This is a genomic window from Photobacterium sp. GJ3 (assembly GCF_018199995.1).
GTDB lineage: Bacteria > Pseudomonadota > Gammaproteobacteria > Enterobacterales > Vibrionaceae > Photobacterium.
Map to the genome: position 1 here is coordinate 3224714 of NZ_CP073578.1, position 115343 is coordinate 3340056.

At 51.1% G+C, this 115343-nt stretch carries 117 protein-coding genes and 8 pseudogenes (2 of these 125 running past the window's edge); 36 read left to right on the top strand and 89 right to left on the bottom strand.

Features of this window, described 5'->3' with window-relative positions:
* A protein-coding gene (locus tag KDD30_RS24890) for an ABC-2 family transporter protein (RefSeq protein ID WP_371826099.1) crosses the window boundary here: on the top strand, nt 1-700 show its 3' portion. The gene continues 23 nt to the left of window position 1, outside the view; the window shows 700 of its 723 coding nt (coding positions 24-723); the start codon falls outside the window, past its left edge; its stop codon occupies nt 698-700.
* Between the two features lie 45 nt (nt 701-745).
* On the opposite strand, the gene KDD30_RS14985 is transcribed toward KDD30_RS24890, so the two are convergent.
* Nucleotides 746-1210: an ATP-dependent Lon protease gene (locus tag KDD30_RS14985; RefSeq protein ID WP_211646542.1), complete on the bottom strand. Its 465-nt coding sequence runs from the start codon at nt 1208-1210 to the stop codon at nt 746-748.
* A 143-nt stretch (nt 1211-1353) separates the two neighbouring features.
* On the bottom strand, nt 1354-2166 hold the full coding sequence (bioH, locus tag KDD30_RS14990) for a pimeloyl-ACP methyl ester esterase BioH (RefSeq protein WP_211646543.1): 813 nt from the start codon (nt 2164-2166) through the stop codon (nt 1354-1356).
* A 49-nt stretch (nt 2167-2215) separates the two neighbouring features.
* Here bioH and KDD30_RS14995 point away from each other — a divergent pair, with 49 nt between their 5' ends.
* Together KDD30_RS14995 and nfuA are read left to right on the top strand one after the other, a co-directional pair.
* Nucleotides 2216-2911, top strand: coding sequence for a ComF family protein (locus tag KDD30_RS14995; protein ID WP_249199157.1), 696 nt, complete (start codon nt 2216-2218; stop codon nt 2909-2911).
* Nucleotides 2912-3010: 99 nt separating this feature from the next.
* Nucleotides 3011-3589, top strand: coding sequence for a Fe-S biogenesis protein NfuA (gene nfuA, locus KDD30_RS15000; RefSeq protein ID WP_211650073.1), 579 nt, complete (start codon nt 3011-3013; stop codon nt 3587-3589).
* A 173-nt stretch (nt 3590-3762) separates the two neighbouring features.
* Here nfuA and KDD30_RS15005 read toward each other — a convergent pair whose 3' ends face one another.
* From KDD30_RS15005 to KDD30_RS15030, 6 genes and pseudogenes are all read right to left on the bottom strand, one after another.
* Nucleotides 3763-4119: a 3D domain-containing protein gene (locus KDD30_RS15005; RefSeq protein WP_371826100.1), complete on the bottom strand. Its 357-nt coding sequence runs from the start codon at nt 4117-4119 to the stop codon at nt 3763-3765.
* Nucleotides 4120-4262: 143 nt separating this feature from the next.
* A complete protein-coding gene (dinF, locus tag KDD30_RS15010) occupies nt 4263-5612 on the bottom strand; it encodes an MATE family efflux transporter DinF (protein ID WP_211646545.1) in 1350 nt (449 codons plus the stop codon).
* An 80-nt stretch (nt 5613-5692) separates the two neighbouring features.
* Entirely contained in the window at nt 5693-6619 is a 927-nt protein-coding gene (gene cyoE / locus KDD30_RS15015; protein ID WP_211646546.1) for a heme o synthase, read from the bottom strand.
* Nucleotides 6620-6654: 35 nt separating this feature from the next.
* Nucleotides 6655-7781: pseudogene (locus tag KDD30_RS15020) on the bottom strand (heme A synthase).
* A gap of 28 nt (nt 7782-7809) precedes the next feature.
* Nucleotides 7810-8355, bottom strand: a complete 546-nt coding sequence (locus KDD30_RS15025; protein WP_211646547.1) for a cytochrome oxidase — start codon at nt 8353-8355, stop codon at nt 7810-7812.
* The gene (locus tag KDD30_RS15030) at nt 8352-9053 is read right to left on the bottom strand and encodes an SURF1 family protein (RefSeq protein ID WP_211646548.1); all 702 of its coding nucleotides are present in this window, start codon (nt 9051-9053) and stop codon (nt 8352-8354) included. The genes KDD30_RS15025 and KDD30_RS15030 overlap by 4 nt, the downstream gene beginning before the upstream one ends.
* 52 nt (nt 9054-9105) lie before the next feature.
* Between KDD30_RS15030 and KDD30_RS15035 the strand changes: the two genes are divergently transcribed.
* Complete coding sequence (locus KDD30_RS15035; RefSeq protein WP_211646549.1) at nt 9106-9312, top strand: DUF2909 domain-containing protein; 207 nt, start codon at nt 9106-9108, stop codon at nt 9310-9312.
* A 9-nt stretch (nt 9313-9321) separates the two neighbouring features.
* Here the strand turns inward: KDD30_RS15035 and KDD30_RS15040 are convergent.
* The 6 genes and pseudogenes from KDD30_RS15040 to lexA all read right to left on the bottom strand — a co-directional run bounded on the left by KDD30_RS15040 (nt 9322) and on the right by lexA (nt 15280).
* Nucleotides 9322-10223, bottom strand: a pseudogene (locus KDD30_RS15040) (cytochrome c oxidase subunit 3).
* Between the two features lie 8 nt (nt 10224-10231).
* Entirely contained in the window at nt 10232-10783 is a 552-nt protein-coding gene (locus tag KDD30_RS15045) for a cytochrome c oxidase assembly protein (protein WP_211646550.1), read from the bottom strand.
* Between the two features lie 9 nt (nt 10784-10792).
* On the bottom strand, nt 10793-12394 hold the full coding sequence (ctaD, locus tag KDD30_RS15050; protein ID WP_211646551.1) for a cytochrome c oxidase subunit I: 1602 nt from the start codon (nt 12392-12394) through the stop codon (nt 10793-10795).
* Nucleotides 12395-12407: 13 nt separating this feature from the next.
* Nucleotides 12408-13553, bottom strand: a complete 1146-nt coding sequence (coxB, locus tag KDD30_RS15055) for a cytochrome c oxidase subunit II (RefSeq protein ID WP_211646552.1) — start codon at nt 13551-13553, stop codon at nt 12408-12410.
* 221 nt (nt 13554-13774) lie between these two features.
* The gene (locus tag KDD30_RS15060) at nt 13775-14572 is read right to left on the bottom strand and encodes a class I SAM-dependent methyltransferase (protein WP_211646553.1); all 798 of its coding nucleotides are present in this window, start codon (nt 14570-14572) and stop codon (nt 13775-13777) included.
* An 87-nt stretch (nt 14573-14659) separates the two neighbouring features.
* Nucleotides 14660-15280, bottom strand: coding sequence for a transcriptional repressor LexA (gene lexA, locus KDD30_RS15065; protein WP_211646554.1), 621 nt, complete (start codon nt 15278-15280; stop codon nt 14660-14662).
* Nucleotides 15281-15506: 226 nt separating this feature from the next.
* Between lexA and plsB the strand changes: the two genes are divergently transcribed.
* Nucleotides 15507-17963 carry a glycerol-3-phosphate 1-O-acyltransferase PlsB gene (gene plsB / locus KDD30_RS15070; protein ID WP_211646555.1) on the top strand — a complete coding sequence of 819 codons (2457 nt, stop codon included), beginning with the start codon at nt 15507-15509 and terminating at the stop codon, nt 17961-17963.
* Between the two features lie 64 nt (nt 17964-18027).
* Here the strand turns inward: plsB and ubiA are convergent, their stop codons facing one another.
* Nucleotides 18028-18885 carry a 4-hydroxybenzoate octaprenyltransferase gene (gene ubiA, locus KDD30_RS15075; RefSeq protein ID WP_211646556.1) on the bottom strand — a complete coding sequence of 286 codons (858 nt, stop codon included), beginning with the start codon at nt 18883-18885 and terminating at the stop codon, nt 18028-18030.
* A gap of 35 nt (nt 18886-18920) precedes the next feature.
* On the bottom strand, nt 18921-19517 hold the full coding sequence (locus tag KDD30_RS15080; RefSeq protein WP_211646557.1) for a chorismate lyase: 597 nt from the start codon (nt 19515-19517) through the stop codon (nt 18921-18923).
* Nucleotides 19518-20023: 506 nt separating this feature from the next.
* On the opposite strand from KDD30_RS15080, the gene KDD30_RS15085 reads away from it, so the two are divergent.
* Nucleotides 20024-20428: a flagellar basal body-associated protein FliL gene (locus tag KDD30_RS15085; RefSeq protein ID WP_211646558.1), complete on the top strand. Its 405-nt coding sequence runs from the start codon at nt 20024-20026 to the stop codon at nt 20426-20428.
* A 100-nt stretch (nt 20429-20528) separates the two neighbouring features.
* Here the strand turns inward: KDD30_RS15085 and glpD are convergent, their stop codons facing one another.
* The 8 genes and pseudogenes from glpD to ftsY all read right to left on the bottom strand — a co-directional run bounded on the left by glpD (nt 20529) and on the right by ftsY (nt 28927).
* A complete protein-coding gene (glpD, locus tag KDD30_RS15090; RefSeq protein ID WP_211646559.1) occupies nt 20529-22040 on the bottom strand; it encodes a glycerol-3-phosphate dehydrogenase in 1512 nt (503 codons plus the stop codon).
* Between the two features lie 275 nt (nt 22041-22315).
* Nucleotides 22316-23080, bottom strand: a complete 765-nt coding sequence (locus KDD30_RS15095) for a DeoR/GlpR family transcriptional regulator (RefSeq protein ID WP_249199158.1) — start codon at nt 23078-23080, stop codon at nt 22316-22318.
* Nucleotides 23081-23205: 125 nt separating this feature from the next.
* A complete protein-coding gene (gene glpG, locus KDD30_RS15100) occupies nt 23206-24051 on the bottom strand; it encodes a rhomboid family intramembrane serine protease GlpG (protein WP_211646561.1) in 846 nt (281 codons plus the stop codon).
* Between the two features lie 24 nt (nt 24052-24075).
* Nucleotides 24076-24408, bottom strand: a complete 333-nt coding sequence (gene glpE, locus KDD30_RS15105; protein ID WP_211646562.1) for a thiosulfate sulfurtransferase GlpE — start codon at nt 24406-24408, stop codon at nt 24076-24078.
* Between the two features lie 576 nt (nt 24409-24984).
* The gene (rpoH, locus tag KDD30_RS15110; RefSeq protein WP_211646563.1) at nt 24985-25845 is read right to left on the bottom strand and encodes an RNA polymerase sigma factor RpoH; all 861 of its coding nucleotides are present in this window, start codon (nt 25843-25845) and stop codon (nt 24985-24987) included.
* 149 nt (nt 25846-25994) lie between these two features.
* A complete protein-coding gene (ftsX, locus tag KDD30_RS15115) occupies nt 25995-26921 on the bottom strand; it encodes a permease-like cell division protein FtsX (RefSeq protein ID WP_211646564.1) in 927 nt (308 codons plus the stop codon).
* A pseudogene (gene ftsE, locus KDD30_RS15120) lies at nt 26911-27578 on the bottom strand (cell division ATP-binding protein FtsE). Before ftsE ends, ftsX begins: the two are co-directional and overlap by 11 nt.
* Before the next feature lie 2 nt (nt 27579-27580).
* On the bottom strand, nt 27581-28927 hold the full coding sequence (gene ftsY / locus KDD30_RS15125) for a signal recognition particle-docking protein FtsY (protein WP_211646565.1): 1347 nt from the start codon (nt 28925-28927) through the stop codon (nt 27581-27583).
* Nucleotides 28928-29075: 148 nt separating this feature from the next.
* On the opposite strand from ftsY, the gene rsmD reads away from it, so the two are divergent.
* Both rsmD and KDD30_RS15135 read left to right on the top strand, forming a co-directional pair.
* Nucleotides 29076-29681 carry a 16S rRNA (guanine(966)-N(2))-methyltransferase RsmD gene (rsmD, locus tag KDD30_RS15130; protein ID WP_211646566.1) on the top strand — a complete coding sequence of 202 codons (606 nt, stop codon included), beginning with the start codon at nt 29076-29078 and terminating at the stop codon, nt 29679-29681.
* Nucleotides 29678-29944, top strand: a complete 267-nt coding sequence (locus KDD30_RS15135) for a DUF1145 domain-containing protein (RefSeq protein ID WP_211646567.1) — start codon at nt 29678-29680, stop codon at nt 29942-29944. Before rsmD ends, KDD30_RS15135 begins: the two co-directional genes overlap by 4 nt.
* 75 nt (nt 29945-30019) lie before the next feature.
* Here KDD30_RS15135 and KDD30_RS15140 read toward each other — a convergent pair whose 3' ends face one another.
* The 3 genes from KDD30_RS15140 to KDD30_RS15150 form a co-directional block, all read right to left on the bottom strand.
* The gene (locus KDD30_RS15140) at nt 30020-30340 is read right to left on the bottom strand and encodes a DUF2007 domain-containing protein (protein ID WP_211646568.1); all 321 of its coding nucleotides are present in this window, start codon (nt 30338-30340) and stop codon (nt 30020-30022) included.
* Between the two features lie 24 nt (nt 30341-30364).
* A complete protein-coding gene (locus tag KDD30_RS15145) occupies nt 30365-30991 on the bottom strand; it encodes a lysoplasmalogenase (protein WP_211646569.1) in 627 nt (208 codons plus the stop codon).
* 967 nt (nt 30992-31958) lie between these two features.
* On the bottom strand, nt 31959-32321 hold the full coding sequence (locus tag KDD30_RS15150) for a DUF4145 domain-containing protein (RefSeq protein ID WP_211646570.1): 363 nt from the start codon (nt 32319-32321) through the stop codon (nt 31959-31961).
* A gap of 168 nt (nt 32322-32489) precedes the next feature.
* On the opposite strand from KDD30_RS15150, the gene KDD30_RS15155 reads away from it, so the two are divergent.
* The gene (locus tag KDD30_RS15155) at nt 32490-32819 is read left to right on the top strand and encodes a DUF2500 domain-containing protein (protein ID WP_211646571.1); all 330 of its coding nucleotides are present in this window, start codon (nt 32490-32492) and stop codon (nt 32817-32819) included.
* A gap of 7 nt (nt 32820-32826) precedes the next feature.
* On the opposite strand, the gene KDD30_RS15160 is transcribed toward KDD30_RS15155, so the two are convergent.
* On the bottom strand, nt 32827-33831 hold the full coding sequence (locus KDD30_RS15160; RefSeq protein WP_211646572.1) for an acyltransferase: 1005 nt from the start codon (nt 33829-33831) through the stop codon (nt 32827-32829).
* Nucleotides 33832-34267: 436 nt separating this feature from the next.
* Here KDD30_RS15160 and KDD30_RS15165 point away from each other — a divergent pair, with 436 nt between their 5' ends.
* Entirely contained in the window at nt 34268-35863 is a 1596-nt protein-coding gene (locus KDD30_RS15165; RefSeq protein ID WP_211646573.1) for an AbgT family transporter, read from the top strand.
* Between the two features lie 78 nt (nt 35864-35941).
* Here KDD30_RS15165 and KDD30_RS15170 read toward each other — a convergent pair whose 3' ends face one another.
* A complete protein-coding gene (locus tag KDD30_RS15170; RefSeq protein ID WP_211650075.1) occupies nt 35942-37162 on the bottom strand; it encodes an EAL and HDOD domain-containing protein in 1221 nt (406 codons plus the stop codon).
* A gap of 166 nt (nt 37163-37328) precedes the next feature.
* Here KDD30_RS15170 and KDD30_RS15175 point away from each other — a divergent pair, with 166 nt between their 5' ends.
* Entirely contained in the window at nt 37329-38369 is a 1041-nt protein-coding gene (locus KDD30_RS15175) for an alpha/beta fold hydrolase (RefSeq protein WP_371826050.1), read from the top strand.
* Between the two features lie 151 nt (nt 38370-38520).
* On the top strand, nt 38521-39318 hold the full coding sequence (locus KDD30_RS15180) for a Cof-type HAD-IIB family hydrolase (protein ID WP_211646574.1): 798 nt from the start codon (nt 38521-38523) through the stop codon (nt 39316-39318).
* Between the two features lie 207 nt (nt 39319-39525).
* Here the strand turns inward: KDD30_RS15180 and KDD30_RS15185 are convergent, their stop codons facing one another.
* The gene (locus tag KDD30_RS15185) at nt 39526-39984 is read right to left on the bottom strand and encodes an EVE domain-containing protein (protein WP_211646575.1); all 459 of its coding nucleotides are present in this window, start codon (nt 39982-39984) and stop codon (nt 39526-39528) included.
* A gap of 76 nt (nt 39985-40060) precedes the next feature.
* Here KDD30_RS15185 and KDD30_RS15190 point away from each other — a divergent pair, with 76 nt between their 5' ends.
* The 8 genes from KDD30_RS15190 to KDD30_RS15225 all read left to right on the top strand — a co-directional run bounded on the left by KDD30_RS15190 (nt 40061) and on the right by KDD30_RS15225 (nt 45018).
* On the top strand, nt 40061-40648 hold the full coding sequence (locus KDD30_RS15190; RefSeq protein ID WP_211646576.1) for a tRNA-uridine aminocarboxypropyltransferase: 588 nt from the start codon (nt 40061-40063) through the stop codon (nt 40646-40648).
* 140 nt (nt 40649-40788) lie between these two features.
* On the top strand, nt 40789-42231 hold the full coding sequence (locus tag KDD30_RS15195; RefSeq protein WP_211646577.1) for a coniferyl aldehyde dehydrogenase: 1443 nt from the start codon (nt 40789-40791) through the stop codon (nt 42229-42231).
* Between the two features lie 140 nt (nt 42232-42371).
* Nucleotides 42372-42956 carry a TetR/AcrR family transcriptional regulator gene (locus KDD30_RS15200; RefSeq protein ID WP_211646578.1) on the top strand — a complete coding sequence of 195 codons (585 nt, stop codon included), beginning with the start codon at nt 42372-42374 and terminating at the stop codon, nt 42954-42956.
* 167 nt (nt 42957-43123) lie between these two features.
* The gene (locus tag KDD30_RS15205; RefSeq protein ID WP_211646579.1) at nt 43124-43477 is read left to right on the top strand and encodes a NirD/YgiW/YdeI family stress tolerance protein; all 354 of its coding nucleotides are present in this window, start codon (nt 43124-43126) and stop codon (nt 43475-43477) included.
* A gap of 201 nt (nt 43478-43678) precedes the next feature.
* A complete protein-coding gene (locus KDD30_RS15210) occupies nt 43679-44032 on the top strand; it encodes a hypothetical protein (RefSeq protein ID WP_211646580.1) in 354 nt (117 codons plus the stop codon).
* Between the two features lie 21 nt (nt 44033-44053).
* Nucleotides 44054-44356, top strand: a complete 303-nt coding sequence (locus tag KDD30_RS15215; RefSeq protein WP_211646581.1) for a hypothetical protein — start codon at nt 44054-44056, stop codon at nt 44354-44356.
* Nucleotides 44357-44365: 9 nt separating this feature from the next.
* Nucleotides 44366-44692, top strand: a complete 327-nt coding sequence (locus KDD30_RS15220; RefSeq protein ID WP_211646582.1) for a hypothetical protein — start codon at nt 44366-44368, stop codon at nt 44690-44692.
* Nucleotides 44692-45018 (top strand): hypothetical protein, encoded by a 327-nt coding sequence (locus KDD30_RS15225; protein WP_211646583.1) that lies wholly within the window; start codon nt 44692-44694, stop codon nt 45016-45018. The genes KDD30_RS15220 and KDD30_RS15225 overlap by 1 nt, the downstream gene beginning before the upstream one ends.
* Nucleotides 45019-45092: 74 nt before the next feature.
* Here KDD30_RS15225 and KDD30_RS15230 read toward each other — a convergent pair whose 3' ends face one another.
* The 7 genes and pseudogenes from KDD30_RS15230 to KDD30_RS15260 all read right to left on the bottom strand — a co-directional run.
* The gene (locus KDD30_RS15230) at nt 45093-45416 is read right to left on the bottom strand and encodes a hypothetical protein (RefSeq protein WP_211646584.1); all 324 of its coding nucleotides are present in this window, start codon (nt 45414-45416) and stop codon (nt 45093-45095) included.
* An 18-nt stretch (nt 45417-45434) separates the two neighbouring features.
* The gene (locus KDD30_RS15235) at nt 45435-45764 is read right to left on the bottom strand and encodes a hypothetical protein (RefSeq protein ID WP_249199160.1); all 330 of its coding nucleotides are present in this window, start codon (nt 45762-45764) and stop codon (nt 45435-45437) included.
* Between the two features lie 13 nt (nt 45765-45777).
* Nucleotides 45778-46110: a hypothetical protein gene (locus tag KDD30_RS15240; protein WP_211646585.1), complete on the bottom strand. Its 333-nt coding sequence runs from the start codon at nt 46108-46110 to the stop codon at nt 45778-45780.
* A 20-nt stretch (nt 46111-46130) separates the two neighbouring features.
* A complete protein-coding gene (locus KDD30_RS15245) occupies nt 46131-46463 on the bottom strand; it encodes a hypothetical protein (RefSeq protein ID WP_211646586.1) in 333 nt (110 codons plus the stop codon).
* Nucleotides 46464-46795: 332 nt separating this feature from the next.
* Nucleotides 46796-47662, bottom strand: a complete 867-nt coding sequence (locus tag KDD30_RS15250) for a hypothetical protein (protein WP_211646587.1) — start codon at nt 47660-47662, stop codon at nt 46796-46798.
* Nucleotides 47655-47951, bottom strand: coding sequence for a GIY-YIG nuclease family protein (locus tag KDD30_RS15255; RefSeq protein ID WP_211646588.1), 297 nt, complete (start codon nt 47949-47951; stop codon nt 47655-47657). Before KDD30_RS15255 ends, KDD30_RS15250 begins: the two co-directional genes overlap by 8 nt.
* 12 nt (nt 47952-47963) lie before the next feature.
* Nucleotides 47964-48990: pseudogene (locus KDD30_RS15260) on the bottom strand (ISAs1 family transposase); the annotation flags it as partial.
* 582 nt (nt 48991-49572) lie between these two features.
* Between KDD30_RS15260 and KDD30_RS15265 the strand changes: the two are divergent.
* Nucleotides 49573-50208, top strand: a complete 636-nt coding sequence (locus KDD30_RS15265) for a HEAT repeat domain-containing protein (RefSeq protein WP_211646589.1) — start codon at nt 49573-49575, stop codon at nt 50206-50208.
* On the opposite strand, the gene KDD30_RS15270 is transcribed toward KDD30_RS15265, so the two are convergent.
* The 11 genes from KDD30_RS15270 to KDD30_RS15325 form a co-directional block, all read right to left on the bottom strand.
* Nucleotides 50203-50634 (bottom strand): DUF4265 domain-containing protein, encoded by a 432-nt coding sequence (locus tag KDD30_RS15270; protein ID WP_192016058.1) that lies wholly within the window; start codon nt 50632-50634, stop codon nt 50203-50205. The genes KDD30_RS15265 and KDD30_RS15270 overlap by 6 nt on opposite strands.
* Before the next feature lie 5 nt (nt 50635-50639).
* Nucleotides 50640-50765 carry an HNH endonuclease gene (locus tag KDD30_RS24895; RefSeq protein WP_211646590.1) on the bottom strand — a complete coding sequence of 42 codons (126 nt, stop codon included), beginning with the start codon at nt 50763-50765 and terminating at the stop codon, nt 50640-50642.
* The gene (locus KDD30_RS15280) at nt 50713-51093 is read right to left on the bottom strand and encodes a hypothetical protein (RefSeq protein ID WP_211650164.1); all 381 of its coding nucleotides are present in this window, start codon (nt 51091-51093) and stop codon (nt 50713-50715) included. Before KDD30_RS15280 ends, KDD30_RS24895 begins: the two co-directional genes overlap by 53 nt.
* An 18-nt stretch (nt 51094-51111) precedes the next feature.
* Complete coding sequence (locus tag KDD30_RS15285; RefSeq protein ID WP_211646591.1) at nt 51112-51579, bottom strand: RHS repeat-associated core domain-containing protein; 468 nt, start codon at nt 51577-51579, stop codon at nt 51112-51114.
* 164 nt (nt 51580-51743) lie between these two features.
* Complete coding sequence (locus tag KDD30_RS15290) at nt 51744-52181, bottom strand: hypothetical protein (RefSeq protein WP_211646592.1); 438 nt, start codon at nt 52179-52181, stop codon at nt 51744-51746.
* A gap of 98 nt (nt 52182-52279) precedes the next feature.
* Entirely contained in the window at nt 52280-52756 is a 477-nt protein-coding gene (locus KDD30_RS15295) for a hypothetical protein (RefSeq protein WP_211646593.1), read from the bottom strand.
* A gap of 290 nt (nt 52757-53046) precedes the next feature.
* Nucleotides 53047-53592 (bottom strand): hypothetical protein, encoded by a 546-nt coding sequence (locus KDD30_RS15305; protein WP_211646595.1) that lies wholly within the window; start codon nt 53590-53592, stop codon nt 53047-53049.
* 275 nt (nt 53593-53867) lie between these two features.
* Complete coding sequence (locus KDD30_RS15310; protein WP_211646596.1) at nt 53868-54269, bottom strand: hypothetical protein; 402 nt, start codon at nt 54267-54269, stop codon at nt 53868-53870.
* A gap of 259 nt (nt 54270-54528) precedes the next feature.
* Entirely contained in the window at nt 54529-54987 is a 459-nt protein-coding gene (locus KDD30_RS15315) for a DUF4279 domain-containing protein (protein ID WP_211646597.1), read from the bottom strand.
* Between the two features lie 570 nt (nt 54988-55557).
* Nucleotides 55558-55749: a hypothetical protein gene (locus KDD30_RS15320; protein ID WP_211646598.1), complete on the bottom strand. Its 192-nt coding sequence runs from the start codon at nt 55747-55749 to the stop codon at nt 55558-55560.
* Between the two features lie 455 nt (nt 55750-56204).
* Nucleotides 56205-56618 (bottom strand): hypothetical protein, encoded by a 414-nt coding sequence (locus tag KDD30_RS15325; RefSeq protein WP_211646599.1) that lies wholly within the window; start codon nt 56616-56618, stop codon nt 56205-56207.
* A 150-nt stretch (nt 56619-56768) separates the two neighbouring features.
* Between KDD30_RS15325 and KDD30_RS15330 the strand changes: the two are divergent.
* Nucleotides 56769-57709: pseudogene (locus KDD30_RS15330) on the top strand (IS630 family transposase).
* A 171-nt stretch (nt 57710-57880) separates the two neighbouring features.
* On the opposite strand, the gene KDD30_RS15335 reads toward KDD30_RS15330, so the two are convergent.
* The 20 genes and pseudogenes from KDD30_RS15335 to recQ form a co-directional block, all read right to left on the bottom strand.
* Complete coding sequence (locus KDD30_RS15335; RefSeq protein WP_211646600.1) at nt 57881-58423, bottom strand: suppressor of fused domain protein; 543 nt, start codon at nt 58421-58423, stop codon at nt 57881-57883.
* Nucleotides 58424-58434: 11 nt separating this feature from the next.
* Nucleotides 58435-58635 (bottom strand): annotated as a pseudogene (locus KDD30_RS24900) (GH-E family nuclease); the annotation flags it as partial.
* A gap of 34 nt (nt 58636-58669) precedes the next feature.
* On the bottom strand, nt 58670-58996 hold the full coding sequence (locus tag KDD30_RS15345) for a hypothetical protein (RefSeq protein ID WP_211646602.1): 327 nt from the start codon (nt 58994-58996) through the stop codon (nt 58670-58672).
* Nucleotides 58997-59030: 34 nt separating this feature from the next.
* Nucleotides 59031-59243, bottom strand: coding sequence for an RHS repeat-associated core domain-containing protein (locus KDD30_RS15350; RefSeq protein ID WP_211646603.1), 213 nt, complete (start codon nt 59241-59243; stop codon nt 59031-59033).
* A gap of 254 nt (nt 59244-59497) precedes the next feature.
* The gene (locus tag KDD30_RS15355) at nt 59498-59848 is read right to left on the bottom strand and encodes a hypothetical protein (RefSeq protein ID WP_211646604.1); all 351 of its coding nucleotides are present in this window, start codon (nt 59846-59848) and stop codon (nt 59498-59500) included.
* Between the two features lie 40 nt (nt 59849-59888).
* The gene (locus tag KDD30_RS15360; protein ID WP_211646605.1) at nt 59889-60245 is read right to left on the bottom strand and encodes a hypothetical protein; all 357 of its coding nucleotides are present in this window, start codon (nt 60243-60245) and stop codon (nt 59889-59891) included.
* 74 nt (nt 60246-60319) lie between these two features.
* On the bottom strand, nt 60320-61444 hold the full coding sequence (locus tag KDD30_RS15365) for an ISAs1 family transposase (RefSeq protein WP_211646606.1): 1125 nt from the start codon (nt 61442-61444) through the stop codon (nt 60320-60322).
* A 123-nt stretch (nt 61445-61567) separates the two neighbouring features.
* Complete coding sequence (locus KDD30_RS15370) at nt 61568-62113, bottom strand: hypothetical protein (RefSeq protein WP_211646607.1); 546 nt, start codon at nt 62111-62113, stop codon at nt 61568-61570.
* 11 nt (nt 62114-62124) lie between these two features.
* Complete coding sequence (locus tag KDD30_RS15375) at nt 62125-62691, bottom strand: hypothetical protein (RefSeq protein WP_211646608.1); 567 nt, start codon at nt 62689-62691, stop codon at nt 62125-62127.
* 418 nt (nt 62692-63109) lie between these two features.
* Nucleotides 63110-63370, bottom strand: coding sequence for a hypothetical protein (locus tag KDD30_RS15380; protein WP_211646609.1), 261 nt, complete (start codon nt 63368-63370; stop codon nt 63110-63112).
* A complete protein-coding gene (locus KDD30_RS15385; RefSeq protein ID WP_211646610.1) occupies nt 63370-63615 on the bottom strand; it encodes a hypothetical protein in 246 nt (81 codons plus the stop codon). Before KDD30_RS15385 ends, KDD30_RS15380 begins: the two co-directional genes overlap by 1 nt.
* Before the next feature lie 113 nt (nt 63616-63728).
* Nucleotides 63729-63968, bottom strand: a complete 240-nt coding sequence (locus KDD30_RS15390) for a hypothetical protein (RefSeq protein ID WP_211646611.1) — start codon at nt 63966-63968, stop codon at nt 63729-63731.
* A gap of 585 nt (nt 63969-64553) precedes the next feature.
* A complete protein-coding gene (locus tag KDD30_RS15395; RefSeq protein ID WP_211646612.1) occupies nt 64554-64904 on the bottom strand; it encodes a hypothetical protein in 351 nt (116 codons plus the stop codon).
* The gene (locus KDD30_RS15400) at nt 64904-65959 is read right to left on the bottom strand and encodes an RHS repeat domain-containing protein (protein ID WP_211646613.1); all 1056 of its coding nucleotides are present in this window, start codon (nt 65957-65959) and stop codon (nt 64904-64906) included. Before KDD30_RS15400 ends, KDD30_RS15395 begins: the two co-directional genes overlap by 1 nt.
* Before the next feature lie 369 nt (nt 65960-66328).
* On the bottom strand, nt 66329-66781 hold the full coding sequence (locus KDD30_RS15405) for a hypothetical protein (protein WP_211646614.1): 453 nt from the start codon (nt 66779-66781) through the stop codon (nt 66329-66331).
* 5 nt (nt 66782-66786) lie between these two features.
* Entirely contained in the window at nt 66787-74043 is a 7257-nt protein-coding gene (locus tag KDD30_RS15410; RefSeq protein ID WP_371826051.1) for an RHS repeat-associated core domain-containing protein, read from the bottom strand.
* 18 nt (nt 74044-74061) lie between these two features.
* A complete protein-coding gene (locus KDD30_RS15415) occupies nt 74062-74466 on the bottom strand; it encodes a hypothetical protein (protein ID WP_211646616.1) in 405 nt (134 codons plus the stop codon).
* A gap of 469 nt (nt 74467-74935) precedes the next feature.
* Nucleotides 74936-75613, bottom strand: a complete 678-nt coding sequence (locus KDD30_RS15420; RefSeq protein ID WP_211646617.1) for a 7-cyano-7-deazaguanine/7-aminomethyl-7-deazaguanine transporter — start codon at nt 75611-75613, stop codon at nt 74936-74938.
* A 155-nt stretch (nt 75614-75768) separates the two neighbouring features.
* Nucleotides 75769-76083, bottom strand: coding sequence for a DUF3630 family protein (locus KDD30_RS15425; RefSeq protein WP_211646618.1), 315 nt, complete (start codon nt 76081-76083; stop codon nt 75769-75771).
* A gap of 297 nt (nt 76084-76380) precedes the next feature.
* Nucleotides 76381-78225, bottom strand: coding sequence for an ATP-dependent DNA helicase RecQ (recQ, locus tag KDD30_RS15430; protein WP_211646619.1), 1845 nt, complete (start codon nt 78223-78225; stop codon nt 76381-76383).
* Nucleotides 78226-78411: 186 nt separating this feature from the next.
* Here recQ and rarD point away from each other — a divergent pair, with 186 nt between their 5' ends.
* Both rarD and ggt read left to right on the top strand, forming a co-directional pair.
* Nucleotides 78412-79323, top strand: coding sequence for an EamA family transporter RarD (gene rarD / locus KDD30_RS15435; protein ID WP_211646620.1), 912 nt, complete (start codon nt 78412-78414; stop codon nt 79321-79323).
* Nucleotides 79324-79452: 129 nt separating this feature from the next.
* The gene (ggt, locus tag KDD30_RS15440) at nt 79453-81198 is read left to right on the top strand and encodes a gamma-glutamyltransferase (RefSeq protein WP_211646621.1); all 1746 of its coding nucleotides are present in this window, start codon (nt 79453-79455) and stop codon (nt 81196-81198) included.
* 83 nt (nt 81199-81281) lie between these two features.
* On the opposite strand, the gene uvrD is transcribed toward ggt, so the two are convergent.
* A complete protein-coding gene (gene uvrD / locus KDD30_RS15445) occupies nt 81282-83453 on the bottom strand; it encodes a DNA helicase II (RefSeq protein ID WP_211646622.1) in 2172 nt (723 codons plus the stop codon).
* A gap of 248 nt (nt 83454-83701) precedes the next feature.
* On the opposite strand from uvrD, the gene KDD30_RS15450 reads away from it, so the two are divergent.
* Genes KDD30_RS15450 through KDD30_RS15465 form a run of 4 tightly spaced genes read left to right on the top strand, consistent with a single transcriptional unit; the run spans nt 83702 to nt 86067 of the window.
* A complete protein-coding gene (locus tag KDD30_RS15450) occupies nt 83702-83959 on the top strand; it encodes a DUF2282 domain-containing protein (RefSeq protein ID WP_211646623.1) in 258 nt (85 codons plus the stop codon).
* Nucleotides 83960-83964: 5 nt separating this feature from the next.
* Complete coding sequence (locus KDD30_RS15455) at nt 83965-84834, top strand: DUF692 domain-containing protein (protein ID WP_211646624.1); 870 nt, start codon at nt 83965-83967, stop codon at nt 84832-84834.
* On the top strand, nt 84815-85594 hold the full coding sequence (locus KDD30_RS15460) for a DNA-binding domain-containing protein (protein ID WP_211646625.1): 780 nt from the start codon (nt 84815-84817) through the stop codon (nt 85592-85594). The genes KDD30_RS15455 and KDD30_RS15460 overlap by 20 nt, the downstream gene beginning before the upstream one ends.
* Before the next feature lie 14 nt (nt 85595-85608).
* A complete protein-coding gene (locus KDD30_RS15465; protein WP_211646626.1) occupies nt 85609-86067 on the top strand; it encodes a DoxX family protein in 459 nt (152 codons plus the stop codon).
* 6 nt (nt 86068-86073) lie between these two features.
* Here KDD30_RS15465 and yigB read toward each other — a convergent pair whose 3' ends face one another.
* From yigB to KDD30_RS15495, 6 genes are all read right to left on the bottom strand, one after another.
* The gene (yigB, locus tag KDD30_RS15470; protein WP_211646627.1) at nt 86074-86790 is read right to left on the bottom strand and encodes a 5-amino-6-(5-phospho-D-ribitylamino)uracil phosphatase YigB; all 717 of its coding nucleotides are present in this window, start codon (nt 86788-86790) and stop codon (nt 86074-86076) included.
* Between the two features lie 23 nt (nt 86791-86813).
* On the bottom strand, nt 86814-87722 hold the full coding sequence (gene xerC, locus KDD30_RS15475; RefSeq protein WP_303566266.1) for a tyrosine recombinase XerC: 909 nt from the start codon (nt 87720-87722) through the stop codon (nt 86814-86816).
* Complete coding sequence (locus KDD30_RS15480) at nt 87719-88429, bottom strand: DUF484 family protein (protein WP_211646628.1); 711 nt, start codon at nt 88427-88429, stop codon at nt 87719-87721. Before KDD30_RS15480 ends, xerC begins: the two co-directional genes overlap by 4 nt.
* A gap of 85 nt (nt 88430-88514) precedes the next feature.
* A complete protein-coding gene (dapF, locus tag KDD30_RS15485) occupies nt 88515-89345 on the bottom strand; it encodes a diaminopimelate epimerase (protein WP_211646629.1) in 831 nt (276 codons plus the stop codon).
* A 20-nt stretch (nt 89346-89365) separates the two neighbouring features.
* A complete protein-coding gene (lysA, locus tag KDD30_RS15490) occupies nt 89366-90616 on the bottom strand; it encodes a diaminopimelate decarboxylase (RefSeq protein WP_211646630.1) in 1251 nt (416 codons plus the stop codon).
* A gap of 28 nt (nt 90617-90644) precedes the next feature.
* On the bottom strand, nt 90645-90761 hold the full coding sequence (locus tag KDD30_RS15495; RefSeq protein WP_211646631.1) for a lipoprotein: 117 nt from the start codon (nt 90759-90761) through the stop codon (nt 90645-90647).
* Nucleotides 90762-90837: 76 nt separating this feature from the next.
* On the opposite strand from KDD30_RS15495, the gene cyaY reads away from it, so the two are divergent.
* Nucleotides 90838-91149, top strand: coding sequence for an iron donor protein CyaY (gene cyaY, locus KDD30_RS15500; RefSeq protein WP_211646632.1), 312 nt, complete (start codon nt 90838-90840; stop codon nt 91147-91149).
* A gap of 54 nt (nt 91150-91203) precedes the next feature.
* Here cyaY and KDD30_RS15505 read toward each other — a convergent pair whose 3' ends face one another.
* Nucleotides 91204-93795 (bottom strand): class I adenylate cyclase, encoded by a 2592-nt coding sequence (locus KDD30_RS15505; protein WP_211646633.1) that lies wholly within the window; start codon nt 93793-93795, stop codon nt 91204-91206.
* Between the two features lie 401 nt (nt 93796-94196).
* On the opposite strand from KDD30_RS15505, the gene hemC reads away from it, so the two are divergent.
* The 4 genes from hemC to KDD30_RS15525 are packed head-to-tail and all read left to right on the top strand — an operon-like array spanning nt 94197 to nt 98242.
* Nucleotides 94197-95132 (top strand): hydroxymethylbilane synthase, encoded by a 936-nt coding sequence (gene hemC / locus KDD30_RS15510; protein WP_211646634.1) that lies wholly within the window; start codon nt 94197-94199, stop codon nt 95130-95132.
* Nucleotides 95129-95881: a uroporphyrinogen-III synthase gene (locus KDD30_RS15515; protein WP_211646635.1), complete on the top strand. Its 753-nt coding sequence runs from the start codon at nt 95129-95131 to the stop codon at nt 95879-95881. The genes hemC and KDD30_RS15515 overlap by 4 nt, the downstream gene beginning before the upstream one ends.
* A gap of 4 nt (nt 95882-95885) precedes the next feature.
* Nucleotides 95886-97058 carry a uroporphyrinogen-III C-methyltransferase gene (locus tag KDD30_RS15520; protein ID WP_211646636.1) on the top strand — a complete coding sequence of 391 codons (1173 nt, stop codon included), beginning with the start codon at nt 95886-95888 and terminating at the stop codon, nt 97056-97058.
* A complete protein-coding gene (locus tag KDD30_RS15525) occupies nt 97055-98242 on the top strand; it encodes a heme biosynthesis HemY N-terminal domain-containing protein (RefSeq protein WP_211646637.1) in 1188 nt (395 codons plus the stop codon). Before KDD30_RS15520 ends, KDD30_RS15525 begins: the two co-directional genes overlap by 4 nt.
* Before the next feature lie 360 nt (nt 98243-98602).
* Here KDD30_RS15525 and KDD30_RS15530 read toward each other — a convergent pair whose 3' ends face one another.
* From KDD30_RS15530 to KDD30_RS15540, 3 genes are all read right to left on the bottom strand, one after another.
* On the bottom strand, nt 98603-99049 hold the full coding sequence (locus KDD30_RS15530) for a hypothetical protein (protein ID WP_211646638.1): 447 nt from the start codon (nt 99047-99049) through the stop codon (nt 98603-98605).
* A gap of 43 nt (nt 99050-99092) precedes the next feature.
* On the bottom strand, nt 99093-99863 hold the full coding sequence (locus tag KDD30_RS15535; protein WP_211646639.1) for a class I SAM-dependent methyltransferase: 771 nt from the start codon (nt 99861-99863) through the stop codon (nt 99093-99095).
* Nucleotides 99864-99998: 135 nt separating this feature from the next.
* A complete protein-coding gene (locus KDD30_RS15540; RefSeq protein ID WP_211646640.1) occupies nt 99999-103136 on the bottom strand; it encodes an ABC transporter substrate binding protein in 3138 nt (1045 codons plus the stop codon).
* Between the two features lie 116 nt (nt 103137-103252).
* Between KDD30_RS15540 and asnC the strand changes: the two genes are divergently transcribed.
* Nucleotides 103253-103714, top strand: coding sequence for a transcriptional regulator AsnC (gene asnC, locus KDD30_RS15545; protein WP_027251479.1), 462 nt, complete (start codon nt 103253-103255; stop codon nt 103712-103714).
* A 58-nt stretch (nt 103715-103772) separates the two neighbouring features.
* Here asnC and hemB read toward each other — a convergent pair whose 3' ends face one another.
* From hemB to rmuC, 9 genes and pseudogenes are all read right to left on the bottom strand, one after another.
* The gene (gene hemB / locus KDD30_RS15550) at nt 103773-104819 is read right to left on the bottom strand and encodes a porphobilinogen synthase (protein ID WP_211646641.1); all 1047 of its coding nucleotides are present in this window, start codon (nt 104817-104819) and stop codon (nt 103773-103775) included.
* A gap of 87 nt (nt 104820-104906) precedes the next feature.
* The gene (tatD, locus tag KDD30_RS15555) at nt 104907-105695 is read right to left on the bottom strand and encodes a 3'-5' ssDNA/RNA exonuclease TatD (RefSeq protein WP_211646642.1); all 789 of its coding nucleotides are present in this window, start codon (nt 105693-105695) and stop codon (nt 104907-104909) included.
* 123 nt (nt 105696-105818) lie between these two features.
* Complete coding sequence (tatC, locus tag KDD30_RS15560) at nt 105819-106565, bottom strand: Sec-independent protein translocase subunit TatC (protein ID WP_211646643.1); 747 nt, start codon at nt 106563-106565, stop codon at nt 105819-105821.
* Between the two features lie 6 nt (nt 106566-106571).
* Nucleotides 106572-106988, bottom strand: a complete 417-nt coding sequence (gene tatB / locus KDD30_RS15565) for a Sec-independent protein translocase protein TatB (RefSeq protein WP_211646644.1) — start codon at nt 106986-106988, stop codon at nt 106572-106574.
* Nucleotides 106989-106991: 3 nt separating this feature from the next.
* Nucleotides 106992-107237: a Sec-independent protein translocase subunit TatA gene (gene tatA / locus KDD30_RS15570; protein WP_211646645.1), complete on the bottom strand. Its 246-nt coding sequence runs from the start codon at nt 107235-107237 to the stop codon at nt 106992-106994.
* Between the two features lie 55 nt (nt 107238-107292).
* Nucleotides 107293-108929 (bottom strand): annotated as a pseudogene (ubiB, locus tag KDD30_RS15575) (ubiquinone biosynthesis regulatory protein kinase UbiB).
* A gap of 5 nt (nt 108930-108934) precedes the next feature.
* Complete coding sequence (locus tag KDD30_RS15580) at nt 108935-109558, bottom strand: SCP2 domain-containing protein (protein ID WP_211646646.1); 624 nt, start codon at nt 109556-109558, stop codon at nt 108935-108937.
* Between the two features lie 7 nt (nt 109559-109565).
* Nucleotides 109566-110318 carry a bifunctional demethylmenaquinone methyltransferase/2-methoxy-6-polyprenyl-1,4-benzoquinol methylase UbiE gene (ubiE, locus tag KDD30_RS15585; protein ID WP_211646647.1) on the bottom strand — a complete coding sequence of 251 codons (753 nt, stop codon included), beginning with the start codon at nt 110316-110318 and terminating at the stop codon, nt 109566-109568.
* 47 nt (nt 110319-110365) lie between these two features.
* Nucleotides 110366-111889: a DNA recombination protein RmuC gene (gene rmuC, locus KDD30_RS15590; RefSeq protein WP_371826101.1), complete on the bottom strand. Its 1524-nt coding sequence runs from the start codon at nt 111887-111889 to the stop codon at nt 110366-110368.
* A 213-nt stretch (nt 111890-112102) separates the two neighbouring features.
* On the opposite strand from rmuC, the gene KDD30_RS15595 reads away from it, so the two are divergent.
* Entirely contained in the window at nt 112103-113008 is a 906-nt protein-coding gene (locus KDD30_RS15595) for a DMT family transporter (protein ID WP_211646649.1), read from the top strand.
* A gap of 126 nt (nt 113009-113134) precedes the next feature.
* Here the strand turns inward: KDD30_RS15595 and KDD30_RS15600 are convergent, their stop codons facing one another.
* Nucleotides 113135-114337, bottom strand: a complete 1203-nt coding sequence (locus tag KDD30_RS15600) for a multidrug effflux MFS transporter (protein WP_211646650.1) — start codon at nt 114335-114337, stop codon at nt 113135-113137.
* A 120-nt stretch (nt 114338-114457) separates the two neighbouring features.
* On the opposite strand from KDD30_RS15600, the pseudogene KDD30_RS15605 reads away from it, so the two are divergent.
* Nucleotides 114458-115343: pseudogene (locus tag KDD30_RS15605) on the top strand (LysR substrate-binding domain-containing protein) (it continues 73 nt past the right edge of the window).

Sequence of the window (115343 nt, forward strand, 5' to 3'; positions counted from 1 at the left end):
TGATTTTTGTTTTTCTTTACTATACGCAGTCATTGAAACTTGTGGGATTTTATTCTTAATCAGTTTTATCATGAATACCCAGACATTGACGACCCAAGTAAGCCATATTGACATTTTACTTTTCGTTGGGATATACCGGTTAACTCACGGGTTAGTCTTTTCATTATTTATGGATAGAGTTTTATCACTGGCGAACACCGTAAGATCAGGCGAGCTTGATTCTTTTTTAACCGTCCCCAGAAATGCAGAGTCTTATTACTTTTTAGGTGACCCAAATTCTCGTGGGCTACCGAGCCTCTTTATCGGACTGATACTGATCGCGTTATCACAATATGAAATGAACTTACTCACTTTTTCTCATATCATATTCTGTCAAATGATAGCGGTTTGGTTCATTTACAACATATTTGTCTCCATAGCTGCACTTCTAGCAAATGTCATCAATTCAGGTCCACTGAACGCTATTTTCACCAATTACTTTAGCATGGTGCAGATAAGCTACATGGGGATAACAGGAAACAGTATTACAGCATTGCTCTTCCTCCCGTTCACCTTAGTGTGCTGGTTTCCCTATCAACTCATCACAACAGGTAACCTATCTGTTTATAGTTACCTGTTGATGATGCTTGTCACATCTATCTTTTTACGGAAGTGGACATGGCATCATCTACTGAAGCATTACAATAGTGCAAATGCATAAGGTCATCGCATGAATTTTAAAATTCACTTTGAAAAACGCAGGCAATCAAACAATCTTCAGCATTTCGGTGGGCGGGTTCGGGACGGTGGACTGGGCATATTTATAGCGGATCACACTGCGAATTCGTTCCATATTGCTGATTTGTGCCAGCTCTTCCAGTAATGCTCGGGGTAAACGGATGTGCATGCTATAGCCAAGTTCACTGACATCCTTCATGTAACTGTCGGCAGACAACGCCAGCACCAGCTGTTCAAAATCCTGCTGATAGCCGTAACCACGCGACACCGGCTGATCAAGAGACTCGTAGCCCGGATGTTCACTGGGATCCCAGCCCGGACGTTTCATCTGCTTTTCATCACCTTTCAGGGATGGTTCGCTGCCCGATTCCAGGCTGGCACTGGCCGGACGAACTTTGCTGCGCACTTTATTATCACGGGCAGCCTGCTCGGTCATCGGATTCACCGAGGGTGCCAGTGTTGGCATACTGACATTCAAGGGCGACACGATCATGTTGAGACGACTCCTTCAGGCAACCAGCGCGACCCTGACACATCCGTGGTATTGTCGAGCGACGTATTGATAATTCTAAAGATGGCAGAATTCAGCTGCCTGTACTCAGAGCTTATCGGCCAGAGGACTTTTAACTTTAATCTTTATACCAGAGTGGTCGCTGGCGCTGGAATCCTTCCCTCCGCCATAAAGGCTTTCAGCGTATGCAGAAAGTCCTCCGGATGAGAAATAAAGGGCGCATGAGACGCCTTGGTGAAGACCATTTTATGAGAATCCGGCGCCAGCTGATCCATGTCTGCAGCCACTTTGGCGGGCACCAGCCCATCCAGTCGGCCATACATCCGCAGCCAGGGCTGGCGAATCCTGCTCAGTGCCTCACGCAGATCAACGTCCGCCAGCATCTCCAACCCTGCAGTTAGTGCAGACGGTGTCGGCTGGGGTCGTGACAGAACGGCCTGTTTGAGCAGCTTGATATCCTGCCTTGCCGTTGGGCTGCCCATGGCCTGGAGCGCCATGAAACGCTCCACCGTTAAAGCAAAGTCGTCACGCAGCTGTTGCTGGAAATCACGCAGCACTTGTGGCTGAATGCCACGCCAGCGGCCATTGGCAGCAAAACAGGGAGAGCTCGCCACCGTGATGAGTTTACTGATGCGATCCGGGGCCAGCAGTGACGCTTGTTTGGCAACCAGCCCGCCCAGAGACCAGCCAAGCCAGACGGCCTGCGCCGGTGCGTCAGCCAGAATGGCCTGTGCCATGGCAGATACTGAGTCCGCTGCCACATCAGCACTGTGGCCATAACCCGGCATATCGACCACATGAACCCGGTACAGCGCACTGAGCTGTGGGATCAGGTGCTGCCAGACCGCGCCATTCATGCCCCAGCCATGAATGAGAACCAGATCGGAACCCTGCCCCGACTCCGGGCCAAATGTTTGCCAGTAAACCGACGCCGCCATGTACACTTCCTTCACCTGAGAAAACCGGATGGCAAGGATGTTATCCCCTGTGACGCGAAGATCAATCTTTCGTTGGCCAAATCCGCAATGCGGACTCTGCCGCTTACCACTGCGTGACGATGATCACCTGTGGTGTCAGACTTGCCTGACCAGCCTGCCGCAGCCACCTTACTGCCAGCATTGCGGCGCTACCACGTTAGATGCCAGTCCCCACTGTGGTTTTTGCCTGCGCACACCGCCACACTGGGATCGGCTGGTGCGGTTGGGTGAGTATGGCTTCCCGCTGAATCGTCTGATCCAGCAGTTTAAGTTCCAACGTCAATTCTGGCTGGGGCCACCGCTTGCCAGGTTGCTGGCTGCTCAGATCACAGCGCCCGCACCTTTGTTGCTGCCTGTGCCCCTACACCCTTGGCGGCGACTGCTACGCGGTTTTAACCAGAGTACCGTGCTGGCCACAGCCCTGGCTGCCAGCCTGAATACGACGGTTGATACGCAAAGCCTACGCCGTATCCAGCGCGCTTTGCCGCAGCATCAGTTATCCCGGCAGGCCCGTCTGCAGAATCTGCAACAGGCATTTATACTCAAAGAAAGAAAGTGGCCCGAACATGTCGCCATTGTTGATGATGTGGTCACCACTGGCAGCACGGTGTCTGTCCTGTCCCGGCTGCTGCGCGAGCAAGGCGTCCGACAGATCGATATCTACTGCCTGGGCTTCACCCCACCCCCCAAAGTCTCGGTGCGGTGAACTGTTCAAAAAAACCACACAAGATTCAGGGGTGCGAGTTTGATCGCCAAAGAGTAGAATAGGTTTTACGCTTACTAAGTCAGGTATAACGTCGTGTCTATGATTACTATTACAGAAACTGCACAACAGCATTTCGTCAAGCTGCTGGCCCAGCAGCCGGAAGGAACCAGCATCCGTGTCTTCGTGGTGAACCCGGGTACACCGAACGCTGAGTGCGGCGTGTCTTACTGTCCGCCGGAAGCGGTTGAGGCCAGCGACACTGAACTCAAATTCGACATGTTCTCTGCCTATGTCGATGAACTGAGCCTGCCCTTTCTTGCTGATGCCGAGATCGATTTTGTCACCGACAAAATGGGCTCTCAGCTGACCCTGAAAGCACCAAACGCCAAAGTCCGTAAAGTTTCAGACGATGCGCCCCTGATGGAGCGTGTGGACTATGTGATTCAGACTCAGATCAACCCGCAGCTGTCGGGTCACGGTGGTCATGTGTCGCTGTCTGAAATTACCGAAGACGGTGTAGCGATTCTGCAGTTCGGTGGCGGCTGTAACGGCTGTTCCATGGTTGATGTCACCCTGAAAGAAGGGATTGAGAAGCAACTGCTGGCTGAATTCAGCGGTGAACTCAAAGGAGTGCGTGACGTCACGGAGCACGCCCGCGGCGACCACTCTTACTACTGATTCGTGTTTTGGGGCGTGCGCAACCCTACCCGCGCGCCGAGACAGCGAACACTCCGTGAACACTCCGTGAACACAAAAAAAGCCGCGATTGCGGCTTTTTTTATACTTTGGGCTTAATGCCTATCAGGATAATCAGGCTATCGTGCGATTATTCGGCTAGGTATTTTGCTTGATCAGGTTTCAATAACGGTGATAGTGACTGATCGTCGGCCCCAGTTCTTGGCTGCCCGGACATCACGTCCCATATAGATATCAATTTTCTTTGACCAGCGGCGGTGCATTTTATCCAGCACCACATACTCACCCGGCAGACCGGAAATCTTCACTTTCGAACCGTGCTTCAAGCCCATTTTCAAAAGGTCGCGAGAGACTGCAATGGCCTTCATGCCCGGTTTAAGTCGGTCTCCCCAGGCAGCAATCGATGGGTTACTGTCTGTTTGTGCAGGTACCGAATTATAGGCGGTTGCCGTCACTTTCAGCTTGGCTCCCGAGGGCATTGCACTCGCATGAAAGCACCAGCCTAAACTCATAATTACCAATAAAAAAACACCGAACTTTTGTTTCATTTTCAACCTATCCCAACCAAAAACAGGTTACATTTTAAACACTTTCAATGATAAAGGATAGATTTTTAAACCCAAGACGGCTTATTGAACAGCATAAAATATGCTAACTATTTGTTGGTACAGGCCTCTTCAAGGAAAATATTTTTTTGCCACTGATAGGCAAAAATAGCCGCAAGCGACAGCCCCCGCATGCCCAGAAAACCGAGCATGGCCGCCCATAAGGCGTGATTGCCAAACGCCTGGAACCATTGCCAGATCAGAAAGAATGTACAGGTGGCAACAAACATACTGTTGCGCATTTCCCGCCCGCGGGTAGCACCGATAAAAATACCGTCCAGCAGAAAACACCACATGGAGACCAGCGGCACGGCGGCCAGCCACGGCAGATACCGCACAGCTTCTGCCTGAACCGAAGGAATGTCAGAAATCAGACGGATAATCTGCGGACCGAAACAGACAAATGCCAGGGTCATGACAAGCGAAATCACCAGACTCCAGAACGTCGTCCCGATCAGCGAACGTCCCAGCGCATCCCGGTTTCTGGCCCCGATAGCTTGACCCACCATGGCCTCCATTGCATACGCAAAGCCATCCATGCCGTAAGACACCAGCATCAGAAAACTCATCAGCACTGCATTGGCTGCCACAACATGATCACCCAGGCTGGCCCCCTGAAAGGTCATAAAACTGAATGCCAGTTGCAGGCATAAGCTGCGCAGGAAGATATCCCGGTTCAGTCGCAGCAATCGCCCCATGCCTTGCCGGATTTTATCCAGCTGGGTGTTCCAGCGGGGCAAATTCAGGACGACCCACTGCCGTGATACAAAATAGAACCCAAGCAGCATCCCGCTGTATTCTGCAATCACAGAGGCAGCGGCAGCCCCTTTCACTTGCCAGCCCAGCCCCAGTACGAAGAGCACATCCAGCAGAATATTGACGCTGTTGGTGATGATCAGCAGCCACATCGGTAATCGGGCATTCTGACTGCCAAGCAGCCAGCCCATGATCACGAAATTTGCCAGCGCGGCAGGCGCGCCCCAGATCCGGATGGAAAAATACTGCTCCGCATAGGTTTTCACGGCATCGCTGGCATCACTGAAATGAAAGACCGCGCCGAGGATCAGACTGTGGCCTGCAATCAGCAGCAGCGCCAGCCCCCACGCCAGCGCGATGCCCTGCAGAAACACAGCCGCATGGGCAGGTTTGTTGCTGGCGCCATAGGCCTGAGCACAGAGCCCCGTTGTCGCCATTCGCAGAAAGCCCAGCAGCCAGAAGGTCACACTGATCATCATGCCACCGACGGCCACGCCCCCTAAATACCACGCGTGCTCCAGATGACCAATGACTGCGGCATCCACCAGCCCAAGCAGCGGAACCGTGATATTGGACAACACCATGGGAAACGCCAGCGTAAAAACCTGACGGTGGAGGGAGATATCTTTTAATGCGGCCAGCACGGCAATACCTTATTGTTCAATCCATTCAGCCGCACAGTGTAAGGGGTGACCGGCAGCGACACAATCCGCCGCCGGTTTCCTCAGGCGATCAGGGCCTGCAACCAGTGGTCGGCCAGCAGCACCACAAATAAACCCAGCAAATGCCAGATGGAATACTTGAATGTTGCCCATGCATGGCCGGGCTCATCCGCAAATTTCAGCTTCAGCGCATAAGCCACAAAGCCCAGATTCAATGCAAGGCTTCCCGCCAGATACAGCATCCCACTCATGCCGGTCAGCCATGGCATCAGGCCAATCAAAGTAAGGAGCAGGGTATAAAGCAGCACCATTGTCTTCGTAAACGCGATGCCATGGGTCACAGGCAACATCGGCACATCAGCCTTGGCGTAATCATCCCGGCGATGAATCGCCAGCGCCCAGAAGTGCGGCGGGGTCCAGGCAAACACCAGCATCACCAGCAGCAATGCATGGGGATCAAACTCACCAGTTACTGCCGCCCAGCCCAGTAAAGGTGGCGCTGCCCCCGCCAGTCCGCCAATCACGATATTCTGGGGAGTCGCGTGCTTGAGCCACACGGTATAAACCAGCGCATAGCCGACCAGACTGGCAAAGGTCAGCCATGCGGTCAGCGCATTGAGTTGCCAGAGCAAGGCAAAACCCAGCACCATCATGCCGCTGGCAAAAATCACCGCATGCAAAGTCGGCACCCGACCACGGGCCAGCGGGCGGTGATGGGTTCGCGCCATCCGGCCGTCAATCCGGCGATCCAGCACATGATTGAACGCTGCGGCAGCAGCGGACTGCAAGCCTATCCCCATCAGCCCTAGCACCACGGCTTTGAGGGGCGGAATCCCCGGCACGGCCAGACACATGCCCACCAGCGCGGTCAGCAACAGCATTGCCACCACCTTGGGTTTGGTCATCATCAGGTAATCCCGGCCAAGCTGTCGCCAGTGGCGACCGGACAGGGCAATCTGGCGCTGTACGACAAGGTTTGATTTAGCCATCTTCTATTCCTCCCTGAATTAACCGGACTTCGGTGTCATCCGCACGTACCCGGCGGGTCTGCCATGTGCAGCCCCCCCTGTCCGTGCCTGCTGTATTTCACCCGGTGAATCGTCGGGCGTTGCGTGAACCGGGCCGTTTCCCGATGACGAGACAACGCCCAGCATGTCGACAATGTTCCCAGCAACAGGCTCAGGCCACCCAGGTTATGAGCAACGGCTACGGGTAAAGGCAAACTGGCCACCACGTTGGTCACCCCCAGCGCAATCTGAATCCCCAGCAATGCCGTGAGACCCAGCGCCGAACGACACCACCCCAACCGCCACAACTGCCAGCACAACAGCAAAACGATTCCCGTAGTGATCATGGCCCCGATTCGGTGTGCAGCATGGATGGAAACCCGCTGATCGAAATTCAACACGCCATACTGATAGGTCTGAAATCCGGGCTGCCAGGGCTCAAAGGCGGTGATATCAAACTTGCTGACCCAGTCGACTTCACACACGGGCAATTGCGTACAGACCACAGCTGCGTAGTTCGCAGCGGTCCACCCGCCCAGCGCAATCTGCATGGCGACAACAACCAAAGCGGCCACGGCTAATCGCCGCACAGACGTCAGGGATGGGGAGACGGCAGGCGGGCCGGACATGACAGCCGGGCGCTGACGTCTGAGCATCCGCAGCCAGAGCACCAGCAGCAGGCTGGCGGTGGTAAAGCCCCCAGTAAATGCCCCATGACCACCACAGGCTTGAGCGCCATAGTCACCGTCCACATCCCCAGTGCGGCCTGAAAAATCACAATCCCCAGTAAAATCAGTGGCATCCTGCGGGGCCGGTCTGCCCGGCGGCAGGCCACTACGTTGATGGCAACAATCAACAGACCCAATGCGCCTGCCACATAACGATGCAGCATCTCATTCCAGGCTTTATGGACTTCAACGGGATGATCCGGAAAGGCTTGCTGCGCCAGTGCATGCTGGGCTTCCGTTTTAGGCACGGTCAGAAATCCGTAACAACCTGGCCAGTCCGGGCAACCCAGCCCGGCTTCTGTCAGCCGGGTATACGCGCCCAGTGCAATCACGGTCACAGATAAGAAAAAGGTCAAACCAACCAGCCAGGTAAACCGCCGGTCGGTCAGGCGGGATTGAGAAGCCAGGCTATCCATCGCTACTCCTTCGCGCATCAATGCGCTATCAGCCAATCTTGGAGACTTTCAGCAGACGCTTCAGATCACGCAGCATATCTTTGCCCTGCGCCAGCACCTGTGTTTTTCCTTCCACCAACGGGTAAGCCAGCATCACATTGCCCTGCGGATCCGCGATATAAATCGCTTCCGCACCATGCTGAAGCTGCCGTAGCTGATCCAGCACGGGCTGCGGTGCGACCCGAATCGCGCCACCTGCAGCGGATGCCTCATCCGCAGGCAGACTCAGATGGCCTTGTCCGGACACCAGAATCAGGCTCGCCACCCGCTCCTGCTCAGCCCCCATGGCCACCGGTACTTGCCGTAAATTGAACAACGCCCCCTGGCAACGGGAGTCGCACTGTTCCGGTAACAGATACACCAGTTGCCACAGACCCCGATTGCCCAGCCAGTCGGAAACAACCGGCTCTTCAAGGAGTTGCCCCCGGTTGGTGACGCCGCCCTGATACCAGTGGCGATCCAGCACCAACTTGGCTAGCAATACAGGTAAGATAAAAACCAGTAACAACAAAATTAAACTGACATGTTTTTTCATCCCTGACTTCCTTTTCTTTCCGGCTTCGTCCGTCGAAGCCACCACCAGGCCATACCGGCCACTGCAACAGCCAGCAGGAACCACTGCGCGGCATAGGCATAATGCTTTTGCGGCCCCATCACCACCGGCTGCCAGTTCTGCTTCAGCGCCAGCGGGTCGTCCGGTGCAATCTGAACCACCCAGGCCGGCAAGGGTAATCCGGTCGCGCTGGCCAGTTCGTCCGGCTTAATATTTTGCACCCGTCGAGGCCAGCTTTCTCCCGGCACCTCCTGCGCCAGCTCTGGGAGTTGCGTCGGAGGCGCAATGAGCCCAGTGATCTGAACCAACCCGTGATGTTCCGGCAATACCGGCAACTCCTCCCGGTATTGCGGCGCGGCAATCCAGCCCAGATTCACCAGCAGCCAGTCCCCGCGTTCCGTCTGAAACGGATAAAACAGGTGGTATCCCGGCCTGCCCTGATCGAGCTGGTTATCCAGCAAGACGGCCCGGCTGTGGTCAAACGTGCCGCTGAGTCTGACCCGGTACCACAAGGGGTCTTCGGGCAGACTGGCGAGACTGAAATAAGTCTGCTCACCCCGAAGTTTGAGTGCAGCCGTTAGGATCTCTTTTTCCTGTCCCCGTGAGATTTGCCACAATCCCAGCTTGACCAAGCCCAGCAGGACCACCAAAGTAAAAAGAACAAACCCTGTCCGTCTCATTGCGTCCTGAACCTCACTTCGGTCGCCGGATACAGCCACACACGGAGTGCCCATGCTGCTGAAAGCCCTGATAATCTGCCTGCTGATCTTTATTGTGTTCAATCTGTTCCGGGCCTTGCCTGTGATGCTCCGGGGCAAACAAAGTAAGCCGATGTCTCACTTTCTCGGTCGCCGGATACTGTTTTCCGTCCTGCTGTTCGCCCTCTTACTGCTGGCGCTAGCCACGGGCCTGATTGATCCCAATCCGCGGCCTTACTAACGCAATGCGCTACAGGATATAAACGAATACGAACAGCCCCAGCCAGACCACATCCACGAAGTGCCAGTACCAGGCCCCTGCCTGAAACGCAAAGTGGCTCTTGGCCGAAAAGTGGCCATTCAAGACCCGCAGCCAGACAATCAACAGAATCAGGGTGCCGAGCGTGACATGCAGGCCGTGAAAACCCGTCAGCATGAAAAAGGTGTTGCCATACACACCGGCATCCAGCGTCAGGTTCATCTCTTCATAGGCATGGATATATTCCACACCCTGCAGGTAAACAAACAGCCCGCCGAGTAGCACCGTCAGCAATAAAAACAGAGTCAGCCGCGGGCGGTTGTCTTTTTCCAGAGCGGTATGTGCCAGATGCACCGTGACTGAAGACGTCAGCAGAATCAGCGTGTTGTACAAAGGGAGACCGATCGGACCCATCGCCTGCGTTTCCGTTCCGCCCGGTGTCATCACCAGCGGCCAATGCGCAATAAATTCCGGCCACAGCACTTCATGAGTCATCGCATTGTTGCCCGCCCCGCCCAGCCAGGGCACGGCAATCATCCGGGCATAGAACAGTGCACCAAAGAATGCAGCAAAGAACATGATTTCCGAGAAAATAAACCAGCTCATGCCCTGCCGGAACGAACGATCCATCTGCGAGCTGTATAACCCGCTCATCGACTCCCGGATCACATCCCGGAACCAACCCACCAGCATAATCAGCAACAGGCCAACCCCAGACATCAGTACCCAGGGCCATTCCCGCCAAACAGCCCGCCGACTGTGGCCCCAGCGCCCATCGCAATCAAAAACAGAGCCACTGCGCCCACAATCGGCCATGCACTGGCCGCCGGGACGTAATAAGGCTCGTGGGGTGGCGTCAGCGACTGATCATGTTCAGAGTATGGATTTGCCATGGTCGACCTCATTGCGTTTGTGCCGCGGGTTCCGGCTGAGCGTTAAACAAGGTATAAGCCAGCGTCAGAGTATTGATGTCCTCTGGCAGCTCGGGATCGATATAGAACAGCAATGGCAATTCTGCCGATGCACCGGCCGCCAGTGGCTGGCGGTTAAAGCAAAAGCATTCAATCTTATTAAAATACTGTGCCCCCTGCCCCGGCGACACCGAAGGCACTGCCTGTCCGACCGTGGCGTGCTTCGTCAGGTTTTTCGCCGCGAACAGTACCTTGTGGGTTTCCCCCGGATGCACCACCATGCGGGTCACTTCAGGTTCGAACTGCCAAGCCATACCCGGATTGATGTACGCCACAAATTCCACCGTGATATTGCGCTTTTCATCCACCTGCTGACTGGCAATGGCCGCCTGATTGGACGTTTTTCCGTTAATTCCGGTGACTTCGCAGAACACGTCATAAAGTGGCACCAGTGCGAAGGCAAAGCCGAACATCCCCAGCGACAATACAATCAGTGTCAGCAGTGACTTCTTCTTGCCTTTGTCTTGGCCGTTGTCAGCCATAGTGCCTCCTTAATCCACCTTCGGTGGCGTTGAGAACGTATGATGAGGCGCGGGTGAAGGCACAGTCCATTCCAGTCCTTCGGCCCCGTCCCAGGGCTTGGCCCCGGCAGGCTCACCGCCGCGGATACACTTGATCAATACCGCCAGGAAAATCAGCTGCGACAGTCCGAACATAAAGCCCCCGATACTGACCACAGCGTTCACATCTGCAAACTGCAAAGCATAGTCCGGGATCCGGCGCGGCATCCCGGCCAGACCGAGGAAGTGCATCGGGAAGAACAGAATGTTCACCGACACCACAGAGCACCAGAAATGCCACTTGGCGAGCCGCTCATCAAACATGTGCCCAGTCCATTTGGGCAGCCAGTAGTAGGCCGCAGCCATGATGGAGAAAATTGCACCGGAGACCAGCACATAGTGGAAGTGCGCGACCACGAAGTAGGTATCATGGTACTGGAAGTCAGCCGGCGTAATTGCCAGCATCAGGCCAGAGAACCCCCCGATGGTAAACAGAATGATAAAAGCAATGGCAAACAACATCGGGACTTCAAACGTCATAGACCCACGCCACATGGTGGCCACCCAGTTGAATACCTTCACCCCCGTCGGCACCGAAATCAGCATGGTGCAGTACATAAAGAAGAGTTCGGCAGCCACCGGCATCCCGGTTGTGAACATATGGTGCGCCCAGACCAGGAAGCTCAACCCGGCAATCGAAGCGGTGGCATACACCATGGAGCTGTAACCGAAGAGTTTCTTACGCGAAAATGCCGGAACAATCGCCGAAACGATCCCGAAACTCGGCAAAATCATGATGTACACTTCAGGGTGACCAAAGAACCAGAAAATATGCTGGAACATCACGGGATCTCCCCCGCCTGCCGCATCGAAAAAGCTAGTGCCGAAATACTTGTCGGTCAGCACCATGGTGACCGCCCCGGCCAGCACCGGCATTACCGCAATCAGCAGAAACGCCGTGATTAGCCAGGTCCAGACAAACAGCGGCATTTTCATGTAAGTCATGCCTGGTGCACGCAGGTTGATAATGGTGACGATGACGTTGATTGCACCCATGATGGAGCTGATCCCCATGATGTGTAGTGCAAACACAAACAAACCAGTGCTTTGCGGACTATACGTGGTCGACAGCGGCGCATAGAAAGTCCAGCCGAAGTTCGGGCCGCCTCCTTCCATAAACAGCGATGCCAGCAACATGGTGAAGGCGAACGGCAGAATCCAGAAGCTCCAGTTATTCATTCGCGGTAATGCCATATCCGGCGCCCCGATCATCATCGGCACCATCCAGTTCGCAAGGCCGGTAAATGCGGGCATCACGGCACCAAAGACCATAATCAGACCGTGAACCGTCGTCATCTGGTTAAAAAAGTTGGGCTCCACCAACTGCAGCCCCGGCTGGAATAACTCCGCCCGGATCACCATTGCCATGGCACCGCCAATCAAAAACATCGCAAAGCTGAACAGCAGATACAGCGTACCGATATCTTTGTGGTTGGTCGTAAACAGCCAGCGCCGAATCCCGTGATGGTGGTGCACTTCATGTGCTGTATGCGTGGTGTCTTCCACCGTCTGTTCGCGCATCATGTCCGTCATGCTTGGTCACTCCCTAAAGCTCTTCGCCTTTCAACACTGCCTGAACTTCTGCAGCCTGCACGGTATCTCCGGTGTCATTGCCCCAGGCATTTCGCTCATAGGTAATCACCGCAGCCAGCTCTTTCAGACTCAGCTGAGGCCCGAATGCCTGCATCGCCGTGCCATTCCGGCCATGAACCACCACGCTGATGTGTTCCAGTTTCTTACCCGGATCCATTGATATCCCTTCTCCAGCCAGCGCCGGGAAGGCACCCGGCAGCCCCTGACCATTCACCTGATGACACACAGCACAACGGGTGTTGTAGACTTTTTCGCCCATGGCCATCAGCTCATCCATCGGCATTTCCATATCCAGCAGACGCTGCTCTTCTTCCCGCGCCTCCCGCTGGGCGGTTTTTGTCACCTGCAGCCATTCTTCATAGTCAGCCTGGGATTTGGCGATCACCACAATGGGCATGAATCCATGGTCCTTCCCGCACAATTCGGCGCACTGCCCCCGGTAAATACCGGGCTCGTCAATCCGGGTCCAGGCTTCATTGATAAAACCTGGGTTGGCATCTTTTTTCACGGCGAATGCGGGCACCCACCAGGAATGAATGACATCCTGAGAGGTCATCAGAAAACGAATTTTCTGGCCGACGGGCAACACCAGCGGATGATCGACTTCCAGCAGGTAATTCTCCCGTTTCTGACGTTCATTCTTGATTTGTGCCTGTGTGGTGGCGAGATTGGAATAAAAAGACACATCTTCACCAAAATAGGTGTAGTGCCATTTCCACTGCGAGCCCGTGATCTGAATGGTGAGATCAGACTGGGTGGTATCTTCCATGGCCAGCAGGGTTTTGGTGGCAGGAATCGCCATCACAATCAGAATCAGAAAGGGGATCAGCGTCCAGAGCAGTTCAACCTTGGTGCTCTCGTGGAAGGACGCAGCAACAGCACCACGTGATTTACGATGATGGATAATGGCCCAGAACATCACGCCAAACACCACCACACCAATCGCCACGCAGATGTAGAAGATCGTCATGTGCAGCGAATAAACCTGCTGACTGACCCCGGTCACTCCCTGAGTCATATTCAGCGGCATGGATGTCGTCTCTGCCCATGCAGGCAACACGAATCCGCCCAGTAATCCGTAAAACAATTGCCGCATCATTCCCTGGATCCCTCCTGCAGTCAGTCCATGTGGTCGCGGCAGTCTGATCACAGGAACAGAGACAGCCGAACCCGCCGGAAAGTCTTCTCAGCGCAAAAAGCTCTTAACAGCTTGTTTACATTTAACTTAGGACAGATTTCGGAGAATGCGCAAAATTTTGCGCAAGAAATAGACAAGGTTCAGGATTCTGCAATATAAGCGGCAATAGAATGATTTTGTGGCTAATAACGCAAGTGGGTCACAACAGGCGTGAGTCGGTGACGAAACGCAGTCAGCCGGGTCAGCCAGCGATGCCACGGCCGCCAGCGCGGACACGCCACATCCAGCGGCGAATGACTGGCAACTTCTTCAGACCAGGGCAACCATTGCAGTAACTGACGCACCGGATCCGCAAAGCCATGACCATACCCCTGAGCGCCCAACTGTTGCCCTAACGCGGTCTGGCAGCGATCACCCGCCAGCACCAGACACAGTTCCAGTTGATGAAAATGACAGCCGACACGCTGAACAAACCGGGCCACTTCGGCTTCAGATGCCTGCAGCAAAGCCTGATCACACACCAGCATCACTGGCGAGGAAAAACTGGTCGGCAACTGAGAGAGCCAGCTCAGATCGGTCACAGACCCCGGACGCATCCGGTAACGTTCACTGCGATGGAATAAGCGTTGGCGCCACAGCAAGGTTTCATCACAATCGAGTTCCAGCCAGCGGCAACGGCCATTATCGAGACGATAAAAACGCGTATCCAACCCTGCGCCGACATTAATGACATGCCCGTTGGGAAAACGACGTAAAAAATGCTGAACGCGCTGATCGACCAGCAGCGTTAATGTGGCGTGCAGTAATTGATGCTGATCGACATTCCCGGTCAGACAATCTGGTGCGAGATGACACTGCTGACATGCCGCTGCGGCGAGCGGGTCATAAATCAAACCACCGTCCGCCAGACTCTCGCGGCTGCGGAGCCAGAGCGGCTGCAACAGGTCAGCCGGAATATGATAGCGGGCAGATTTTGTCATGATCATCTCCAAGGTTACCCTTGAATGATAATGACTCTCATTCTTTAATGCAAAGAAATCCTCTGCCCGATTTGAACCGGATGCAAATTAACTCCAGTCACCATTGCGGATCACCCCAACGGCAATGCCTTCAATGGTGAGTTGCTGCTGAGTCAAATCAACCACAATGGGTGCAAAAGCGTCATTTTCTGCATGCAAAAAGACCTGAGCACCCTTTTTCTCCAGACGCTTCACCGTCACATCGTCATCCACGCGGGCAACGACAACCTGACCATTACGCACATCCTGAGTTTTGTGCACAGCCAGCAGATCGCCGTCCAGAATCCCAATGTCCTTCATGCTCATGCCATTCACCCGTAACAGGAAATCTGCCTGAGGTTTAAACATCGCCGGATCAACATCATAATGTGTTTCGACATGTTCCTGCGCCAGAATAGGTTCTCCGGCAGCAACTCGGCCAATCAGGGGAAGTCCCTGATCTTCCGGTGTTTCTTCATGAACCAGCAAGCGGATTCCCCGGGAAGCACCCGGTACAATTTCAATCACTTGCTTGCGGGCAAGGGCTTTCAGATGTTCCTCTGCCGCATTGGCAGAACGGAATCCCAGTTCACGGGCAATCTCCGCCCGCGTCGGTGGCATCCCGCTTTCTTCAATTTTTGCTTTGATCAAATCAAAGACTTCTTGTTGGCGTGGCGTTAACGGCTTCATGACATACCCTGTCTTTTTATACAGTTCACTGTGAGTATATCCAGTGTTCAGGGGTTTGAAAAGGCTATATCGCGCAGAATCAAGGAAATGCGTGCTGTCGCATGTTCGCAGGAAAAGTCAGCAAAAAAATCACATTTCGCCGTTTCAGATGATGCTTTCCCAGCTAAACCCAATCCATTTTCTGCTATCCTTGCCACGCATTAAGATTTCGAGGCTAGTAATCAACATGTCAACTTGGCAAAAATTGTCGCAAAGTTTACTGAATTTGCCGCTTTCTTTATTGGTAAAGACCCGCACAATTCCTTCTGATCCGGTCGCAGAACTGCCGCTGGATTTGAACCGACCGATTCTTTACACCTTACCCTTCAGTTCGCAGACCGATCTGCTGACCCTGAGTGCTGCTGCCAAAGCGGCCGGGTTGCCCGATCCGCTGGACCCTATGGTCATCCATGGCCGTACGTTTCCCCGCTATGTTTTTGTCGCCGACAGCCCGAGTATATTTGGCAGCAACGGCCAGATTCCTGCGTCTTCACTGGCGCTGTTTACCGATCTGCTCGCAGCCCATCAGGCCGACGCTGAGCTGGATGTACAGCTCCTGCCTGCTTCTGTGCTGTGGGGGCGTAAACCGGGAACCGAAGGTGAGTCCAAGCCGATCCTCAAAGCACTGAACGGACCAGAGAAAGGGTTCGCTATTCTGGCACAGGGACGCGACTGTCTGGTCCGCCTGAGCCCAACCGTCTCGCTGCGTTTCATGGCGGATAAGTACGGTGCGGATGACACCATCGCCAACAAACTGGCCCGGGTCGCCAAAATTCATTTCTCCCGCCAGAAACTTGCTGCGGCTGGTCCACGGCTGCCACAACGTCAGGCGCTGTTTAACCGACTGCTGGCTTCCAAAGCCATTGAAAAAGTGGTGCGAGAAGAGGCCGAAAGCCGGGATGTTCCGCTGGAAAAAGTGCGCAAAGAAGCCATCGACATGATGGAAGAGATCGCAGCCGATTTCTCCTACAGTCTGGTGCGCCATGGCGACCGCTTCCTGAGCTGGTTGTGGAACCGCCTGTATCAGGGCATTAATGTCAGTAACGCACAGCGCGTGCGTCAGCTGGCGCAGGATGGCCATGAGATTGTGTATGTCCCTTGTCACCGCAGTCACATGGACTATCTGTTGCTGTCTTACGTGCTGTATCAGGAAGGCATGGTCCCACCGCATATCGCAGCGGGCATTAATCTGAATTTCTTCCCGGCCGGGCCGATCTTCCGCCGCGGCGGTGCCTTCTTCATTCGCCGAAGTTTTAAGGGAAATCGCCTGTATTCGACGGTGTTCCGTGAATATCTGGGTGAACTCTTCGCCAAAGGCTATTCGGTTGAATACTTCAGTGAAGGAGGCCGTTCCCGCACCGGTCGTCTGCTGGCACCCAAAACCGGCATGCTGTCGATGACCCTACAGGCAATGTTGCGCGGGCTGAATCGCCCGGTCACGCTGGTGCCTGTGTATATCGGCTACGAACATGTCATGGAAGTGGCCACTTACGCCAAAGAACTGCGTGGAAAACGTAAAGAGAAGGAAAATCTCAGCCAGGTGCTGCGGACGCTGCGCAAGCTGCGGAACTTCGGCCAGGGCTATGTGAACTTTGGTGAGCCGATTCCGCTGAACCAGTATCTGAATGAACAGGTGCCGGAATGGCGTCAGGACATTGATCCGATTGAACCACAGCGCCCGCAATGGCTGAATCCTGTGGTGAACAGTCTGGCCGATAAAATGATGACCCACATCAACGATGCTGCAGCCACCAACGGCCTGACGCTCTGTGCGCTGGCTCTGCTGTCTTCCCGTCAGCGGGCCCTGAGCCGCGAAGAGCTGGAACAGCAGGTCGATTGCTACCTGCAACTGCTGCAGAACACACCGTACTCTCCTAACTGCACGCAGCCGTCTGATTCTGTCTCAGCACTGGTTGAGCATGCAATCGGTATGGATAAGTTCCTGGTGGAGCGGGACAGTCTGGGCGACATCATCTCACTCGACCGCCAGCAGTCGCTGCTGATGACCTACTACCGGAACAACATTATTCATTTATTTGCACTGCCATCGCTGATTGCTCACATTGTCGTGTCTCATCAGCAATTGAGCCGGGCGGAGATGCATCGCCAGATCGGCCTGCTCTACCCGTTCCTGAAAGCAGAACTGTACCTGCGCTTTGATGAAAGTGATTTACCGGATGCCATTGATATTCTGGTTGATGAGCTGCTCCGCCAGCGTCTGATCCTGAGCGATGACAATATGCTGTCACTCAACAGCGCGCGTATCGGTCCGCTTCAGCTACTGGGCAACACCATCACTGAAACACTGCAGCGCTATGCGATCACCCTGACGCTCCTGCGCGGTGAGCCTCAGTTGATGAAAAGCGATCTGGAGCAGCAAAGCCAGATGATGGCCCAGCGTCTGAGCCGTCTGCATGGCATTAATGCACCGGAGTTCTTCGATAAAAGCGTGTTCTCCTCTCTGGTAAAAACCCTGCGTCAGCAAGGTTATCTGAATGAAGAGAATCATGCCGTGTCCCGGCCGGTTGCCAGCCTCGCGGATTTACTGGCCGATCTGGTCTCTCCGGAAATCAAGCTGACCATTCAGGCAGTGATGAACCGGGAAGACAAAAAAGAACAGCCGCCGGAAACAACCAACACTTGAGTGCACCGCTGAAACGAAAAACGCCCGCGATTGCGGGCGTTTTGTCTCATAAAGCCGAAATCCATCAGAGCAACAGACTTACCGCCATCCCCAGCCAGACCACCATACCGACATAATTATTGTTCAGAAATGCCTTGAAGCATGGCTCACGCTCTCTGCCACGGATCAGGTGCTGCTGATACACAAACAATGCCGCGGCCCCAAGCAGACTCCAGTAATACACTGGCGTCAGCGCCAGCTGAATGCCCACCAGAATCAGCAATCCCAGCGTCCCCAGTTGCAACACCCCGATGATACGTTTGTCATGACGACCAAACAGAATGGCTGTCGACTTAATCCCGACTTTCAGATCATCATCGCGATCGACCATGGCATATTGCGTGTCATAGGCGATGGTCCAGAGAATATTTGCCACAAAGAGCATCCAGGCCACGGGCGGTAACTCACCCGACTGCGCGGCATAAGCCATGGGAATGGCCCAGCCAAATGCCATCCCCAGCACCAGTTGCGGCAAATGGGTATAGCGTTTCATGAAGGGATAAGCCGCGGCAAGCAACAAACCAATGACTGAAAGCTGAATGGTCAGCGCATTCATCGTCAGCACCAGACCAAATGACACCAAAACCAGCAGGGTAAAAAAGCCCAGCGCTTCCCGTTCACTGATCAACCCGGCAGGCATGGGTCGCAGCGCCGTGCGTTTCACATGGCCGTCGAAATGACGATCAGCATAATCGTTGATCACACAACCCGCGGCCCGCATGCAAAAAACACCCAGAATGAACACCAGCAACACAGGCCAGTCCGGGATCCCATCTGCGGCCAGAAACAATGCCCATAAAGTCGGCCACATCAGTAACAGACTGCCAATCGGGCGGTCCAGACGGGCTAACTGACAGTAAGCCCTTGCTTTGGTTATCTCCAAAACCCAGATTCTCCTTTTAAAGCATTCACCGCAGACTACCGGCCTGATGTGACGGATATTGACGGATTGAAAGAGGGCAGCGGGTTGCCGTCCTGCGCTGCTTTTCGCGGGTACACAGGTGCCGCCGATAAAAATAATTCGGCCACCAGCATCGGTTTTTCTTTCACCCACAACCGGGAGCGCCGTGCCCAGAGCGACTCACCTTCCAGCCGGAACTCAGCCAGCTGCAATGCATCCCGGCGGGCACTCTGATCGGTAAACACCCGGTAGCCCAACGGCAATTCGCCCAGTTGCGCCAGATCCTGCTCATCGCCAGTCAGGGTCGGTAACGGAATCAATGTCCGGGCAAACACCCAGGGAATCCCGTCGCCCTGAAGCACCACATTCCGCTCAAGACAATCCACCCGCCCCAGCATTTGCTGTTCACCGGGCTGAAGTTGTGCCGATTTGATAGGCGATTGCTCCAGCAACAGCACACTGAACTGATGACAATCCCGGGCAAACCGGCGTGACAGCGATCCCTGCTCGTGCAGCCAACTGGCCAGAACGGCATCGGCCATCTTGACCTGGTCGCTGGATTGCCAGTCTGCCTGAGCCAGCAGGGGCTTATAAATCTGCTTGAATGTCGACATCTTCCCAATTCAATTCACGAAACTGCGGTATCTTGAGGTTTATATCCGACGGAATGTATCCGCCTTCTTTTCAGGACAGGTACATTGTCTGATGACAGATGAAACCCAATGTGCCCTCATTGTTGCGTATCTGCACGGCATCACTTGCTGCAAAAACAAGAATTTTGCGCGTCTCACTGACAACCAAAAGATCAACAGCCCCAGTAAAGGGTGATAGAATGTGTTCAATAATACCAATCAAAGTCAGTCAATGATCAGAAATAGCGCAGGAAAAATGTTTGAGAACAAGGCAGATTTTTTAGATCAGTAGTCATTCTACAATCAAAAAATCTAACGCAGTGATCGAACATTTGAACAAGCTAGGATGACCAGTGATTGACTGCGATTGGTTTAATTCACATTGATTGATGCCCTATTGTAGCAAGCCGTCGCGGGCAGGAATACGATTCCTCGCCAAAGTAGGCACTTGGGTAACAGATTTTTCCCAGAGACAGATGGATAGCAAGATGAAATCTCTACTCCTGACCTTCGCGGTGCTGCTGTTTTCCCTGAATCAGCCCGCGCTGGCACAGACTGCGTCAGCAAACCCGCAATACAGCTATTTTACGCTAACGCCGGATATCACAACCAATTACATCACTCAGGGTAAAAAGCTGGGTTATCTGCGGTTACAAGTCGATCTCATGGTCGCCGATCCGGATTACCTGCCTCTGGTTGAGCACCACGCCCCACTGATCCGTGATGCAGTGATTCAAATTATCGGCGAACAGCCAGAGTCGAAAATCAAGTCGCTGGCCGGGCGTGAAGCCATCCGCCAGTTGTGCCTGGATCGCGTGAATGACTTGCTGATTGCTGAAACCAACCAGAAGCTTCTGACTGAGTTACTCTTTACCAAGTATCTGTATCAGTAAACCCATCTTTGCGGTGAGATGAAGCGATCAAAAAAAAAAGGCGCTCTCAATAAGCGCCTTTGTTCGTTTGAGGGCGAAGCCCTGTTTTCCCGTGATTCGTTTATGCCGCATGGGCCTCGGCTTGTTTGGCAGACATATATGCTGCCACCGCCTGCTGCTGCTCCTGTGTCAGATACAGTCCCAGCTTACTGCGGCGCCACAGGGCGTCTTCCGCACTGGCAGCAAATTCATCCTGCATCAGATAATCCACTTCACGGGCATACAGGCCTTCACCAAAGTGCTGCCCCATATCCGATTCTGTGCTGACACCTTGCATTATTTTCCAGCTCAGCGTGCCGTAGTTGGTCGCCAGCCGCTCTGCCGTAAAATCCGACAGCCATGCAAAATGCGCCTGCAGATCTTTCGCAAGACGAGATAAATCAAAGTTCACCTCACCACCGGGCAGACAAGCGTCTGCGGTCCAGGCCGGTCCCATCTTCGGAAAGAAAGGCGCTAACTTATGCAGTGCCGATTCGGCCAGTTTCCGGTAAGTTGTCAGCTTGCCACCGAATATCGACAGCAGCGGTGGCTGCGAGCCTTCCTGCTCCAGCTCCAGCGTATAATCGCGGGTGACCGCCTGCGGCGAATCCGATTCATCATCACACAACGGACGCACACCAGAGTAAGTCCAGACCACATCCTGACGCTGCAACTTAACTTTAAAGTGATCATTGTACACTTTCAGCAAATAGCAGATTTCATCTTCATCAATCGCGACCTGACGCGGATCGCCGTGATATTCCACATCGGTCGTGCCGATAATCGAGAAACGGTCCAGATAAGGGATCACAAACACAATCCGGTTGTCTTCATTCTGCAGAATGTAAGCCTGCGGTTCGTCGTGCACGCGCGGCACCACAATGTGCGAACCTTTGATCAGACGAATATTGCGTGGCGACGGGGTATCCAGACTGGTGTCATAAAAAGTTTTCACCCACGGGCCGGCCGCATTCACCAGGGCATGTGCACGACGGGTAAAACGCTCACCCGACTGTGTATCCAGCACAGTCACCAGCCAGATATCCCCCTGACGTTCCGCCTTTTCAACCCGGCAGCGATTACGGACTTCCCCGCCACGAGACGCGGTTTCGATCGCATTCAGAATCACCAGACGCGCATCATCCACCCAGCAGTCTGAATATTCAAAACCTTTGGTGATTTCCGGCACCAGCGCAGAATCGGCGCCAAATCGCAGCCCTTCACTGGCCGGTAACGTGGTGCGTTTTCCCAGATGGTCATACAGAAACAAACCGGCACGGATCATCCAGGCGGGTCTCAGATGCGGACGGTGCGGCAGGCGAAAGCGCATGGGTTTGGCGATGTGCGGAATTTTTCGCAGCAAGACTTCCCGCTCGGCCAGTGCTTCCCCGACCAGACGGAACTCATAATGCTCCAGATAGCGCAGGCCACCATGGATCAGCTTTGAGCTGGCTGATGACGTTGCAGATGCAAAGTCTTCCGCCTCAAACAATGCCACCTTCAGACCGCGCCCTGCGGCGTCGGCCGCAATACCGGCACCGTTAATACCACCACCAACAACGATGATGTCCAGAATCTCATTTGCTGCTGTCATGCCTGTCACCTGTACCTTTCTCGCACCACTCGAATTCATGCCTGCTTATTAGCATAGGCCATGCATTCGAAAGTCATCACTGAGTTCGTATGTTCGTTATCGCTCAATATAGCCAAAATTAACGCGAACATCATCCTTTTTATGCGCGAAAAATGACACCACTATGATCATACGCACAAAAAAAGCTGCCTTGCAGGCAGCTTTATGGCGGTATTCCTAGAATAAAGAGTCATGGCTGACGCAAAATGCGCGAAAACGCTCAGGCGATTGCCATGTCAGTCTGCAATGATTTCGAGATGGGTGTCCAGCTCGGCCAGACGCTTCGACAATGGCTCCGGCGGCGTTTTATTGGTAAACAGCATGTCGATTTGACTGACATCCCCTAAGTTCACCATGGCGTTGCGGCCAAATTTCGTATGATCGACGCCCAGCATCACACAGCGGCTGTTTTCAATGATGGCCTGTTTCACCCGAACTTCATGGTAGTCAAAGTCCAGTAATGAGCCGTCCAGATCGATACCACTGATCCCGATGATGCCGAAATCGAGACGAAACTGTGAAATGAAATCCAGGGTTGCTTCGCCGACAATACCGCCATCCCGGTTTCGTACCTCTCCGCCCGCCAGAATCACCCGGCAATCATCTTTTCCGGTCAGAATCCCGGCCACATTAAGGTTATTGGTGACGACACGCAGGTCGCTGTGATCAAGCAAGGCGCGTGCAACGGCTTCCGGTGTTGTGCCGATGTCGATAAAAAGAGTCGCGCCATCCGGAATATGCTGCACCATTGCCTGAGCAATCCGGTCTTTCTCAGCCAGCTGCATGACTTTTCGGGTGGTATAAGACGTATTCACTGAACTCGATGGCACCGTCGCACCGCCATGATGGCGACGGATTTTATTCTCTTCCGCCAGCTCATTCAGATCGCGGCGAATGGTTTGCGGGCTGACTTGAAACCGGGCAACCAAATCATCAGTGCTGACGTAGCCCTGAGTTTTCACGAGATCAATGATCTCCTGATGACGTTTGCTTTGCTTCACTGCTGTTAGTGCTCCTGAATTAACATTGTTCCAGAGGTCTGAGAGACCGGAAATGAATGGCGTGCTCATCTTACTGGTCATTCAGCCATGTGGCTAGGGAAGGGATCCCACTCCTGAAGGAAAGCTCAGGAGTTTGCCGGGTGTCTCAAGCGCGCATCAACAAAGCCCAGAACACACCCCGTGATCAGGCCAAACAGATGCGCCATATTGGCCACTTGGATCCCCATGATGTTGGTAAAGCCCAGGATCAGCCAGATCAGCATCAGGACCACAATTCCATTCGGCAGGCTTAACCCGCGAGACGGTGCCAGCCAGCCCAGCCACCACAGATATCCCATCAAGGCGTAGACCACACCGGAAAGGCCACCAAAGTTTGGCCCATTCACCCAATATTGTGCCAGCCCGGATATCAGTGCAGACAGTAAAAACACTTCGAGCAGCTTCAAACTACCGCTGTGTTTCTCCAGCCGACCGCCCAGAATCCACCACCACAGGCAGTTAAACACAAGATGCAGGATAGAGAAATGCAGCAAACTGTGTGACACAAACCGCCACAGTTGCCACCCATCGCCTTGCATCAAAGGAAAATGCAGCGCTTGGAAGATAGGTCGCTGCCAGCCCAGCAACCACAAGAGATAAATAACAAGGGTAGTCACCAGCACACTGAGACAGACCGGTCCGGCCTGAGCACGGATATGAGCCAGCAGACTCGGGCTGTGATACTCAAACTTCGGCTGCGGGTGCCGGCTGACCATCTGCCAGGATGCGGCCAGGTATTTTGGATCCTCCGGATGATCGGAAAATCGCTGCCATTCCGCTTCAATTTCGACCTGATGCTGTGGATCGGTCAGCCAGATCGCATACTGGCCACCCGGTTCAGGTGCCAGCATCAGCTCAATCCCTCGGGAGGCCATGTAATCAATAAATGCTTGCGCCATCCGGGGATTGTCGAGTACGACAATCCGCAGCATGCCTGCCTCCCTTGCTCTGTTGGTTTACACAGACTGGGTCTCACACGGATAAGCTGCACGATGCCAGGCTTCAAAGCCACCGTCCATGCTGTAAACCGTCTCAAACCCCTGATGAATCAGATACTGAGCCGCGCCCTGAGAACTAATGCCATGATAGCACATGACGATCACTGGCTGTTCAAAGTCGACATCATCCATGAACTGAACCATGGAATCATTGGTCAGATGAAACGCAGATTCCGGACGGGACAAAGCATGAGATTGTGGATCGCGGATATCGACCAGCACGGCCCGGCTTTCTGATTGTTGTAATAGTTCATACGCTTGTTCAACGGAAATGTGTTCAAACTGCTCCATGATAGCCTCGTTGTGTGTTCAGGGATGCACCTGCCCTATTCTGCGACGGCAGGTCCGAATTTCAAGATGATCATTCATAAGCAAACAGAGGATCAACCCGCATCTGCCGCAAGAAAATACGACAGATTGCATGGATAGATCCGCCATGGCTCACAGGCAGCCAGTATACCTGAGTCAGTTACTCACAGCTTTGAAAATATAGTCCGCCACACATGACGTCTGATACGGTGAAATATCCCTTTGGGGATCAGCGCTTAGGTTCACAGTTCCCGCCCTGCTTTCAAGTATTGATCAAGCTTTCGCCACCTGTGGAAAAATCTGTGAATTGCGTTGATAATGTGTCTGAGCAGCCGAGGATCCACTAGATGTAGTGAGGATCCGATCAAAGCCTGTGGATAATATCAAGCATGCATCGCGCTGAAAATACACTGTTCGCCTTCAACTCACGTCCTGCCTGACTTCAGACACAAAAAAACCGGCCCTTGGCCGGTTTTTTCATACAATAACTTTGTGGATAGAAAATCCAGATTCAGGCGGGATCCTGCATGTATCCGAGATCTTGCCTGAACAAGATCATCAGAACGCGTCGCCTACTGCATCTTTCAGCTTACGCATCGCATTCTTTTCCAGCTGGCGGATCCGCTCAGCCGAGACGCCATAATGGTCAGCCAGATCCTGCAATGTGGCTTTCTCATCATCTAACCAACGGGAGCGGACAATGTGCTGGCTCCGATCGTCAAGGTTCGACAACGCCAGAGACAGACGATTGTTGGCATGGTTTTCCCAGTTATTTTCTTCAAAGCTTTGCGCCACATCTGAAGACTTATCTTCCAGGAAAAACACAGGCGCCATGTAGCTGCTGTCGCGATCGTCTTCATCGACCGGCATATCGAAAGTAGCATCCTGTGCCGCCAGGCGGGATTCCATCTCGCGCACTTCACTCTTTTCGACACCCAGTTGTTCGGCAACCATTGCCACTTCTTCGTTGTTAAACCAACCCAGACGTTTCTTTGACTTACGCAGGTTGAAGAAGAGTTTCCGTTGTGCCTTGGTGGTCGCCACTTTGACAATCCGCCAGTTACGCAGCACATACTCATGAATTTCAGCTTTGATCCAATGCACGGCAAAGGAAACCAGACGCACACCCACTTCAGGGTTGAAGCGTTTGACGGCTTTCATCAAACCGATGTTTCCTTCCTGCACCAAATCTGCCATCGGCAGACCATAACCGGTATAGCCACGGGCAACATGGACCACAAAACGCAGGTGAGACAATACCAGACCGCGTGCAGCCTCAATATCGCCTTCATAATGCAGACGCTCAGCTAACTCACGCTCCTGCTCAGCCGTCAACATCGGATAGCCGTTCACGGACTGGATATAGCTGTCCAGACTGTCTGCAGAAACTAAAGCTAATGAAGTCATCTCTTTTGTCATTCAGTAACCCCTGTGGATTGGATTGCCCGAGTCTTGTACTCAGGTCTTTCAGATCAAATCAGGTAACAAACACGTTACCTGACCGACAATAATGCCTCTAATGATGGCCAAATTGCAAGCAACATGACCAATACATAGAGTGTGAAACGTCAGATTGGTTCAATTTCTTTTAAGTGCCTCCCGGCAGAAAGGCGGGCAGCCAGCACACCAAGCAGGGAGGAGAGCATGATCAGCAGGAGACACTCATCCCACGCCAGCCCGATCAGATGGAAGTCGCTACCATAGAGTGCCGCCAGTTTATCAACGGCGCCTTCCAGCATCAGGCAAACCAGCGCAGTCAGCACTAACGCCGCCAGAGAAGACAACAGACCATACCAGGCCCCGGTATACAAAAATGGCCGCAGAATATAGCGGTTGGTTGCCCCAACCAGCTTCATCACCTGCACGGCATCTTTCTGGTTTTGCAGTTGAAGTCGCAGCGTATTGCCAACAATCAGAAAAACAGCCAGCAACATCAGAACAGCCATCAGCATGGCCAGTGACACACTCAGCTGTTTAATCGCATCCAGCCGCTGCAACCAATCGCTGTCCAGCCGGACATCATCCACACCCGATTGCTCACTGAGTTTCTCCGCCAGCACAGTTGCCTGAACCGTGCTTTGCCACGCGTCGATGGGTTTAATCACCAGCACTGCGGGGAGTGGATTTTCATCCAGCAAGCTTAACGCTTGAGCGAACCCAGCATGCTCGCGAAACTCATCCAATCCCTGCTCGGGGGAGATATATTCAGCTTGGCTGACTTCCGCCCAACTGGCGATGCTTTCCTGTAATTGTCTGGCTTCGCTGTCGCGGGTGCCTTCCCTCAGATACACCGTCAGTTGCGTGGGGTTTTGCCAGGCTGCACTCACGATACTGATATTTTTCGCAGCCAGATAAAAGCAGGACGGCAGCGTCAGCGCAAAGGCCAGCACTGCCAGGGTCAGGACATTCCCCAGCGGGCGTCGCCATAAATCAGTGAGTGTTTGCTTACCGACCTGACGCTGAATCGTCAGCCAGCTTTGGGATTCACGCGCCATAAGCGACCTCTCGCATCATGCCGTTGTGCAGATCCAGCCGACGATAGGTGTGACGGCTCAGTAAAGAGGTGTCGTGCGTGGCCATGAGGACACTCACACCCACCCGGTTAAATTCCGCGAATAAGCCCATCATTTGCTGAGACAGATCAGCATCCAGATTCCCGGTCGGTTCATCCGCCAGAACCACCAACGGCTTATTCACCACGGCTCTGGCAATGCCGACCCGCTGCTGTTCACCACCGGACAGCTGGATTGGCAGGCACTGCGCCTTATCCAGCAAACCGACCTTATCCAGTGCCGCAGAAACCCGGCGCTTGATATCACCGGGTGCAGACTGTGTGATTTGCAACGGCAGGGCGATGTTGTCAAACACGGTGCGATCCATCAGCAATCTGTGGTCTTGAAAAATCATCCCGATATGACGCCGCAGAAATGGGATCTGATGGCGGTCAATCCGGGTGATGTCGTGATCGTTAAAATAGATGCGGCCATCACTTGGCCGCTCGATCGCCGCAATCAACTTCAGCAGCGTGCTTTTCCCGGCACCGGAATGTCCGGTAAGAAAAGCCATCTCACCTTTACCCAGATGAAAATCCACTTTTTGCAGGGCTTGCCGGCCCCCCGGTATGCTTTACTGACCTGCTGAAACCGAATCACGTTTATTCCTCGTCGCTAAAGAGTGCCTCAATAAATTCCTGAGCGGCAAACGGACGCAAATCTTCAATGCCTTCTCCGATACCAATGTAGCGGATGGGAATATTAAATTGATCTGCGATGGCGAAAATTACACCACCTTTTGCAGTGCCATCCAGCTTTGTCAGGGTAATACCAGACACTGGTGCCACTTCACTGAACAATTTAGCCTGACTGATCGCATTCTGGCCCGTTCCGGCATCCACAGTCAGCATAATTTCGTGCGGCGCCTGTGGATCGATTTTCTGCATGACACGAACAATCTTGCGCAGCTCTTCCATCAGGTTGCCTTTGTTTTGCAGGCGGCCTGCGGTGTCCGCAATCACCACATCCACGTTCCGGGCTTTGGCCGATTCAATCGCATCGTAAATCACCGATGCACTGTCCGCCCCGGTGTGCTGCGCCACAACCGGTACATTGTTGCGCTCGCCCCATACCTGCAGCTGCTCTACCGCTGCTGCACGGAAGGTATCGCCCGCAGCCAGCATCACAGAGTGACCCTGACTCTGGAACTGTTTGGCCAGCTTGCCAATCGTGGTGGTTTTCCCCACCCCGTTCACGCCAACCATCAGAATGACATAAGGTTTGCGGCTGGTATCAATCACCAGTGGCTGCTCAACTTTTGCCAGCATGTCGCCCAGCTCATCTTTCAGCAAGCCATACAGGGCTTCACCATCTTTCAGCTGTTTGCGGTCGGCTTTTTCCGTCAGGTTTTCAATAATTTTCAGCGTGGTATCCATGCCGACATCGGCCACCAGCAATTGCTCTTCCAGCTCTTCAAACAAATCATCGTCGATTTGTTTACCCCGGAAGAGTCCGAAGAAACCCGAACCCAGATTGTTTCGGGTTTTCTTCAGTCCTTTCATCAGCCGACTGAAAAAGCCCTCACGCTGCGGTTTATCCTGCACAGCCGGTTCAGAGGATACCGGAACGACAGGCTCAGCCTGCGCTTTCTCAGGCGCTGCGTCTGTCACCGCTTCGATGTTGACCTGTGATGCTTCAGAGTTTTCCTCGGCTTGATGCGACTGGGTTGCAGCTTCCACATCCAGATGGGCACTTTGCTCCGGGAGCTCAGGTTCAGCGTCATGCTTCGCCTGCACCTCTTCAGCAACGGTGTCGGATTGAAGGAGTTGCTCCGTCGCGGTATCAGACTCAGTCTGCGCTGCCTGCTGTTCGGTTTCATGCTGTTCGGAATCTGCAGGACTGGCGGCGTCCTGCTGCTGTGATTCTTTTTGCTGTGCCTGCGACTCGGTTTGCTCTTCAGCGCCAAACCCCAGCCATGAAAATAATCCGCGCTTCTTTTTTTCTGCCATTGGCAAATCCTGGAAATTGATTGGTACAATTTGCGGCCTGAAAATAAATGGCCTGTTTATCTTTGGGCTTGTGGTGCACCGTCAGGCACAAACACAAAGATAATCAGGCCCATGTATACTATCACTTTCTCTACGGTCGAAGAAATGTATGACAAGACGTAAGACACAATCCGGACAAAAGCCTAACAAACCCAGTCCGGGAGGCTTTGTAAGAATTATCAGTGGCCGCTGGCGGGGACGAAAACTGCCCGTCCACGATGTCGCCGGGCTTCGTCCGACAACCGACCGGGTGAAAGAAACCGTCTTCAACTGGCTGGCCCCTGAGATCCACGGAGCGACCTGTCTGGATGTGTTCGCTGGCAGCGGCAGTCTGGGTCTGGAAGCCCTGTCACGTGGCGCCGGACAACTGACGCTGTTAGAACTGGATGCGCAGGCCGCCAATCAGCTGAAACGCAACCTGGACACGCTGGGTTCAGACAACACAATTTTGCATCAGACCGATTCTCTGGCGTATCTGGCAAAGCCCGGAACCGCGTATGATCTGGTCTTCATCGATCCGCCATTTCGCCGTGATCTGCTGCCGGAAGTCATCCGTCTGCTGGAAGAAAACGGCTGGCTGATGCCCCATGCCCTGATTTACCTGGAAGCCGAAAAAGAACTCGGTTCGCCAGACACTCCAACGCACTGGCAATTGCTGAAAGAAAAAACAGCAGGCCAGGTTTGCTACCGCCTGTATCAGAGAGAGAAACCATGAAAACGCTGATTTTACTTGCCAAGATTGCCATTGGCTTTGTCTGGGCCGTGTTACTGCTCAACCTGTTCCACCCTTTCCCCGGTGTTGCAGCCATTGCACTCTATATCATGACCGCCTTTTTGCTGGCGATGCATGGCCTGCAAATGTTGATCTTTATTGGCGCATTTGGGGACAAGTTATCACTGAGCCGGTGGGAAAAGTGGTCCATTCTGATCTTTGGTATCTTTGCGCTGCTGGATATTCGCCGCAAACATATGATGTAAGACCATTGCAAAGATTTGAGGGTGCCGCCAGGCACCCTTTTTTGATGACTGCAGGGCGCGCGGCAGGCCATCGCTTCAGGCTGACTCAGGTTTGTCCGTGCTGCATTGCCAGCACCAGTCAAACTGCCCTTCATTCAATTCTCCGCAGGCCGGGCAGCGCCATGGGGTGAACCCACCCTGTTCGTAACCCATCACTAACTGGCTGGCTCTGGACACATCCTTCTCCTGCACCCAGAGCGCGACCTGGACCACATCTGCAGGCAATTCACCTGCCGCAGCACTGAGATTCTCTCCGGTCAACCGGACATCAATGCCCGCGTGCTCCAGCATGCCTTTGACCAGGTGCGCTTCAAGTGCGTTACCTGCATGATAAATTTGCTGCCAGGGTGAGGTCATCAGACATTCCTTCTTCGACTCGTCTCAGCGGAGCAGCACGCTGATCACCAGCAAAGCCTGAGACAGATAATAAGTCGTCATAATACCTCCCGTCGCCGCCGCAAACCTGCCCCGGAATCGATCCAGTGCAAGCAAGGTATCGGAGATCAGAAAAATCAACGCACCTGCAAACGCAGCCAGTCCCGCGCCGGTTCTGGTGGTGAGCCAGTACTCTCCTGCTGCCCAGGTCATTTGCAGAATCACGGCAATGTAAACCGCAACAGGCACTGCCAATCGACCCAGAGAGGGCAACAGCAGCAGATAAACGATAATGCCTGCGCCCCCCAGTAAAGCTGGCAGCCACCAGACAATCGGTCCGGCAAGCTCTCCCCAGAAAGCTACAGAATAAATGACGTGTGCCAGCAGGAAACTCGCCAAACCAGCGACAAACCTGTCTTTCGGCAACATCAGGCAGATGTCTCCCACCACAGAACACAGTAAACCGGCAATGATAAGCTTCTGATACAGATCGCTGGAGCCAAACTGGATGGTTGTTGCCAGCAGTAAGACAATCGTCAGCGGTTTGAACAGATAAAATTGCCACTGAGGGCCACGATAGGCGGCATTAATATGCAGCAATGCAGAAAAAGAGACGGCTAACCAGACCCACATACGTTCACCAGAGTTATCAAAGCAGTCACAGTGTAAAAACCCCCAGCGGATTGTCTAGCCCGGAGCCCTCAGAAATCCGGCCAATTCTCACCTCTGTGATCTATCACACTTTCATGTGACTTATTCTTAAAGGGCTTATTTTCTGTCAATGTGGCTCGTTTTATTCCTGAAAATGTGAGCCGCAGGCTGAAAAATGCTGTCATCATTACTTAGAAGCCGAAGTGAAGACCAAGTAGAGAAAAAACCGTTCCCATGCCCATAAAACCCTTCTGATTTATCGCAGCAACCCGAACACAACAACCGATAAATCACAATAATAAACAACAAGTTAAACCAAAACTTACCCTCTGGAACCGTTCAACGTCGCTCGAATTAGATTTATCTAACAAAGTTACAATCATGATGAGAATCATGACGTTTTCAGCCCTTTCAACAAGGCCATCACCGCCAAAAAGGCACACCCGAAGGAGAAAACAGTAATAAAATGACAGAAAAAAGTCAGATCCCACCACAGTATGGCTGTTAAGCCTTAAAAAACCTAACAAATGCATCAAGCTGAAATAAACAACACCCAAAAATAAATAAAAATAAAACAAAAACAATAAGATAAGTAACACCAACACGTTCAAATACAATCGTGTTTAATTTTTCATCACGTCATTTTTGGCAGACTTTCACCCTCAATCAGTAAAATTTATGACAAGTAAAAGTAAATTTATCGCTAAATATCACACTCATGCTTTGATCAATAGATAAAAAAAGTGCTATTCTTTTTCCATCAACCCATCAGCAACAGCTTAGGAGCCTAATACCATGTTATCTTCATCCCAAAAACAAGGGCTTGTTATGATCGCCGTCGTCGCCGGTCTCATGTTGCTGCCTGTGCTTTATTAAGCAAAAAATGAATTTCTAACAAAAAAGGGGCTGAAGCCCCTTTTTTGTTTCCATCCCCCTCATCCAGCCTGCGCTATGGGTTGAATTTAATCTGATGCCAGTTCGTCGAATAGAACCACAGTGCGAGCGCGGTCATCCCGACCACCAGCAACACGGCGACAGCCCAGACTCGACGGGTACTTCTGGGTGTCAGTTCTTTTTCGCAATCACGGCAGGCTTTTCGGAAGCCCTGAACATTCAGTTCAAACCCCTCTTCATGGACCACCTTATTGCGCATCGTTGCAACATAACGCAGCGAAGGAATGATTTCGTGTGGTAATCGCTCTTCACAACTGGTGATCAACTGGTGCAGACCTTTTCCTTCGGCGTGATAATGACGCTTCAGCAGATACTCAAGCCGCCGGCTCCGGCTCACCACTAACTCAATTTCTGTCACCAATGACTACTCCTACATTCGGCCATGTCGACCACACTTTCTTTTAACCTTACAGGCAGATCAGCAAGTTGCAAACCTGAACCCCGTTCGGTTCATATACAAACAAAAGGCCCATCACAGACATTCTTCCACAGTCTCCGCATAATGCCTGCCAAAAAGGAGAACGCGATGACCCTCACCCCATTTCTGATCCTGGCTGTCCTGCTGTTGCTCGCGGTAGCCAGCTTCAGCCTGATTTACCGTCGGCATCTGGCGGGCACCAACGCCGTCGAGCGACAGTTAGTCGTACAAATCCTCGATAAACAAAGCATCACGCTAAGTGATGCCCAACCCGGGCAGGAGTCCGAAGCCTATTGGGTGTTCGTTCAGCCACTCAAAGGCGGACCCAAGCGTGAATTCCAGGTCGGTCCACATTATTTTCATGCCCTGACCCCCGGAGATCAGGGCACACTGACCTATCGCGGCCAGCAATTTCTGCATTTTGCGCTGAAACGCTGAAACGGCTTCAGGGCACCAGCCAGGCTGTGAAACGGCTGCGACTGAGTACCCAGCTCATCAGCAACGCCAGCCCGCCTGCAATCACCGTCCAGAACGGAATCATCACGGCCGGATGCATGGGATACCAATCAAATGCCCGCACCGGCCAGAGGAACAGCGGGTGCAACAAGTAAATCCCCAGACTGTACCGGCTCACGAAAGCCAGCCGGGACAGCGTCTGCTCTGCCAGCCGATCCGCCAGATACCGGCAAACGGCAAAAACCATTGCCGCAATCAGCACGGTATTGAGGGTTTTGTAGGACAGCCAGCGTCCCACCGTATATTCCCCTTGCGCAAAGCTGTCGCTGATGACCATGTAGTCCGTCAGAAGCAAAGCCGCGATCCCCAATGGCAGCAGCCAGCGACGGGTCGGACAGGAAAAACGAAGCATGGTGTAGCCCAGGAGTAAATAGCCACTGTAAAGCACCAGCTCAGCACTCCATGGGCCATCCATATGAAACAAGAACAAAGTGGTGAGTCCCATCCAGACCAGCGTCACCCCTTTCACAGCCGTGTCATCTGCCCGCTTCACCCACGCCTGAAAAAAAGGGATCACCAGATACAGCGGAATAAAGTAATAAAAGAAGCCCAAGTGGTAATAGGTTTCATGGACCGGCATCGCCACCAGCGTGGACAGCGCAAGCTCTGGCTGGAATCCGGATCCAGTCGCTCCTGAAAGCAACGCGTAAAGTACAGACCAGACGATAAAAGGAATCAGGACTTTGCCAAGGCGCCGGCGCAGGTAATAGTTCAAATCGAAGGGCCGCTGATCACTGAGCATCAGTGCGCCCGTGATCATGATAAAGACAGGTACAGCCCATCGGCTGAAGCTGTTGTAACTGACAGCCGTGATCCAGGCGTGGTCCGGGAGCACGCCCAGCATTTCCCGATAAGGACCAAGCACATGGATGACCACGACAGCGGTTGCAGCGACACAGCGTAATAAATCAATAAAGACGATCTTCTCTCTCATGCACTCCTCTCCGAGTCCGGCTCCGGCCGCTCCATCCCGCATCGCTCTGTTTCCCAGCATAGTGCCAGACACTCATGCTCATGTTAATGAATTGCTAATTTGCATGGCGTTTTATTATGAACCCATCATTTCTGTGACTTCAGTCACATCAACATCCCGTTCTGAACACCTAACTTGCCCAGAGAAACAGCTATGAATGCCTGCACATTTGTCACAATTATTCAACAATAGGCATAATCATCAGCCTTTTGAGCCGCACATGACACCTTTATCAACATAAAAACCCATTAAAATTGCGGCAAACCAGACAATAAATACACAAATGAAATATTTAGACACATATTTATATTGTTTGATGCATTAACAATAGCGTAACCTCCCGCCTCGACAAGATGCCCATTGACGGGTACACGACGTAAAAAAAATGGAGGTCGTGATGCATTCAAGTGCTTCACAAAATCAAGTGAATACTAAAAAAACGCTGTTTACGCGTTTTCTCGACACGGTTGAGTGGCTGGGTAACCTGCTGCCACATCCAATTACCTTATTCGCACTTTTCAGCCTGGCAATCCTGATTGCTTCCGGTATCGCCGGTTACTTTGGTGTTTCTGTTGCCGACCCGCGTCCTGAAGGCGCACCAGGCCGTGCAGCAGATGGCCTGATCCATGTGGTCAGCCTGCTGAATGCGGAAGGCTTGCAGATGATTGTGGCCAATCTGGTGAAAAACTTTACCGGTTTCGCACCATTGGGCACAGTTCTGGTCGCCATGCTGGGCGTCGCGATTGCAGAACACTCTGGTTTACTTTCTGCTGCAATGCGTGGACTGGTGATGGGCGCATCCCGCCGGATGGTCACACTGGTGGTGGTCTTTGCCGGTATCATTTCCAACACAGCTTCAGAACTGGGCTATGTGGTGCTGATCCCGCTGGCTGCGATGCTGTTCCACTCACTGGGACGCCACCCGCTGGCCGGTCTGGCTGCAGCCTTTGCCGGTGTTTCCGGCGGTTACAGCGCCAACCTGCTGCTGGGTACCGTGGATCCTTTGCTGTCCGGTATCACCCAGACGGCTGCACAGATGATCGATCCAACTTATGAAGTCGGTCCGGAAGTGAACTGGTACTTCATGTTTGCGTCGACATTTGCCATCACCATCATGGGCGCCTTCGTCACCGAGAAAATCGTCGAACCGAAACTGGGCACTTACAATGTGGAAGAAGCCAGCGACGATCTGAGCAAAGACAAGATGGGTAAACTGACCGATCTGGAGAAGAAAGGTCTGAAAATCGCCGGTCTGGCCATGCTGGCCGTGTCTGCCCTGCTGGCACTGACCATCGTGCCTGAAAACGGTATTCTGCGTCATCCGGAAACCGGTCTGGTGTCTGGCTCACCGTTCCTGAAAGGGATCGTGGCCTTTATCTTTGTGTTCTTTGCCATTCCGGGCTTTGTGTTCGGTAAAGTGGTTGGCACCATGAAGACAGACCGCGATGTGATTGATGCCATGTCCAAATCCATGTCTTCGATGGGGATGTACATTGTACTGGTCTTCTTTGCGGCGCAATTTGTGGCTTTCTTCAAGTGGACCAACTTCGGTCAGGTCTTTGCCGTGGGCGGCGCAGACTTCCTGCAGTCCATTGGCCTGACTGGCCCAATGCTGTTCTTTGCCTTCATTCTGATGTGTGGCTTCATCAACCTGATGATCGGCTCTGCATCCGCGCAGTGGGCCGTGACCGCACCAATTTTCGTGCCGATGCTGATGCTGGTGGGTTATGCGCCGGAAACCATTCAGGCCGCTTACCGGATTGGAGATTCAGTCACCAACATCATCACGCCAATGATGAGCTACTTTGGGATGATCCTGGCCGTTGCTACCCGCTACCAGAAGAATCTGGGTCTGGGTACGCTGATCGCAACCATGCTGCCATACTCCATGGTGTTCGTTGTGGGCTGGAGTCTGATGTTCTACGTCTGGGTTTTCGTACTGGGAATTCCGGTCGGCCCGGGTGCGGCAACTTACTACAACGTTGCTGGCTAATCTCAGCCTCATTGATCACAAACCGGGCAACAGCCCGGTTTGTTTTTTCCTCTTTTGAGCCTTTCCACCGTGCATCCGTCATTTCTGATACGGAATCTGGTAACTGGTCAGCCAATGTAAGGTTTCGTGATAAATACTGGCCACCTGCGTCTCCTTCACCCCCAACTTTTCACAGTAATGTGATGTCACTTCCCAGTTGGCATTATCATAGGCATCCAGCAGATTCAGGATATCACCCAGCTCCCCTTCCCGTTTCAGCAAGGCGATTTGGACATCTTCGGATAACGGTAACAGCTCCAGCAGTTTGGGTAAGGGTTTATCCAGTAACGCATCCAGCAGGGAAAATATCCCGGCCAGAAAAGCCTGATCGCTGTTGAGTTTCACCCCACTGCGCCGCGCCAGTTCTTCACACATCCGCGCCCGCTGCAACGACAGAACATAGAGTTCGCGAGGTTTGCGAATCGAAGCATGCGCCGCGGCCACCACGGAGACAAAGAGTTTGATTTTCTCTTCCCCCAGATACACCAGCGCTTGTTTGAAATTCCCGATGGGCGTCAGGGTCCGGTGGGCGGCTGAGTTGACGTACCGCAGGAGCAAGTACGACAAAGAGACATCGCTGGAAATAATCCGTTCAACCCGCTGAAAATCGACCGGAGACTGGCTGATTTCCCGTAACAATCGCAATGTAGTCAAAGTTTCAGGCGTCACCTGACGATTTTTCAGCAGTTCTGGCTTACTGAAATAGTATCCCTGAAACAGATGAAAGCCTGCCGACTTGGCTGCCTCGAACTCTTCCCGCGTCTCAACTTTTTCTGCCAGAAATTTCAGACGCTGGCTTTTTTGCTGAGCAACAAATTCACAGGCCCGCTGACACCCCAGCTTGATGAGATCCAGCTTGATCAGGTGAACATAAGGCAAGAAGCGCTGCCAGGCCGGGTCCAGTTCATAATCGTCCAGCGCAATGGTGTAGCCCTGTTTATTCAGATGCCGAATCGCAGACAAGAGTTCATCATCCGGCGTGCAGGTTTCCAGCACTTCGATCACAACTTTTTGTCTGGGGAGCAGCAAGGGCATGAGTTTGACCAGGCTGTCATGAGGAAAATTGATAAAGGTTCGCTGACTGGCTGTCGCCAGATCATCCCCAACGGCCATATAATTTTCCACCAGAAGCCGACTGGTGGCCGTGTTCGCTTCAATCTGAGGAAACGCATTCCGTTCACCATCGCGGAACAACAGCTCATAGCCGACGGTGCGCTGCTGGCGATTCAAGATTGGCTGACGTGCTACATAAGCGTACATATCAGGAATACTAATGACCCAAGTCAGATGGATGACAATAACATTGTAGAAAGACATCAGCTTTGATGTCACACCCAAAACCATCAACACTTTACGTTATACTGGAACATATTACTAATTCTGGAATGCCGCCAGACATCACTGATAAATGTTGGACAAACTTCCCATGATGCAAGGTAAAGCCTTTACCCTCAGCCAAGAAGCACTCAGTACAGAAGCCGAATATACGGATACCATGTCCGGCCCGGTCGCCGCCTGCTGGTCCCGTCGGCATCAGGGAGCATTTGCCGGTGTGGCAGGCATTCCGATCGCCTGGATGAGCCTGACCGGATTCAGCAGTGAGAAAGCGATTGTGCTGGTCAATGGCCGTATCGAAAGCTTTCATAAGTATCAGGAACTGTGCTGGGAGCTGACCCGTCAGGGCTATGATGTGTACGCGCTGGATCACCGCGGTCAGGGCTGCTCCGGTCGTTTGACTGCAGATACACAATTGGGCCATGTCGAAGAATTTGACGATTATGTCAGTGACCTGCACACCTTGATCGAAACTCAGGTCCTGCCCGCCAATTACAGGCAGTTATTCATCCTGGGGCATTCCATGGGTGGCACAGTCGCCAGTCTGTATCTGGCCCGGCATCCGGATATCTTCGATGCCGCAGCGCTGAGCGCACCGATGCACGGCATTAAAATCAGCCATTGGATGAAGCCGATTGCCTCGCCGCTGGCCCGCGTTGCAGAGCAGCTACAGCGCCAGCCCGGCTATGCACCGGGACAAACACCTTATTATCCCAAACCCTTCGCCGATAACCCGCTCAGCCAGAGCCAGTGTCGGTATGCCTGGTTCCGAAAACTCTACGAAGACCAGCCCGAACTCAAACTGGGTGGCCCCAGTTCCCGCTGGGTCTGGCAGGCACTGGCGGCAGCCCGTCAGGCCGTGGCTGAGGCAGACGGTATCCGGACCCCATTGCTGCTCCTGCAATGCAGTGAAGACCAGATTGTCGATAACCGGGCACAGAATCTGTTCTGTCAGCGTGTCCGGCAAGGTGGCGAGCAATGCCGGCTCAGTATCATTCAGGGAGCCCGGCATGAAGTGCTGTTTGAACAAGACCGCTACCGCAGCCCTGCCCTCACTGAAATTCTGGCCCATTTCAGCCACTTCAGCACAGAAGCGGCATCCACGCTGACGGCAAACAGTCAGGTGGGATAAGACTGATTGATAACCCGCCAAATAGCGGAAAAAATCACGACAACAGATTAGCCTCTTTTCTTGATCCCGTTCTGGTTTACACTGCATGGGACACTCAATTACCCGCCCAGACTGCGTCAGGCAGCCTGGGCCAATCATACAGAGACGTGCCATGTATAAAATTGTTGCTTCTGATCTCGACGGAACCCTGCTGACCCCGGACCACAAAATTGCCCCCTTCACCAAAGAGGTGCTGCAACAGCTGCATCAGCAAGGGAAAGACTTTGTGTTTGCGACCGGCCGTCATCATGTCGATGTCGCCGAAATGCGCGCCCAGCTGGGAATCCCGGCTTACATGATCACGTCGAACGGTGCCCGGGTTCATACCTGTGAGGGTGAAATCCTGTTCCAGCAAGACGTTCAGCCGGAAATCATTCAGGCGCTGATGACCCTGACCAAAGACGACCCTGAACTGCGCATTCATCTATACCGCAACGACGACTGGCTGCTGAATGTGGAAGATCCCTACTTACGCGATTTCCACGAAAGCTTCACATATCAGTTGTTTGATGTCGATAATCCGCCGCTGGAAGGTGTTGCCAAAGTCTTCTTCACCCGGGATGACAAAGACCATGACAAACTGGTCGTGCTGGAAGATAAGTTCCGCGCCGCTTTTGGCGATCAGGCAAACATTGCCTTTTCAACGCCCTGGTGTCTGGAAGTGATGGACGCGGGCGTCTCCAAAGGTCACGCGCTGGCGGCAGTCGCGCAGGCCAAAGGCTATGCACTGAAAGACTGTATTGCGTTCGGCGACGGCATGAACGATGTCGAAATGCTCACCATGGCCGGGAAAGGACTGGTCATGGGCACCGCGCACCACAAAGTGATGGCGGCACTGCCTGAGCATGATGTGATTGGCTCCTGCGCCGATGAAGCCGTCGCACATTATCTGGCAGAACAGCTACTGTAAGCCTCTTTCCCTGCTTTCTTTTCAAGGGGAGGGAATATTCGTGGTTTCAGCAAACTCAATACGATCCCTCCCCCTTTTCAAGGGGGAGGCTAGGAGGGGGTTATACGGCACAAACGCTAAATCCGCGCCCGCCGCTCGAACCCCACCCTAACCCTACCCTTGCCAAGGGGAGGGAATATTCAAACAATCAACCACGACACCGGTGCCTTAAAACTGCCCCGTCATCCGCAGAATTTCCTGCCACTGCTGGGCCGTGACCGGCATGATGCTGAGCCGGTTGCCCCGTTGCACCAGCGGCATTTCATGCAGCGCATCATTCGCTTTGATTTTCTTCAGCGGCACCAGCCGCAGATGTCGGACATATTCGATGTCGACCATCACCCAGCGTGGGTTCGCCGGATCCGATTTCGGGTCGAAATACGGACTGTCCGGGTCAAACTGAAAGTGATCCGGATACGCTTCCCGAACGACTTTCGCAATCCCAACCACGCCAATGTCCTTACAGGAAGAGTGATAGATGAAAACCTCATCGCCGAGTTTCACCTCATCACGCATCATGTTTCGGGCCTGATAGTTCCGTACTCCTTCCCAGCAGCCCACCTTGAGTTGCTTCAGCGTATCAATCGAAAAGGTATCTGGTTCGGTTTTAAAGAGCCAATAAGCCATAGTGCATCCTGTTTTGGTGATTTTTATGGGTCTGGGCAGTACCATAACCGGCAGAGTAACACAGCAACGGACTTCCATGAGCACCGAATCTTCCTGCCCGAACTGCGGCTTTCGTTTCAATTGTATCTGCCATGCGCAGCCGACACTCCACAGCCGGGGGCATTTCATTCTGCTGACCCACGACAAAGAGTTCGGCAAAGCCACCAATACCGGTCAGTTGATGGCACGCAGCCTGTCCGGCTGTCAGCAGATCCGCTGGTCCCGGACCGAGCCGCCACAGGCATTACTTGACCTGCTTGCCGACGACACCCTGCAGCCCTGGCTGTTATTTCCGGCCGATGATCAGCATCCGGCAGTGTCCTTTCAGGCAGCGACAGATAAAAAACCGCTGTTTATTCTGCTGGATGCGACCTGGCAGGAGGCCCGCAAAATGGTGCGCAAAAGCCCCTGGCTCGCCTGCCTGCCACGCCTGAGCCTGCAACCGGAGCAGCTTTCGGGTTACGCATTGCGACGCAATCAGCAACCGGGGCATCTGTGCACCTGTGAAACGGGCATCGCACTGCTGACCTTACTGGACGAACCCCATCAGGCCGCTGCGCTGCAACACTATTTCGATGCTTTTCTGCATATCTTCCATGCCGAGCAAAGCGGCCACAAACGCTAAGACTTGCGAACCGAGACATTCCGGCCTAGGATAAACCGACTAGTCAGTCGGTTTTTTTTGTTGATTGATTCCGCTGACCTTCCGCCCTTCACATTGATGAGCGAGACCGATTTCGGGCCAGACCCCGACAGGAGATCAAGATGACCGCAGCCCCTTTGCCCCATGCACACAAGACGAGTTTCGAACTGCAGCACCTTTTTCATCGCCAGCGCAGTGCCTATTTGGCAGCGCCGATGCCGGATCTGTCCCAGCGGATCCGCGCGCTCAAGCAACTCAAAGCCGCACTGATCAAAAATCAGGATGCTTTGTGCGAGGCACTGTCGAAAGATTTCGGACACCGGAGTCATCAGGATACGCTGATCAGCGACATTCTGCCCTGTGTCGGCCAAATCAATTACACCCTCAAACGTTTGAAAAAATGGATGCGTCCGTCCCGACGTCATGCAGGACTCTTGCTGGCGCCAGCCAAAGTCGAAGTGGTGTACCAGCCCGTCGGTGTCGTTGGCATTGTGGTGCCCTGGAACTTTCCGGTCATGCTGAGCATCGGCCCGCTGATCCCTGCGCTGGCTGCCGGCAACCGGGCCATGCTGAAGCTCAGTGAATTCACGCCTGCGACCAATCAGGTCCTGATTGCCCTGCTCGCCAGCCTGTTTGATGACACGCAAGTCACTGTGGTGGAAGGTGAAGCCGACATTGCGGCCGCTTTTACCCAGTTGCCTTTTGACCACTTGCTGTTCACCGGTTCAACCGCCGTGGGCCGCCACGTGATGCGGGCCGCCGCCGACAACCTCACACCGGTTACGCTGGAACTGGGCGGAAAATCCCCCACGTTGATCGCACCGGATGCCGAGATTTCTCTGGCCGTTGAGCGCATGATCTTCGGGAAGTGCCTCAATGCCGGGCAAATCTGCGTCGCGCCCGATTACGTCCTGGTGCCCGACGGCAAAGCACAGGCCTTTATCGCAGAGTTCAAGAAACAGTTCGCCGCCATGTATCCGCAAGGCGTTCACAGTCAGGATTTCACCTCTGTGGTGAATCAGCGTCAGTTTGATCGCCTGAGTCAGTGGCTGGAAGAAGCCCGTCAGGAGGATGTTCAGATAGAACCGGCCCATGCCGAAGCCCGCGATGATCAGAAACACCGGATGGTGCCGCATTTGCTGGTCAATCCGCAGGAAACCCTGACGCTGATGCAGGAAGAAATCTTCGGACCGCTGCTGCCGGTGATCACGTATCAGCACATCGATGAAGCGCTGCAATATATCCAGCAACGACCGCGCCCGCTGGCGCTGTATCTGATGAGTTTCGATCCCGATCTGCAAACCCGGGTGAAACAGGAAGTGCATGCCGGGGGGATGGCTATCAACGAGACCGTGTTCCACGTGGCCGCAGACGACGCACCATTCGGGGGGATTGGTCCGTCCGGCATGGGCCATTATCACGGTTATGAAGGGTTTCTGACCTTCTCAAAAGCCAAAACAGTCCTGACCCGCGGCCGTATCAGCACAGCCAAACTGGTCACGCCGCCATATTCAGGCTGGAAAGCCCGCCTGCAAACACGCATGATGGCGTTCTTCCTGCGCTGATCCTGTATGATACCAATCGCAGTCAATCACTGGTCATCGAAGCATTTTTCCTGCGCTATTTCTGATCATTGATTGGCTTTGATTGGTATGATTTTGGCTCTCAATGAGCCAGATTTTCCCCAACATCCAAACAGAATTTCATGACCATCAATAAGAAACAGCAACTGCTCGACGCCGCCCTGACATTATTTACCCAGCACGGCATTCAGGCCACGGCGACGGCCAAAATTGCCAAAACGGCAGGCGTTGCCAACGGCACTCTGTTCCACCACTTTGCCAGCAAGCAGGCCCTGGTTGAGGCCCTGTATCTGAGCATTAAAACCGACATGTCACAGGTGCTGCTGCCACCGGATCCAGGCCTGAGCACTCAGGCACAGTTCGCGCACCTCTGGCACGCGGCCATCGACTGGGGCCTGACGCATCCGCAACAGTTTCAGTTCCTGCGCCAGGTGGCAAACGATCCGCACTACCTGCTGAGTCATCAGCACGACATGTTGAGCCAGGCTTTACCCATTCTGCCCGCATTGATCCGGCAGGCGCAGCAGGACGGCCTCATCGCTGAATGGCCACTCCCGCTGATCCTCAATGCCTGCCACAGCCAGTTTCTCGCAACCGTCGGCCTCATGACCGAGCAGCCCGCTCTGGCCGCTGATCCGACATGTCGGCAAGCCTCATTCGAGATGCTCTGGCACGGGATGGCGCGCCAGTCGTCTGACACCCCCTGAATCACAGCGGACTTTTTTCCTTTCTCTCAGGAATTTCACGTTAGTTTCACGAACGGGCACGTATCTTATAAAGAGACAGCGGGTGACAGGCACCCGGATAAGCGCCTGCTGCACGTTATGGCAGCGCATCTGTTGTCCTCAGTCTGATATCAAATGGAGAAAATCTCATGAATCCAATTCTCGTGTTACTCATCAGCCTTGCCCTGCCTCTGACAGCCATGGCAGCTCAGGGCGGTTATACCGGCCCGAATGAAACTCAGAACGCACCAACCACGGTGGCGCAGGCCATGCAAGCGGCAGATGACAGCCGCGTCTCCCTGACCGGCCACATCATTGCCTCGCTGGGTGACGAAGAATACCGTTTCAAAGACAGCACCGGCGAGATGATCGTCGAAATTGATCATCACCTTTGGGGCGATCGTCAGGTCGGCCCGGACACAGAAGTCACCCTCATGGGCGAAGTCGACAAAGACACCCATGAAACAACAGTGGATGTTAAGCTGATCCAAATCAGCCAATAAACTTGATTCACCCCAACACCCCGGCTGAAACTCAGCTGGGGTGTTTTATGTGCCACAGGCTCTGAAATTCACCCAACGATGCTTCAGTGTTGTGATGAAATATCGTCCGCATCTCATTTTCATCGTCAACCTTATTTTCTTTTCATCTTTTGATTGATTGCCCTGATATAATTTCCAGCTATTTTCATCAGGATGATTCAAATGAAAAACATGATCCCAGCAGCATTATTACTGCTGATTTCTAATACTGTTTCTGCAGAAATTGTTGTCACGCAAACAGGACAAATCCAAGGCATCTACAGCTGGGGCATTGCAGAAGTTGTTCCTTCGGTTGATGGAGATACTTTAATTCGTATGCCAACAGGCCTGACCGAATGCCCTGGCGGCGTTTATATCAAAGATTCTGAATATGCCGATCGGCTTCTTTCAATGTCGATGGCGGCTTATGTTGCCAACCAGAAGGTACGATTTCAGGTATGGAATGATGCCGATCGATTCTGGAGCGGCTCGAATGACAATTACTGTCAGCTCAGAAGCGTTCAGCTCATCAAATAAAAAGCAGAGGTAATTCACAGCATGAAAAAATTCATTCTGTTCTTACTGGTCTTTTCTTTCAGCGCATTCGCAGAACCTTTGACCACCCCGGCAGGTGTGCCTAAGAACTTCCATGTTTATGACTTACATGGCAATACATTTGTTGATTTGGCTGCCCATGGCTGTTCATCTGCACGATATTATTTATCGCCAACCCACCCCAAATACGATGCCATCGTCTCTGTATTGTTGGCTGCACAAACGTCGAATAAAAAGATAGTCATCCGATTTGAAGACTGCACGCCACAGGATCAGGGCAAGATTATTGGTGTTTACTACTTATAAGGAGTTTCTGTGAACAAAATAAAATTGAGTCTGACATCTTTACTGATGTTATTGAGCACTTCAGCTTTGGCAAACGCACCAGAGTTTCGAGATGGCTGGCAGTGGAATACCCAAGTGTCGATTCGATTTATTTACGGCTTTTGGAATAATAACAGTACACAGGTTCGCTTAAGCAATGGTGAGTTCTGTTATATCAAATCCACTGAAAAAGAATTGCTTTCTATCGTGCTTGCTATGCGTGCGCAAAATGCAACCGGTGATTTCGTTTGTACGAAAGATGCCGACTCTACCGTTGATGGAAAAGATTCCCGCCACTTACACAGGGTTCGGTTTTAATGAAATATTTAGCACTGATATTTTTCACAACCATCTGCTTTCAAGTATCCGCAGCGACACATTTGCATAGTCAGGATACGGGTGTCATCAGCCGTGTTTTTGTCAATCCTGAAGGGGCTATCGCAGTCCAGCTCAAGCAAGGTTTCCCAAAAGCAAAGTCAGATAACCAATGTCCGGAAAACAATGGTTGGGCAGGACTGCGAATGGCAGATAACGCGATTAAATCTGCGATTCTGGCGGCTAAAACGGCAAACTTACCGGTCACAATCACCATTGAAGGCTGTGAAGGTCCCTGGCTTAAAATTAAAGATATTTATCTGAATTAATGAATAGCCCGTAATTCATCTTACGGGCTTAAATATAAGTTATTTTATTGAAATCGATTGAAGCATCATGAACCTTACCGGATATGAAGACCCGTCGCCGTACACGTGGCATTTTCGTTCTTTTTGTAGTCAATCCGAATCACTTTAAACCCTGCACTTTTTGCTGCGAGCACCTGGGAAAACATGGCTTTCCCCGATTCTGTCGACAGCTCTAAGTACATAATTCCCCATTGACAATCCTTGATCCCTTCCGCGGTATAAAAACCCGCCGTCGTCGTGCCTTCCGAAAACACTGTCGTGATCGTAAAACTCTGGTTGATTTCAAGGTCACTTTGATTCGCCATCACCGATGAAGAGAATGAAATCAAGCCAAATAATGTGCATAATATTTTTTTCATCATAAAACCTATAATTGATTAACCTGCAGGATCAACCTGATTGACAATACAGTAGCCACCCTGGTATTCGATTCCGGATGTATATATGGTTGCAACACGATTATTCGCTGCCCACTGTGCTAACACCACAGAGATCATCGTCGTATTTTCCTGTTTGATTTTCATCCAGTTATATGGCGTCCCTGCACAGTTTTCAGGAATCGCTTGATTCTCAACTTTCACTAATAACGCCCCTTCGATGGCAGTTATATTGGTGATTTTTCCTGAAATATAATGACTGGCAGCATTCACAGATAGCGATGTCATCGCGATGGCAGCCGAAATAACAGCATATATATACTTTTTCATTATTGTTCTCCAATTACGTAAACATCCGAACATACATCACTTCACAACCTTCCGAGTTTTCAACAATCCGGACCGTCAGTTTTTTCTGAGTCGACACTGCCGTCAGGATGGTCGAATACATCACTTCAAAAATGGGGTGTGTGTTCTTCAGCGTCATGTAATAGCCTTCCGCTAACTTACAATTCAGCTTCTCTTTGCCAGCGGGTGCTTCCAGGTAGATGTTGCCCGTACTACTCGGGTACACAGACACCAGTATATCTTTTCCTACCCCCTGACACTGGTTCGGATAACACGCTGCCCAGGTGGTCGGGCTGAGAAAAAACAGCAGGAAAATAAAATATTTCATGAATCAGCTCATTCTATGATTTAAGGGGTCATGGTAACGTAAGAAACTTCGCACTCGGGTGAGTTCTCCACAATTCTGATTTGCAGTGATTTCTGTGCTGCAATCCCTGTCAGAATCGTCGAATAAATCTCCCGATATAACAAATGATTCATTTTCAGCGTCATATATTGCCCTTCAAAAAGATCACACTTCAGGTTTTCTTTTCCCTCTGGTGCACCAATATAGATGTTACCACTGGATGCCAGGTAGGTTCGGGTTAATACTTCTTTCCCTACACCGTAGCAGGCAATATTATTGCATGCCGCCCAGGTGGCAGGGCTCATCAAAAATAATAGAAAGAGAATGGTTTTCATGGCTCACTCATACTGTGATTCAAGGGTTCATGGTGACGTAAGATACTTCACCCTATAGCACTTTGCCACGATCTGATTTTTGGCGCCCCAGATACTGCGACCTCAGTCAACATTCACCTGAGGAATATACCAATAAAACAATTTACTCGCCCTCAAAGGTATTCAACTTTCATTGAGATCACATAGATTCTCTTCACTTTCTTTTTGGGCTCATCCCAAAACCCTTTATAATTTAAAGCATATCAAAATCATTAACACCGTTTATATTTATCGGAAAATTAAAACCAAAACCATTACAAGTAAGATGGTTGTTTATATTACAGACTTTTTAGTCAAGAAATAACATCTTCAGCCTGTGACCATGTATGAGTATAATGCTTTCTCTCATTAAACCGAATTTCCTTTAAAGTAGGAACTTCCAGCAATGACGTTAAATATCCATCTTCAACATTGGTATTACCTATAAAAAATATACTCTCTAGTGACTGAGAGTTATCAAATGATCTTAAGGAGTTAATGTTTCCACAATCATTCAACATAACTTTTTTCACTTTTCCCAGTTTACCAATCGAAGATACATCATACACTTTTTTACAATTGTCGATTTCCATTACATGCAAACTTTGACACTTCTCAATGTTAGAAATATTTTCAAGTTTAGGGCAGTCAACTAAATCTAGAATAGATAAATATTTAAGATTCTCAACGCCTGATAAAGACACAAGTTTTCTCGAAGTTATTTGCAAACATTTTAGATTAGACAGTGCTTGAACATCCATCAGGTTATCATGTGGATAGTTTATAATATTAAGGAGATTTAAACCTTCACAACAAAGAACTGTTTTTGCTTTTGGTCTCCACTGAACCTTACATATCTTTAAATTTCTGAACATTGAAAAATCAGGTGCTTTTGTAAACTCACATTGCAACCCTAAATATTCAATGTCTTTAACACTCTCTAAAGGAGATATATCTTTCACCTCCCAAGAATAAATTTCCACACCTCTCAATTCAGGCAATGCCTTAATGAAGGAAATATCATTATCATTCCAACCTGCAGATTTACTTAGACGCAGAACAGAAATATTTTCTTTATCTATTACTGATTTAAGGCTATCAGACCAAGAATCTGTTAATACAAGACAACGCCCCATTCCATTTTCAGCCTCATCAATGAAATATTCACTATTGTTATTCAAGTAAGTGCCTCCTGTTTAGGCTAATTGGATCAACTTTATCAGAAAATCGAGCAGGTACACCACCAGTAATTTCTTGAATACGTTTGTGCTCTGATAATTCCCTTGCAGTTTTCCCTCCTAAAACTTCTGTAGTCTTCACCTCCTGACTTGAATCTAGATTACCAGATTTAATATGTTGCTTAAGGCGATTAGGAATATTAACTGACTGCCCGACATATTGCCTACCAGATGTATCTGTAAATTCATAAACTCCCTCTTTTACTGCCCCAACACTCCAGGGCGTCCGCATGAATGGTTAAGGTTTAGCCATTGACGTAAATCCAGCCACAAGGACTTGCTCCAAAAAGGCGGGTTTCATCATGCAACGTTTCTGTTTCATCGGCACGCTAATCTTGGTTGGCTCAGCTCTGAGCATGTTCAGTGCCATGTGCCTTAACCCCGCCAGGTTTTCAGCCGCGTTTTCTCGGTAAATCTGACAAGCATCTTCTCGCATACTCACATCTAATATCCAGTGCATTGACTCAATACCCCAGTGGGCACGGATGGCATTCCCGGCCTGCTCTGGGGTCAGTTCGGCTGAACTTATATAGTAGCGATACTCCAACTCTGGCTCTTTGCCTTTTGCCGCACGGTAGTTTTCGACCATCACGATGCTGGTCAGCCCGCTCCAAGTGGAGAAGTCCCCCTCCAGCTCACTGGCATTCAATACATGGCAAGTACGCGCTTCAACCCGCCCCTTTTGCTTCTCAATTTGACACGTGGTCTTCTCTATTGGGGCGCGGCGGTATGGGGCGAAAGCGGTCTGTACGGCTGCCGCTAACTTGCCCGGATTGCCCTTAACCGCCAATAAGTAATCAGCGCCGGTATTGCGGTGATTTCATTGCTCTTGTTGTCGGTTTTGAGTTGGCCCAATACCAATTGGTTGGCGCTGGCGTAGGCACTCACCATATGGATGGTGCTTTGCCTGTCGTCTCTGTCATAGGAGCCGCGTAAGGTCTTGCCATCAATGGCAACCACCTCACCACAGGTCAACTTGTGCACCGCTTTCATCCAGGCAAGAAAGCAGTCACGAAACTCAGCGGGATCTATACTCGCAATCAAACGAGCAAAGGTATCATCAACGGGTACCCCTTTTTCAAATAGATTCTGTTTAAGAAACCACTCATGGTGGCCAAGAACGTATTCGCGAATATCGGTCCAGCCTTGGCCTCCGGCTATCACGGCGCAGACGAGCCAAACAAAATATCAAACAGAGGGTAGTCCACTTTTGCGCTTTGTCGTTCGTCACAGATGATACTGAAATGTTCTTTGATGGTATCGATATTCATGGCCACTCCTCAAAAGAGGAGCATAAGATCACAATTGGTTCGTTTGGTCAATTTTCACTTAGCATTGAGCAAAAAACGTTCATGATCTTACCCTGTTAATTCACTGAATTTTCGATAAAATTCAATTCAGGATGCATTCCAACATACAAACTGGAAGAGTATTTTATAAACAGACAGAAATAATATTTTTTTACTTGGTCAGTCATAATATCATGGCGACTGTAATGTCATGATAAATACCTCAAAAAATTCATTTAATACAGTACCTTAGGTGTAATTCACGAGAAGCTTGATTCTTAAGGCCCTGTCTATGAATGCTTCTCATCACTTCATCAGCCAATCGTACTACCCTGCTTTCTTCTAAAATCTTGTCAAGACCATGCTATTGCATAGACTAGGAGTTAAGATAATGGCAACGTTAATCAGAACACTTTTTATGATCCTAACTAAGAAACTTATTACCCTGCGTATAAAGCAGGGACTTACCCAACAACATATAGTGATCCGGGAAGTACTGGAAATCCTAGTAATAAAGTATCATTCTCGTCGCTGGGATAAGAGCAGGCAAGAGAAGGCGGCTAAATGAGTGATGATGCAGCCATCCAGCAACTGATTGAACAACTCAGCAACAGGGTATCTGGCAGACGGCGTTCAGCAGCTAAGAAGCTGAGAAAACTAAAAACCAAAGAAGCAGGCCCCGCACTGTTTGCCGCCTTAAAAAACGAACTCAATGATAAACGTACCTGGGAAACGCAATATCAGATGATCATGGCTTTGGGAGAATCTGGTTACACCGAGAGCCTAGATTTTTTACGTCAACTTGCCGAACAAGAATTTGAAGCAACAATGATTTATGTCGCAATCGGAGACTCAATAACAAGACTTATTTATTTAGATGAAAAAAATGTTCATAACGTTATCGAACAAGTGCTAAGTCTCCCCCAGAATTCTTTTTTTTGTAATGGAATCCTAAGAGCAATTGCAATGCAAAGAATTGTTCCAGAAGAAAGGGATATAAAAAGACTGCTTAAATTTGCAGACAGTCGCGGCACATCTGATAACAACACCACCTGGATTGTTTCAGCTTCTGCTGGTTGGCACAAAAACGAAAACACCATTCCATTTCTACAAAAACATGCGGACTCAGAAAACCAACAAACAAAAAAAGCAGCCGAAGCTGCTTTAAAGAAAAAATATATTAAGTGGTCAATTTTATAGGAAGCCTAAACAGGCTTCCTCATAATCCCACTTACCGTTGGACTCGCCTTCATCGAGATAGGCTCGAATCTCATCATAAGAAATAGTTGGAGGAATATCGACAGCGATTAACCGGGGTTGATCGCTAACCTCAGAGCTACACCCCATGGACTCTAAGGTTTCCCTTACGGACTGAACCTCCTGATCGCTGGCAAACCAGATACGTACTGTACTATGGCCTGAAGGCTCCAATAGCTCTTTCATATACAGACATCCATCTACTTCTTCAGCACTAACGACATCTCCAAGCGAAACACCTTTAACATAAAAAGGAATGTTATCCAGCTTGAAACCTTTTCCGTCCGGCAAAGTCCATAAGGACTCAGTTTCATTTCGGTTTGAATCGCTAACGGGATATTCAAAAAATAATTTTACGTGCTCACTCATAGTTACTAATTATTACTTTTATCTAAATTACATCTACAGCACAGAATTTGACCATTTTCAAGCGTGCCATCACCACCTTTAGATCTCGGGCTGATGTGATCTCTGTGCCGCTCGTTTTCTGGTGGGGTCACACCGCGCCGATGTCTTTGGTGCAGGAACAACTTCAGTATCACAGTTAGTACAACGATTCACACCGCCATTTTGCGCTGCATTTTCTGCGTCAATTTCTCTTTTGGTTTTTTGAGTAAAAACCTTACCAGTTCGATCAACACCAGCAGATCCTGCTTTCTTTGTAACCTTTTCTTCAGTCTTTTCAACCTTGTTATCAACTCTCTCCACTGCTTTCGCGGTAGCATTTAAAGACTGCTTCACTCGGCGAAAATTAGCGAACCTCTCTGCAGCATAAGCTGCACCTCGAGCAATAAACGAAGCGCCTCTAGCAACGGGTACCACAGACATAAGCGCGACTACAGCTTCCTATTTCTCTGCGTCCGTGGACTGATTTACAAAGTTTTCATTACCCCACACAAACCGATTTTCAATGGGCTTAAATTGATGCTTCCTTTGACCTCTTCTTTCCCCACTGAAATCATGAACTCTGGTGCCGGTTACAGTCATTGTCTCAGTATATTTACCATTACTGTGATCAGCGTTAGAGTTATCATTATCTCCCGCTTCGGAGTTTTCCTCCGTCTCAAAACCGGTTGGATCGGTATACTTCAGTGGGTTATTCCACGTATAAGTATAGCGGTTGAAGCTGCCTGTCACATAAGGTGACTGGATCAGCGGTTCTGCACTCAGGAAACGGCCGAGTTCCTGATCATATACACGGCCGTTCATGTGGAGCAGGCCCACTTCTTCAATGTGCTCGTGGCCAGTGTAGCCGCGGTTGGTCATCGCATCTTGCAAGACCGACTGCTGATGGTGAGTGTCACGCCACTGCACACTCCGCATCCGCCCCCAAACATCGAAGCTCCGGCGTTCAACGATATAGCCATAGCCGTCATCATGTCTAAAGTATTCAAGGTCTGAAGATGATACGGAAAGTGCTGGAGAGAAGTACCAGTCCAGACGCAGAGATTTAGGAAGACAAGTGGCTTTACTTGTCGTTAATCTATCTCTGCTCTATTAAAAAACTGACTTAAAGATCTACATACAACTTCAATCTCACTCTCGGGATATTCTCCGTCATCTGATGCAAGCTCATGCGGAATACGAACCAAAGGAGGATCATCATTATCATTTAGCACTTTTAAAAAATAAGGATCTCCCGATCCAGCGAGACAAGAGGCAACGGGCAAGTATCCTAATTTAAGTACGACCTTTCCTGGATATCCCCCTAATGCTTCCTCGCACATTTGACGAACAGTAAACCACTTAAGGTCTGCGCCAAACTCCGATTCGTCATCTTCTTCATCCAAAGAAAAACACACCCCAGCCAACGGAAAACTTTTCAATAAAGACAATATACAAGAAGGCACCAATCCATCTGGAAGTTGCTCAACCAACTGATTTATATCCTCTTCGGAAGCTTTCAACCCAGTCAACTGAGTTTCTATCTTTTTATCTCAGATATAAGACTCATTATAATTCCAAAACCTTTGCTAATGGTCCGTCTTTACCCGCTAGTGCAGACCAACCTGGTTTAACCCCCCTCAATCAAAGTGGCAAACAATTCGTCATGAATCAAAATATTTACTTTTACCCTTCCAGATTCATTACCCCAAACAACGTTTACATCTGAAATTGTATCCACTACCTGAAATACATCATGAGTAATACCATTTACATAAGCTTGAGGGTTAGCAAATGGCATATTTTCTGGCTCTTTCCATTCGGGCTCAACAGGTGTACTACACCTGTTATAAAGCCAAACATCGCCAACTATAGAGTCGGTTTCATCAAGAAGATAAGCATAAGCTACCCGTCCATCATCATCGAAAATAGTTGAATAACCGGTTCTATTGTCGATAAATCTACCATCACATGTCATCAAATCGTCCACTATCCCATTCACTTTTCCAATAATCTTTTTGCTCTTTTCGCCAAGCTTTTCTATCAATCTGTGAAAAATGTCGGTACTTGCGGAGCCAATTGATGTGATCGTGGCCGAAAGCTTCAATCTCTAGCAGCCATCGCATCTGGAAGTGATGGCTGCCATGACAAGGAACATGATATCGACTAGGTCATGCTGGCGATTGATACGGGAACGGGTGTCTTTGATGATGCTTAGGTGGTCAAATTGGGACATGTAGTTTGTTGATTTATCGTAGTGTGCGGGATTCGTTCGCTGTTAAATCAATAAGTTCCATGTTTCTTTAACAAAGTATGATCCGGCCCTGCCTAATCGAGTTGTACTGTTTGTTGTTCGGGTCGTGATTGTTCCAATTTCGTCTGCTTTCTTTGTAACAATTAATGTTCAAGTTCTTCCAATACTTCGTTTACTAATGCTCTTATTTCCTGATCCTGTTCACTGGCCAAAACTGAGTTTAACGTAGTCTTTATCTCAGCAGATTTTTCCGATAAAGACATCAATAAATCTAAAGCACTATCGCGATAACGGGAAGCTTGGTTTTGTACTTCATCTAAATAAATATCTACATGTTCGAGAACCATATTCCGACAAGCATTTGAAAGAGGAACTCTATTCCCGTTGATAAAAACGGTCACTTCCTCGGAAGCATATCCATTTGCAATCTCGGCTAGTAGCGCATAAACATGCTCTCGTCCTACTGAAATATTCGAACGTAATATCTCAAGCAAGAAAGGGATAACATAAAACGCCGCTTCATATAAATCTGACTGGAGAACCACGTGGTTATCGAGTTTCCAATAGGCCTTTTCCCGCTTTTCTTCGTCTTCCGAAATTAATTGCTCGATAGCCTTTGGCACATGGCTAGCATCCCCATGCGCTTGCTCTAATTTCTTCCAATCAACACTTCCGATACTTTCAAACATGTTACTATACCTTAATCAAATGAAGTTCCTGGAGGAAACTGGTCTCTGGTAAAAGTGCCTTGGCATCGCGTACAGACCGGGATAACATCACTTTTATGGGGCCGAACTTTCGGTCTAATCGCGGGTGTTAGCATCACATCTTTGGGATTACCACCCAGCGCCTGCGTAACTATATCTTCTGCACACATACCATTGCATTGCCCTCGCACTTTAAAGCCAACAGCCACTTCCCCTGTTTTAGTATTAACCCCACCAACAACAGTTGATATCTGTTCTTACTTGGTCTCTGACATTTGGCGAATTGCTGCGACCGCCGCATCTCTGGAAGCTATCGCGTCATCAATTGTTCCCTTTGTAACATCATCAGACAATCCCTTCGTGAAACGATTTCTCACCCAATCCCCAGCTCCACTGAGCTGATTTTTTACCCAACTCCCAGCACTGCTGACCTGATTTTTCAACCAGCTTCCACTCGCCTTTAAAATGCCAGGAGCAGCTTTAATGGTAATGCTCGTCCCAAGTCCCAGCCCCACAAAGTTAACTGGATGATATCCGAAAGCTGCAATTTGTGATTCCAAATCAATTGATTGGAATGTGCTGTACTCAGAAGGGGGCAAAGCACCAGGGTAATCAAACCACTGCATATCATATGGATCTGGGAGCGTATCAAAATTCAAATATGCTGTTTCATCGCCCAGTTCATCCTTACCATTCTTATCACCAACATTCCCTTTGGGACCGACTAGGTCCTTAGATGTCGATGTCTCCTGGCTATTAGTCGTCGCCCCCTCAATGTGTCTGAACCCCGTCGGATCAATATACTTCAGTCAGGAAGCGGCTAAGGGAAGTAATAAACGCGGACCTGCGTCGAAGCTGCAACAGCAGACAGGTAAGTAAAAGCAGCACATTAAAGATGCCCGCTAGTGCGGGCATTTGTTATTCGGAGCAGTGGATATCAAATGTACATTCCAAATTCAGCTTAGCTAGAATGCTCATTTGCTCTGGCCATAGTGTTGGCCCTCCAGAACCAGAGGAACACCAATTACAATTTACAGTCATAGAAACACCTTGATGTCGCTGCAACTTAGCCAAAGCAAAATCCTTATCAACCAACTGATCTAACAACCATTTAAGATGATGCCTAACATCCTTGGATAGTACCTTACCTTCAGAAGAGAGAGACCAATAAGTCGTTTTTGCTTTTCTGGTAGTTCCTCTTGAGTTTTCAATTAACTCACCTTTGTTTTGCGAATAACTAGGCTTTATTCCTAACGATTCAGTTACCAAAGAAGATTCATCATCCAAATAAACAAGGAGTTCAACGTAAGTTGATTCACAAGACCCATAGTTGGCATCAAGAGGTGTTCTCCTTGACGCATGTAATTTTTCTATCATGGCAAATAATCAGCAATATTACCTATAAGGTCACCAGCATCGTTTATGTAATCACCATTATCAAGAATTCTTCCATGGTGATCATTCCGTAAACCAGTATCTTTTTTCAGACCTTCTAGGGCTCTACCCCAATCCCTCTTCGTTAGATTTTCACCAAAGTGTTCATGATCTTGCCCTGCGCTTCACTAGAGCTACAAGGGAAGTCTCATACACCAAATACATAAAAACCAATACTAATTGCTAATATTAAAAAAGAAGCAATAACAAAGGAAAAAACAAAAAATTTAATTATTTTAATTTTCGGTAGTGGAACGGTTTTCAGATCTATTTTGCACCTAGAAAAAACAACTATAAGTAAAAAATATAAAGCAAACAAGAACAGCAAAAACAAATCCTTATTAAGGAGGTTGTATTCAAAAATATATGTGTACAAAACCACCAAGGATAATAAATAATGAACGAACGATTGAGTTAACAATATTTCAGCTTTATTCTTATAGTGCTCCCCACAAATGCTTTCCATTTTGGTTCTCAATATTTCAACAGATATTGAAAAAAAATCACTCATACTCACATCAACTCTTTAATAGTTTTAAAAACTCTAATTCTTATTGCCTTAAAAGCATTATAGTCTGCAGCAACATCAATCGCTACATAAGCACTACTTATGGCAAAGCCTGGTAAACCATAAAATGATAGTGCAGTGAAAGCTAAGTCTAAAACAACGTCTCCGACCAAGTCGACCTTTTCAATAGTAGTCATTTCTGTCAAATTTGCATTCAAGGCTGAACGTACAGTATAAATGACTGAAAATCCAGCAGCTAGATTACCTGCACTTGATAATCTACTAAGAGATTTAAGTTGAACATTTTCTGCCCTAACCGATAGATCTAATCTCTTTCTCCAAGTGCTCCTTTGATGTTTGATAATCTTTTCTTTTACACCTGATAGAATACCTGTCCACTTCCCCTTTGCTGAGACAATCTAAACTGGAGATTTCTGCCACATAACAGCAGAAGATCACCATGAAGAAGTCACGTTTCACTGAGTCACAGATAGTCGCGATTCTCAAAGAAGCGGATGCTGGCCTGAAGGTGAGCAAATGGTGATACGGGAAGAGAAGTGCTGGAGAGTTTGATCAGTCAAGAAGGTGGGATTCTGGAAGACAAGCGGCTAAGAAATAAAGTAAAGCCCGCGACTGCGGGCTTTACTTTATTTTATTCTTGATCCATCAACTGACGATAATTGTTGAACAGTGAAGAAGCTTCTGAATCATCTTCTAAAAGACGCTCATAAAAAGAAGGATCTTTAGCCCACTCTTCAAATACAAGTGATGATAAAACTTCTCTTTCTTCCTGTACTATCGCTGATAACTTCCAATGCGACGATAAGCGAGCATCTGATACATTGAAAAACTCAGCAGCAAAAGGTTTAGGATATTCATCATACTCTTCAACGCAAATATAGTACCAAGGGCTATTATCCCAAAATACCACACCATAGACCGTATATTCTTTGCCTATATCAAGATCTACTTCTCCTTCGGGCATAGAGATATACTTCTTTAAACGCTTCAACACGTTTTCATCAGGAAACGAGTTCAAGTTATTCACTTTACAAACAACTTTCATAATCACTTCTTAAAATTAGTAAGTACCCTTCCTAAATAACTGTTCCTAAATGTAGATCACTGGAAAGTAGAAAATGAAGGGAACTCGGTAGAGTTTGTGCGATCTGATCAGTCGCCAAACATACAAACCCACAAAACAATACCGAGACCTATGATTTTAACATTACCTGACCGGGCAGAGCGACGCCGGATTATCAAAAATATACACAAGACCAAAGACAAAGATCACTGCAGACGCTTAAACGCCATATTGTTACTCGCCGATGGGCTGACTGTTACAGCTGTCTCCAACATACTTGCCGCTGCTCGATCGTCCATCAATCGATGGGTTCAATGGTACACAGAATGTGGTATCGAGGGTTTAAAAAGCTCAACCAGAGGAAGAACGTCAACACTTCCTTTTGCTCAGATTTCAGCCGTAATCACAGCACTGTTGGAGTTCAGTCCTCAAGATCTGGGTTACCAACGCTCACGCTGGAGCACTGAGTTGATAGCGATAGAAATCAACCGAGTATTCGCCTCAAGGTGCATACATCAACGATTCGCCGCTGGCTTCCTAAGCTCGGTATTGTATGGCGAAGAGCAGCACCGACGTTACATATCAAAGATCCAGATAAAGAAGCGAAACTTGCCAGGATTCAACAGGCTTTAGAGCAATGTGATATCAACCATCCTGTATTCTACGAAGACGAAGTAGACATCCACTTGAATCCTAAAATAGGAGCAGACTGGGTATACAAAGGCCAACAAAAGAAAGTGGCCACACCAGGACAAAACGCTAAACATTATCTGGCGGGCGCGCTGCATGCGAAAACAATCACCCTCATCGTCGATAATTACATCATTCACAAGAGTCGAAAGACTCAAAGCTGGTTGAAGGAAAACCCGAAGTTCATCCTACTGTTTCAGCCCGTATATTCCCCGTGGGTGAACAAAATAGAGAAGTTATAGCATGCCTTACATGAAACCATTACACGCAATCATCAATGCACAACAATGTGGAAACTCTTAAAGCAGGTGCGCTACTTCATGGATCATGCATCACCTTTTCCCGTTGGAGGCCATGGGTTACTGAAAGTGGAGCGGAATTAGGATCATTTATTTAGTACCTATCCCCAGTCATGCAATATTATTTTTCTTACTTTACCCAGTGTAAAACACTATTGGTCATGACAGACATAATAAAGTTAAATACAATTCACACCACATTCACAATAAAAACACATGACATGCAATGTGTTTAGTTTCGATTTATCATTAAACTTAAATCAAGCTTTCTCTTTTTATTGAGCATAAATCAGGGTCAAGCTCCTCGAGCATATCTTCAAACTTTTCCCATCCATTATTAATTATATACTCATATTCCTCAAAAAAAACCGGAACAGCCCATACTAGAACTGTACTCGGTTTAGAACCTTTATATTCGTAAAAACCCTCATCAAAATAAGCGGGCATCGTAAAGTATATTGCTTGGAAGCCCAGTCTTTGGGTAATTTCTTCAGGCAAGAGTACAACTTCTCCTCGAAGTACTGCTTTTTTACTTTCGGATACAGATTCACACAGAGACATTAATAATGAAGATATTATTTCTGGATCAACTGATGAGTTACATGAAAACAACAATTCTTGCTTAACTTTATTTTCATAACCAATACAATAAGAGTGTTCACTTAATCCTAGTGAAACATAAGTTGAAACATTTTCAACCGGCGTATCATTGAATAGCAACACTTTATAGTTAGAGTTATTATCCTTCCACCCCTGAATAATTAAACCTAAGTGCTTTTCCATATGCTTAATCAACAAAACATATACTCCTACTGATTATCAGTTCTATTACAGCTTGGACAAGGTAAACGGGTTTCTCTATTATACTCATCCAGAACGTCTTTTCGACTCTTACCCTCTAAGTCCCTATCTTTCCACTTCGGTTGATGGTCTACATCCCAGCCATCAGGGCCATTTCTTTTTTCTTTCTTATGTGGATCACTTTTCACATCTTTGCCGCAGTCAGGACATTTTTTTGTCCCTACTTTAGAACCTTGATCAGCATTATCCCAGGAGTCTGTAACTGTTTTTTCTAAATCTTGTTGATCTTTTAGTTATTTTATCTGTTGCTTCTGAAACATTCTCAGCCTTGTTCGAAGCTGCATTTAAAGCTTGCTTAACTTCATCAGCATTATCAACAACATCATCCACTTTTTTAAATTTCCTGAAGTAGCTATATAGCTTAGCTGCACTTCCCATTGGAATAACCATCATTGCAAGTGAAGCTGCAGCCTCCAGCTGCTCTTCAGGTGTAAAGTTGTTTACAAAATTTTCATTACCCCAAACAAACCGATTTTCAATAGGCTTAAATTGATGCTTCCTCAGTCTCAAATCCAGTCGGATCAATATACTTCAGCGGGTTATTCTACGTATAAGTATAGCGGTTGAAGCTACCCGTCACGTAAGGTGACTGGATCAGCGGTTCTGCACTCAGGAAACGGCCGAGTTCCTGATCATATACACGGCCGTTCATGTGGAGCAGGCCCACTTCTTCAATGTGCTCGTGGCCAGTGTAGCCGCGGTTGGTCATCGCATCTTGCAAGACCGACTGCTGATGGTGAGTGTCACGCCACTGCACACTCCGCATCCGCCCCCAAACATCGAAGCTCCGGCGTTCAACGATATAGCCATAGCCGTCATCATGTCTAAAGTATTCAAGGTCTGAAGATGATACGGAAAGTGCTGGAGAGTTTGATCATCAAGTACCAGTCCAGACGCAGAGATTTAGGAAGGCAGGCAGCTAAGGGATAAAGTAAAGCCCGCGACATGAATTGCCCCCCAATAGTGATGTCCAACTATTGGGAGTCACTTCAAAATGCGGGCTTGGACTAATCAGAAAAAGCGATAATACCGAAACAGCTCTCCAAGTTTAGACTTTGAGTATTCGCCTCTTGCATCGAACTGACTTTCAATCAGTTTTTTATTTTCTATCAGAGCGCTCGGCACCTCAGTTGTCTGGCTTTTTTCTGCAAGATTAATAATCGTCTGCAATATTTCACAAGCAGTGGATTCATCTTCTTCTTTTAATAAGAAACTGATGGTTTCATTTATAGAAGAAAATGCTTCAGATGGACTCATACTTCCAATAAAGTCATCTCTAAAATTTTCAAAAAACCACTCGTCTTCGATTGGATCTGAGTTCCAATAATCAATAGCTTCAATCAGTGCATCACGATATATCATCATCAATCCTTAAACTTGAAAATAAAAAATGAGGAGGCGATTAGCCTCCATCATATTCAATAGTTGCCTCTAATGCAGATCTTAGCCAATCCCAAAAACTATTCATATCCTGTTTATTTTCATAACCAGGACTGGAGAAGTCATGAATAATGACAACTCCTTCTTTACCCTTATCCCAACAAGCAACATCGTCGTTATCTTCTCGACGAGCGAATGGAATAAGCTCTCTTTCAGGATACCTTTCTTGTAAGCCCCTAAATCTTGTCCGAAGCTGGTCTCCCTGTAGCACTATCCAAGGGTCAAAATCTAACAATCCTTGGTCAACTATCCGCAAAAATTCTTGTGGATAGTTGAACCAAATAGGTAGTTCGGATTCGTTTAAAAGTTGTTCTGACATATCTAATCTACCGAGCCTATATAAAGTGAACCGTTTGGATAAGTGTTACGGAAGCAGGGCGAGAGCACGTATGCTCAGTTTTTATCCAAACCTTGGATTCCCGCCAATATTACTTGCTCCAAATAGGCTATATTCATGGCAGCTATTTTTTGCTTGCGCCTGATACTCGCCTTTTTGCTTGTTTCTAATCGAAGCATGTTAAGCGCCATGTGACGCACACCAGCCAGGAGTTCGGCGGCATTGCCACGATAGATTTGGCAAGCATCTTCCTTCATCGTGACATCAAGCACCCAGTGCAACCGATTTTCGATTTCCCAGTGACCTCGGACTGCATCGGCAAAACGTTCGGGGGTGAACACCGCAGAGCCAATGTAGTAGCGGTACTCCAGCGATTCTTTCCCTGCTGAGTCAATACGATAGCCAATAGCAACACCGACGCTTTGAAGCCCTTTCCAATCAGGGAAATCTGTCGTCAACTCCTGCGCTGGCATGACGTGGTATTCGCGCGCTTCAATACGCCCATGTCCGCGCTCGATGTCACACGCTGGGCTTTTTTCGAGCAATGGTGCCAACGCTTTTTGTACTGCTTTAGCCAGGCTTTTTTGGTTGCCTTTGACTGCTAATAGGTAATCGCCACCTTGCTCAACTATCTGCTTGGCGATATCGGTTTGACAGCCCATCGCATCGATAGAGACAAGACAACCTTTGATATCTAACAGCTTGAGCAGCTCAGGGATGGCGGTGATTTCATTGGACTTATCTTGGGTTTTAACTTGTCCCATGACAACGCCGTTGGCTGTCGCAAAAGCACTGACCATGTGGAGCGTTGATTGCCGATCTTCTCGGTTATAGGAGCTGCGTAACACCTTGCCGTCAATAGCAATAAGCTCGCCATTCGAGTGGACGTTGGCTGCCTGCATCCATTTTAAAAAGCAGTCTTGAAACTGGTCAGGCTCAATGGAAGAAACAACTCTGGCAATCGTGTCATGGACAGGGATGCCCTGGCGAAAAAGTCCTTTGTCCTGTAGCCAATTGAGGTGAGCTTCGCCAAAGTCTTCGATATCTTCCCAGCCCTCCATACCGGCAATGGTGGCGCATACGGTCAGAAACAAAATGTCGAACAGTGGGTACGATATTTTTGCTGACTGCCGTGGGTCTTGAATCACTGAAAAGAATTGAGAAAAAGCATCGATATGCATCAGGAACTCCCGTAAAAAGGGGAGTATATGATCACAGCCAGCCTTGATCGTCAAACTGATCTATTTTGTTCAAAAAACGTTCGTGATCTTGCCCTGAAATTTCGTCTGCTTTCTTTGTAACAATTAATTTTCAAGTTCTTCCAATACTTCGTTTACTAATACTCTTATTTCCTGATCCTGTTCACTGGCCAAAACTGAGTTTAACGTAGACTTTATCTCAGCAGATTTTTCCGATAAAGAAATCAATAAATCTAAAGCACTATCGCGATAACGGGAAGCTTGGTTTTGTACTTCATCTAAATAAATATCTACATGTTCGAGAACCATATTTCGACAAGCATTTGAAAGAGGAACTCTATTCCCGTTGATAAAAACGGTTACTTCCTCGGAAGCATATCCATTTGCAATCTCGGCTAGTAGCGCATAAACATGCTCTCGTCCTACTGAAATATTCGAACGTAATATCTCAAGCAAGAAAGGGATAACATAAAACGCCGCTTCATATAAATCTGACTGGAGAACCACGTGGTTATCGAGTTTCCAATAGGCCTTTTCCCGCTTTTCTTCGTCTTCCGAAATTAATTGCTCGATAGCCTTTGGCACATGGCTAGCATCCCCATGCGCTTGCTCTAATTTCTTCCAATCAACACTTCCGATACTTTCAAACATGTTTCTATACCTTAATCAAATGAAGTTCCTGGAGGAAACTGGTCTCTGGTAAAAGTGCCTTGGCATTGCGTACAGACCGGGATAACATCACTTTTATGGGGCCGAACTTTCGGTCTAATCGCGGGTGTTAGCATCACATCTTTGGGATGACCACCCAGCGCCTTCGTAACTATATCTTCTGCACACATACCATTGCATGGCCCTCGTACTTTAAAGCCAACAGCCACTTCCCCTGTTTTAATATTAACCCCACCAACAACAGTTGATATCTGTTCTTGCTTGGTCTTTGACATTTGGCGAATTGCTGCGACCGCCGCATCTCTGGAAGCTATCGCGTCATCAATTGTTCCCTTTGTAACATCATCAGACAATCCCTTCGTGAAACGATATCTCACCCAATCCCCAGCTCCACTGAGCTGATTTTTTACCCAACTCCCAGCACTGCTGACCTGATTTTTCAACCAGCTTCCACTCGCCTTTAAAATGCCAGGAGCAGCTTTAATGGTAATGCTCGTCCCAAGTCCCAGCCCCACAAAGTTAACTGGATGATATCCGAAAGCTGCAATTTGTGATTCCAAATCAATTGATTGGAATGTGCTGTACTCAGAAGGGGCAAAGCACCAGGGTAATCAAACCACTGCATATCATATGGATCTGGGAGCGTATCAAAATTCAAATATGCTGTTTCATCGCCCAGTTCATCCTTACCATTCTTATCACCAACATTCCCTTTGGGACCCACCAAGTCCTTAGATGTCGATGTCTCCTGGCTATTAGTCGTCGCCCCCTCACCCGTCGGATCAATATACTTCAGCCAGGATGCGGCTAAGGGAAGTAATAAACGCGGACCTGCGTCGAAGCTGCAACAGCAGATCGAACAGGTCAGGCAGCTACCAAGAGCGAAGCAGCAGTTTGTGATGGAGATGTTAGATACGGTGATCCAGCAAGCTGCACATTAAAAAGCCCGCTAGTGCGGGCTTTTGTATCAACTTTTTATTATTCGTAAATTCTTGCAGCATAAAAAATATCAGCAAAGATTTTCCACTTTATATCACCGGGAAACTCTTTTCCTTGATTCTCATAGAAACCGTCCATGTCTTCAACCCATCCAGATACGGCCTCTAAGAAGCTTGGTAAGTCTTGATTTTGCCAATCATCAGAATGATCTTTAAAGTCAGCGATCATACTTATAATAAAGTTAGAAAAGTCCTCCTTTGTTAATACATTATCAAGCTCATCTACTAGTTTTGATTTCATTACAATCCGCCTCCAAGGACTCTAATAGAAGCACCCTCATTCTTACTCGTAAATTTGAATGCTTCATTTGCTATTTCGTATACGGTTGCAGGCTTTGTCCGCATTGGTACGCCAGCTTCTTGGAAAGATTTTAACCGACTATAATCAAGAGAAAAAACTTTCCCATCTCGTTCAACAGTTCTGATTGCTGGCAAGTCATTAGCTGTTACTTTTCCGGATTTCAAATCATCGATCAAACCTTTCAATGAACGACCATCCTTAAAAGTGGCCTTAATACAATCTTGCATAAATCGAATAGAACTTGGGTCGGCTAATCCCTTTGTAAAAACAGAGAAGCGTTATTAATCGAAAATTACGCCTAACCAATGTAAAGTTTGTCAGTCAGTACCTCCAGTTTTCTACCGGCCACTGTTGGTTCGAAGTTTTCGTCAAAACCAATTGCATCCAGTTTATCAGTACAACAGTCACGGAGTTCATCTGCATGGTCGTCTGTAATTTCACCACCTTTAGATATAGCCTGTAACACCTGATTTAAGTCAGGCGTTAACTGAAGTATCATAAGCATAAATTGGACATCGTATTTACTTAAATAGATCATTTATTTTGCTCATTATGTCATTTTAGACGTGCTGCTTGCCTCTATACTAAGACAATTTCAGAGATTAATCACAGCTCTCAACTATATTTATCCCATTATCAAACACTGATTACAGAAACAATCAAAATTACCTTTCAATACCCATTGACCTGAGTAAAATCATTGAAACTTCTATTGAACAGTAGTAAAAGTCTAATCTCCAATATAATACTTATATTTCGATTACTATCAATCAATTAAATACAAGAGGCATAAAAACACTTTGTCCACTTCCCCTATGCTGAGACAGTCTAAACTGGAGATTTCTGCCACATAACAGCAGAAGATCACCATGAAGAAGTCACGTTTCACTGAGTCACAGATAGTCGCGATTCTCAAAGAAGCGGATGCTGGCCTGAAGGTGAGCAAATGGTGATACGGGAAGGGAAGTGCTGGAGAGTTTGATCATCAAGTACCAGTCCAGACGCTGGGATTAAGGAAGGCAGGCAGGCAGCTAAGGGGTAAATTAAAGCCCGCGACATGAATTGCCCCCCAATAGTGATGTCCAACTATTGGGAGTCACTTCAAAATGCGGACTTGGACTAATCAGAAAAAGCGATAATACCGAAACAGCTCTCCAAGTTTAGACTTTGAGTATTCGCCTCTTGCATCGAACTGACTTTCAATCAGTTTTTTATTTTCTATCAGAGCGCTCGGCACCTCAGTTGTCTGGCTTTTTTCTGCAAGATTAATAATCGTCTGTAATATTTCACAAGCAGTGGATTCATCTTCTTCTTTTAATAAGAAACTGATGGTTTCATTTATAGAAGAAAATGCTTCAGATGGACTCATACTTCCAATAAAGTCATCTCTAAAATTTTCAAAAAACCACTCGTCTTCGATTGGATCTGAGTTCCAATAATCAATAGCTTCAATCAGTGCATCACGATATAGCATCAACAATCCTTAAACTTGAAATCAATAACCTCTTTGGTATTGATATTTTCAACATAATGAACCTCAACGCCATTTACGTTCTGAGTACGCTTCACCCATCCATCTTTATGCAGAAGGTTATTCTTTGTATCAGGCATTCTTGGAGGAGTAACACCAGATGGGTTTGATTTAACTTCCTCCATTGCAAGTTGCTCTTTTAGGTCTTTAGCTTCTGTTCGCCCGGTACTAATATCTGCGCTCTTTGCAACCTTTGAACTTTGATTTAAAGCACCAAAGTCTCCTTCTGCTTCATATGATCCATTTCCTCTGGGACTTTTGGGAAGCGGGCCACTAGAAAGCCATTCCTTTGGAGCTTCAAGTGCATCTTCAATCTGCTTAAAAACCTTAAAATTTTTAAGCTTTTGATTAATATAGCCTTGCAAGCCCAACTGCGCACCTGCAAGCCATCCTTGCCGACGAGCAATATCATAAGCATTCGCCCCCGCAGCAAGAAGATCAAGATATTGATCGCGAACGAATGAAATTCCTGAAGTAACAAGCTGGCCCCACCTGGTTGTTGGTATGCTTGCTTCATAAAAGCTTTGCCTTTGACTTGGCAAATTATCATCACCATACCGCTTAGATTCACTGCCTGTGTTACGACCGTTTCTATCGAAATGCGTCACTTTACCAGATGAGCTGTTATGGACTGAACGACCTAAACCATCATCGCTTAATCCAGCCCCCTCAACATGCCTGAACCCCGTCGGATCAATATACTTCAACGGGTTATTCCACGTATAAGTATAGCGGTTGAAGCTCCCCGTCACATAAGGTGACTGGATCAGCGGATCTGCACTCAGGAAACGGCCGAGTTCCTGATCATACACACGGCCATTCATATGGATCAAAGCCACTTCTTCAATGTGCTCGTGGCCAGTATAACCCCTGTTGGTCATCGCATCTTGCAAGACCGACTGCTTATGGTGACTGTCACGCCACTGCACACTCCGCATCCGCCCCCAGACATCGAAGCTCCGGCGTTCGACAATATAGCCATAGCCGTCGGTGATCATATCGACGGAATTCAGCGCATCGTAATGCAGGTAAATTCAGCAAGTATGTTTAAGCAAGGGTACAAGTTCTATATATCAGATAATAATGTCTGGCTTGTTGATAGTGTACCTCCTAAATACCTTACTTTAGAAAATAAAAAATGAGGAGGCGATTAACCTCCATCATATTCAATAGTCGCCTCTAATGCAGATCTTAGCCAATCCCAAAAACTATTCTTATCCTGCTTATTTTTATAACCAGGACTGGAGAAGTCATGAATAATGACAACTCCTTCTTTACCCTTATCCCAACAAGCAACATCGTCGTTATCTTCTCGATGAGCGAATGGAATATGAAGTGGTCAATGAAAATTGGCTCCTTTGTAACAACTAATCCATTACGAGGGTGGCAAAAGCTTCAATATCTACCTCTTCTACAAACCTTAGTGCATGTAAAGCTTTTTCTTTACATGCATCATATTCTTCCCCATAACATTCTTCAAAGCCTGAAAACGACAACTCAGCTTCATCATAGGCATCAATGATTTCGCTTATAACGAGCTGCAAATTTTGTTCAGAGATCTCTCCCCTCTCAAACCTCAAAATAGAGAAACCCACCAACAACTCTCCAGTTATTTCTGGCAACACTACAGAAAACTCTCGTAGTGCATCTCGAATGACCTGAAGTAACTGATCAGGAGTCTGTTTAAGGCTAAAGTTTATTAGCCAAAACTTGGGGACGTTTATCTTTGAAATAGTACAGTCTGCCCACGCTCTAGCATCGCTGACTTTCCAAAATCCGCTATCCACGAGGCAATATATAATAACTAATAAATTAGGCATTTGCGTTAACTCCCACTACCGAATAGTCCTGGCCAGATCCTACTGCCATCTTTATTTTTAATCCGCTCATTAGTTACAGGATCTCTTCTATGGTGATGTGGGTTAGGGTGATCACTTGCACGTCCATGAGTAGACCTATCTGTCCTGCCCACTCGGCGACCAAATTCATCATAATGAGTTGTTTGGTGATAGGTTCCACCAGATGAACTAGGCTTCTCTACATCATTGATGGTTCGAGTTCCTGGGGTTACTTGGTCAGGGTTTCTCTTCTTAATCCAGTAATCATCTGGAAGCGCTGTCTTGTTTGTAACATCATCAGACAATCCCTTCGTGAAACGATTTCTCACCCAATCCCCAGCTCCACTGAGCTGATTTTTTACCCAACTCCCAGCACTGCTGACCTGATTTTTCAACCAGCTTCCACTCGCCTTTAAAATGCCAGGAGCAGCTTTAATGGTAATGCTCGTCCCAAGTCCCAGCCCCACAAAGTTAACTGGATGATATCCGAAAGCTGCAATTTGTGATTCCAAATCAATTGATTGGAATGTGCTGTACTCAGAAGGGGGCAAAGCACCAGGGTAATCAAACCACTGCATATCATATGGATCTGGGAGCGTATCAAAATTCAAATATGCTGTTTCATCGCCCAGTTCATCCTTACCATTCTTATCACCAACATTCCCTTTGGGACCGACTAGGTCCTTAGATGTCGATGTCTCCTGGCTATTAGTCGTCGCCCCCTCAATGTGTCTGAACCCCGTCGGATCAATATACTTCAGCGGGTTATTCCACGTATAAGTATAGCGGTTGAAGCTACCCGTCACATAAGGTGACTGGATCAACGGATCTGCACTCAGAAAGCGGCCGAGTTCCTGATCATATACACGGCCGTTCATGTGGATCAAACCCACTTCTTCAATGTGCTCGTGGCCAGTGTAGCCGCGGTTGGTCATCGCATCTTGCAAGAGCGACTGCTGATGGTGAGTGTCACGCCACTGCACACTCCGCATCCGCCCCCAAACATCGAAGCTCCGGCGTTCGACGATATAGCCATAGCCGTCGGTGATCATATCGACGGAATTCAGCGCATCGTAATGCAGGTAACGAATCTGTTTGTTTTCCAGATTGTTTTCTGCATTATTAAACTCAGTATTCAGTGCAATCAGTTTACCGTCAGCATAGATATAGTGCTGATGCTGAATCTGGCCAGTGTTCGTGTCTGTGATTCGCTCGTAAACATTCCCAAAGTAAACCGTTTGTTTGCCATCACTGGCTTTTTTCAGATAACGGTTGTGATTGGCATCATAAACAAACTCAACTGTCTGCCCGTTACGGGTGATCGTCACCGGTTTATTAAATGCACTCCATTCAATCACGCGCTCTGGGATACTGGTACCGCCTGCCGCAGCACGAATCATATTTCCTGCGCTATCGTACTGATAATTCAGGCCATTCGCCTGAGTGACCGCATGAGGCCCACCCCCCTGCTGACCATAGCTGTAGTTGCCCACGTCAGTTTTCGATTTGAGGTTGCCCAGCTTGTCGTAACTGAAATGGAAAGGCCCTGCAAAGTCTGGATTATTCAGTCCGTGTTTATCGGGAGAATCCAGCACAACCCGGTTGCTCGTCACCCGATCCAGGCCATCGTAGACATAGCTGTCGGTAACGCCCAGCTCACTGTCCTGACGGTAAACCACATTATTATGGTTATCGTATTTGTAGTGCAGAAAGCGAACGTTTCTGCCTTTTTTCTGGGCACTTGGCAACGCCGCATGAAACAGCTGGTCGCCCTGGTGTGTTGTCATGTAATCCGGACGGCCGGTTGCTGCATTGTGACTGTAGGTGTTCACCAGCCCGTTACCCAGGGTTTCTGCCAGCGTGTGATCAAATGCATCAGTATCGCGGCGCTGCCAGTAATATACATAGGCAGTATTTGATGCTGACTTTGCCAGATCGGCATTTGTCAGAATGGTATTGAGATGATCGGCCTGCCCGACTTGCTGCGTTTTTTCACATTGACTGCCTGAAACGTGCTTTATTTGATGCCCACCTAACTGATTGGCGTAATCGCAGTAAGCTCCGGTTAAATCGGCGACACGTTCAGCCAATGCCGTTAAGTCATTCGCCAGGTCAATATAGAATTTATAGCGCTGCCCTGAAATCCGCGCAGCTTCAGCCAGATCTTCTGCGGTAAAAAGCAGTTCCTCACGGGTCTCTCCGTCGGCATGTGCCGCGTAAATATCCCGATGGCTCATCAGATCTTTGTGACCGTTACCGTCGTAATCCGCCAGAATCAGATCGTCGGAAGCAGTCAGTGAAAGTTTATCGAAATCCGCCTTGGTGAACTGATGAACCGTGGCATCATAATTCCGCTTTCCACCGCTGGTGCCCGCCAACGATGTCTCTAACTGGTACACCGCTTCACCTAAGGTGATATCCAGTGGCACGCTGACATCATCATGCAGCAATACCCAGGTCGCCGGACGCAAATAGCACTGCCCCTGACTGTCGCACCATTGCTTAAACCGATACCCATTGCCGAGCAGATCTGCCGATGCAGCGTCCAGACTCCGGATATTGACAGTTTTCTGCTGATATTCTGCTGCCTTTTTGTGAAAGAAGGCTTCACGGGCGGCATACTTCTCAGCCGTTACCGCATACTGCATGGCCTGTTTTTTAGCTTGAGTCAGTAGTGCATTAATTTCTTTACGGAAACTGGCGCTAGTGAAGGCTTCATCCGCGTACATTTTCGGACTGCGAACCGCAGACATATAGCCCTGAGGATTATAGATATATTCAACGGCAAAACGATCCAGCGTATTGTTTTTATCACTGAGCTGATTGACGAGACCAACGATAGAACTATCGACGCCATTCGGACGCACTTCACGGCTGACACGCTCATAGCCATCGTATTCGTACCGTGTGCTGAATTTTTCACCACCCGTTTGTACCGTCACCTCTTCGGTGAGTCCGGCCGCGTTATAGTAATAGTCGGTCCGATTACCATAGCCTTCAAAGTAAGACAATGCCCCCGTCAGTCGTGTGTCATAGACCCAACTCGAGGTGTGCCGACCTTCGGTTTGTGCCGTTTTTCGGCCAAGGGCATCGTAGTCAATCGTCGTGATCACGCCATTGGCATCACGTTTTTCAATTAACTCACCCAGAGCATTGTAGGTATAGGTCCACTTCCCTAAGTCCGGGTCATCCAGTGAGCGTCGGTGACCCAGATTGTCATACCGGACAGAAGTTGTATTTCCGGCTGAGTCGCTAGAAGAGCGAAGAAGGCCATCCGGATAATAGGTATAGGTTTGCGAAGCACCTTCCGGTTCGTGTTTCTGCAGTATATGGCCCAGCAGGTTTTGCACTGTGCTGTGCTGAAAGCCGCGTGCATCCGTGACTGTCGTTGTTAAGCCTTGATAAACCGTCGTGAATTCCGCCCGTCCGCCATGGCTGGCAGGTTCCGACTTTTTCACTTCACGGTTCAGGGCGTCATATTCAATCGTGACATAAGGCGCAGGCGCATGCTTTTTCACAAACTGCGGACGTGTCACTTTCACCTTACGACCTTGGCGGTCCCATACCGTATCCACGACCACAAACTGACCATTAAAGGCCTGATGCAGTCGACGAATTTCACGTCCCGCATAATCATACTGAGTCACGACTTCACCGCCGGCAGCGGCTTTCGTCACTGAACATGACACCGTTTTCGACGTCTTGTGCGGACAGGTCTCATTCAGGGTGTAACCATAAGAGACTGTATGACCGTTCCCCGGCAAAGTTTCCTGTGTCAGACGATTGAAGCCATCATACCCGTAACGGGTTGTCCGGCCTTGCGGGTTGATGCTGGATACCTTGACGCCATCAGCGTTGTAACTGACTTGGGTCTCATGGCCCAACGCATTTTGAATCCGACTGGGAAATAATCCATCGTGATCGTAAATGGTGACGGTTTCACGTACAGGAGCATCAGTGCCGGAAACAGATTCTGTCGTCGGATTACCCCAGCGATCATAAAGAAATTGCTTGGTCAGCGTTTTACCGGCGACACCCACTGTTGCACCGGCTTCATAGTCTGACGCTGTGGTCCTTGATGCGCTGATCAGCCCGTTTGATGTGTAATCAAATTCATTCTTAACCGTACGTGTCAGGCCCGTTTTGATATCTTGCACGGTCGTTTGGGTCGATTTCAGTGCCCCCACCTGCCAGTATCTGTCGCCGACTTCAGTCATCAATTGCGACACAGTTCGGGAACTGGAGGAAAGTTCTGCATCGCTGTCACTATTGACATTTTTAAATACAAATGTGCCGCCACAGGTTTTGGGTGAGACTTTGTTAAAATCAGAAGCGGAAATCGCGGTCAGATGACCGGTATAGGTTGTCACACCAACGGTATTCGTCGAAGCACCGCGACCATCGTAACGGTAGTAACTGTTGTATCTTTCCAGTACAAGCGGGGTTGAGACATCACCATGAATCAGAATGACAAAATCACTGGGCTTAAAATACGATTTTCCGTCTGAGCCACAGAACTTCTGCAGCCCGGCTTTGAACCTCGAGATTGTCTGCGAAGTCACGCCATTGTATTGGGTAATATCGTAAATTTGATGGCGTTGAAGAACACCGGACGATAAGTATTCATGAGTCACCTGCTGGGTAAAATGACCTGCATGCTCGTCTGTCCCCGTGAGTGTCGTTTCTTCTTCGTTCACATTTCCGAAAGCGTCCACGACACGTTTGATCGTTTCTTTCTTCGTTATCAAAGACGCATTGTTCAGATCGTACTGAACAGATTCAGAAGTATTCGCGTAAACCTGGAAATAATCACCTTTCTTAACGGATGTATATTGATGACTGGTCGAGGAAACTTTTTTCCCATCTTTATAAACCGTAATACGATTTACTTTTCCAGATTTAACGGGATCAATATTTTCAAATTCGGTGACCCGTACCGTTTGAACATCACCTTTTTCTGTTTCAGTCACCATGGCAAAACCTAAGAAGCCATAACCTTCCCGATGAGATTTTGCCCCTTCATACAGATAACTGTAGTTCGTCGAATTGTAGCCACGGGGTGATTTAACAACATCTGACACCAGATAACGACGAGGTGTACTGTTTTGCACCGGATACTGATGGTATCGGTGTTGCTTATGAACTGATGCGTCTGAAGCCGGCTTATACACAATGGTGTAATCAACACCGTACTCTTGAATTTTCTTAATTTTATCCTGAGCAAATGGAACGCTTCGTTTGATTATTCTGTTTGAAATTACATCTGGCCATCCATCAGAATTCACATCAACAATTGACGTTGCCATTTTCTCATATTGATAGACACCTTCAACTTTATTGTTGACATGAAAAAGACCACCATTATTTAAATAAACAACCCCTCCATAAACAACATCAGGAAACCCATCACTGTTCACATCAGATAATGTTAAATCTTTTGCATTAGATGCATAGGAAGTTCTATATTCAATACGATCTTTTCTACTCCCCTCAACAATATATCTTTCCTTTGTAATTGTTCCTTTCCCCGGGAAAGAAAAGCCCGTCAGATGAATGAAAGAATCACCATTGTTAATAAAAACTTTTGTTTTATAAGTGATATTACCAAATCTATTTGCTCTTCTGTCATTCCAAAATGTATCAAATGTAACGATATCAAGATAACCATCAGCGTTTATATCTTGCACACCGACAAATTTTTCAACATCTATGATGGTTTGAATTAACTTCCCATTCCTATAATACTGAATATCATTACGATTATTATCATATTTGATGTACTCAGCATCCTTTCCATCATTATCAAAATCATAATACTCGCAGTTTTCACAAGTTCCTTTTAATGAGTAAGCACCATTTCCATTCGAATCTGCTGGATTTCTATACTGGCTGGCCCAAGGCCATTTCCCTTTATCAACTTCATAACTAAAGTATTCGCCATACTTACCTGAACCTGTTGGATAAGCTCGCATTTCTCCTAATGAGCTAAAAGACCCATTCTTTTTTTTAGGCCATGCACAAAAAGATTTATAGGATGGTTTATCTGTCCCTGTCCAGTCAGTGACAGCAAAGTCATGACAAATAGAATTGCTATTTGACGGATAAGTAATATTTACCCCTTGCAGTTTTACCTTTGCGTCACTATTAGTTTCAACTTTTCTCTTATTCGTAGAAAAAGAAAATATTTCTACGTTACCATCCCTCTCAATATCATAAAATTTGTATGTTCTTTCACCATTAAATTGAGAGAAAATTATCTTATCTGACTGAAAGTTAGTTTTTAATTTTGACTGCCATTCAAAAGCCACCGGGGTGCTGCACGCACCGCCAACACACTGTTCAATTTTTGTCAAAAGAGAACGTTGAGTCCCAGCAGAGGATTGATAAGTCAGGTGATAAGTAGCAAATTCACGATCTGAACCATTTCTGGAGACAATCGATTTGATCCGGTGCTGCTGATTGAGCTTACTGCCTTTCAGATAAGAGAACGTTTTATCTGTCCGTGTATCATAATTGAGCACCACAGAACCGCCGACATAACTCACTTTGCTCAGCAGATGTGTCCCGGCAGCCTGGTTTTCTGAATAAGCATAGTGAATCGCGTTTTGTTTGGTTTTATCCGTTATTTTATTCAGCGACCATTTGTAGACGTCTGACTTCCCGGGCAGTTCGACTCTTGCATCACCAGTGACACCATACTCAAACACCTGACCCGTTTTGGTCCAGACTTTGAAGTATTGTGGGCCATTCCCTTGCTGACCAAATGACATCACCTTACGATAGTCATCAATATGGGTCCGGTATTCTGTTTGCGCGCCACCAGCCTTGCCGGAAATGGCGATTAAACGCTCCCCATCAATACAGAACTGATCTTCTGCATTAAAATGAACCCCACCCCAGACACCATCAATGGCACGGTTCTTCCCACAGCGGTAGATAGATGACAGCCCCTTCAGATGCCAGCCGACACCGAGCGGACCATTGCCACTGTTACTCCGGTATTCAAAACTGAGATTAGGCTGATGTCGCGCCCGGCCAGGCGCGACAGCAATGGGTAAAGAATAGGTCGCTTCACCGCCTGAGGTTTGATATTCACCGCTGAGGACAATGTTCTTTCCATCACCAGCGGTCAAAGCAAAAGCTTTCGATGGCGAGAATCCAAGGAGGATTCCCAGAAAAATACATGATGCTATCGCCAGTTCATTGCCCGACAGACGATGGAAAATTCCATTTTTCATTCTCATTCCCTGCAACTGAATTTTTTATTCTTTATTTTGTTGTGATGAAAGCATCTGGTTCAGTGCTTCAAGTCGCTGTTTGAGTTCAACCAGCTCTCGTTCCTGGTTCTCATTCAAAACAACCGCTGTGGCATTGATATTATCCTGAGAAAATTGCGCCAGCTCTCCCCGGAGCAAAGGTAGGTTGGGGGCATCCTGATTCACCAGACCATAAGTCACGACCTGCTGTAATTGCTGAACCGGCGAGGGGTAACTTGCATCATCACTGAGCACACTCTCTGTGGTTTCAATGCCTTCTTCTGTGCGGATTTCATCTATATTCACCGTTTCTTTTTGTGATAACGATGTCAGTTGATAATACCCGGCACTGCATAGAGCCAGTACCAAAGCGAAGAACACCACTCCTGAGATGATCTTGGATTGAAGCACAACACTCCCCTCAAAAAGCCCATAAGCCGTCAAAATAATGACGAATTTAAAAGATGAATAGATTCACAGGTTGAGCATCATATATTTCTATAACGTTAAATCAACAGTTTCATACTTATTCTGTGCAGCCATCAAAAAGAAATATGGCGGCTTCCGCCCTCACTCCGATAATGAAATAAAATAAGTGATACATCTATTGCCTATAGGAATATCCAGATTGATTCCATTTCACCACAGTTCAATGATCTCCACATGTATCATCAAAATAATAACCAAATGAAAAGGCAAGAATAAAAAACCACTGAGTGTTAAATATATAAAATAATCACCCATTTTATTTAGCTGTTGAATGAAGGATAAAAACAAACGCGTGAAGCCTTCACTCTTACCAATCGACTGAAGGTAATCATTGCAGATGAATATCCCCCACCACCCATAAAAAAAGCCGGCTTCTGCCGACTTTACAAAATTACGATAATTCGTTGGAGGGATTCAATCGGGGCTGTGATTGCGTGAGGCGCTTGGCCAGATAATTCAGCAGAACACCATACATGGGGACGAACAGGCCCAGACTGATGATCAGCTTCACGCCATAATCCACCAGCGCGATCTCAACCCAGTGTTCGGCCATAAAGGCATCCGGGCTTTGGTAGAAAGCAATGGCGAAGAACGCCACGGTATCCATGGCATTGCCGAAAACGGTCGATGCAGCCGGGGCAATCCACCATTGCTTGCACTGACGCAGACGGTTAAACACCGACACGTCCAGGATCTGGCCCAGCAGATAAGCCATAAAGCTGGCAATCGCGATGCGGGCGACGAATAAATTGAATTCCCCGAGCTGTGCGAATCCCTGAAAAGCGCCCTGATAGAAAATCACCGATAGCACATAAGAAACCGCCAGCGCTGGCAGCATCACCCGGGTAATGATCTGACGGGCCATTGCCGCGCCATAAATCCGCACGGTGAGATCTGTGGCCAGAAAGATGAAGGGAAAAGTAAAAGCACCCCAGGTGGTATGCACGCCGAACAGGGTAAAAGGAAGCTGTACCAGATAGTTACTGGAGGCAATGATCACCAAGTGAAATGCCACCAGAATCCAGAGGGCCTGGCGTTGCTGCACCGGAGAAAAAGCAGAAGTCGTCATTGATAGACCTTTTTGTCAATGGGGGCGAGGGAACCCATGAAATTCACGCAGCACATTTTTTAGACAGTACTGCGACCAAGGGCGCCGATTATACCGTAACCAATCCGGCTGCCAACCCATCGGCGACACAGCAAACGTTTGCCATAAAAAATTGATTACTGAGTCAACTTTTTAAGCCAGTCTGCTAAAAATTGCAACGTTTCATTGTCTTCCTGACTGAGGCTTTCCAGCCAGAGGCTGGCACTGTAGTGCTCGCCTTTCAGCAACAGGCGGCAGCCCTCAAAATCAATCAGCCAGACATGCAGATCGGCATTGGTTTCCTGCTCCACCACCACCGCATCCAGCACATGCACCAGCGATTGCGCCACACGGGCAAAACTGTCGTAATCAAAATCCGGAGCCGTCAGGTGCAGGCACCCGCGTTGCAGGTCCAGTTCTCGCACACCAAAACGGGTTTCTGAGGGAGTCATGATTCACAATCCTTTTCTATCTTGTCGCGCTTTCAGGGCAATAGGCCGCTTTGGTGTAACCAAGTGTTTCTTAGCGTGTCAAAGCATAAGCAGCCTGTAGCAACCCAATCGCTTTCGTGGTTTGATCGCCTTGTTGTGCTGATGGCCAGGAGGCTGCAGCCCAACATGTGGTGAAGAATTGCATTCTCACCCCAATACGCAAGCTGTTTTGTAGTAAACAAAATCTCGGGTTTTGTTTCTGCTACACTCTCTGCCGGATAATCTGGGATTGTCCGGTATTTTTTTATCTGCCGCGGCTCAGTATTCCGCCGCAGCCAGCAGATGTTCCTCAATCACAGATAAAAACACCTTGCCGTATTTCTCCAGCTTCCGCTGACCAACACCGTTCACGGCCAGCATTTCCCCTTCCGAGGTCGGTAAGCGCTCTGCCATTTCCATCAGGCTCGCATCATTGAAAACGACATAAGGCGGCAGGGATTCTTCATCCGCAATCGCCTTGCGGACCATACGTAGCTTGGAAAACAGCTTCTTGTCATATTGTCGTTTCAGACGGCTTTCGGTGCGTGAGCTGCGCGCACTGCTGTCAATTCGCGGCACCGCCAGTTGTAACGGCACTTCGCCGCGCAGCACGGTGCGGGCTTTTTCGGTCAGTTGCAGGGTCGAATGGTTCACAATACTCTGCGCCAGATAGCCGCGGTGGATCAGCTGTCGCACAATACTGACCCAGAACTCATGACTGTGTTCGCGACCAATCCCGTAGGTACTGAGCTTATCGTGCCCCTGCTCTCGGACTTTGGCATTCTGTAATCCGCGCAGCACATCCACCACATGGTGAATGCCGAAACGCTGATTAACCCGGTACACACAGGACAGCGCCTTCTGCGCCGTTTCCAGTGCTTCGAAATGGGTGGGCGGATCGATACAGATATCGCAGTTCCCACAGGCATGCTCGCTGTGCTCACCGAAATAATGCAGCAGTACCTGACGACGACAGGTTTGTGCTTCGGCAAACGCACCCATGGCGTTGAGCTTATGGCTCTCTACCTGCTTTTGCGGGCCGTCATCTTTCTCATCCAGACAACGGCGCAGCCAGGCCAGATCCGCCGGGTCATAGAACATCACGGCTTCTGCCGCCAGTCCGTCCCGCCCGGCACGGCCGGTTTCCTGATAGTAAGATTCAATATTCCGCGGAATATCAAAATGCACCACGAAGCGAACATTGGGTTTATTAATGCCCATGCCGAATGCCACAGTGGCGGCGACGACCTGAATATCATCCCGCTGAAACCCTTCCTGAACCCGGATCCGCTCCTCATGTTCCATGCCGGCATGATAGCCTGCCGCCCGAATCCCCTGCTCGGTCAGCTTTTCTGCCACCTGCTCGACTTTTTTACGGCTGTTGCAGTAAATGATGCCGCTCTGCCCGCGGACGGTCGACAGAAAGCGCACCAGTTGCGCCATGGGTTTGTATTTTTCCTGCAGGGTGTAGCGAATATTGGGCCGGTCAAAACTACCCAGATGGATAAAGGGATCGGTCAGCGACAGGCGGTTCATGATGTCCTGCCGTGTCGTGTCATCCGCCGTTGCGGTCAGGGCAATCACCGGCATGTCCGGGAAATGCTGCTTAAGGCTGCCCAGCGCCGCGTATTCCGGCCGGAAATCATGACCCCACTGGGAAATACAGTGGGCTTCATCCACCGCCAGCAGGCTGACCGGTAACCCCATCAGCCGCTCGATAAAATCCCGGCTCAGGACGCGCTCGGGCGAAACATACACCAGCTTCAGACTGTTGTCGGCCATCCCCTGCCAGGTGGCCTGAATCGCTTCCGGAGACATGGTGGAATTCAGACACCCAGCCGCAACACCGTTGGCCTGCAACTGGTCGACCTGATCTTTCATCAGGGAAATCAAAGGAGAAATCACCAGCGTCAGCCCGTCACGCATCAGGGCCGGAATCTGGTAACAGAGTGACTTGCCGCCGCCGGTTGGCAGGATGACCAGGCAATCCCGGCCGGAAGCAACGGCGTCAATCACTGCCTGCTGGCCGGGCCGGAAAGACTGGTAACCGAACACCTGCTGCAGAATTTGCGCACTGGTGGCGGACGAAACGGCGCGGCTGAGATCTGGGGTTGAGGCAGACATGACATCACTCTTGAGGAACACAGCGGGCTATTCTATCTCAATCAGATCCCGGATGGGAGCCGTGCAAATCAACCGTCAGAAGTCACTGGTCATTTTTGGGGAGCTGGGATTATACTGCTCGTTCCGATACGCCTGGCGTATTTCCCAACCTTTCTGCTGATTTTTACCACAACGTACTGGAATCGCATGGACGATCAAACAAAAATGACTCAACGTGGGGTGATCCTGGCTATAGCCGCCTACACCATGTGGGGGATTGCACCGATCTACTTTAAACAGCTGCAAAGCGTCAGCCCTTTTGAAATTCTCAGCCACCGCATTATCTGGGCTTTCTTTTTTCTGGCTGCACTTATTTTTCTGGGTCGGGGCTGGGGCAAAGTCCGGCAGTTGCTCAAACAGCCCAAGTCCATGCTGATGCTGCTGATCAGCTCACTGGTGATTGGCGGCAACTGGCTGATTTTTATCTGGGCAGTGAACAGTAACTACATGCTGGATGCCAGTCTGGGCTACTTTATCAATCCACTGCTGAACGTGTTGCTCGGGATGGTCTTTCTGGGCGAACGGCTGCGACCGCTGCAATGGCTAGCCGTGGCGCTGGCGGCTGGCGGCGTTGTGATTCAGCTGATCCACTTTGGCTCTCTGCCTTGGGTGGCGCTGGTGCTGGCCGCAAGTTTCGGCGTATATGGCCTGCTGCGCAAAAAGGTAAATCTGGATGCACAAACCGGCCTCTTTCTGGAAACCAGCATTCTGCTGCCGCTGGCGCTGGGCTATGTGTTTTTCTTCGCCGACAGCGCGACGTCTGACTGGACCCAAAATACGATGGGCACCAACCTGCTGCTGATGGCCGCCGGGGTCGTCACCACCCTGCCTTTGCTGTGCTTCACGGGCGCTGCAACCAAGCTGAAACTCTCAACGCTGGGCTTTTTCCAGTATATCGGTCCGAGCCTGATGTTCCTGCTGGCCGTGATGGTATACGGCGAAGTCTTCAGCGCCGATAAGAGCCTGACTTTTGCCTGCATCTGGCTGGCGCTGGTTCTGTTCAGCTTCGATGGCATCAAAGGTCACCGCAGAAACCGCAAAAAAGCGCAGCCCGCCTGATCCCTCTCGCGTCTTCGGATCGCGTCATTCCACAGATTGCTCAACCTGACGGGCAATCTGTGGTAAAACCATCTATGCTCTATCCGTTTCTTATCCCTTGATTCACAACAATTTTAAGAAGGATCTGCCATGAAAAGGACTGCGCTTACCCTGGCACTGTCTGGCCTGCTGTTCTCTGCTTCCGCATTCAGCGAGCAAGCCGCCGATCAGGTTGCGCCCGAAGGGGCCACAGGCTTTCAACATAATGCCCAGGTCACCGGCAAAGACTGGATGATCGCCACCGCCAACCCCTATGCCAGCGATGCGGGCGCAGCCATGCTTGCCAAAGGCGGCAACGCGATCGATGCCATGATTGCCGCGCAGCTCGTGCTGGGACTGACTGAACCGCAGTCATCTGGACTGGGTGGCGGTGCTTTTCTGGTGTATTGGGACAGTGAAAAAGATGCACTGACCACTTTTGATGGCCGTGAGACAGCCCCTGCTGAAGTCACACCGCAACTGTTTCAGGATGATCAGGGCCAGCCGCTCGCATTCTATGACGCGGTCGTGGGTGGTCGTTCGGTCGGTACACCGGGCACAGTCAAACTGCTGTGGCACACGCATCAGCGACTGGGCAAACTGCCCTGGAAAGATCTGTTTGAACCCGCGCTGACACTGGCCCGTGACGGATTCACCGTGAGTCCGCGTCTGGCACAACTGGTTCAGGAAGACAGCGAGCGCCTGCAGCGATTCCCGGCGACCCAAGCCTATTTCTACCCGAACGGTCAGCCGCTGCAAGCCGGCGCAACCCTGAAAAATCCGGCCTATGCCGATACGTTACAGCAAATTGCTGAACGGGGCGCGAGTGCCTTTTATCATGGCGATATTGCCAAAGATATCGTGAAAACCGTCCGGGAAGCCTCGGGCAATCCGGGTGTGCTCAATACCATGGATCTGGCGACTTACCGCGTGAAAGAGCGCCCGGCGGTCTGTGCCCCTTATCGTCAGTATGATGTCTGCGGCATGGGTCCGCCGAGTTCCGGTGCGCTGACGCTGGGTCAGATCCTGGGCATGCTCAGCCACTATCCGATGAAGGAACTCGGTCCGAATAAAGCCCTGAGCTGGCACCTGATTGGCGACGCCTCGCGACTGGCATTCGCCGATCGCGGCCGTTACATGGCTGACAGTGATTTTGTGCCGATGCCCACCGAAGGATTGCTGGATAAAAATTATCTGCAGCAACGGGCCAGTCTGCTGAAAAGCAATCAGGCGCTGAAGGAAGTCAGTGCCGGTCTGCCGCCCTGGTCACATGCGATGAATTATGGCAAAGACAATGCGATTGAGCTGCCGTCCACCAGCCATCTGGTGGTGGTCGATAAAGACCGCAATATGATCTCCATGACCACCACCATTGAGAACGGCTTCGGCTCTCGCCTGATGGTGCGCGGATTCCTGCTCAATAACGAGCTGACCGACTTCTCTTTCAGCACTCATGACAACGGAATGCCCATTGCCAACCGGGTCGAACCGGGCAAACGCCCACGCTCGTCCATGGCACCGACCATTGTCCTGAAAGATGGCAAGCCGGTACTGGCGATTGGCTCTCCGGGCGGCAGCCAGATCATCGGCTATGTGGCGAAGACGCTGGTTGCCCATCTCGACTGGGGTCTGAGCCTGCAGCAAGCGGTGGATTTGCCGAATATGAACAACCGCTTTGGTCCGTTCGAGCTGGAACAGGGCACCGCCGCAGAACGCTGGGCCCCTGAGCTGGAGAAACTCGGCTTTGACGTTCAGATCAAACCGCTGAACTCCGGGGTTCAGGCTATCGGGATTTTCCGCGGCCAGCTGAACGGCGCTGCCGACCCGCGCCGGGAAGGTAAAGTGGTCGCGCAGTAAGCGGCTGTCTCCCGACCGGCAGGATCAAAAACGCGCCGCCTCCTCAGGAGCACGGCGCGTTTTTAACAGCAATGAATGAGACGTTACACGGATTCCAGCTTCGCGTACTGAGTCACCAGCCACTTGATCCCTTCGCCATTGAAAGCGACCTGTACCCGGCTCTGGGCGCCGCTGCCTTCAAAGTTGATGATGGTCCCTTCACCGAATTTCGGGTGCTGAACCCGCTGACCCAGATTGAAGCCGGTCTGAGTGAAGTTTTCATTCACCTGTGTCTGACTGAACCGGCCACTCGCCGTCGGGCGGGAAACCTGAGCTTTCATCCGCACTTCTTCCACAAACTCATCCGGGATCTCCCGGACAAAACGCGACACTTTGTGAAAGTTGTCTTTCCCGTACAGACGGCGCATTTCTGCATGAGTAATATAGAGTTTTTCCATGGCCCGCGTCATCCCGACGTAGCACAGGCGGCGCTCTTCTTCGAGGCGGCCCGGCTCTTCAGAAGTGCGGAAACTCGGGAACATCCCCTCTTCCACGCCCACCATGAAGACCATCGGAAATTCCAGACCTTTGGCGCTGTGCAGCGTCATCAGCTGAACTGCGTCATCATATTCATCGGCCTGGCCTTCACCGGCTTCCAGGGCGGCATGGGACAGAAACGCAGCCAGCGGGCTCATCGCTTCCGCTTCTTCCGGCACCTCAAACTGACGGGTCGCCGTCACCAGCTCTTCCAGGTTCTCAATCCGGGCCTGCGCTTTCTCGCCTTTTTCCAGCTCGTACATCGCCCGCAAACCGGAGGCGCGAATCACTTCATCGGTTTGCTGATACAACTGCATGTCACGGGTGTCATCTTCCAGTGCGTTCACCAGCTCCACAAACCGGCGCAGCGAATTGGCCGCACGGCCCGCCAGCACCTGCTCATCCAGCAGCGCCACACTCGCCTGCCACATGGTGGTTCCGCGATCCCGGGCCGCCATACGAATGGTGTCGAGCGTTCGCTCCCCCAAACCACGCGTCGGGGTATTCACCACCCGCTCAAACGAAGCGTCATCGTTGCGATTGGAGATCAGACGCAGGTAAGAGAGTGCATCTTTGATTTCCTGACGTTCGAAGAAACGCATCCCGCCGTAAATCCGGTAAGGCATCCCCGATTGGATCAGGGCTTCTTCCAGCACCCGTGACTGGGCATTGCTTCGGTACAGCATGGCCGTGTCATTCAGAGCACCACCGCTCTCCTGCCAGGCTTTGATCTTACCAACCACAAACCGGGCTTCGTCCAGCTCATTGAATGCCGAGTAGATCGAAATCTTTTCGCCTTCACCGCCTTCAGTCCAGAGGTTTTTCCCCATCCGCTCGTTGTTGTTGGCGATCAGGGCGTTGGCTGCCTGCAGAATATTGCCGGTCGAACGGTAGTTCTGCTCCAGAAAAATACTGGATGCATTGGAAAATTCCCGCAGGAAGCGCTGAATATTTTCGACCTTGGCGCCCCGCCAGCCATAAATCGACTGATCATCGTCCCCGACAATCATCACATGGCAATCCGGACCCGCCATCAGACGCAGCCAGGCGAACTGAATGTTGTTGGTGTCCTGAAACTCATCCACCAGAATGTGCTTGAAACGGGCCTGATAGTGCTCACGAATGTGCTTGTTATGCTTGAGTAACTCAAACGAGCGCAACAGCAACTCGGCAAAATCCACCAGACCGGCACGGTCACAGGCATCCTGATAGGCGGTATAAAGTTTCAGCCAGGTCTGCTCAACCGGATCGTTGAAGGTCTCGACATGCGACGGACGCAGACCTTCATCTTTCTTGCCGTTGATATACCAGGCAGCCTGACGGGCCGGCCAGTGCTTCTCATCCAGATTCTGGGCTTTGATCAGACGCCGCAACAGGCGCATCTGATCATCCGAGTCGATGATATTGAAGTCTTCCGGTAATTTCGCGTCGAGGTAGTGAGCACGCAGCATGCGGTGACTCAGACCGTGAAAGGTCCCGTTCCACATTCCGGCACAGGTGCCCTGCATCAGCGCATTGATCCGGCCGCGCATCTCGGCGGCAGCTTTGTTGGTGAAGGTCACCGACATCAGAGAGAAAGGCGAGGCTTCTTCAACCCGCAGCAACCAGGCAATCCGGTGCACCAGCACCCGGGTTTTGCCGCTGCCGGCACCAGCCAGTACCAAATGGTTCCCCAGCGGTGCCGCCACCGCTTCGCGCTGTTTGTCATTCAGACCATCTAACAAGAGTGAAACGTCCATCGCCTTTCTACTGGTTATTTATACACTGGCGGTGATTATAACAGCTCGGTTAAAGATTTCCTGCCCTGTCTCACGGAAGTGACGGATCTGAATTACGAGCAGAAAACTGTGATTGAGTCTGAAATTTATCTTACCCTTGTCCTTTCTACTCTGAGGAAGAGCGTCTACGATACAAAAGAGCCTGCTGTCTGGCACCATCTGATGCTCGTAAGTGGCAACATCTCACTGATCTGACAAGAGGAATGAAGATGAAAAAGAGTAATCTCGCCTTAGCCACCGCTGTCTCCGGCCTGCTGATTCTGGCAGGAACCACACCTGCCATTGCCGCTGAAAGCGGTGCGAAAGAAAAATGCTACGGTGTCGCCAAAGCCGGTAAAAACGACTGTGCAACCAAAACCAGCTCCTGCGCTGGTACATCCAAACAAGACGGCCAGAAAGATGCCTTTATCATGGTCCCCAAAGGCCTCTGTGATCGTCTGAATGGTGGCAGTACCCAAAGCAGCTAATCACCATGAATGATTACGCCTTTCAACAGGTTGGGGTTGGCCTGCGTGCCCCCCACCTGGATCTTTTTACCCAGTTCCCCCAGCCTCAGGTTGGCTGGCTGGAAATCCACAGTGAAAATTTTTTCATCCCGCACAGCCCGGCGCGCCAAACCTTAAATACCATCGCGACATCCTTTCCGATCAGTTGTCATGGTATTGGTCTGTCACTGGGTTCGGCCGATCCGATCAATATACAGCATCTGGCGCAACTGAAAGCGCTGGTAGATGACATTCAGCCCATCGCCATCTCCGATCACCTCAGCTGGAGTTCGGTCAACGGCCAATACTTCAATGATTTACTGCCCGTGCCCTACACCGACGAAGCCCTGGCGGTCGTCTGCAGAAAAATCCAGCAAGTTCAGGACACACTCGGTCGTCAGTTATTGCTGGAGAATCCATCCAGTTATCTGAGTTTCAGGCAATCCACCATGACGGAGTGGGATTTTCTGAGTCAGGTCCAGCGCACCACCGGCTGTGGCCTGCTGCTGGATCTGAACAATATTTATGTCAGCAGTTTTAACCATGGTTTCGACTGCCAGACCTATCTGGACGCCATCGACCCCGCCGCGGTGAAAGAAATTCATCTGGCGGGTTTCATCGTCAGGCAACTGGAGGAAAACGAGATCTGGATTGATACGCACAGCCGCCCGGTCAGCGAGCCGGTCTGGCAACTGTACCGGGACTGGGTCGGCCGTCATGGCCCGGTTCCGACGCTGATTGAGTGGGATCTGGATATTCCGCCATTGCCCGAACTGCTGGCAGAAGCCGAGAAAGCCCGGCAGATTCTGCGCAGCATCCAGCCGGAGACATCCCATCATGTCCGTCAGCAAGCGTGAAGAGCCCGAACTGGCCGAACTGCAAACCCGATTTGCCGAGGCCCTGCACTATCAGCCCAGTGAGATCGCCGGACACATCACCGAGGCAGGGCTCAGCGCGGAGCAACGGCTGCAGATTTACCGCAATAACTTTATCATCAGCCTGACCGAGGTATTGGAGGCCACATATCCGGCCGTCAAAGCTGTGGTGGGTGAGATGTGTTTTACGGCACTGGCCCGCCAGCACATCCTGACCACCCCCTCGGAAACCGGCGATGTCAGTCAGTATGGGAAGGGGCTCGATCTCACCATTCAATCCCAGCCCGATTTGCACCAGGCTGTGCCGTATCTGGCGGATCTGGCCCGGCTGGAATGGCTGGTCGACAGAGCCAGCCTGACGACAGAATCCGGACCAGATTTCCCCATGGCACAGTTACAGGGACTGACCGAAACCCGGCTGGCCACCGCCCGGTTGATCCCTCGTGAACACTGCTGGCTGCTCGACAGTGACTTTGCGGTCGCTTCACTATGGCTGGCCATCCAGGCCAACGAGTTCGACCATTTAGACATGACCGCACCGGAATCCGCTGTGGTGTGCCCCGGCCCGGCAGTCTTCCCGACCTCGGGTGCAGGCACAGCGCTGGTGACCATGGCCCGACAACAGATCACACTGGATCGTGCCAGCGATACCATGCTTGCCGCCTTGTCTGATTTCATCACCCGGCAAGTCTTTACCCGTATTTTTTCAGGTATCCAATATACGGATACCACAGCACGCTGAGATGAGGGCTGGATATGTTTTATTACATCAAAGACATCGACAATCAGTGCAACCGGATACTGACCCCGCTCAAACCCTTGCTGCTGTTGCTGACCCGGCTTTGGGTCGCCTGGATTTTCTTCAACTCAGGCCTGATCAAATACCAGAGCTGGGACAGCACCCTGTATCTGTTTGAGTACGAATATCAGGTCCCGCTGCTGCCCTGGCGCATCGCGGCCTATCTGGGCACAGCAGCCGAGCTGATCTTGCCGGTCTTTCTGGTGCTGGGATTACTGACGCGGCCCATGGCCCTGCTGCTGTTTGTGTTCAACATGATCGCGGTCGTTTCCTATCCGCTGTTGTGGGAGAAAGGCTTCTATGACCACCAGCTGTGGGGCATGATGCTGCTGGTCAATGTCTTCTGGGGCGCTGGGTTACTCTCACTGGACCATCTGTCCGGCCTGGCACGCCGACCCAGCCGTTTGCTGGAGTAGTGCGTTTCAGACCAGTTGCAGCAACTGCGATAAGGTGTGAATTTCGACATCCGGCAGCCCTTTCACGCGGGCTTCCTGATGTAACTGACGTTGCTGATCATTGAGCCAGCACGCCTGAAAACCGCTGCGGCGTGCGCCTTCAACGTCACTCACCAGATGATCGCCCACATGCAGAATGTCCTGCGGGGCGACGCCCAATAAAGCCTGGGCCTGGGCAAATAAGTCCGGCTCGGGCTTGGACAACCCATCCCGGCCAGCCACCAGCACTCTCGAAAAATACTGCCCCAGCCCGATTTTATCGGCATCCACATTGCCGTTGGTGATCGCCAGCAAGGGCACACGACGGGCCAGTTCACGCATAACTTCATGGGTCTGGGCTGGCACATCCACCTGATTGCGCACCGTCAGCACCCGTTCCAGCCCCTCTTCGGTCGCTTCTGCAGCCAGATCGGGTGTGTATCCCAGCGCCATCAGTCCGGTACGCAGCATCACCCGGCGCCATTCGGTCACATCGTGACGCAGCATGGGATTCTCCCGGGCCAGACGATACTTAAGGCGCTGCCAGTCTCCGGGAGACATGGTCTTTGAAGCCGGATGAGATTGCGCCAGCCAGTCATGCATGGCCCGTTCCGTCCGCTGGATCACCGGATGGTTGTCGTACAAAGTGTCATCCAGATCAAAGGTCATGGCTTTTGGGGTACGAAAACTGCGGTAAAACTGCATGGTGCCAGCTCCTTCTGTTCGGCTTACTTACGTTTTTTAGCCCGCGGATGGGCCTGATCATAGACCTTCGCCAGATGCTGAAAGTCGAGATGGGTATAGATCTGTGTGGTGCTGAGATTCGCATGCCCCAGCAGTTCCTGCACTGCGCGCAGATCACCACTGGATTCGAGCATATGCGTCGCAAAGCTGTGTCGCAGTTTGTGCGGATTGATATGGCTGGAAACCGCCTGTTTCTGACCCCACTCTGCCATCCGTTTCTGCACATTTCGATTGGAGATCCGTTGGCCCAGTTTGGAAACAAACAGGGCCGGTTCGCCGGGTGCAGCCAGATTCCCCCGAAGCTTCAGCCAGATGCCAACCCATTCCCGGGCCAGTCCGGCAAAAGGGACGATGCGCTCTTTATCACCTTTACCGATCACCCGCAGATCGCCTTTACTCAGACTGATGTCTTTCACATTCAGCCCGACCAGTTCAGACAAGCGCAGACCCGCACCGTACATAAGCTCCATCATGGCCCGGTCCCGCACCGACAGGGGATCGTTTTCATCCACACTGAGCAGTTGGTCCATTTCGTCCACATCCAGATTTTTCGGCAGCGGACGCGACTTGCGCGGTGCCGACACGCCCCGGGCTGGGTTCGCAGTCAGCTCCCCCTGATGAACCAGATAATCCAAAAAACTGCGCAGTGCAGATAATCGCATCGACAGGCTGCTGGCCTTCAGGCCATCACGCATCCCTTTGCTGGCGAGCTGGCGCACCCAGCCCGCATCCAGGGTCTGCCAGTCGCTGACGCCCAGCTCCAGCAGTTGCTCGGCAATGGTCGTGAGCTGGCGTTTATAATTTTGCTGCGTATGCAGGCTCAGTTCCCGCTCACTGCGCAGATACTCATAAAATCGATCCAGAGATTTAGTCAGGCTGGCTGGCAGACTCACTCAATGACCTCCCGGCTGTATTCCCAGTGACGGATCAACCGCGCCAGCACACTGGCCAGTTGCTCAACAAACAGGGTGTCCATGTCCGGCTGAAAATGACCACCATCCCGGCTGGCAAAACTCAGAATGCCATCCGGTCGTTCCGGGTCGCCCAACGGCAACACCACAAAGGAACCCAGTTGCGGCGGCTGGTTGAACAGCAGCTCGCTCTCCACTTTTCGCAGTCGTCCCAGATAGACATGCTGGGCATTCAGACGAGCCCGGCGAAAGCCTTCAAAAGCCTGACGGCTCAGATAAAGGTCATTATCCAGACTGTCGAACAGGCGCACGCTGATGCTCAGCTCCAGCTCAGTAGCCAGCGTGGTCAGCACACTGAGCGCCTGATAGATATTATGGGTCTGAAATAACTGCTGTTGCGCCCTTGCAAAAGTGTTAAATAATGCACTGTTCGACGCGGCGACCGACATCATGGTATCAATCTGCTTTTCCAGTGTGGTGACCTTATCGCGCAGCCGTGCCATTTGCCGCTCGACCAGCGACACAGTGCCGCGCTCGGCATGGGGCAGACGCAACTGCTCAAGCAGTTCAGGCTGATGCAGGAAGAAATCCGGATGTTGTGCTAAAAAGGCCACGACCGACTCAGGGTTGAGCGGTGCGGCCTCTTCATCATCAACCGGGCGTTTGTCCAGTTGGGTCATTTCAGTCATAACGATCGTTTACTTGATTGGGTAAAGTACAGCGGGGTTATTCCCCGCTGACCATCGGCTTGTCTATACATCGGCGCTGACGGGTTCACAACGTAATCTGGCCATCATAGACATGCGCGACCGGTCCGGTCATATACAGCGGTTTCCCTTCTCCGGCCCAGCGAATATGCAGATCACCGCCCGGCAAGCTGACTTTCACCTGGCTGTCCAGCAGCCCCTGACGCTGGCCAATGGCCACAGCCGCACAGGCACCACTGCCACAGGCTTGGGTTTCCCCGGCGCCGCGCTCATAAACCCGAAGCCGGACAGCATCACGCGACAGCACTTGCATAAAGCCGACATTGACCCGCTCAGGAAAGCGCTCGTGACTCTCCAGCAACGGGCCCAGTGTCTCGACGTCCGCCGTTTCAACATCGTCGACCACAGTAACGCAGTGCGGGTTTCCCATGCTGGCAGTGCCACACATCACGGTGTAATTGTCTGCACGCAGAATATAAGTTTTCTCTTCCTGCTTGGCCGTGAACGGAATTTTCTCCGGCGCAAACGCAGGCTCCCCCATATTCACGGTCACCTGATTGTCATTTTCCAGCTGTAGGATCATCTTGCCCGCTTTGGTGCTGACGGCAATCCGATACTTGTTGGTCAGGCCTTTCATGGACACAAACCGGGCAAAACAACGGGCACCGTTACCGCACTGAGACACTTCACTGCCGTCGGCATTGAAGATCCGGTAGTGAAAGTCCGTTTCGGGATCATAAGGCGGTTCGACAACCAACAGTTGATCAAACCCCACCCCGCGATGCCGATCTGCCAGACGCCGGATGGCGTCCGGGGAAAAGAAGATGTTCTGGGTTACACAGTCGACGACCATAAAGTCGTTTCCCAAACCATGCATCTTAGAAAATTGAAACTGCATCGGCGTACTCTCGTGTCGGGTTAAGGCAGCAGGTGCTCAGATTGCCACAGTTGACTCAGCGTCTCACGCTCACGCACCACATGCGCCTGATCGCCATCCACCATGATTTCTGCCACACGCGGACGGGTGTTGTAGTTCGAAGACATCACAAAGCCGTAAGCGCCCGCGGAACGCACCGCGACCAGATCGCCCTGCTCCAGTTTCAGCAGACGCTCTTTACCGAGGTAATCCCCGGTTTCGCAGACCGGACCGACAAAGTCATATTCTTTCGGTTCCCCTTCCCGTGGCACCACAGGCACAATCGCCTGCCACGCCTGATACAGGGTCGGACGGATCAGGTCATTCATGGCCGCATCCAGAATGGCAAAATTCTTGTGCTCCGTATGTTTCAGATATTCCACACGGCTGACCAGCACTCCGGCATTGGCAGCAATCGCGCGGCCCGGTTCGAAAATCAGTTCCAGATCGCGGTGATTTTCCAGCCGATCCAGCAGCGCTTTGGCATAATCCGACGGCAATGGTGGCTGCTCGTCGTTATAGGTCACACCCAGACCACCGCCGACATCCAGATGACGAATCACAATACCTTCCGCTTTGAGGGTATCAATCAGGGCCAGCAGACGATCCGTGGCATCAATGAAAGGCGCGAGCTCCGTCAGCTGCGAGCCGATGTGGCAGTCAATGCCGACCACATTCAGGTTCGGCAGGCTGTGCGCCAGTCGATACACCTCCGGCGCGCGCTCAAAATCAATGCCGAATTTGTTATCGCGCAATCCGGTGGAAATGTAAGGGTGGGTTTTGGCATCCACATCCGGGTTGATCCGCAGCGACACGGTTGCCACTTTGCCCATTTCGCCTGCCACCTGATTCAGGCGTTCCAGCTCAGGCTCAGATTCCACATTGAAACATTTGATGTTCAGCGATAACGCACGGCGCATTTCAGAAGCCGTTTTACCAACACCGGAAAAAACCACTTTCGCCGCATCACCGCCCGCAGCCATCACACGTTCCAGTTCGCCAACCGAGACGATATCAAATCCGGAGCCCAGACGGGCCAGCACATTCAGCACGCCCAGATTCGAGTTCGCTTTTACGGCATAGCAAATCAGATGCGGGTGATCCGCCACAGCACTGTCAAACGCACGCCAGTGACGCTCCAGCGTGGCGCGGGAATACACATAAAGCGGGGTACCGAATCGCTCGGCCAGCTCGGTCAGTGCAATATCTTCAGCGTAAAGTTGGCCGTCTTGCTGATAATTAAAGTAGTCCAATGTCGTCTCTTCCCTGTTGTGGCAGCGATTATTCGGTTTGTTCGTTATTCTGCTGATCCGCTGGCATGTAAAGCGGGCCGGTCTGGCCACAGCCAGTCAGCGTCAGTATGGTCAGGATAATTGTTGCGATGAAACCTTTACGCATTTTGAAAGCCAGTGATAATGATTGCAATGCCCTCTATAATCGCACCCACACTCGGAAAAGCAATAGGACGAACAGGATGAACGATACTGAATTTCATAAACTGGCCGATCAGGTACTGATGCATATCGAAGAAGGCATCGACCAGTCTGGTGCCGATATTGAATATGAAACGACAGGCAATGTGTTGACGCTGGAGTTTGAAAACCGCAGCCAGATCGTCATCAACCGCCAGGAGCCGCTGCACGAAATCTGGGTGGCTTCAAAATCAGGTGGCTATCACTTTAAGTATCAGGAAGGGATCTGGCACTGCACCCGGAGTGGTGAAGAGCTGATTTCTCTGATCAAACGTGAGTGCTCCCTGCACGCCGAAGAGAAAGTCGACTGGTAAAGACTGGCGGCGCGTCCGGTCAGAGACGCGCCGGTTTGAGGCTGCGGGACTGCCTCAGGATAAACTCAGATGGCCGCCGTTACCGGAGCCGGATTCAGACATCGAGCTGTCGTTGTCTGCCGCCATCCGCCGTTCGGCCTGATAACCGCTCTTGTAAGGCAGCACCTGACATTCGCCTTCTTCGCTGTACACAATATGGTAGAACTGCGGCAGGTTGAAGTTGATAAAGTTCGAGCTGTAGCTGAATCTGTCCTGTGCCGACGTATAAAAGCGGTTCACGCCATGGACCATTTCGTCCATATTACCGCTGCACTGACGGTAAACTTCAATCCGGTTGGTTTCATCGAGAATATAGATATTGAATCCATCGTTCTCGCAGTCTTCAAAGAAAAACTGAATTAACCCTTCGCTGGCATAAGCATCGACAATCGATGGCGGATGCGGCTCATCGGTTTTGCCCACCACCACGCTGGCACTGCCCAGCAGCTTATTACTGGAAATACAGCGATAGAAGTCGACAGAGTTTTCAAGCTTCTGTACCGAGACACCGCGACGCTCAAAGAACAGACCATGGGTCTGGCTGCCGATTCGAATGGCTTTGAAACGGCGTTGCTTCTCCTGTAGCTCGACTGGCATCAGACGCATCTCGATACATTCGGCCACCAGCTGATACACCAGATTTCGGATCATCCCGCGCATATGTTTGCTGTAGCAGAACACATCCACAGACTCCGGCGGAATGGCATCCTGATGCATCTTGCTGAGAATCGTCTTCAGGGCATCCATCATGGCATTCTCGCCCTTGAAGTTCAGCGTCCGCACTTCGTTCCACGAGTTCCGGTACACCAGATCCACACTGCCCACCAGACAAGCCTGCTCCGGTCCGAAACTGAAAATATCGGTATTTTTAAAGTCGAACTTCACCGCACGGCTCTTCAACTCTTCCGTCGGATCCTGCTCAAGGTTGATGAAAATTCCCAACTGACGGATTTCACACGGGCTGGATAACGCATCCAGACTCGGCTTCGGACGACGAATCGAAAAGGTATTGCGAATATCACTGACCAGCTGATACAGCTTGTCGATATCCATCGACGAATCCCGGACCACCGCATGCAGGCTGGTGGTTTCGGTCAGCAGGCCGTTGAAATACGCCCAGGCCACTAATTTGCTGAGATAGCGGTTATGCTCCAGCGACGGCTGGCCGAGAATCGCAAACGGATCCAGCGGCTGCTTATACAAATACCAGCCTGCGGTATTGGTCCGGCCGGCAGGCACCTGAATCAACGTCAGATCCGACTCATGCAAGTCCGGTGAAATCTGCGGGTTCAGCAAGGTCACTTTGCCCGGCAGCACCTCAAAAGCGGCATAGAGTTTCCGGGCCAGAATACTGATGTCTTCCGGACTGATTGACGAGGTAATGTCGTTACGGCGGGCAAACAGGATCAGATTCCGGTAACTGAGCATCAAAGCATCGAGCAGCTCATTGTGCGCCCGTTTCACCTGCTCAACTTTCCAGTTCCGGCGGTTGTCCAGTTCTGCAATCACTTCCGGCGACCACTGCCACTCTGCTGTCAATTCAGTCAGCACTTCCCGGCGCCATACCACGGAACCCACTCCGGGTTCACGGGTCAGTTTCTCATGGGTTTTGAGATAAAAGCAGCGGCGCACCAGATCCAGACGACGATGGTCATGAATCCGCTCCAGATAGCGGGTCACCTTCTCCAGCATCAGGTAGTAGGCATCCATCGCATAATGGGTCGACTGTTCCGAGAAGAAGCGGCGTTTGCCGTCCACACTCAACAGCTGCGTATGCGGATACTCACAGGAATAGGCCTCCAGCAGGATTGCTTTCAGGACCGATTTGTAAGGTGAATCGATGCTTTTATACAGATGCCACAAGCTGGAGCCGAAATACTCTTCCGCCGGAATGCGGCACAGGCCGCCGAAATCAATCCACTCATCCCGGTTGATATAGCCATCTTCCGCCAGATAAGCCACGTATTCGTCGTAGCATTCTTCCATTTCCGGCGGCACCAGATACCACAGGAAACGTTGCCCGGCGAGATGCACCGCCGAACGGTAAAATTCGTCTAACAGCAACAGATGCTGACTGGAGCCGCAGTTATCGCCGCTCAGAGCCTCTGAGCGATTATGGCGGAAGCGGTTGTCATCGATCAGAAAAAAGTTGGCTTCGACACCATAGGACATGGCCCAGGCCGAGACGGCCTTACACTTGTTGAGCAGCGCTTCACGCTCTTCGAGCGGCATCCGGGTGCGAATACAGACCCAGATATCCAGATCACTGGTCAGACTCTGACCCAGCGACGAGGTACTGCCCATAGCATACAGGCCTAGGATATCACCAGCGGCCGCTTCGACATCACCCGTCAGTGCGGTGCGATCAAGATTGAAGTATTCACAGGCCAGGGACATCTGGCGATCGGAAGGGAAATAAGCAGAAATACCTTGAGGTACCTCGGCATTCTGGTAGCCAGGTAAATCCGGATGATTCACATGCAATAGCACTGGCAACAGGCTGAACACCTGTTCGGACTGTGCATTCATGGCAAGCCGGGCACGCTCGACCCGACGCTGGTTATGTTTATCCAGCCTGCCAATTAACGAATTAATATAATTTTGCAAATTACTCTTCCAAGAGCTACCAGCATCCAGCGCGGCCCGAATCTTGTCATTGTTCGAGCAATCGGCGCGCCATTCGTGAGCAAAAACGTGATCAATCTAACAGTTTTCCGGCTATCCGTAAAGTCTGTATGGTTTATGCAAACTGCGCAAGCGGCACTGGGTGGACAAGTCCGTTCAATATGACCTCAAAATAGTACAATGAGAAAAAATCGCCAGCACCCCAGACTTTGGAAGCCAGATCACATACATTAATGTGATCCAGATCGCGATTGTGATGTCACAGAACAGGACAAAAGCGCTTCACCGCACTAGGCACAACATCGACATTACCTTCCCTGTGCCGGAGTGGTACGATTAGTGGAAATAAACCATATTTAAAGCAATTAGATGGACTCCTATTTATGACTGAGAAGCCTATCCGGATCGCCACCCGTAAAAGCCCGCTCGCACTGTGGCAGGCCGAGTATGTTAAAGCGGCACTGGAATCAGCGCACCCGGGAATCGTGGTGGAACTGGTTCCTATGGTCACCAAAGGTGACATCATTCTGGACACCCCACTGGCCAAAGTGGGCGGCAAAGGCTTGTTCGTCAAAGAACTGGAGCAGGCCATGCTGGAAAACCGGGCTGATATCGCGGTGCATTCCATGAAAGACGTGCCCGTCGAATTCCCGGAAGGTTTAGGTCTGGTTACCATTTGTGAGCGTGAAGATCCGCGGGACGCTTTTGTCTCCAACCACTATGCCCATGTCGATGAATTACCCCAGGGTGCAATCGTCGGCACCTCCAGCCTGCGCCGTCAGTGTCAATTGCTGGCCCGCCGCCCGGATTTACAGATCAAAACACTGCGCGGCAACGTTGCCACCCGCCTGCGTAAACTCGACGATGGCGAGTATGACGCCATCGTTCTGGCCTGCGCTGGCCTGAAACGTCTGAAAATGGAAGATCGCATTCGCTGCGCGCTCGAGCCTGAAGTCAGTCTTCCAGCTGTCGGTCAAGGTGCCGTGGGCATCGAATGCCGTCTGGATGATACCCGTATCCGCTCGCTGCTGGATGTCCTTAGCGACGAGACCACTACCACCCGCGTTCTGTGTGAACGTGCGATGAACAATCGCCTGGAAGGTGGCTGTCAGGTGCCGATTGGCAGCTATGCAGAACTGGAAGGCGATCAGGTCTGGTTGCGTGCACTGGTTGGCGAACCGGATGGCACCCAGATTGTTGCCGGTGAAATTCGCGGCCCGATTGCCGATGCAGAAGCGCTGGGCACTCAGTTGGCAGAAGAACTGCTGACTCGCGGCGCCCGTGACATTCTGACCCGACTGTACGACGAAGCCGAATGACGGTTCTGATCACCCGGCCAGCCCCCAAAGGGGATGCGCTGGCGTCTGCACTGGCCGAACGGGGCATTGCATCGCTGGTGCAACCGCTGCTGACCATCGCACCGGGCAGCGGCCTGCCACGACTGGGTGATCAACTTGCTGCGTTGCAAGAAGGAGACTGTGTGATTGCTGTCAGCACCCATGCGGTAAAAATGGCGCATACTTATCTGACAGAACAACACATTAGTTGGCCAGAAGGCGTGCATTATCTTGCCGTGGGCCAGCAGACAGCTGAAGTCTTTGCCCAAGCCTGCGGCCAAATGGTGGCAGCACCGCAGCGAGAAGACAGTGAAGGCCTGCTGGCCCTGCCGGAACTGGCACAGCCTGCACAGCACAAAGTGTTGATTCTGCGCGGCAACGGCGGCCGTGAACTGATTTTCGAGACGCTGGTCGAACGACAGGCCAGCGTCTCCTATTGTGAAACCTATGCGCGACACTGGCTGGCACTCAAGGGTGACACACTGTACCCGGAATGGCAGCAACAAGGCGTCGACACACTGGTTGTCACCAGCGGCCAGCAACTGGCGTATCTGGTCCGGCTCCTGCCGGTTCAGGCCCGTGACTGGCTCTATGGTTGTCGGTTGCTGGTGCCCAGTGAGCGTATTGAAACAGAAGCCAGGGACATCGGCTTTCGCCACGTAACCATGGTAGGCAGTGCCAGTAATGCTGCATTGCTTACTGCCCTAAGTACAACAGGCATAACGGGATAAACGGATGACTGAGAAGAAGACCAATAACGATCACCCTAAGGCAGGCAACCAGTCTGATGCCGCTGAGAAGGCAAAGGACACGCCGAAAACTGCCGACAACCAGCCGAAATCAACTGGCCGTGCTGCCCAAGAGCCGGCCAAGCAGACACCTGCCAAATCCGGCGGGGGCAAAACCGGCATCGTCGCGATTGCACTGGTGATTCTGCTGGGCGCGGGATTGTACTATCACGGCCACCAGCAAAATCAGGCACAGCAGGCACAGTTGGCTACCCTGCAACAGCAACTGAGCGACATGAAATCCGCGCTGACCCAAAGCGAAGCATCCGTCAAAGCCAGCGTGACAGAACAACTGGCCACCACGTCGACGGCACTGGAACAGCAGGCCAACAATGTGGATGCCCTGCGCACGGCTTTGTCTGAGCTCAAAGGCCGCCGTCCGAACGACTGGCTGCTGGCGGAAGCAGACTATCTGACCCGCATGGCCGAACGCAAACTCTCGCTGGAACATGATTTGACCAGTGCCACCCTGCTGCTGCAATCCGCAGACAGCCGTATCGCCCAGCTCGGTGACCCGAGCCTGACCGATCTGCGCAGCGCCCTGAGCAATGACATTACAAAGCTGAAGTCGATTGCCCGGATTGACCGCGACGGTCTGGCCTTGCGCCTGACCAGCCTGCAGGCTCAGGTCGATACCCTGCCACTGGCCAATGCCATCGTGCCGGAATCCCTGGAAGAACCACAGCAGGCGCAAGTCAGCGAGTCGATTTCCGACTGGAAATCCAACCTGATGACGTCGCTCAAGCAGTTCAGCGGCCATTTCGTCACCTATCGCAAACGCGACGGCAATGTGATTCCACTGCTCTCGCCGGATCAGAACTTCTACCTGCAGGAAAACATCAAGTCGAAGCTGGAAACTGCCATTCGTGCCGTCTTCCGTGAACAGGGCGAGCTTTACACCCAATCTCTGAGCAAGGCGAAAGACTGGGCCGGCCAGTTCTACAAAACGGACGATCCGAAAACCCAGAACTTCATCAAGACCTTAGATGAACTTGGACAGCAGCAAATTGAAGTCAGCTATCCAAAATCGCTGGAATCGCCAGCCATCCTGTCGGAACTCATCAACCAGCGCGTGCGCCAGCAAGTGGCACCCATCAAGGGTGAGGAGGATCCGGCATGATTAAACTTTTGTTGCTGGTCGCAGCCCTGATTGCTGGGATCATCGTGGGTCCGATGCTGGCCGGAAATCAGGGATACGTGCTGATTTCCGCTGCGAATCAAACCCTGGAAATGAGCCTGACGACCCTGCTGCTGCTGGTTGTGGTGCTGTTCGGGCTGTTTTTCTTGCTGGAAAATCTGATCAAGTGGCTGCTGTCGCTGAGCAGTGTCACCCGTGGCTTTTTCTCCGGCCGGAAAACCCGCAAAGCCCGCCAGCTGACCTCCAACGGTCTGGTCAAAGTGCTGGAAGGTGACTGGAAACAGGCTGAAAAGCTTGTCGTTAAATCAGCGACTCACAGTGAAACACCGTTGCTGAACTATCTGGCTGCCGCAGAAGCAGCGCAGGAGCAAGGTCAGTTCCACCAGCGGGATGAATATCTGCGTCTGGCAGCCGAACTGGACAGCGAAAGTCTGGCCGTCGCCCTTACCCGCGCCCGTCTTCAGTGCCGCCATCATCAATACGAAGAAGCGGTGGCGACGCTGCAGGATGTCAAAGGCGCCCATCCACGTAACCCGTTGCTGCTGGAACTGCTGAAGCAATGCTATGTCGCACTGGAAGACTGGCCAGCACTGCTGGGCCTGCTGCCCGCGCTGAAAAAACATGGCAGCCTGACTGAAGAACAGACGGATGCGCTGACAGTCAAAGCCGAATGCGGCCTGATGGCTCAGATCAGCCAGCACAGTGGCAGCGATGGTCTGATGGGCCACTGGAACAGCCTGAGTCGCAAGGCCAAGCAAAACCCGGCCCTGGTCACCTGTTTCGTCCATGAAATGTGTGCCCGGAATGCCGACAGTGAAGCCTACACCGTACTGCGCGAAGCACTGCGTAAGAAAATTGACCCGGATCTGGTACGACTGATGCCCACGCTGAAGCTGACCGACAACCATCCGGCGATCGTGACACTGACAGACTTACTGCGTTACGACAGCAGCAACGCGACAACGCACAGTGCGCTGGGCCAGTTGTACCTGCGGGACGGGAAATATAAAGAAGCCCGGACTCATCTGGAAAAAGCAATTGAGCTGCACCCGTCGGTGTCAGACTACAGCTATCTGGTCGAGGTGCTGGAGAAGCTGAACGATAAAGCCGCCGCAAACCGCCTTTCCCGAGAAGGTCTGGCGCTGGCATTACCGCCGAAAATCTAAGCTTTCAGAAACATCTGTTACTAAATGTAAAAAGCACCATTATTGGTGCTTTTTTGATCTATTTAACAAAGCATTAACGAGATTTAATTCGCTTTTGTTTCCATCTGTTAATAGCCATTTCAGCTTATATATTTCCTATTGATGGAAGTATTTAAAAAATATTCAATGTGGCCTCTTTTAGCTCGAATAGATGGAAGTAAGGCTATGCTCCCTTGGTTAATTGTTTCTGGCATTGTTGTTGCGGTAATCACTTGCCTGCTGACTGCTGTGCTGATCAAAGAATCCTGAGAATCATTTGATCCCCTGTAAAAAAGCCTCCATTCGGAGGCTTTCTTGTTTTCCAAAGGTGCAAAGCAGATATCAGGCGCTGGCCTGATAAATCAGCTTATCGAACCGCTGATGTGCCTTGTCAGCTTTCTTCTGATATTTCGCCGCCTTTTTCTGGTACTTGCCGGACTTCTTCTGATACTTCTCGATTTTCTTCTCGTATTGGCGCTTTTTCTTCGAGAGCTTTCTCAGTTTCTTATCCAGCTTGCGAACTTTGACAGACATGCTCAGCCATCCGGAGGACAGACGCATCGCCGCTCCGCTTTCCAGGCTTTCACCCACCTCAGGCACTGCCGGAGATGCAAGATTTGATTGTACCGTTACGCCCGGCAAACCCATGGGTTTACACAAGGCACCTTTGGTATTGGCAACGCGAGCACAACTGCGGCACAGGAATCGAGGCTGACTGACCAGCGCTCCGATCGCAGTCGCTTTGTCACTAATCTCTGCGCGACGGTATTTACATAACGATTTCGACATCACTCCCTCTCCCTCAAGGCAGCCAATGACATGGCAAGCGACCCTATTTCATGGCCGCTTTGACATACACATCAAACCGGTTTTTCTTGGTTTCAATGACCGTGGACGGTTGCTGGCCATCCAGCCAGGGCGCGTAGTCCGGCCGTTTCACCACCACACGTTTGGTCGCCAGTGCCAGCGACGGTGTCAAGAGTAGATCAGCATCGGTATCCGCACCAACCAGACTCTGAAAAACCCGCATTTCTTTTTTGACCAGCGCCGACTTCTTTTTGTGGGGAAACATCGGGTCCAGATAGACCACGTCTGGCGCGAGATAATCCGGATCATCAGCCAGCTGTGCGAGTGCATCCTGACTGGTGGCATGCAACAGCGTCATCCGCTCACTGACCCAATGGCCAATCTCGGCATCGGCCTTTGCACGACGCAATCCGTCTTCCAGCAACGCAGCAACCACAGGATGACGCTCTACCATTTGCACGGTACAACCCAGTGAGGCCAGTACAAAAGCATCACGGCCCAAACCAGCTGTTGCATCCAGCACCCGGGGCATGGCACCGCTTTTCAAACCAACAGCTTTCGCAATCGCCTGGCCGCGTCCACCGCCAAACTTGCGGCGATGGGATGCAGCACCACCCGCCAGATCAACATACACCGCCCCTAACTTCGGCTCATCTCGTTTGAGCAGCTCCAGCCGTTCGTGTGTCAGCTGCAGCGCAAACAGAGCGTCCGGATCAGACTCCAGCCCCCAGCGTGCAGCCAATGCATCCAGTTCAGGCTGACGTTCAGGTTGATCGCAAATGAAGGTGATTCGCACAGCTTTCTCCGCAAGAGGACTTCCGCCCGGCCACTGCCGGACAGAGAAGATTCAAACACAGCGGCGGATTATAGCAATCGGCATCATGAAATGGATGACTTTTTGAAAAGGCCACAAAACAGCGCCGTGAGCCAGTTACCAGATGTCTACGGTCGTCTGATTCAGATGCGCAACCAATGCAGGTAAAGGCATCGGTTTACCGAACCGGTATCCCTGCGCATAATCAACCCCCAACTGCTCCAGCCGGCTGAGAATGGCATCGTTTTCGACAAACTCGGCGACGGTTTGTTTCCCCATCTTCTTCGCCAGATCATTGATGGCCGTCACCATCGCCATATCGACCTCATCATCGGCGATATCACGCACAAACATGCCGTCAATCTTGATCAAATCGACCGGTAACCGCTTCAGATAACCAAACGACGACAACCCGGCACCGAAATCATCCAGCGAAATCATGCATCCGAGGGATTTTAACTGGGTGAACAGCTCAATGGCTTCACTCATATTCCCAATGGCCGCCGTTTCAGTAATTTCCAGACACAACTTGCTGGCCGGAATACTGGAGCGACCAATCCGGGTGAGCAGGAAATCCACAAAGTCGGGGTTACCCATCGACTGACCGGACAGATTGACCGAGCAAAGCTGAAGCGGGGCGACCGCTTCGGGATGCAATTCAAGCCAGTCGAGCACCGCATTCACCACGTAGCGGTCAATCAGGTGTGCCAGGTTATAACGCTCTGCCGCAGGCATAAAGAGCCCCGGTGGGATCATCGCGCCGTCACTGCTGCGCATGCGCAGCAGTACTTCATAGTGATGACCCTTCGCCCGGGAAGCCAGCGGGGCAATCGTCTGGGCATACAGCTCGAATCGCTGCTCATCCAGTGCCCGGCGGATATGACTGACATAAGCCATTTCCCGCTCCCGTCGCTGCAGTTCTTCATCATCCGGACGGTAGAGATGCAGCCGGTTCCGGCCTTCATCTTTGGCGGCATAACAGGCCGTATCCGCCTGAGCATGGACCTGCTGGGGCGAACCCGCCGTATCATCAATCAACCGGATCCCAATGGAAGCACTGAGGCTGAAGCGCGTGTTTTGCCAGTAGAATTCACTTTCTTCCAGCAAGTGCAGAACTTCGGCCCCCAGACGCAAAGCACCTTCCACTTCGCAATGATTCAGAATAATGGCAAATTCATCTCCACCTAAACGGGCCAGCGTTGCTTTGTGCGGCATGATCCCCCGCAGCAGCCAGGCCACCTGCTTCAGTGCCTCGTCTCCGGCTTCATGCCCGGCGGTATCGTTGATGACTTTGAACTGATCCAGATCCAGATACAACATTGCATGGCGGGCACTTTTCTCCCGCGCTTCATTGAGCGAGATATCCAGCTGGCGTTCAAAATAGCTGCGGTTATACAAATTGGTCAGATAATCATGATTGGCCTGATATTCCAGCTTGGCTTCCAGTTCCCGGGTACTGGTGATGTCTTCCCCCACCAGCAACAGCTGATGCTGGGATAACGACGAACGAATGGTTTCGCGAATCCAGACAGCCTTGCCACTGGCACAGGTATAACGCAGCTGACGCCGCCAGACGCTTTGCTCTTCTTTGCCCTGGTGGGTCGAAATGAAATGTTGCGGAATTTCCACATCGTCCAGATAGAAGTCAGTCACTTTATGGCCCAGCATTTCACGTTTGCTGTAGCCCAGAAGCTCAGTGGCAAACTGATTGACTGACTGGATCCGACCATGCTGGTTAATCGCCAGTAAAATGACGGGCTGCTGTTCGTACAACAATCGGTAACTGATTTCCCGTTCCCGGAGTTTTTCTTCCATATGATGACGGGCCGTCACATCCCGGGCTTCCAGCAGCAGCTGGCACTCTTCCCCTTCGGTCTGTGGCAGGGGTTTAATTGAGATATCCAGAATCCGGACACCGTCTTCACTGCTGTTGATCCCGGTTTCGAACCGGACCAGTAGCGTATGACTGGCTGAAAGAAAAGACTGTCTGAGTTGCTGGGTACTGGACCGCTCCCAGCACCCCCATTCCCAGAACGGGCAATCATATTTAATCACCGAGCGGCCCAGCAGATCCTGCATCGCCAGGTTGGCCGATTTCAGTTGCCCGCCCTGATTCAGAATGGCAATAAACTGAAAGCTCTGATCAAACACGCCTTCAAACAGGGTCCGGCTTTGCGTCAGTTTGCGTTCACTGCGCCGCAACCGGCGAATGATCACGATCAGCAGTATGATGACGACCAGCATTGCCGCCAGCACCATGCTGATCAGCCGCACATGCCCAGAATACCGTTCAAGCCAGCTCACCGGCTGATTCACCAGGAGCACCTGTTCCTGATCCACCTGAACTTTCCAGCGTTTGAGCGCCGGGTAATTGAACATCACCTGACGGGGACTGGTCAGAAATGCAGGAAACTCCGATACGGCACCACTCAGCACCTGCTTGAGCAATTGTCCCAGCATCAGCCCCTGATCGTAGCCCCGGCTGACCACGCCTCCCAGCGCACCACTGTCGAGCAGAAAACGGTAGGAAACATACACCGGCGCATTGGCACGGTTGCTCAGGTGTTTCATCACTTCACGGCTGGATAAATACGCGCCGTTGCCATCAATAAAATAGCTCAGAAAAACAATGGCTGACTTCGGCGGTAACTGGCTGACACTGTCGAACAACTCCGTAAAAGTCTGCGGACTCAGTAAGGTGTAAGACAGTTCCGGGTGCTGGCTGAGATAATCCTGCGTATCCTGCCAGATTTCCCGGCCCGTGGTGGTATGGTCTGAAATGAAGTAGAAATGCTGAACATCCGGTTGAATGGTCTGAACCAGATTAATATTCGCCGACACATCATTGGCTTCGAAAATACCGCCCACCCGCGACAGATTCGAATGCTTCTCGGGTCGGTATTGATTCACCCCGGACATCAGCACCGGTGTCTCACCAATATAGGCGGCCAGTTGATTCACCAGCCAGAGTGCATTGTCATCGGTCACGACAATGGCATCAAAATTTTCATTCCCCAGTTTGGCTTTATAGAGATCCACCAGTTGGTGCATATACCAGGGCGACTGGTAACGCTTGCTGTCCATGTAGTCTATCTGCAGATGGATCTGACTGGCACGCACGGCATCACTCAGGCCTGCCTGCTGGGCATCCGTCCAGCGCATGCCCTGATGATAGGAATGAATCACCAGCACATTTGCCTCGGCCAGCGCCAGCCTGGGCAGTAAAAGTACCAGCAGCAAGAGTACTAAACGCATGAAGTGACAGTGATATCCTTGATTCTGTGGTCCGGTGATTCGCTCATCCTAAACCGTGCGTCAGACGCCAAGCCAGTATAAGATGCAGGAGTTGCGAACTACCACGGAAAGAAGCCATGACCCCGCTCCCCCGACTGGATGATTTAGACCGGGATATCTTAAATGCCCTGATGCATGATGCCCGGATCCCCTATGCCGAAATGGCAAAGCGCTTCAATGTCAGCCCGGCCACAGTGCATGTCCGTGTTGAAAAAATGCGCGCAGCAAACATCATTACTGGAACTGAGGTGATTATCAACCCTAAGCTGCTGGGTTATGACGTCTGTTGCTTTATTGGCATTAATTTAAATGCCGCGCGGGACTATCACTCGGCGCTGGCCAAACTGAACGAACTGGATGAAGTGGTTGAAGCGTATTACACCACAGGTGCGTATAACATATTCGTCAAACTCATGTGCCGCTCCATCGAAGAACTGCAGTATGTGCTGATCGACAAACTACAGGCCATTGATGAAGTGCAATCCACCGAGACCCTGATTTCGCTGCAAAACCCAATCAACCGCAACGTGAAACCCTGAATGACAGCCCATAAAAAAAGCGAGCCCGCGCTCGCTTTTTTGCTGTGATATCCGATGCTTATTTTTGCGCGGACAATGTCGCCTGACGCTCTGCCGCTTCTTCTGCCAGCCACTCGGCAACAGATTTCGCAAAATACGTCAGGATCCCGTCGGCACCGGCGCGCTTAAAGCACAACAGGGATTCCATGACGGTTTCTTTTTCTTTCAGCCAACCGTTCTGAATCGCGGCCATGTGCATCGCATATTCTCCGGAGACCTGATACGCAAACGTCGGCACCTGCAGCTCGGTTTTCACCCGACGGACCACGTCCAGATAAGGCATGCCCGGCTTCACCATCACCATGTCAGCACCTTCCTGAACATCCATTGCGACTTCGTGCAGCGCTTCATCGCTGTTGGCCGGATCCATCTGATAGGTTTTCTTGTCACCGCCTTTGAGATTTCCGGCAGAGCCGACTGCATCGCGGAACGGACCATAATAATTCGACGCATACTTGGCTGAATACGCCATGATTTGCGTGTGAATGTAACCCGCTTCTTCCAGCGCGGTACGAATCGCACCAATCCGGCCGTCCATCATATCGGAGGGGGCCACGATATCCGCCCCGGCTTCCGCATGGGACAGCGCCTGTTTCACCAGCACTTCGGTGGTTTCATCATTCAGAACATAACCGTGTTCATCAATAATGCCGTCCTGGCCGTGCGTGGTGAACGGGTCCAATGCGATATCGGTGATCACACCCATTTGTGGCACATGCTCTTTCAGCAGGCGCACCGCGCGCTGCACAATGCCTTCGGGATTATAGGCTTCCGCGGCACACACGCTTTTGAAGTCCTGCGTGACCACTGGGAACAATGCAATCGCCGGAACACCCAGCTTCGACAGGTACTCAGCTTCCAGCAGCATCAGATCAATCGACAGGCGTTCCACGCCAGGCATCGACTCGACCGGCTCACGACGGTTCTTGCCCAGCAGAATAAACATCGGATAAATCAGGTCGTTGACTGACACCTGATGCTCAGCTGTCAAACGGCGGGAAAAGTCTTGCTTGCGCGCACGACGCATACGACGGGCCGGAAATGCCCCCTGAATAGATACAGACACTGCTCACTCCTTGTTGGTTGTGCGGGATCCGAAGATTAACGCCGCAATCAGTCACAGTTGCGGCTCATCTTACCATCGAACAGCAGTTTACGCTGGTTCGATCTGAAAAAATGCCCGGGTTGTAGAGAAAACCGCCGCTGCCAGCGCGTCGACAGACTGCTGACGACAAGCAGCCACAGCCCCGACGATATGCGGCAGATAAGCCGGTTCGTTACGGCTGGACTTCGGCTTGGGCCGTAGATCCCGGGGCAGCAGATACGGGCAATCCGTTTCCAGCATCAGGCGCTGATCCGGGATCAGATGCACGATGTCCCGCAACTCGGTGCCCCGGCGTTCGTCACACACCCAGCCGGTAATGCCGATGTGCAGATCCAGCGCCAGACAGCCTTTCAGCTCCTGTTCGGTGCCGGTAAAACAGTGCAGTACGGCTGCGGGCAGTTTGTCGCGCCAGGGTTTGAGAATCGCCAAGAATCGATCATGCGCATCCCGGCAATGCATGAACACCGGTTTTTGCAGTTCGGCTGCCAGCGCCAGTTGCGCTTCAAACACGGTTTCCTGCTGCGGACGCGGTGAAAAGTCCCGGTTAAAATCGAGGCCGCATTCCCCGATCGCGACAACAGCCGGATCGGCCGCCAGATCACGAATCTGCGGCAGCGTCAGGTCAATCACCGACTTGGCATCGTGCGGATGCACGCCGGCGGTACTGTAACAATACCCCGGCCACTGATGCGCCATCGCCAGCGCCTCACGGCTTTCCTGTTCGCTGGTGCCGGTCAAAATCAGCGCCTGCACGCCTGCCGCGCGGGCCCGGTCAATCACGGCGTCCCGATCTTTATCAAACCGACTGTTGGTCAGGTTTACCCCAATATCGATCATTGATTTCATTCCCCTGAATTTTTCGCCATTGTACACAGCGCGGTTCCATGGATAAAAACCGACACATCAACTGCGCATACAAAAACAGCCGCACTGGGCGGCTGTTGGTCGGTTCGAACCGGTTTAATCATCGTGCTGTTCGTCCGTCTCCGCCCGGATATAGAAGCGGGTAAAGAACAAACCGACTTCAAACAGCAGACACATGGGCACAGCCAGCAAGGTCTGCGAAATAATATCCGGCGGGGTCAGTAACATCCCGGCCACAAAGGCGGCCACGATAATATAAGGCCGTTTCTTGCGCAGGCTTTGCGGATCGGTCGCACCGGTCCAGCACAGCAGAATAATCGCGACCGGGATTTCAAAAGCAATCCCGAAGGCCAGAAACAACGCCAGCACAAAATCGAGATAACTGGCGATGTCCGTCGCAACCTGTACGCCTTCCGGGGCAATATTCGTAAAGAAACTGAAGACCAGCGGAAACACCACGAAATAGGCAAAAGCCACACCGCAGTAAAACAGCAGCGAACTGGAAAACAGCAGCGGCATAACCAGGCGACGTTCATGCTTGTACAAACCCGGGGCAACAAACGCCCAGATTTGATACAGGATCAATGGCACCGCCAGAAACACCGAAGTGACCAGCGTCAACTTAATTGGCGTAAAAAAAGGCGACGCCACATCTGTGGCTATCATGCTGGTGCCTTCAGGCATCCGCTCCACCAGTGGCGCAGCCAGCAGACTGTAGATGTCGTTGGCAAACCACACCAGACAGAGAAACACCACCAGCACACTCAATACAGAACGAAGCAGTCGGTTTCGCAGTTCCAGCAGATGACTGAATAAAGGCTGGGTATCTTCCACACTCGACATGAAGCGTTATTTATCCTGTTGTTGCGATGAGGAGGCTGGCTTAGATTCCGTTGCCGCATCCTTCAAAGGAGAGTCCGCTTGCTGCGATTCAATATCCGCCGCATGTTCAGGCTCAATGGCAGGCTCAGATTTCGCATAAGGCCGCTGTACCGAGGCAGCTGCTTCCCTGAGTTCTTCCACCGATTTTTGTAAATCCGGTGCCAGATCCTGCATCCCCGCCTGCTCGGCCTTTTTCAGATCCTGGTGCAGCTCGTGAATTTTCAGCTCCTGTGACAGCTCAGTCTTCACCGCCGTCGCCATATTTCTGGCCGCATTGACCCAGCGAGACACCGAACGGATGGCCACGGGCAAGCGTTCCGGCCCGAGGACAATCAAGCCGACGACCCCGATCAGAATCAGTTCCCAGAACCCGATATCAAACACGTGTTAAACCTGCTCTTTATCTTTTGGGCCTTTCTGCGGTTCAGCCGCGTCCTTCTTATCAGCCAGTGACTTCTGTTCGAAGTCGGCATCGGCCTGATTTTTCTTCTCGTCGTCGTCATTCAGTGCTTTTTTGAAGCCTTTCACGGCAGATCCCAAATCACCACCCATAGAGCGCAGCTTTTTGGTTCCGAACAACAACACAATGATCAGAGCAACAATTAGCAGTTGCCAGATACTGATTCCACCCATGTTTACCTATCCTTTTATTCCTGAGAAAGCCATGTTGCCCAAGGCAGCATCGCCGTTATTTCGTATAAGCACGCCAGCCCATCAACCAGAATAAAGCACCAGCTGAAGCCGATAAGGCCGGATAAAGATTAACCTGACTATCCAAAAGTATGGCAGAACATATGATCAGGGTCGCGCCGACACCAAAACAAAACCTTGCCTGGCCCTGCTGGCGGCGGCTGGACATGTAATTGTCGTACAGCTTATCAATCCGCTGATTCATTACCTTGCCCTGGCGCAAACTGTCATAAAGAAGTTCCGGCAGTTCTGGCAATTTTTCAGCCCAGAACGGCGCTTTCTCCCGTACGGCACCGATGATGGCCTGCGGCCCCACCTGACGTGACATCCAGTCCTCTAAAAACGGCTTGGCCGTATCCCAGAGATCCAGTTGCGGGTAAAGCTGACGTCCCAAGCCTTCCACATAGAGCAGGGTTTTCTGCAACAGCACCAGCTGCGGCTGGACTTCCATGTTGAAACGGCGTGCGGTATTAAACAGATTCAGCAGCACATGGCCAAACGAAATATCTGCCAGTGGCTTTTCAAAGATCGGTTCACACACGGTGCGGATGGCAAATTCAAACTCATCCACATTGGTATCGTGCGGTACCCAGCCCGAATCCACATGCAGTTCGGCGACCTTGCGGTAATCGCGATGGAAAAATGCCAGCAGGTTTTCAGCCAGATAGCGTTTATCTTCCCGGTTCAGCGTCCCGACAATGCCAAAATCCAGTGCAATCCACTGCGGATCTGCCGGATTTTTGTGCGACACAAAAATGTTTCCCGGATGCATGTCGGCATGGAAAAAGCTGTCGCGGAAGACCTGGGTAAAAAAGACATTCACCGCTTTTTCCGACAGTAACTTCATGTCCGTGCCATTGGCTTTTAAGGCCTCAACATCAGAAACCTGAATACCATAAATGCGTTCCATGACAAGAAGATTACTGTGCGAATAATCCGTAAAAACTTCAGGCACATAGAGCGAGTCGCTGCCATCAAAGTTGCGGCGCAGCTGGATCGCATTAGCCGCTTCACGCATCAGATCCAGCTCATCGAGCAGGGTCTTTTCGTATTCGCGGATCACTTCTACCGGACGCAGGCGACGGGCCTCAGGCACAAAACGAGCCACCAGACGGGCCATGCGGTACATGAGTTTCATGTCGGCCTGAATGACCGGCAGAATATCCGGACGAATGACTTTAATGACCACTTCACGGCCATTGGCTTTCAGGGTCGCCGTGTGAACCTGGGCAATGGAGGCCGAAGCGAGCGGTGTCTGATCGAAGTCGCTGAACCACTGTTCCAGCGGCCCCCAAGGGATTTCTCAATTTGCTGACGTGCTAAGGCACCATCAAACGGAGCCACGCGATCCTGTAACAGTGCCAGTTGATCTGCGATATGTGGCGGGAACAGATCACGCCGGGTCGACATCATCTGGCCAAATTTGATCCATACCGGACCGAGAGACTGAAGCGCCAGACGCAGCCGCTCACCCAGACATTTGTCCGGATGCTGATTCCGCACCCAGAACAGGCTCTTCCGCATGAGTTTGGGCAGCCGGGTACGCGGGTCATCCGGCAGTAAATCATCCAGCCCGTACCGGAGCTGTACGGCAGTGATCTGATACAGACGCTTAATTTCTGAAAAACGACTCATGATGCTCAGGCTGTAGTTGGTTGGGCCAGCCGATCTGCCAGCTGATTGATTCGGGCTTCAAGGCGCGCCAGTTGCGAGGCCGCGTCGTCGACCTGATCGGCAAAGTGAGCGATTTCCAGCGCCGGCGGTGCCAGTCGCCACTCTTCCGTCATTACTTCGCCTAAATCGCGACGGCGTGCCTGGGCATGATCACGCAAACCCGCCAGCTTTTGCTTGGCGCCGCTCACCACCGTATGGGCAACCACATCGCCGGTGTAACGGGATAACCGCTCTGCCACATCCGGCTTCAGGCCACTGAGCAGCGCTGAAAATTGCTGGGCGAGCTGGATATCCCCTTCCAGAGCCAGCTTGTCCGCTTTAATCAGCTGGGTCAGGTTCGCCTGCTCCCGCAGTTCCGGCAATGCGGCCAGACTGAGCGACAAACGACACTGGGTTTCCCCTTCATACACCGCCAGCACATCGATTTGCTGGCTGAAGATGAAATAAAATTGTTTGCCCAGCTCATGAATCCGGACACTGATCACTTTGCCTCGCAGACGGGTCAGCCGACGCTGGCTGGCTTCGTCGTCTTTGAGCAGCGTATTCAGGGCAGTTTCCACCACACCGGTGAGAAGCGCATCAACTGGCATCAGGACCTCAGAACTTGTAACCACGATGCAGCGCGACAATACCGCCTGTCATGTTATGGTAGCTGGTTTGCTCGAATCCCGCGTCCTGCATCATGCCTTCCAGCGTCGGCTGATCCGGATGCATCCGGATGGACTCCGCCAGATAACGGTAGCTTTCTGCATCGCCGACCACCATTTCGCCGACACGCGGCAGGATATGGAACGAATAGGCATCGTAGAGCTTCGACAGCGGATCAATCACGGGTTTGGAGAATTCCAGCACCAGCAAACGGCCACCCGGCTTCAGTACCCGGAACATGGAGCGCAGCGCTTTGTCTTTGTCTGTGACGTTACGCAGACAGAAACTGATGGTGATGCAGTCAAAGTAGTCATCCGGGAACGGCAGTTCTTCGGCATTGGCCTGCACATAGGCAACGTTGCCGACAATTCCGCGATCCCGCAACTTGCTGCGACCGACTTTCAGCATCGAATTGTTGATGTCTGCCAGCACAATCTGACCATCTTCACCGACCATGCGGGAGAATTTCGCGGCCAGATCCCCGGTACCACCGCCCAGATCCAGCACACGATGGCCACGACGGACACCACTGCAATCAATGGTGAAACGCTTCCACAGACGATGAATGCCCATCGACATCAGGTCGTTCATCAGATCGTATTTGTCTGCTACCGAGTGAAACACTTCCGCAACCAGCTGCGCTTTCTCATCTTTGGCCACCTTCCGGTAACCAAAATCAGTCGTTTGTGTAGGTTCAGTCATGCTCGTTCCATCAAATTCGTTTTATGGGCCGTAGTTTACTTGAAGCGTCATGGTGTGTCATTCACCGTCTCGGTGATGCCGTGCACAGCCTCACTGTCTTGCAGAGCACGTTCCGTCACCGACAGCGGCAGATCCCGTTTCACCTCCACGCCCAGTTCCTTAAAGCTTTCGGCCTGACGGATAATATTGCCCCGTCCGGACGCCAGCTTATTCATCGCCCCCTGATAACTCAGGCTGGCTTTATCCAGCGCACCGCCCACCTGCTCCATATCCGAAACAAACAGCCGCAGCTTGTCGTACAGTTTTCCGGCCCGCTCGGCAATCTGCCGGGCATTCTGGTTCTGGCGTTCGTTGCGCCACAGGTTATTGATGGTTCGCAGCGCCACCAGCAGTGTGGTCGGGCTGACCAGCATGATATTGCTGTCCATGGCATCACGGATCAGCGCCGGATCGGCTTCAACCGCCGCCTGAAACGCCGGTTCGACCGGAATAAACATCAGCACATAATCCAGACTGCGCACCCCATGTAGCTGATGATAATCCTTACGACTCAGGCCTCGGATATGACCGCGCAGCGAGGTCAGGTGCTCACTCAGAGCCTTGTCCCGCTCCACCTGAGTCTCGGCATGAAAATAACGCTCATACGCCACCAGCGACATCTTGGCGTCAATCACCACATCTTTGTCCTGCGGCAGATGCACCACCACGTCTGGCTGATAGCGCTTGCCATGACTGTCTTCCAGGTTCACCTGCGTCCGGTATTCATGGCCTTCGCGCAGGCCGGATTCCGTCAGCACCCGCGACAGCACCACTTCTCCCCAGTTACCCTGCGCTTTATTGTCTCCCTTCAGCGCCTGCGTCAGATTCACCGCTTCCCGGGCCATCTGCTCGTTCAGCAACTTGAGGCTGTTAATTTCGTGCACCAGCGTATGCCGCTCACGGGCTTCATGGCTGAAACTGTCGTTGATCTGCTTGCGAAACCCTTCCAACTGCTCTTTCAGCGGGCTGAGTAACCCGTCCAGACTGAGCTTATTCTGCGCATCCACGCTCCGGCTTTTCTGTTCGAACAGGCGGTTGGCCAGGCTTTCAAACTGCTGTTGCAGCCGGGTTTCAGCGTTTTCCAGCAACTGAATTTTTTCATGCGATGCTTTCTGCTCCTCCCGGTAACGGGTCTGCAGTTCACGCAGATCCGCTGCCAGGCCGTATTCAGACTGCCGGGATGCCTCCAGCCGTTCAGTCAGCGCCTGATGTTCCTGACGCAGGGTTTCGAGATAACGCAGCTTTTCAACCGCCGCCGCCAGCCGGGCATGCATCTGGCGCAGTTCATTGCTGAGCCGGTCCCGCTCGACATCCAGTGTGTCCAGTTCCTGCTGTTGCTCAGCCAGTTCCTGACGCAGTTGCTGCTCTCGCTGCTGGGCCAACCGGGTTTCCGCCTCCAGCTGACGCTGCCAGATCTCGGCCTGCTGGCGCAATCGCCCCTGAAACCAGGCCGCTGTTGCCCCGCCCGCTGCGACGGCCGCGGTAATCGCCGCTGCCAGCCACTGACCATTCTCACTGAGCCATTCACCCATCATTGAACCGTTTCCCGCCTGACTTCATTTACTTCGATAGAATAAGGCTAAAAAGATACTGGATAAATGTCCAGATATTGTCTGCATCAAACTGAGATCGCGGCGGCATCCTGTGCTGGCTGACTAAGCACAAATGGCATAAACTGACGGTTTTTACGGCAGGAGACCAACAACGATCCTGCCACCCCACCGCCAGCAGCAGGAAGCCGCAGTATGCAGGAAAAGAAAGCGCTCGGATTCGGCCTCGCCGCCGTCCTTTTATGGTCCACCGTCGCCACCGCCTTCAAAATCACTCTGAATTATTTTTCACCCGTTCAGATGGTGGCTGCGGCCAGCGTCGTCTCTGCGATTGCCCTGCTGGTGATTGCCGGTTTTCAGGGCAAGCTCAGCCTGCTGCTGCCAACACTGCGTGCCCGGCCGTTTTATTACCTGATGCTCGGCCTGATCAATCCGTGCATCTATTATCTGGTGCTGTTTCAGGCCTATGAATTACTGCCGGCCTCGCAGGCCCAACCGCTGAATTACAGCTGGGCGATCACCCTGACGCTGATGGCTGCGGTTTTTCTCGGTCAGAAAATCCGGCCGCAGGACTGGGTGGCCTGTCTGTTCGGTTATCTGGGCGTGGTGGTGATCGCCACCAAAGGGGATCTGATGGCGTTGCAGTTCGACAGTCCGCTCGGCGTCACGCTGGCCCTGCTGTCGACCCTGCTCTGGGCACTGTTCTGGATTCTGAATACCAAGAATCAGGCCGATCCCGTCGTGGGTGTCCTGCTGGGTTTTCTGCTGTCGCTGCCGTGCTCGGTCGGTCTGAGTCTCGTGATGGGCGGCTGGCAACCCATTCCCTGGCAGGGCTGGCTGGCTGTGACTTATGTCGGCCTGTTTGAAATGGGGATCACCTTTGTGCTTTGGCTCAACGCCATGAAGCTGACGCGCAATACCGCCAAACTGAGTAACCTGATCTTCCTGTCGCCTTTCATTTCTCTGATGCTGCTGGCCACCATCATTGGCGAGACAATCCATCCGGCAACCTTAGTGGGTTTGGTGATGATTATCATCGGCCTGCTGATTCAGCAATGGCGCGGTAAAGCCAAGTCCGAAGATGCCAACGCCTCCTGCTGAGTGAGTGGAACAAATACCTGAAAAAAAGGCCTGTCACCAAGTGACAGGCCAAGCGAGAGTTGAAGGGTTGTCGAGACCCAGCGCCTTTTTCGGGCGTCTAGTTATATGCCAAAAATGGTTCTGTTGTTATTCCTGAGCCGGAGCCGGATGCCACTGGCGACCGCGACGGGACAGCAAAATCAGCAGGCCCGGCAACAGCATCAGCATCTGGAACGTCAGCAGCAGCGGCGGTGTCAGATCCAGTCGCTGTGTCAGGCTGACCATCAGGCCCGCACCGCTCATCTGGAACAGGCCCAGCATCGCCGCAGCGGTTCCGGCACGGTCGCCAAACGGAGCCAGCGCTTTTCCGGCCGCCGACCCCAGCACAAAAGCAAAGCCAAACGAGCTCATGAAGATCGGCAGCATAAAGGCCCAGGCTGTTGAGATATCTTTCAGAATCAGCATCATCCCGCCAGACACCGTCAGCATCGCCAGACCAGACATCAGAGTCCGGCGGGAGCCCACCTTATCCATACATTTCGGCGCGACCATGCAGGCAATAATATTGAGCACAGCATTGATACCGAACCACAAGGTGAACTGACCCATGTCCAGCCCCAGATGCACCATCAGCCACATCGGCGCTGAAGTCACATAGGCAAGAATCACCGCCATCGCCAGCATGGCCATGGAAGCATGAAAGACAAACACCGGCTCACGCAGCACAGACACATAGCGGGACGGACTGAACATCGCACCGCTGACAAAGGTATCTGCCGGACGGGTTTCCTTGAAGAAAGTCGTCAGCAGCGCCCCGGCCACTACCGCAAACCCCGCCATAAAGCTGAAGTTAGCGCGCCAGCCGAATTCATGGGTCAGCCAGGAGCCCAGCAGAGGAGCCAGCGCCGGAATAAAACAAATTGCACCGTTCAGATAACTGATCATCCGGCCGCTCCGCTCCGGACCAAAACTGTCCCGCACGGCGGCAAACGCAGCCACCGACGTCGCACAGGCACCGAAGCCCTGCAGGAAACGGGCAAGCAGCATGATATCCAGCGACTGCGCCACATAGGCCAGCGTGGAACTCATGGCATACACAGCCACCCCGATCAGGGCGATGGGACGACGACCAAAACGGTCCGCCAGCGGGCCGGCAAAGACCTGTCCAAGACCCAGGCTGAACATAAACCAGGTCACCGTATCCTGAACCAGCGTTGCATCCACGGCAAAACTATCGGCCATGGCCGGAAGCGCAGGCAGGTAAATATCGATAGCCAGCGGGCTAAACAGCACCAGCAGGACCATCAGTGCCACGATGCGGCGGTTTGATGCAGACGATTCAGGCTTCATTCACAGGTTCCTCTCCAAAGACCGCGCCAGTGTAAGGACTTCGTGATATGAATTAAAATGGTTTATATTCACTGTGAAGTTTCCATTTTGGAATATCTTAACCGAATCACGGATCTTGCAATGACTGTAGATAAACTCGCCCGGCTCGACCTGAACTTGCTGGTCTGCCTGCATGTCCTGCTGCAGGAGTGCAGCGTCACCCGTGCGGCACAACGCCTTTGCCTGAGCCAGTCGGCTGTCAGCAAAAGTCTGGCGCGGCTGCGCGAGCAGTTTAATGATGCCCTGTTCGTCCGCAGCGCCCATGGGTTGCTGCCGACCCCCGGGCCAAAAGCCTGCAACCTGTGCTGGAAAAACTGTTGCAGGACATTGAAAACCTGACCGAACCGGCGGAGTTCGTACCGCAAAACAGCGACCGGCATTTCAAAATGTCACTGGTTGAAAGTGCCTACCCGCTGCTGATGCCGCGCTTTCTGGGGGAAATTTTCAGTCAGGGGCCGAACATCCTGCTGGATACCCATGCCTGGGAGCCGGACACGTTCGATAAAATGCTGCGCGGCGAAATCGACTTTGGGATCACCGGCAAAGATCTCAATCCGCTGGATGCCCAACTCACCCTGATGCCCCCCAAGGGGATTCTGTTTCAGGAACTGCACCGCGATACCCAGCGCTGTATCGTGCGGCCCGGCCATCCGGTTCTGGCGCTGCATGCGGATGGGCAGTGGAATCAAAGCAATTACCTGCGTCAGCGACATATTCAGGTCCGCTGCGGCCGGGATGACCGCTGGCTGCTGGACTACAAACTGGCAGAGCAGGGCTTGCAACGCGATATCGCCATGTATGTGCCAGACTTTAACAGTGCCGCCAGCCTATGTACCCATACTGACCTAATTTTTACGGCCCCCAGCCATTTTGCCGATTATGTCGCGGCTCAGCTCAATTTGGTCGTGTTGCCATTACCCACAGCACTTCCTGCTATGGCGTACACGCTTTTCTGGCCAAAACATCA

Coding starts and splice junctions, on each gene's coding strand:
- KDD30_RS14985 (WP_211646542.1), bottom strand. CDS start 1,210: ATGATCGTGTCGCCCTTGAATGTCAGTATGCCAACACTGGCACCCTCG.
- bioH (WP_211646543.1), bottom strand. CDS start 2,166: ATGGCGGCGTCGGTTTACTGGCAAACATTTGGCCCGGAGTCGGGGCAG.
- nfuA (WP_211650073.1), top strand. CDS start 3,011: ATGATTACTATTACAGAAACTGCACAACAGCATTTCGTCAAGCTGCTG.
- KDD30_RS15005 (WP_371826100.1), bottom strand. CDS start 4,119: ATGAGTTTAGGCTGGTGCTTTCATGCGAGTGCAATGCCCTCGGGAGCC.
- cyoE (WP_211646546.1), bottom strand. CDS start 6,619: ATGGCTAAATCAAACCTTGTCGTACAGCGCCAGATTGCCCTGTCCGGT.
- KDD30_RS15025 (WP_211646547.1), bottom strand. CDS start 8,355: ATGAAAAAACATGTCAGTTTAATTTTGTTGTTACTGGTTTTTATCTTA.
- KDD30_RS15030 (WP_211646548.1), bottom strand. CDS start 9,053: ATGAGACGGACAGGGTTTGTTCTTTTTACTTTGGTGGTCCTGCTGGGC.
- KDD30_RS15035 (WP_211646549.1), top strand. CDS start 9,106: ATGCTGCTGAAAGCCCTGATAATCTGCCTGCTGATCTTTATTGTGTTC.
- KDD30_RS15045 (WP_211646550.1), bottom strand. CDS start 10,783: ATGGCTGACAACGGCCAAGACAAAGGCAAGAAGAAGTCACTGCTGACA.
- ctaD (WP_211646551.1), bottom strand. CDS start 12,394: ATGACGGACATGATGCGCGAACAGACGGTGGAAGACACCACGCATACA.
- coxB (WP_211646552.1), bottom strand. CDS start 13,553: ATGATGCGGCAATTGTTTTACGGATTACTGGGCGGATTCGTGTTGCCT.
- KDD30_RS15060 (WP_211646553.1), bottom strand. CDS start 14,572: ATGACAAAATCTGCCCGCTATCATATTCCGGCTGACCTGTTGCAGCCG.
- lexA (WP_211646554.1), bottom strand. CDS start 15,280: ATGAAGCCGTTAACGCCACGCCAACAAGAAGTCTTTGATTTGATCAAA.
- plsB (WP_211646555.1), top strand. CDS start 15,507: ATGTCAACTTGGCAAAAATTGTCGCAAAGTTTACTGAATTTGCCGCTT.
- KDD30_RS15080 (WP_211646557.1), bottom strand. CDS start 19,517: ATGTCGACATTCAAGCAGATTTATAAGCCCCTGCTGGCTCAGGCAGAC.
- KDD30_RS15085 (WP_211646558.1), top strand. CDS start 20,024: ATGAAATCTCTACTCCTGACCTTCGCGGTGCTGCTGTTTTCCCTGAAT.
- glpD (WP_211646559.1), bottom strand. CDS start 22,040: ATGACAGCAGCAAATGAGATTCTGGACATCATCGTTGTTGGTGGTGGT.
- glpG (WP_211646561.1), bottom strand. CDS start 24,051: ATGCTGCGGATTGTCGTACTCGACAATCCCCGGATGGCGCAAGCATTT.
- glpE (WP_211646562.1), bottom strand. CDS start 24,408: ATGGAGCAGTTTGAACACATTTCCGTTGAACAAGCGTATGAACTATTA.
- rpoH (WP_211646563.1), bottom strand. CDS start 25,845: ATGACAAAAGAGATGACTTCATTAGCTTTAGTTTCTGCAGACAGTCTG.
- ftsX (WP_211646564.1), bottom strand. CDS start 26,921: ATGGCGCGTGAATCCCAAAGCTGGCTGACGATTCAGCGTCAGGTCGGT.
- ftsY (WP_211646565.1), bottom strand. CDS start 28,927: ATGGCAGAAAAAAAGAAGCGCGGATTATTTTCATGGCTGGGGTTTGGC.
- rsmD (WP_211646566.1), top strand. CDS start 29,076: ATGACAAGACGTAAGACACAATCCGGACAAAAGCCTAACAAACCCAGT.
- KDD30_RS15135 (WP_211646567.1), top strand. CDS start 29,678: ATGAAAACGCTGATTTTACTTGCCAAGATTGCCATTGGCTTTGTCTGG.
- KDD30_RS15140 (WP_211646568.1), bottom strand. CDS start 30,340: ATGACCTCACCCTGGCAGCAAATTTATCATGCAGGTAACGCACTTGAA.
- KDD30_RS15145 (WP_211646569.1), bottom strand. CDS start 30,991: ATGTGGGTCTGGTTAGCCGTCTCTTTTTCTGCATTGCTGCATATTAAT.
- KDD30_RS15155 (WP_211646571.1), top strand. CDS start 32,490: ATGACCCTCACCCCATTTCTGATCCTGGCTGTCCTGCTGTTGCTCGCG.
- KDD30_RS15160 (WP_211646572.1), bottom strand. CDS start 33,831: ATGAGAGAGAAGATCGTCTTTATTGATTTATTACGCTGTGTCGCTGCA.
- KDD30_RS15165 (WP_211646573.1), top strand. CDS start 34,268: ATGCATTCAAGTGCTTCACAAAATCAAGTGAATACTAAAAAAACGCTG.
- KDD30_RS15170 (WP_211650075.1), bottom strand. CDS start 37,162: ATGTACGCTTATGTAGCACGTCAGCCAATCTTGAATCGCCAGCAGCGC.
- KDD30_RS15175 (WP_371826050.1), top strand. CDS start 37,329: ATGATGCAAGGTAAAGCCTTTACCCTCAGCCAAGAAGCACTCAGTACA.
- KDD30_RS15180 (WP_211646574.1), top strand. CDS start 38,521: ATGTATAAAATTGTTGCTTCTGATCTCGACGGAACCCTGCTGACCCCG.
- KDD30_RS15185 (WP_211646575.1), bottom strand. CDS start 39,984: ATGGCTTATTGGCTCTTTAAAACCGAACCAGATACCTTTTCGATTGAT.
- KDD30_RS15190 (WP_211646576.1), top strand. CDS start 40,061: ATGAGCACCGAATCTTCCTGCCCGAACTGCGGCTTTCGTTTCAATTGT.
- KDD30_RS15195 (WP_211646577.1), top strand. CDS start 40,789: ATGACCGCAGCCCCTTTGCCCCATGCACACAAGACGAGTTTCGAACTG.
- KDD30_RS15200 (WP_211646578.1), top strand. CDS start 42,372: ATGACCATCAATAAGAAACAGCAACTGCTCGACGCCGCCCTGACATTA.
- KDD30_RS15205 (WP_211646579.1), top strand. CDS start 43,124: ATGAATCCAATTCTCGTGTTACTCATCAGCCTTGCCCTGCCTCTGACA.
- KDD30_RS15210 (WP_211646580.1), top strand. CDS start 43,679: ATGAAAAACATGATCCCAGCAGCATTATTACTGCTGATTTCTAATACT.
- KDD30_RS15215 (WP_211646581.1), top strand. CDS start 44,054: ATGAAAAAATTCATTCTGTTCTTACTGGTCTTTTCTTTCAGCGCATTC.
- KDD30_RS15225 (WP_211646583.1), top strand. CDS start 44,692: ATGAAATATTTAGCACTGATATTTTTCACAACCATCTGCTTTCAAGTA.
- KDD30_RS15230 (WP_211646584.1), bottom strand. CDS start 45,416: ATGAAAAAAATATTATGCACATTATTTGGCTTGATTTCATTCTCTTCA.
- KDD30_RS15235 (WP_249199160.1), bottom strand. CDS start 45,764: ATGAAAAAGTATATATATGCTGTTATTTCGGCTGCCATCGCGATGACA.
- KDD30_RS15240 (WP_211646585.1), bottom strand. CDS start 46,110: ATGAAATATTTTATTTTCCTGCTGTTTTTTCTCAGCCCGACCACCTGG.
- KDD30_RS15245 (WP_211646586.1), bottom strand. CDS start 46,463: ATGAAAACCATTCTCTTTCTATTATTTTTGATGAGCCCTGCCACCTGG.
- KDD30_RS15255 (WP_211646588.1), bottom strand. CDS start 47,951: ATGCGGACGCCCTGGAGTGTTGGGGCAGTAAAAGAGGGAGTTTATGAA.
- KDD30_RS15265 (WP_211646589.1), top strand. CDS start 49,573: ATGAGTGATGATGCAGCCATCCAGCAACTGATTGAACAACTCAGCAAC.
- KDD30_RS15270 (WP_192016058.1), bottom strand. CDS start 50,634: ATGAGTGAGCACGTAAAATTATTTTTTGAATATCCCGTTAGCGATTCA.
- KDD30_RS15280 (WP_211650164.1), bottom strand. CDS start 51,093: ATGTCTGTGGTACCCGTTGCTAGAGGCGCTTCGTTTATTGCTCGAGGT.
- KDD30_RS15305 (WP_211646595.1), bottom strand. CDS start 53,592: ATGTTTGAAAGTATCGGAAGTGTTGATTGGAAGAAATTAGAGCAAGCG.
- KDD30_RS15315 (WP_211646597.1), bottom strand. CDS start 54,987: ATGATAGAAAAATTACATGCGTCAAGGAGAACACCTCTTGATGCCAAC.
- KDD30_RS15320 (WP_211646598.1), bottom strand. CDS start 55,749: ATGACTACTATTGAAAAGGTCGACTTGGTCGGAGACGTTGTTTTAGAC.
- KDD30_RS15325 (WP_211646599.1), bottom strand. CDS start 56,618: ATGAAAGTTGTTTGTAAAGTGAATAACTTGAACTCGTTTCCTGATGAA.
- KDD30_RS15355 (WP_211646604.1), bottom strand. CDS start 59,848: ATGATATATCGTGATGCACTGATTGAAGCTATTGATTATTGGAACTCA.
- KDD30_RS15360 (WP_211646605.1), bottom strand. CDS start 60,245: ATGTCAGAACAACTTTTAAACGAATCCGAACTACCTATTTGGTTCAAC.
- KDD30_RS15365 (WP_211646606.1), bottom strand. CDS start 61,444: ATGCATATCGATGCTTTTTCTCAATTCTTTTCAGTGATTCAAGACCCA.
- KDD30_RS15370 (WP_211646607.1), bottom strand. CDS start 62,113: ATGTTTGAAAGTATCGGAAGTGTTGATTGGAAGAAATTAGAGCAAGCG.
- KDD30_RS15380 (WP_211646609.1), bottom strand. CDS start 63,370: ATGAAATCAAAACTAGTAGATGAGCTTGATAATGTATTAACAAAGGAG.
- KDD30_RS15390 (WP_211646611.1), bottom strand. CDS start 63,968: ATGATCTATTTAAGTAAATACGATGTCCAATTTATGCTTATGATACTT.
- KDD30_RS15395 (WP_211646612.1), bottom strand. CDS start 64,904: ATGCTATATCGTGATGCACTGATTGAAGCTATTGATTATTGGAACTCA.
- KDD30_RS15400 (WP_211646613.1), bottom strand. CDS start 65,959: ATGATCACCGACGGCTATGGCTATATTGTCGAACGCCGGAGCTTCGAT.
- KDD30_RS15405 (WP_211646614.1), bottom strand. CDS start 66,781: ATGCCTAATTTATTAGTTATTATATATTGCCTCGTGGATAGCGGATTT.
- KDD30_RS15410 (WP_371826051.1), bottom strand. CDS start 74,043: ATGAGAATGAAAAATGGAATTTTCCATCGTCTGTCGGGCAATGAACTG.
- KDD30_RS15420 (WP_211646617.1), bottom strand. CDS start 75,613: ATGACGACTTCTGCTTTTTCTCCGGTGCAGCAACGCCAGGCCCTCTGG.
- KDD30_RS15425 (WP_211646618.1), bottom strand. CDS start 76,083: ATGACTCCCTCAGAAACCCGTTTTGGTGTGCGAGAACTGGACCTGCAA.
- recQ (WP_211646619.1), bottom strand. CDS start 78,225: ATGTCTGCCTCAACCCCAGATCTCAGCCGCGCCGTTTCGTCCGCCACC.
- rarD (WP_211646620.1), top strand. CDS start 78,412: ATGGACGATCAAACAAAAATGACTCAACGTGGGGTGATCCTGGCTATA.
- ggt (WP_211646621.1), top strand. CDS start 79,453: ATGAAAAGGACTGCGCTTACCCTGGCACTGTCTGGCCTGCTGTTCTCT.
- uvrD (WP_211646622.1), bottom strand. CDS start 83,453: ATGGACGTTTCACTCTTGTTAGATGGTCTGAATGACAAACAGCGCGAA.
- KDD30_RS15450 (WP_211646623.1), top strand. CDS start 83,702: ATGAAAAAGAGTAATCTCGCCTTAGCCACCGCTGTCTCCGGCCTGCTG.
- KDD30_RS15455 (WP_211646624.1), top strand. CDS start 83,965: ATGAATGATTACGCCTTTCAACAGGTTGGGGTTGGCCTGCGTGCCCCC.
- KDD30_RS15460 (WP_211646625.1), top strand. CDS start 84,815: ATGTCCGTCAGCAAGCGTGAAGAGCCCGAACTGGCCGAACTGCAAACC.
- KDD30_RS15465 (WP_211646626.1), top strand. CDS start 85,609: ATGTTTTATTACATCAAAGACATCGACAATCAGTGCAACCGGATACTG.
- yigB (WP_211646627.1), bottom strand. CDS start 86,790: ATGCAGTTTTACCGCAGTTTTCGTACCCCAAAAGCCATGACCTTTGAT.
- KDD30_RS15480 (WP_211646628.1), bottom strand. CDS start 88,429: ATGACTGAAATGACCCAACTGGACAAACGCCCGGTTGATGATGAAGAG.
- dapF (WP_211646629.1), bottom strand. CDS start 89,345: ATGCAGTTTCAATTTTCTAAGATGCATGGTTTGGGAAACGACTTTATG.
- KDD30_RS15495 (WP_211646631.1), bottom strand. CDS start 90,761: ATGCGTAAAGGTTTCATCGCAACAATTATCCTGACCATACTGACGCTG.
- cyaY (WP_211646632.1), top strand. CDS start 90,838: ATGAACGATACTGAATTTCATAAACTGGCCGATCAGGTACTGATGCAT.
- hemC (WP_211646634.1), top strand. CDS start 94,197: ATGACTGAGAAGCCTATCCGGATCGCCACCCGTAAAAGCCCGCTCGCA.
- KDD30_RS15515 (WP_211646635.1), top strand. CDS start 95,129: ATGACGGTTCTGATCACCCGGCCAGCCCCCAAAGGGGATGCGCTGGCG.
- KDD30_RS15520 (WP_211646636.1), top strand. CDS start 95,886: ATGACTGAGAAGAAGACCAATAACGATCACCCTAAGGCAGGCAACCAG.
- KDD30_RS15525 (WP_211646637.1), top strand. CDS start 97,055: ATGATTAAACTTTTGTTGCTGGTCGCAGCCCTGATTGCTGGGATCATC.
- KDD30_RS15530 (WP_211646638.1), bottom strand. CDS start 99,049: ATGTCGAAATCGTTATGTAAATACCGTCGCGCAGAGATTAGTGACAAA.
- KDD30_RS15540 (WP_211646640.1), bottom strand. CDS start 103,136: ATGCGTTTAGTACTCTTGCTGCTGGTACTTTTACTGCCCAGGCTGGCG.
- asnC (WP_027251479.1), top strand. CDS start 103,253: ATGACCCCGCTCCCCCGACTGGATGATTTAGACCGGGATATCTTAAAT.
- tatD (WP_211646642.1), bottom strand. CDS start 105,695: ATGATCGATATTGGGGTAAACCTGACCAACAGTCGGTTTGATAAAGAT.
- tatC (WP_211646643.1), bottom strand. CDS start 106,565: ATGTCGAGTGTGGAAGATACCCAGCCTTTATTCAGTCATCTGCTGGAA.
- tatA (WP_211646645.1), bottom strand. CDS start 107,237: ATGGGTGGAATCAGTATCTGGCAACTGCTAATTGTTGCTCTGATCATT.
- KDD30_RS15580 (WP_211646646.1), bottom strand. CDS start 109,558: ATGCCAGTTGATGCGCTTCTCACCGGTGTGGTGGAAACTGCCCTGAAT.
- ubiE (WP_211646647.1), bottom strand. CDS start 110,318: ATGACTGAACCTACACAAACGACTGATTTTGGTTACCGGAAGGTGGCC.
- rmuC (WP_371826101.1), bottom strand. CDS start 111,889: ATGGGTGAATGGCTCAGTGAGAATGGTCAGTGGCTGGCAGCGGCGATT.
- KDD30_RS15595 (WP_211646649.1), top strand. CDS start 112,103: ATGCAGGAAAAGAAAGCGCTCGGATTCGGCCTCGCCGCCGTCCTTTTA.
- KDD30_RS15600 (WP_211646650.1), bottom strand. CDS start 114,337: ATGAAGCCTGAATCGTCTGCATCAAACCGCCGCATCGTGGCACTGATG.